We start from the raw sequence: 111,035 nt of genomic DNA on the forward strand, positions 1-111,035 counted from the left end.
TCGACAACGCATATGGCGACAGAAACCTAATCTGCACATGCCCCCCAATGGACGCTTACGAAGAAGCCGCTGAGTAAAATCAAAGCCCCCGTTGAAAAGCGGGGGTTTTTCTTAGGGTGCGAAGTCAACGGGTACGCCAAAGGGTGGCGTGTCCACGCTGGCCCCGGTCAGGGCGTGCAGAAACGAGACAAGGCTGCTGATTTCCGTTTGTGATAGTTTCACCGGAGCGATGTCGATCTTACTGCGCACACGCTGCATCTCAAACTGGTCCTGCCAAACAACAAAATCTGCCTTTTGCAGCCATGGTACACTGGGTAATTGCGCCATTTCGGGTGCCCAGTTTGCGAAACTGGCCAAAGGGTCCAGGTGATGGCGGATCATGCTTTCAAGGTCAGGAAAGGCGCCGTTGTGGCCGTAAGGTGCGGTCAAGGCCACGTTGCGCAGCATCGGAGTACGGAAGCGATAGGCATCCTCAAGCCGGTCACTTTCGCCCATCCGGCCCACGTCGCGAACATAAGGGTCCCACTGCCGGGTACGACCGGGACCAAAGGGTGGCAGGGCCAGAGCGTGGAATTTCTGATCGGACATCAGCGGGCCGGAATGGCAGTCAGAGCATTGCGCCTTTCCGTAGAAAAGGTTCATTCCGTTCTGTTGGGCCGGCGACAGGGCATTTGTGTCCCTGGCCAGATACCGATCAAACGGGCTGTCGGTGCTGCGCCATTCGGTGGCCATGAACGCCGCCAGCGCGTTGGCGATTTGTGTGATCGAGATGTCTTCGGTCGTCTCGACCTCGTCAAACGCGGCGACCATTGCCGGGCCATAGCGCGGATCGGTGCGGACGCGTTTTGCCAAAATCGGCCAACCCTTGTCGATGCGATCATGGACCGCGCCCGTGACCTGGTTTTCGGCGACATTCCCGGCCATTTCGAATTGCGAGGTCAGTGGGAACAGCGCTTGCGCGGCCAGCAGCGAATTCAGACCGTCAGGCAACCATTCCTGCGCAGGTGAATTGAAGCCGTTGCCATACACGTCTGAAATACTCAGGCGGCCATCATGGAATACCGTATGAATGTCTTTTGCCCCAAGGTTCCATAGACCCAGCGAATTGCGCGGAATACGTTTGAGGATTTTTTCCGCTCCGGTACCAGGGGTTCGGTCTGGGCCGAGCCCCTGTCCACCCTCGCCAATACCCAGCGATAACCCGTCGGACGTGCCGAAATCCGGGTGATGGCAATGGGCGCAGGTGATGTTCTGATTGCCGGACAGGATCGGATCGTAAAACAGTTGATGACCGATAGTGGCCTGTTCCATATCAAAGGGGATAAAATCATCATCCGTCAGCGGGCGCGGTAATTCCTGCGCCGCCGCCGCACCGACGAAAAGGAAAACAGCCCCATGCGCCAGTTTGTATTTGCCCTTTGCTGTCTTGCGACCCCGGCGCTGGCCGAACTGGAGCAGGCCCGTGACATGATGGAGGCCGGCGCGTTCGAGGCCGCGCGCGAGGAACTGATGCCCGCTGCCCGATCGGGCAATGCCGAGGCAGAGGAACTGATTGGCGTGATGTACGGCCTTGGGCTGGGCGTCGAGCAAGACTATGAAAGGGCGTTTGAATGGTATTTGCGCGCCTCGATGAAAGGGCATCCGGGGGCGCAATCCGGCGTCGGCTGGTATTATGAATTGGGCCTTGGCATGCCCGCGCCTGATTTGGTGCGGGCTTACATGTGGTACACGCTCAGCGCTATTGGCGGCGATCCCGATGCGGCGATCAGCCTTGAGGAAGTGGTCAAAAAAATGTCGCCGGAACAAATCGAAAAAGCGCATGTTCTAGTTAACGACTACAAAGGGTGGATGTACCCGTTTCGGTAAGGGGGTCGGGCCAATGGCCCGACCGAGTTTCACTTAGTTCAGGTCCGCATCGCGGGATGCGTTGATCTCACCTTCGGCGATGGACACGGCCTCGGTCAGCGCGGCAAAGATCTCATCCCCACGGGCCACGTTGGACTGGAACCACTCGTAAACTGGTGTCGCTGCGTCTTTGAACGCGGCTTTCTGTTCGGGAGTTGGAACGTACAGATCACCACCACCTGCGACGAAATCTTCATAGGCCTGGATCGACTTGCGCTTGGGCGATGCAAAGGTCGCTTGCTGCAGGGCATAGAACCCATCCACCACAACACGGCGCAGTTCTTCGGGCATCTCCTGGAACTTGGCATTATTCATCCACCACAGTGCACCCATGTAGGCGTGGCCGTCCAGCGTGACGTATTGCAGGCCCGCATCAGGGAACTTCATGCCCATGATGTCGGTGATGCCGTTCTTGGATCCCTCAACAACGCCAGTCTGGAAACTGGTGAACAGTTCCGGCCACGGGATCGGGGTGGGCGACGCGCCCAGAGCCTTGACCAGTTCCTGAGGCAGGTCGGCGACCACGGTGCGGATTTTCAGGCCTTCCATGTCGGCAGGTTCTGCGATCCGGCGTTGCGTGTTCGCGAAGTTCCGCCAGCCACCGGTATTGCCGATGGTCATCAGGCGGATCGCACCGCCGGAATCCTCCAGCGCCATCTCGCGCATTGTGCGGGTGAAATCACCAGATAGTACACGCTCGGCCACGCGGTCATCCGCCATCAGGTAGGGCAGGTCGAGAACCTGCACATATGGGAAGATGCCCGACGCGCCACCAGAGGTGGAGATGTAGATGTCGATTGTGCCATCAGCCACACCCTGCAGGCATTCGGCGCCATTCGAACAGAGTTGCGTACCGATGAACAGCTCCACCTCAATCGCGCCGTTTGAGGCCGCCTCGACATAGTTCTTGAAGACGATCAGGCCGTCATAATCCTCGTCGTTTTCGTTTGAGTTTGCGGTCGCGCGCAGCGTGTAGTCAGCCGCAGTGGCCGCAATGGCGGTTGCGGCAACCAGCGACGTCGCTAAGGCTGCTGTTTTGATAAATCTTCCGAGCATGCGTTTCCTCCCTGTGATACTCAGTCAGTTTGCAAATCCCGTTATTCTCGGGATCGTCATGGATAGTGCGGGGATATAAGTGATCAGGAAGATCACTATGATTTCGACGGCCAGAAACGGCAGGATCGCCTTGGCGATCGTCTCGACCTTTTCGCGCGACACGGCGGCGGCCACGAACAGGACCAAACCCATGGGCGGCGTGGCCAAACCAACGGTCAGGTTGACGCTCATGATGATGGCAAAGTGGATCGGATCGACGCCCAGGCTGGTGAAGATCGGCGCAAGGATCGGGCCAAGGATGATGATCGCCGGTCCTGCGTCCAGGAACATGCCGACGACAAACAGCAGCAGGTTGATCAGGAACAGCAGGATCAGCGGATTTTCTGACAGGCTGAGGATCAACTCGGCCAGTTGTTCGGGCGCATGGCTGAGACTGACCACGGTTTTGAAGGCCATCGCCGCGCCGACCAGCAGCAAAACGACGGCCGAGGTCAGACCCGCATTGCTGAGAATTTCAGGTACCTCTTTCAGCGTCAGCGTGCGCAGGACAAAAAAGCCGATGAGGAACGCATAGCCGACAGCGACCGCCGCGGCCTCGGTTGGGGTGAAGATACCACCCAGAATACCGCCCAGAATGATGACAGGTGTCAGCAGGGGGAAGAACGCTTTGAGGCTGGCCTGACGGCGCTCGCCCCAGGTGTATTTTCGGCTGGCGACGGGGAAGTCGTATTTGTCGGCCATCACCTTGATCATCAGCATCAAGCCGACGCCGACCATCACGCCGGGTACGATGCCGGCAAGAAAAAGAGCGGCCACGCTTTCGCCCATGACATAGGCGTAGATGATCATGATGCCTGATGGTGGAATGATCGGTCCGATCACGGAACTGGCCGCCGTGATCGCGGCGGCGAACTTGCGGGTATAGCCCTGTTTTTCCATCGCTGGGATCAGCATTGAACCCAGCGCCGACGTATCGGCCACGGCTGAGCCTGACAGCCCGGCAAACAGGATCGAACTCAGCACATTTACATGCGCCAGACCGCCCCGAAAATGGCCCATCAGGGCTTGGCTGAACTCAACCAGACGGATTGTGATGCCGCCGCGGTTCATCAACTCTCCGGCCAGCATGAAGAAGGGGATGGCCATCAGCGGAAAGCTGTCCATGCCGTTATAGACATTGCGATACAGCAGCGTGATGTCGGCCGTCTGACCGTTCAACCACAGAAGAATGCCTGGTGCAGCCAGCAATGCAAAAAAGACCGGCAGGCCGATCAGCAGAAACACCAGAAATGTGGGCAGGAACCATATCAGCATCTATTCGGCCCCCACAGGTGCATCGGCAATGTCCGGCAGCAGATGACCGCCGCCCAACAGGGTCACGACGGTGCGCAAGATCAGCTCGATATTGACTGAAATCAGCAGGATGACCCCAACCAACAGTGAGGCCATCATCCAGCTGCGCGGAATGCGGTACCACTCGTCAAACCCAAAGGACGTTGGCAGATACAGCGCAGCGGTGGCGAACTTGCCGCCAAACCCGGTGACCTCGGACCAGCCGATTTTGACGGCCACCAGCAAAACGGCCAGCGAAACCAGCAGCAGCAGGATGTTCAGGGTTTGCCCAACCCCTCGCGGCAGCATCAGGGGCACCATGTCGATAGCGACAAACCCGCCGCGCCGAAATGCCGTGGGGGCCATCAGGCCGGTCATCCATAGCATGCAGAACCGAGCGGCCTCATCCGGCCAAGGCAGCGCGTTGCCCAGAACGTATCTGAAAAACACCTGAATCAGGATCGCGATTACCATAAGCGCAATCGCAACGACACCAACCGCGCGGCCCAATCGCAGCACGGTTTCATTCACAAACGCGATCGGCGCAAGCACCGACGTCAATCCGCCCATGCGGATCCTCCCTTTTCAGCCGCGGCTTTCACCGCGACAGTTATTCCGCGCTTACTGGTGCGCGAATTGGCCGAGCTTTCCGGCGTAGAAGGTCAATGCGTCTCCGTCCGCCATACTGGCACGCAGGACCTTTCCAATAACGATAACGTGGTCGCCCGCATCGTGATACGCGTGCTGCTCACACTCGAAGCGCGCCAGGCAATCAGGCAGCAGCGGGGTTCCGTTTTCACAGCGCTCGTGGTCGATGTCCTGAAGCGCAAACGCATCTTTCGAGCATCCAAAGCAAAGCTCGGCTTGTTCCGCTGAAAGGACGTGAACACTGAAATGTCGTGCTTCTTGGAAATAACGGAACCGGCGCGAGTTGCGATCGCCTGCCCACATGACAAGTGGTGGGTCCAGCGAAAGGGACGAGAAACTGTTTGCGGTGATGCAAACCGGCCCGTCCGTGCTGTCACAGGTGACAACGGTGACACCGGTGGCAAAACGACCAAAAGCGTCGCGCAAGGTTCGGGTATCGTCCCTGTGGGGAACGAATGTGCGGGTCATGTCCTTTGAGATTGCATTCATCATGGTACCTCATGCCCCAGTGCCGCCTCATACAGGCGGTACCAGCTTTCGCGATCCAAATTGACTTTCAGCGCGTCAGAGATGCGCTTGATCCGGTCCAGATTGTTGGTGCCCAAGACTGGAAGAATGCCTGCAGGGTGGGCCAGAAGAAACGCCACCGCCACGGCGGCGCGATCCACGCCGAATTCCTCAGCGATTTCGTCCGCTACAACCCCGACCGGAGGGTTTCCAGCCATCAGCAACCCGCCACCCAAGGGTGACCACGCCATCACCGGCTGGCCATGCTGCTGATGAAACGCCAGATCACCGTTGGTGAAGGGGCCGATTTCGCCCAGAGAAATCTCGATCTGGTTGGTCACCAATTGGGTTTTCATCGCCGATTGCAGCAGGCTCCAGTCCCATGGGCGGAAATTCGACACGCCAACCGCGCCGACCTTGCCGCTGGCGACAACTTCGTCCAGCGCGGCACCTGTTTCGTGATGATCCATGAATGGATCGGGGCGGTGAATCAGCAGCAAGTCGATATGATCGATGGCCATTTCGGACAGCGATGTCTCAACCGATTTCAGGATATGCGCGCGCGAGGTGTCATAGTATTTGCACTTGGCGTCCGCATACCGACCCATCGGCGCGACGATGTCACATTTGGTGACGATTTCCATCTGCTGACGCAGGCTTGGATTTGCGCGCAAGGCATTGCCCAGAACGGCCTCTGCTGCGTATCCGCCATAGATATCGGCCTGATCGAAGGTGGTGATGCCCTGATCCAGACAGGCCTGAATCTTGGCCTCGACATGGTCTGCCGATGTATCCGTATCATCGCCCAGCCGCCACATGCCATAGACAAGGCGGCTCATGTCCAGCGAGTCAGATAGTTTTACACGTTGCATCAGCGGCGAACTCCATTGCCCAGCGGGGTGGCCGGGGTATTTGCGGGAACCCTTCCGTAAGCTTCGGGAAGGGAACAGGTTTTCAGGTTAGGCATAACACGGCTGCCAAAATGGCGGGCCTCGTCCATGTGAGGATAGCCCGAGAAGATGAAGGCGCGGATGCCCATCTTCTGATACTCTTCGATCTTGGACATGACCTGATCGGTCGATCCGACCAGTGCTGCGCCGCACCCCGACCGTGCGCGGCCAACGCCGGTCCAAAGGCCGGGTTCGACATAGCCATATTCATCCGCCAGATCGCGGTTTTTGGCCTGATGAGCGACGCCCAGTGATGTCGAATCCAAAGCACGCTCACGGATGGCGCGACCGTATTCGTCATCCAGTTTTGAGACGATGTAGTCGGCGTATTCCTGCGCTTCGGCCTCGGTATCGCGGACAATCATGTGCACGCGCAGGCCGTAATCCAGTGTGCGGTTGTAGTTCTCGGCAACCGCGTGGACGGCTTTCATCCGTTCGGCCAGTTGATCTTTGGTTTCGGGCCACATCAGGTAGACGTCGCAATGTTCACCGCACAGTTCCAGAGCGGATGGGGAGTAGCCTCCGAAATACAGTAGCGGCCCGCCGGTTTGATATGGCTTCGCCGGGTCGGTCGTCAGGCCCGAGAAGCTATAGACCTCGCCCGCATGATTGATCTCATCCTGCGTCCACGCCTGTTTCAGGATTTCCACGACTTCGCGTGAACGCTGATAGCGATAGGCGCTGTCGGCTTTCTCGCCGGGGAAATCAGACGAGATGATATTGACCGTTAGCCGTCCCTGCAGCATGTGATCCAGTGTCGCGATGGTGCGGGCCAGCATGATGGGCTGCATCTCGCCGCAGCGCACCGCGGCCAGCATGTTGATTTTGTCGGTGATCGGTGCGCAGCCTGCCACAAAGCTAAGCGTGTCTTGCCCCACCTGATAGGACGACGGGCAGAGGATGTTTCTAAACCCTTGCGCCTCGGCCTCTTTTACGATGCCTGAACAGTGATCCCAGCTGGATCGCAGGTCGCCATCAGGCATTCCAAGAAACTGGTAATCGTCGGAACACAACGCCGCAAACCACGAAACCTCGGCCGCATTCAGATCGGGTGAGGTGATGGGGACGATGGTCATCTGATTCGTTCTCCGCGTGGCTGTGACTTTCCTCTTGCGTAGCAATCACATTGATGTAGATCAATGGTGTATCAATTTTTCCTGCGACTGAGTGAAGCGCCCAAAGATGTCTTCTGCCAACCGAAACCCGAACGCCCTGCCGGTTTATGTTCAGATTGCCGAGCTTTTGATCCGCGACATCGCCGCCGGTCGCCTGATTGATGGTGAGCGTTTGCCGCCCGAACGGGACCTTGCCGCGGAACTGAAGGTATCGGTAGGGACCCTGCGAAAATCGCTGGCTGAGCTAGAGAAAAAAGGGATGCTGGAGCGTATTCAGGGATCAGGCAATTATGTACGTGAGACCGGAACGCAGAACAGCGTCTATGCGATGTTCCGTCTTGAACTGCCCGAGGGGGGTGGGTTGCCGCGGGCAGATATCCTCTCGGTCGACCACCTGAAAAAGCCTGTGGACCTGCCGCGCTTTGGTTCATCGGACATGGGATCGCGGGTGCGTCGAATGCGCTACCTGAATGATACAATTATCGCGGTTGAAGAAATCTGGCTGGATGAGTCCGCTGGTTTGATTGATCGACAGCTGCTGTCCGACTCGCTTTATCGGTACTACCAGCACCAGTTGGGGTTCTGGATCACGCGTGCGGAAGACAGGGTTTCCCTCGGGATGTTGCCGGATTGGACGCCCCCTGATTTCACCAGGCCAGCCGGAGAAACGGTTGGCTACATCGAACGGTTCAGCTGGTCGGAAAAACCAAAACCGGTTGAGTTTTCAAAAACATGGTTCGACCCGGATCGAGCCACCTATGTCCAACGACTGAAGTAAAAGGAACTGCGCATGACCCGGACCATTCACTACGGGCTGATCGGATGCGGTATGATGGGGCAGGAACACCTGCACAATATTGCCCTGCTGGACGACACGCGCGTTTCAGCGATTTTTGAGCCTGACGCCGAGATGGCGAAGGCAGCGCAGGCGATTGCGCCTGACGCGGTGATGGTGTCTTCGGTCGAAGAATTGCTTGCGGTCGACGATCTGGACTGCGTCGTCATCGTTAGCCCCAACCACCTGCATGTGGATCAAATCGAAGAGATTGCCCGGACGCGCCCGTTGCCGTTGTTGGTAGAGAAACCACTTTTCACAGATCCGGTGGATGCGGCGCGGCTTGAGGCGCTGCAGCGTGATTATCCGCACCCGATCTGGGTTGCGATGGAATACCGCTATATGCCGCCCATTGCTGCGCTGATTGCAGAGGCTGAGGCCACGGGCGGCGTTAAGATGCTGTCGATCCGCGAGCATCGGTTTCCGTTTCTGGAAAAAGTCGGGAACTGGAACCGGTTCAACCGGAATACCGGCGGAACATTTGTCGAGAAGTGCTGCCATTTCTTCGACCTGATGCGTTTGATCCTGCAATCCGATCCGGTTCGCGTTACAGCCAGCGGCGGGCAGGCGGTTAACCATCTGGATGAGGACTATGAGGGCGAAACGCCCGATATCCTTGACCATGGCTATGTCATCGTGGACTTCGCCTCGGGCGCGCGCGCGATGCTGGAACTTTGCATGTTTGCCGAAGGATCACGGTATCAAGAGGAAATCTCAGCCGTTGGGCAAGACGCCAAGATCGAAGCGTTGGTGCCAGGGCCGGGGCGGTTCTGGCCGGAACATCTTGGCACGCCGCCCGTCCCGCAGATCATTGTCAGCCCACGTGCCCCAAAAGGTCCGGTCACCAAAGAGATCCCCGTCGATCCGCGCCTATTGGCCGCCGGGGACCACAATGGTTCAACTTTCTACCAACATCAGGGGTTCTTAGCTGTTCTACGAGGCGAAAAGGCACAACCTGACGTCACCCTGAACGATGGCCTTTGGGCCGTGCGCATCGGTTTGGCGGCGCAACAGGCATTGGAAACCGGAGAGACTGTGCGCCTCTCGTCTTGATGCCGATAGGAAACCCGCGTTCCAGATACGCACATAATCGGGTGTCGTTTTTGGCACCCGATGCGTCTTTTCCGCTTGCTGGGCGTCGTTCGAGGCAATAGCTCTGTCTGTGGGACACCCCTCCCCAACGAGGGGCGTGTATCTGTAAGGGTAATACACATGAGCATTGAACAACCGGCGACGCGGCCGGCAAATCCGCGTTTTTCCTCAGGCCCCTGCGCCAAACCCCCCACATTTGATCTGACCAAACTGGCCGATGCCGCGCTGGGCCGGTCGCACCGTGCAGCTGTCGGCAAGGACAAGCTGAAGGCCGCGATCGAAGGCACGCGTGAGGTTCTGGGCATTCCGGCAGATTACAAGATCGGCATCGTTCCCGCCTCGGATACCGGTGCGGTTGAAATGGCCCTGTGGTCGCTGTTGGGCGAACGCAAGGTCGAGATGTTGGCCTGGGAGAGCTTTGGGTCCGGTTGGGTGACCGACGTCGTTAAACAGCTGAAGATCGACGCAGAGGTTAAGACGGCAGACTACGGCCAACTCGTTGATCTGGCCTCGATTGATTTCGCCAATGACGTTGTCTTTACGTGGAACGGCACGACCTCGGGCGTCCGGGTTCCCAATGGCGACTGGATCGCGGATGATCGTCAGGGCCTGACGATCTGTGACGCAACCTCGGCTGCGTTTGCGATGGACCTGCCCTGGGACAAACTGGATGTGACCACGTTTAGCTGGCAGAAAGTGCTGGGCGGTGAAGCGGCGCACGGGATGTTGATCCTGAGCCCCCGTGCAGTGGAGCGGCTGGAAAGCTACACCCCCGCATGGCCCCTGCCCAAGATTTTCCGCCTGACCAAGGGCGGCAAGCTGATCGACGGTATCTTTACCGGTGCAACGATCAACACGCCCTCGATGCTGGCGGTCGAAGATTACTTGTTCGCATTGGACTGGGCGCGCTCGGTTGGTGGTTTGCAGGGCCTGATCGCCCGTGCGAATGCCAATGCCGGAGCGGTTCACGCGTTCTGCGACCAAAACGACTGGATCGCCAATCTGGCAGAGGATGCAGCGACACAGTCGAACACTTCGGTCTGCCTGAAGTTCACTGACACACGCATTCAGGACGGTGCGACATTCGCCAAAGCTGTGGCCAAGCGGCTTGAGGCTGAGAATATCGCATTGGATATCGGCGCCTACCGAGACGCACCCGCAGGCCTGCGCATCTGGTGCGGTGGCACGGTTGAAGCCTCGGATATCGAGGCGATGTTGCCCTGGCTGGTATGGGCCTTTGAGGCCGAGATCGCGGCGCAGACAGAAGCTGCCTGACCCTTTTTACCGGGCCGTCTCAGGCCCGGATTTTTCATGACATTCAAGGACCACAAACATGGCCCCCAAAGTACTCGTATCCGACAAACTCAGCGAAACCGCCGTGCAGATATTCCGCGACCGCGGCATCGACGTGGATTTCATGCCCGATCTGGGCAAGGACAAGGACAAGCTGGCCGAGCTGATTGGCCAGTATGATGGTCTCGCCATCCGTTCGGCCACCAAGGTTACGCCGACCTTGCTGGAAAAAGCCGACAATCTAAAAGTGATCGGTCGCGCTGGTATTGGCACCGACAATGTCGACAAGGATGCCGCGTCAAAAAAAGGTGTGATCGTCATGAACACGCCGTTTGGCAACATGATCACCACTGCCGAACACGCAATTGCGATGATGTTCGCCGTCGCGCGTCAAATCCCCGAGGCCAGCACGTCGACCCATGCAGGCAAATGGGAAAAATCCAAATTCATGGGCATCGAGCTGACCAATAAGACCCTCGGCGTCATTGGCGCGGGCAACATTGGCGGTATTGTTTGTGAACGTGCGCTGGGCCTGAAAATGAAGGTCGTCGCCTACGATCCCTTTCTTGGCGAAGAGAAAGCCGCCAAGATGGGCGTCGAAAAGGTCGAGTTGGACGAGTTGCTGGCCCGCGCCGATTTCATCACACTGCACGTGCCGCTGACCGACCAGACGCGCAATATCCTGAGCCGTGAAAACCTGGCCAAGACCAAGCCCGGCGTGCGCATCGTCAACTGCGCCCGTGGTGGTCTGGTCGACGAGGAGGCGCTGGCCGAGATGCTGCAATCCGGCCATGTCGCAGGGGCCGCGTTTGATGTGTTCAAAGAAGAACCGGCAAAGGACAACCCGCTGTTCAACTTGCCGAACGTCGTGTGCACGCCGCACCTTGGTGCTGCAACGACCGAAGCGCAGGAAAATGTTGCCCTGCAGGTGGCTGAACAGATCTCGAACTATCTGCTGACTGGTGCGGTGGAAAACGCGCTGAACATGCCCAGCGTCACCGCCGAAGAAGCCAAGGTCATGGGGCCATGGATCAAGCTAGCCGGTCACCTGGGTAGTTTCATTGGTCAGATGACCGATGAACCGGTTAAGGCAATCAACATCCTGTATGACGGTGTCGCGGCTGAGATGAACCTGGCTGCTCTGAACTGCGCCGTGGTTGCCGGGATCATGAAAAAATTCAACCCGGAAGTGAACATGGTGTCAGCCCCGGTTGTAGCGAAAGAGCGCGGGATTCAGCTATCGACCACCAATCAGGACAAGACCGGTGTCTTTGACGGCTACATCAAGGTGACTGTAGTAACCGATAAGCGCGAACGCTCGATCGGGGGTACGGTTTTCAGCGATGGCAAACCACGCTTTATCCAGATCAAAGGCATCAATATCGACGCCGAAGTCGGTGCCCATATGCTCTATACCACCAACGAAGACGTTCCGGGCATCATCGGCGCGCTGGGTCAGACCATGGGCGAGAACGACGTGAACATCGCTAACTTTACGCTGGGCCGTGCCGAAGCGGGCGGAGAAGCGATTGCTTTGCTGTACGTGGACGAACCTGTTCCGGCCGAAGCGCGGGCGAAACTGGCGGAAACGGGGCTATTCACTCAGATCAAACCGCTGGAATTTGACGTAGCATAAGATTCTGTCCGAAAATTGTGACCTTGGCGATGCCCGTGCAAAAAATGTGCGGGCATTGTCTTTTTTCTGCAACCGAGTTGTTGCACAAAGTGACTGACATATTCCAAGAGGTAGCGTTTTGAGCATCCCAATTTACGCGGTCGGCGATATCCATGGGCAAATGGGCATGCTGCAAAACGCGCTATCCCGGATCGAGGCGGATGGCGGGCCGGATGCGCGTGTTGTCTTTCTTGGGGACTATGTGGATCGTGGCCCGAACAGCCGGGAGGTTCTGGATCTGCTGATCGAAGGGCGCAAGGCGGGGAGGAACTGGGTCATGGTCAAAGGCAACCATGACCGGATGATGGTCCGTTTCGTGCAGGATTGCGAGATCGCAGACAAGCAGTTGCCGATCACTTTGAACTGGCTGAATCCCCGGCTTGGGGGCCAAGAGACGCTGGCATCCTACGGTGTCGAGGTCACGGACAATGACCGGATCTTTCAGGTTCACGAACGGGCCTGCGCCGCTGTGCCGCCGGAACATTTGGACTTTATCAATGCTTTGCCAACCTATCATCAAGAGGGTGAGCTATTGTTCGTTCACGCTGGCATCCGACCTGGTATCCCCTTGGCGCAGCAATCCGAGGATGATCTGGTTTGGATACGACAAGAGTTCTTAATCGAATCCAGCCCGTACCCTTGGCTGATCGTGCATGGGCACACACCCGTGGATACGGCGGAGCATTGCGGCAATCGTGTCAATCTGGACGCAGGGGCAGGTTATGGTCGACCACTGGCCACAGCCGTGTTCGAAGGGCGTCAGTGCTGGTTGCTGACGGACGCCGGCCGGGTCCCGTTCGAGCCTAATCCGCGGTAAACATATCTTTGTAAAGCTCGCGCAAGGCGTTCTTTTGCACTTTCCCCATAGTGTTTCGGGGCAGCTCATTCAGCACGATCAGTTGGCTGGGGTGTTTGAACCGCGCCAGTTGGTTCTGAACGCTGGCCATAATGGCATCAAGGTCAGGCGCTCGGCCCGGTTCTGCAACCAGAATACCCAGAACGGTTTCGCCGAAATCAGCGTGTGGCACGCCAATTACGGCGCTTTCCAGCACACCGGGCTGGTCGTCCAGCACCAGTTCGACCTCTTTGGGGTAGATGTTGAACCCGCCCGAAATGATCAGGTCCTTGCCGCGTCCCACGATGTGTACGTAACCATCCACGTCCACGCGTCCGAGATCACCGGTGATAAAGAACCCGTCTTCGCGCAATTCCGCAGCGGTTTTTTCGGGCATTTGCCAATAACCTTCGAAGACGTTTGGTCCGCGCACTTCGATCATTCCTATCTCGCCTTGCGGTAATGCCTCGCCGGTTTCAGGGTTGGTTACCTTTAGTTCGACACCCGGCAGCGGGAACCCGACAGTTCCTGCGCGACGTTCACCGTCATAGGGGTTCGAGGTGTTCATATTGGTTTCCGTCATACCATAGCGTTCAAGGATGCGGTGTCCGGTTCGGTCCTCGAACCGTTCATGCGTCTCGTCCAGCAGGGGGGCCGAACCCGAGATGAACAACCGCATGTGCTGCGCCAGATCACCGGTGAACCGATCATCCGCCAGCAATCGGGTATAGAAGGTCGGCACGCCCATCATCGAGGTCGCATTGGGCATCAGACGCAGGACATCATCCAGATCAAACTTCGGCAGAAAGATCATCGAACCGCCCGAAGCCAGAATAACGTTCGTCGCTACAAACAACCCGTGGGTATGAAAGATCGGCAAGGCGTGCAGCAGCACATCATCCTGGGTAAACTGCCATTCGTCCACCAGCGTCTCGGCATTGGACAGCAGGTTGGCTTGCGTCAGCATCGCACCTTTGGAGCGCCCGGTCGTGCCAGAGGTGTAGAGGAATGCGGCAAGATCACCTTCGGTCCGCTTGACTGGTTCGAAGGCAGGAAGCATACCCAATGCCCGCCGCATCAAGCTGCCCGACCCATCTGCGTTGAGCGTCTCTAACCTGGCGTTTTGCGCCTCGGCGATGGGCGTCAGTTCCGCTTGTTTGGCGGCATCGCAAACCACCAGCGCAGCCCCACTGTTTTCGATGAAATAGCAAAGCTCGCCGGATGTGTAGGCCGTGTTCAACGGCAAAAAGATCAGCCCGGTTTGCGCGCAAGCCGCGTAGAGCGCCAGCGCTTCTGGAGACTTTTCCACCTGAACAGCAACTCGGTCTCCGGGCTCAAGCTCGTACCCGTTCAAAGCGTTAGCGATTCGGGCTGCCGTGTCCAGAAAAGCCGCGTGGGTAATGGTCTGGCCGTCGGGCAGAAGAAGGAAAGGTGTATCCTTGCCTGCATGGATGCCAAACAACCGATCATAGAGTGGGTTACCCATCCCATATTTCCTTCGCGCAGGATCAGAATACGCTGAATCTGGCGTGGATTAGGGGCACGGTAAAGCAGAAATCGCGGTCAGCTCAGAACTGAGTGGTCATCCGGTACCCGGCGGCGAAGTACATCTTTGCAAAGGTGACAGGCTGGCCCTCAAGCCATGTGATCCGTTCGCCCGTAAACACCGGCTCACCGATGGGCAGGTCCAGGAATGCGGCCACCGATTCATCGGCGCGGCTGGCCAGGAAACTCAGTTCGACATTGGTGAAGGGAACGGTCTGAATAAGCCATTCATTTGGGCCTATTGAGGCGAAGTCCGCATTTACCACTTGCGGAACCGAGTCTATGACGATCCACCGGTCTTCGTATTGAAACGGAGTATTGCCGTTAAAATGCATGCAGCGAACATGCATCACGTGTTGGTCCGGTTTCAGCGCCAGTCTTGCGCACAGCCAATCGGGCGCTCGCTCGGCAACAGACGAGACCAGCGCATAGCGATAGATTCCGCCCAACGCCTCAACCTCGTCCCGCACCTTGGGTATCGTGAAACGGGCCTGCCTTTGCGGCGCGCTTAGAACCCGTGTACCGGCTTTGCGGCGACGCTCCAGAAACCCTTCGTCCGCCAGCTCTCGCATTGCGCGGTTCACGGTCGTTCTGGTGCACGAGAATTCGACGGCCAGGTCCTGCTCGTTGGGCAGCAGCGAATCCGGCTGCCACTCACCCGACCGAATGCGTGCCAGCACGGTTTCCTTGATGTCCCTGTAGCTGGTGGTTTCGTTAGATTGGGTCATGGTGCCTCTAGTTACCTGAATAGGTGCGTTTAGACGTCAGCCAAAAGATCGGCAATCGCCGACCGGTACGCGGGAATGATCCGATCCCGTTCAATGTGGCGGCCTTGCTGCACCATGTGGCGCCCTGCTGACCAAAGATCGGTTACCAATCCATCGGGTGCTGCAAAGCACAGACCGTCCAGCACCTGTTCGTCAGTTAGTGCGCAGATCGTGGGATGAGATCGGTCGATCGCCACAAGGTCGGCCAGCTTGCCGACAGCGATTTCCCCGGTATTTCGTCCCAATGCCTGCGCGCCCCCTTGTGCGGCCCCTGTATACAACGCCTGGCCGACCGAGCCTTCGTCTTTGACCAAAACCGTCCGCGCATGGTCCCGCAGGCGTTGGGAATATTCCAAAGTCCGCAGTTCCTCAGGCAAAGAAATCCTCACGTTAGAGTCTGATCCCACGCCAAAGCGACCACCTTCTTCGACATAAACTGCACCGTTGAAAATACCGTCGCCCAAATTCGCCTCGGTAATCGGGCACAACCCGGCAACGGCGCCCGAACGCGCAACGGCGCGTGTTTCGGCATCGGTCATATGAGTTGCGTGGATAAGGCACCACCGGTCATCGACGTCGACATGGTCCAGCAGCCACTCGACCGGCCGCTGTCCAAGCGCGGCCTCTACATCGGCCACTTCTTTCAGCTGTTCGGCGATGTGGATGTGGACGGGATCATCAGGAGTGGCATTCAGAACCTTGCGCAAATCCGAAGGCGATGTTGCCCGCAGAGAATGCGGGGCGATACCGATCACAGAATCCGCATGCGGTGGAGCTAAACGGCATTCCTCGACCAGGTTCAGAAACTGATCCACAGAATTGCCAAAGCGTAGCTGACCGCCCGCCAAGGGTTGTTGTTCGACACCGCCGTAGGTGTAGAGAACCGGAAGGTGCGTCAAACCGATTCCAGTTTGGGTGGCCGCAGCAAATATGCGCTGACTCAGTTCCGACACGTGGTCGTAGCGCCCGCCGCCCGGCTGATGATGGATATAGTGAAACTCACCGACCGAGGCATATCCGGCCTCTTGCATCTCCAGATAGACCAAAGCGGCAATGGGCTCTACGTGATCCGGCGTCAATCTGTCCAGGAACCGGTACATCAGAGTGCGCCAGGTCCAAAAGCTCTCGCGCCCGGCGGCGCGCACTTCTGTCATACCGGCCATCGCGCGCTGAAAGGCGTGGCTGTGCAGGTTTCCCAAGGCTGGCAGCAAGACATCAACCTGTGTGTCTCCGGATCGCGCGGTCGCTTGTGATTCCAAGCTTTGGATCTGACCGTGCGCGATTTCTACCCGCAAGTTACTGATCCAATCAGAGCCTAATAAAGCCGTTTTCGCATGGATGGTCATCGCATTTCCATTTTGTGTAGACTTTAAACTTTTATACGTATACGAAAAATCTAACGACAAAGGGAGCCCAAAAGAATCGATATGGTCAAAAAATCTGTCCTTTTGAGCACGCGGGTGGCGACCATGGACGATGGCGCCGAACCTTATGGGATAGTTCAGGACGCAGCACTTGTTGTTGATGGTGAGAAAATTGCCTGGATCGGGCCTCGGAATGCACTGCCTGCTGACTATTCTGACTGGCCGACCGCGGACTATGGCGACCGGCTGATAACGCCGGCGCCAATCGACGCCCACACCCATGTCGTCTTTGGTGGCAACAGGGCGGTCGAGTTCGAAATGCGTCTGAATGGTGCCTCGTATGAAGAGATCGCGCGCGCAGGTGGTGGAATTCTGTCGACTGTCACAGCGACCCGTTCGGCCAGCGAAGAGGCCCTGTTAGAGGATGCCTTGACGCGAGTGGACGCCCTGATGGCCGACGGCGTGTCGTGCATCGAGGTCAAATCGGGCTATGGTCTGGACACCGACTCAGAGCTCAAGATGCTGCGCGTCGCGCGCCGGATCGGCCAAGTGCGCCCGGTGCGAGTGAAAACAAGTTTTCTAGGAGCACATGCGGTGCCGCCTGAGTTTCAGGCGCGCGCTGATACCTACATTCGCGATGTTTGCATCCCGACTCTGCGTTTGGCGCATGAAGAGGGGCTGGTGGATGCCGTTGATGGCTTTTGTGAGGGGATCGCCTTTGATCCGTCTCAGATCGCTAAGGTCTTCGATGTGGCGAAAGAACTGAACCTTCCGGTCAAGTTGCATGCAGAGCAGCTTTCGAACCTCGGAGGGGCAGCCCTGGCGGCTTCTTACGGGGCGTTGTCGGCAGATCATATCGAATATCTGGACCAGGTTGGCGTGGCCGCCATGGCACAGGCCGGAACCGTGGGTGTGCTGCTGCCGGGGGCGTTCTATACGCTGCACGAAACACAGGTGCCGCCGGTTGAACTGCTGCGCCAGTATGGGGTGCCGATTGCGCTGGCGACGGATTGCAACCCCGGCTCGTCCCCTCTGACGTCGCTTCTGCTGACCATGAATATGGCTTGCACCTTGTTCCGCCTGACGCCGGAAGAGGCATTGGCTGGCGTGACCCGCAATGCGGCGCAAGCCTTGGGCCTGACCGACACTGGCACAATAACTGAAGGCAAACGCGCGGACCTGACGGTATGGGACATCACGCACCCAGCCGAGCTGTCCTATCGGATCGGCTTCAACCCGCTGCACGCCCGCATTTTCGGAGGTTTGTAATGAAGACCCTGTCGCTTGTGCCCGGTCAGGTCACGCTGTCGGATCTGTCCGAAGTGTATTGGTCGCAGCCCGCAGTATCGCTGGATGACGGGTGCAAACCCAAGGTGGAGGCTGCAGCCAAACGCATTCTCGAAGCTGCGGCCGGGGAAGACCCGGTTTATGGCGTTAACACCGGGTTCGGAAAACTGGCCAGCCACAAGATCGCGGCAAAGGATACTTCGACCCTTCAGCGCAACCTGATCCTCAGCCATTGCTGCGGCGTTGGTTCGGCCGTGCCACGCCGTGTGACCCGGCTGATGATGACGCTAAAACTGTTGTCCTTCGGACGCGGAGCATCGGGTGTGCGTTGGGAGCTGATCGACCTGTTGCAGCAGATGCTGGCCAAGGGCGTGACCCCGGTTATTCCCGCGCAGGGGTCGGTCGGGGCCTCGGGCGATCTTGCGCCCCTGGCGCATATGACAGCCGTAGTCATCGGCGAAGGTGAAGCCGAGGTTGACGGAACCATCCTGCCGGGGGGAAAAGCGCTAAAATCGGTTGGATTAGAGCCTATTCAACTCGGTCCAAAGGAAGGGCTTGCCTTTATCAACGGCACGCAATTCTCGACTGCTTTTGCGCTGGCCGGTTTGTTCGAAGCTTGGCGTGCAGCGCAAAGCGCGCTGGTCATCTCGGCCCTGTCGACGGATGCGATCATGGGGTCGACCGCGCCCTTGCAGCCCGAAATCCATACCCTGCGTGGGCACCGCGGCCAGACCGAAGCCGCCAGCGCCATGCGTGCCACACTGGCTGGGTCCGAGATCCGCGAAAGCCACCGGGACGGCGACACGCGCGTTCAGGACCCATATTGCATCCGATGCCAGCCGCAGGTCACCGGTGCGGCCATGGATGTCATGCGCCAAGCGGCCACCACGCTTGAGATCGAGGCGAACGCGGCCACCGACAACCCGCTGGTTCTGACTGAGGCGGGTGCCATCGTTTCGGGCGGGAACTTCCATGCCGAACCTGTGGGCTTTGCCGCAGACATGATTGCGCTGGCAGTGTCCGAGGTCGGCGCGATTGCGCAGCGGCGCATTGCCTTGATGGTCGACCCGACGCTCAGCTTTGATCTGCCGCCGTTCCTGACGCCTGATCCCGGCCTGAACTCGGGTCTGATGATTGCCGAAGTCACGACCGCCGCCTTGATGAGCGAGAACAAGCACCTTGCCAACCCTTGCGTGACTGACAGCACACCGACCTCGGCCAACCAGGAGGATCACGTGTCGATGGCTGCGCATGGCGCGCGGCGTCTGACGCGGATGGTCGAGAACCTGAACTACATTCTTGGTGTTGAGTTGCTTTGTGCCGCTCAGGGCGTGGAGTTCCGCGCACCGCTGGCAACCAGCGAACCGTTGCAACGGGTCATGGATAGGGTACGGGCAGAGATCCCAACACTGAACGAAGACCGCTATTTGGCACCCGATCTGGAAACGTCCAAGTGCTTGGTGGCTGAGGGTGACATCCTAGGGGCAGTGGGTGCCCAGATGCCGGGGCTGTTCTGATGCAGGTGTTCAGCGTTCAGCGCGGGGACGGTCCCATTGTGCTGGGGCAGCCCCATGGCGGAACTTATGTGCCAGACGAAATAGCGGTCCGTCTGAATGACAACGGGCGCGGTTTGGCCGATACGGACTGGCACGTAAACAGGCTCTATCAAGGGATATTGGATGATATCACGGTCGTGCAGTCGCATGTTCATCGCTATGTCATCGACGCCAATCGTGATCCGTTCGGAGCCTCGCTATATCCGGGACAGAATACCACCACACTTGCGTCTCTGACCGATTTCGACGGGCAGCAGATCTGGAATGATGGGCAATCACCATCCGAGGATGAAGTCGAAGATCGACGGCGCAAATACCACGCACCTTATCACGCTGCCCTTCTGGATGAACTGAACCGCGTGCGGGACCGGCACGGTGTGGCGATCCTGTTTGATTGCCACTCGATCCGGTCGCTCATCCCGTTTCTGTTTGAAGGTGAGTTGCCAGTGTTCAACACTGGAACCAATGATGGGCTAACGTGTGACACGGCCATTGAGCAAGCAGTGCACGACGTGGCGACCAAGGCCCAAGGGTTCACTTCGGTCCTGAATGGCCGGTTTCGCGGAGGATGGACCACCCGCCACTATGGTCGCCCTTCTGATGGCATACATGCCATCCAGATGGAGATCGCGCAGCGGGCTTACATGTACGAGACACCCCCTTGGACATGGCACGAAGACCGCGCTGCGAAACTGCGCCCTCATTTGACAGCTATGCTGACCCGCCTCAACGATCTTGCCCTCTCGGGCGCATTGACCAGACAAGGAGCCCAGAAATGAGCGATCCGCGCAAAAACACCCGCGACATCTATCCGCCGACCGGCCCCGAGTTGAACACCAAAAGCTGGATGACCGAGGCCCCACTACGGATGTTGATGAACAACCTGCACCCAGATGTGGCCGAGAACCCGCACGAACTGGTCGTCTATGGTGGCATCGGACGCGCAGCCCGCACGTGGGAAGATTTCAACACTATTGTTGCCGGTCTGAAGGATTTGGAGGAAGATGAGACGCTGATCGTCCAGTCCGGGAAGCCGGTCGCGATCATCCGCACGCACAAGGATGCGCCGCGGGTGCTGATCGCCAATTCCAACCTCGTCCCACATTGGGCGACCTGGGATCACTTCAACGAGCTCGATAAGAAGGGCCTGATGATGTACGGCCAGATGACCGCTGGTTCGTGGATCTATATTGGGACGCAGGGTATCGTTCAGGGCACCTATGAGACCTTTGCCGAGGCAGGGCGTCAGCACTACGACGGTGACCTGACAGGCAAGTGGATTCTGACCGGAGGTCTGGGTGGAATGGGCGGCGCGCAACCGCTGGCGGCCGTGTTCGCAGGCGCCTCATGTCTGGCTGTTGAGTGTAACCCGGACAGCATCGATTTCCGCCTACGGACCAAATACCTCGACGAAAAGGCCGAAACGCTGGACGAAGCGCTGGAGATGATTGACCGCTGGACCAAGGCTGGCGAAGCGAAGTCGGTTGGTCTGCTGGGCAATGCGGCAGAGGTTTTCCCCGAGATCTACGCCCGGATGCAGGCGGGCGGGATGCGTCCTGATATCGTCACCGACCAAACCAGCGCGCATGATCCGATCAACGGCTATCTGCCATTGGGCTGGACCATGGGCGAATGGCGTGAGAAGCGTGAAACAGACCCTAAAGCGGTGGAAAAAGCCGCTCGCGCTTCGATGAAGCAGCATGTTGCGGCGATGGTGGATTTCTGGAACGCGGACGTTCCGACGCTGGATTACGGCAATAACATCCGGCAGGTCGCGCAGGATGAGGGGCTGGAGAACGCCTTTGCTTTCCCCGGCTTTGTACCCGCTTATATCCGCCCGCTGTTCTGCAAAGGCATCGGCCCGTTCCGCTGGTGTGCTCTGTCGGGCGACCCCGAGGACATCTACAAAACCGATGCCAAGATGAAGGAACTGTTCCCCGAGAATGAGCACCTACATCGCTGGATCGACATGGCGCAGGAGCGGATCGCGTTTCAGGGTCTACCGGCGCGTATCTGCTGGATTGGATTGGGTGACCGACACCGGGCTGGGCTGGCGTTCAATGAGATGGTCGCCAATGGCGAGCTGAAGGCGCCGGTGGTGATCGGACGCGACCATCTGGATTCGGGATCGGTGGCCAGCCCCAACCGCGAAACCGAGGCGATGCTGGATGGCTCGGACGCCGTGAGCGACTGGCCGTTGCTGAATGCGCTGATCAATACGGCGAGCGGGGCGACATGGGTGTCGCTGCACCATGGCGGTGGCGTCGGGATGGGTTTTAGCCAACATGCGGGCGTGGTGATCTGCGCCGATGGCACCGAAGATGCCGCGCGGCGGTTGGAGCGGGTTCTTTGGAATGACCCGGCCTCGGGCGTCTGGCGCCATGCGGATGCAGGGTACGACATTGCCAAGGATTGCGCGCGGGCCCATGGGCTGCGCCTGCCGGGTATTTTGGGCTAGTTCGAAACAGACTCTGGCGAAAATGCTGCACCTGCGATATTCGCAGGTGAGCTTGCCGGAGATCAAACATGTACGTTGCCACCCTGTTGACCAACCCCGATGTGTCTAATCTGGATTTGTCGCTGGTCGAGTCATTGCGGAATGCATGGGGCGGCGGTGAGATCGTGTGGCTCAGCCAGGATGAAGCTACAGAGTTCCATCTAAGCGAAATGCCGGGGAACCGGTGGGAAGTCTGGGTGGACCTGCAACAAATGGGCGTGGATCTGGTTGTCCAACAGTCTGAGGGCCGCCGTAAGAAGATGCTGTTGGCCGATATGGACAGCACCATGATCCAACAGGAATGCATCGACGAACTGGCGGATGAGGCCGGCGTCGGCGACCGCGTTAAGGATATCACTGCACGCGCCATGAATGGCGAGTTGGATTTCGAAGGCGCGCTGACCGAACGGGTTGGTCTGTTGAAAGGTCTGGATGAAGCGGTGATCGGTAAAGTACTGGATGAACGCATCACTCTGATGCCGGGCGGTAAGGAATTGGTCGCGACGATGCGCCAGAACGGAAGCTATGCCGCCTTGGTCTCGGGCGGGTTTACGGCTTTTACCACGAAAGTGGCCGAGGTGCTGGGCTTTGACGAGAACCGTGCCAACACCCTGCTGGCCCAAAACGGAAAACTGACCGGGGGCGTGGCGCGACCCATTCTGGGGCGACAAGCCAAGGTGGATGCCTTGGAACAGATCACCGCGCGACTGGGCTTGCGTGAAGAAGACGTTATTGCCGTAGGCGACGGGGCCAACGATCTGGGGATGCTGCACCGCGCGGGAACAGGGGTGGCCCTGCATGCCAAGCCCACGGTTGCCGAGCAATGCGAGGTTCGGATCAACCATGGCGATCTGTCGGCACTGCTGTATGTACAGGGCTATAGCCGCTCGGAATTTGTGTCCCGTTAAAGGTCTTCCCTTTATTTAACGCACATGTTAAATAAAGGCTATGAACACTCTGATAAACGCTTTTTCTGCTTTGTCCGATTCCACTCGGTTCTCGATTGTTGAGCAATTGATGCAGGACGGAGAGCTGCCTGCCGGTGACCTGATCCAAGGGCGCGGCATGTCGGGCGCAGCGATTTCGCGCCACCTGAAAGTGCTGCGTGAGGCCGGATTGGTGCAACAGCGCGTCCACGGCACCCAGCGGATGTATTCTATCCAGCCCGACGGGCTGCGGGCAATCGCCGAATGGACGATTTCGAAACGTCAGTTCTGGGAAAACAGCCTCGATCGGCTGGGCGACCTGATTGAAAGGGAAAACTCATGGCCGACCTGAAACTGGAACGTGAGTTCCCGACCACCCCCGAAAACCTGTTTGCCTGGGTCAGTGATGGGGCGAAGCTGTTGCAGTGGTGGGGCCCCGAAGGGGTGCATGTGCCCGAGCATGACCTGAATTTCTCACGCAAGGGGCCTTGGTATTCAATAATGAAGAATGCAGAAGGCCAGACATTCAAAGTGTCCGGTTATGTCACCCATGTTGATCCGCCCAATTCGGTTGGGTTCACCTGGGCCTGGCATGACGATCAGGATCAGCGCGGGCCGGAAAGCCACGTCACGTTTTCGGTCGTCGCAACGGAAAACGGCGCGCGGTTGGTTCTGGACCACCGCGAACTGGCAGATGCCGAGGCTGCAGCGAACCACAACATGGGCTGGACATCGTCGCTGGCCAAGCTTGAGGCGCAGTTTGGATAAGTTTTCATTAGGGAGGAAATAAAATGCCACAATATTTGTTTGTCTATCACGGCGGAACTACACCAACCGACCCTGCCGAAGTCGAAGCAACTATGGCCGCCTGGGGCGCATGGTTTCAAGGCATGGGTGAGGCGCTGGACATACCCGGCAATCCGGTTGGTCAATCCTATACGGTCAGCAACGGAAGCGTCGTCGACAATGGCGGCGCAAACCCGGCGTCCGGTTTTACCGTCATTAAGGCCGATAGCATTGATGCCGCGACCGAAATGGCCAAGGGCTGTCCCATGGTGGTCAACGGTTCAGGCTCGGTCGAGGTGGCCGAGGTGCATGAAATCGAGATGTGATCGTTAGCCGGGGAATCCCGGCGCAGGTCTGATCTCGCCGCATTCCAGCCCGCGACGGCTGTATTGCGTGGCATTCATGAATTTGCGGGTGGCCGGGTGATCGGCCTCCAGCACACCTAGGCTGACAAGAATGGCTGCAATTGCGCATTCGCTGGCGCGGGTGGTGCCATCAGTGATTTTCAGCGCAACACCCATTCGTTTTTCCGGGATGATGGCAATGAACACCGCCTCAGCGCCAGTTTTGATTGCGGCGCGACCGTCCATAGCGCGCATCAACTCGGTACATGCGCGGCTTTCGCCCGCCACCAGTTCGGGGTGCTTGATCATCGCAGTCGTAAGTTGTTGCGCTGCGTCGCTGGCACGGTCCGACCGGTCAGCGGCCGAGGCAAACCACGCCATCGAACGCGCCAGTCCCACCAGTGATGTCGCAAAGTTCGGGGCCGAACATCCATCGATTCCATAGGCAGGACTGGTTTCTCCAGTGGTATCTTCCAGCGCGGACAGGCAGGCTTGCTGTACGGGGTGGTCGATCTCAAGGTATTCCGGTCCCGCGCCCATGTGCTGTGCGACCGTCAGAAACCCGCAATGTTTGCCCGAGCAATTGTTGTGGATCTGGCAGGGCGTGTCATCGGCAAGTATCAGCCCGTCGCGCGCGGCCATGTCCTGCGGTTCTTGCGGACCGCAGCGCAGATCGTGTTCGGTCAAGCCCAAGTGATCCAGCCAGGCAGTAACCCTGTCGGTATGGATATGTGCGCCGCTATGCGAGGCACAGGCGAGGGCCAGATGCTCGGAGTTCAGGCCATATTTGGCGGCTGCACCCGATGTGATCAGCGGCAGCCCCTGGATCATTTTTGCAGAAGACCGAGGGTAAATCACCGCGTCCGGATCGCCCCAACTGCGTACGATATGACCGCTGTCGTCGCAGATCACTGCGTGGCCCAGATGCAAGCTTTCCAACAAGGGGCCTCGCCATAGTTCTGTCATTGGTACCGGCTGCGTCATCTGGCCCCTCCATTATATGCGCAAAAATCTGCCAATCGCCCTTTCGCCTGTGGCGAAACCTGCGTTAGTGTGTGTATGTCGACAATCATCGGAATACGCAACTTACAGACGAACCGACAGAGTTCGTATGCGGTCTCGATGGGTATGAGGTATTAGGTCGAGCTAGGAGGCTGGACAGATGGGATTAAAACTCGTCCGCACAATTGCGGGTCTGTGCGTGGCAGGAATGGCCACAACCGCAATCGCTCAGCAGGCGACCAGCACCAATCGGGTTGCTGCGAAGACCGACTGGAGCGTTTTTGTGGAGAAAGATCCCACAGAGTGCTGGAGCGTATCCGCGCCCAAAGAGACTGTGAACACCAAAGGCGGACGCGTGGTTTCGGTGCGCCGCAGCGACATCCTGCTGTTCGTGTTCTACCGCCCGAATGCCGAAGTCAAAGGTCAGGTGACCTTTACCGGCGGTTATCCTTTCGCGGCAGGATCGACGGTCACCCTTGAGATTGACGGCACCGAGTTCGCTTTGATCACCGAAGGTGAATGGGCCTGGCCGGCAACCGAAGGCGAAGACCTGAAGGTCGTCGCAGCGATGAAGCGCGGCACCGAGGCCGTTCTGACCGCCCGGTCCGAGCGCGGAACCCAGACCAAAGACACGTTCTCGCTGTTGGGTTTCAGTGCTGCGATCGAAGACGCCGAAAAGCGCTGCACCCAATAAGCAAGGACAACAGGTCTTCGCAGCCCCGTCATTTGGCGGGGCTTTTTCGTGGGCGATCATACGTGTCATCTGAAATTTACGCTACGTCCACCCCTCCCCAATTTGATCCGCATCAAGGCAAGCGATCCATCTTTCTGAACCAATTAGTTCAAATATATGGAAGGAGCTTATCCATGCTGAACAAACCTCTTGCTGCCGTGTTGGTGGTCGCCGCCGTATTTCTGAGCGCATGTGAAAAAAACAACGAAACCTATCCGGTTTCTGGCGAGCAATGTGGTCCGAAAGATCCCGTGCAAACTTTGGACGCGGATGATTGCGACATCCTGCCAGCAGGGATCTGATATGTTTACCTGATCTGATTCCTCGCAATCGCAATGCAGATAGTTCGGTCGCATCGGTTTGGCCTATGCGGCCGACTTGCAATTGGGACTATGGCGCAACGCGTGCTACGGTGGCCTCATACAAGGGTTCATATGTGGAAACGGATAATGCGTTACGTCCTGATTGCAGTTCTTTTCTCTTCGACCGCGTGGGCAGATCCCAGCCTGGAATGTTTCGACGCAGGTTCGCAGGTCGAAATCGGAGCTTGCGTTGGGGAAATGGAGAAACGCGTGAATATGGCTGTTGAGACAAGCTATGGCTTCGCCATGCAGTCCGCATTTGAGTTGGACGAGGTCACAGACCGTGTGGTGGCACAACCGGCACTTGAGGCTGCACAAGAGGCATGGAGAGGATATCGCGATGCGCAATGTGAAGCAGTGGGTGCTTCATACGGCGGCGGCTCTGGCACCGGCATCGCCATCGCGTCTTGTCGCGTCGATCTGGGCCGGGCGCGTGTGGACGAATTGCTGCGTATGGCAAATTAAACGATACGAATTCTTTTGATCTTTGCGCGCGATCCTATATAGAGGCGCATCCCAAGCCCGAATTCGTTGAGATAGCCACATGTCGCCCAAAGCGCCGATCACTCAAGATGTCATGACCATCCCCCGCAAACTGCCCGAGGGGAAGATCAACCTTGTCGGGTTGACCCGTGATCAGTTGCGTGACGCTCTGATCGAACATGGCACGCCGGAAAAGCAGGCCAAGATGCGGACCGGGCAGATCTGGCAGTGGATCTATCAATGGGGCGTGCGCGATTTTGCCGAGATGACCAACCTCGCCAAAGCGTATCGTGCGCAACTGGCTGAGAATTTCGTTGTGGAAATCCCCGAAGTCGTGACACGGCAAGTGTCCGAAGACGGCACGCGCAAGTACCTGTGCCGCATCGCGGGTGGCCATGAGGTCGAAGTTGTCTACATCCCCGAAGAGGATCGCGGGACCCTGTGCATCTCGTCTCAGGTTGGCTGCACGCTTACCTGTTCCTTCTGCCATACGGGCACGCAGAAACTGGTGCGCAACCTGACGGCTGCAGAAATCGTCGGTCAGGTGATGATGGCCCGCGACGATCTGGACGAATGGCCGACCCCTGGTGCGCCAAAGGACGAAACACGCCTGTTGTCGAACATCGTTCTGATGGGCATGGGTGAGCCGCTTTATAACTTCGAAAACGTGCGCGACGCGATGAAGATCGCCATGGACCCCGAAGGCATTTCTCTGTCACGCCGTCGGATCACCCTGTCGACGTCCGGCGTGGTGCCGGAAATTGCGCGCACAGCTGACGAGATCGGCTGCTTGCTGGCGATCTCGTTCCACGCGACAACGGATGAAACCCGCGATTTTCTGGTGCCCATCAACAAGCGCTGGAACATCCAAGAACTGCTGCAGGCGCTGGCAAGCTATCCCAAAGTGTCCAATTCCGAGCGGATTACTTTTGAATACGTGATGCTGGATGGTGTGAATGATAGCGACGAAGATGCGCATCGCTTGATCGACCACATCAAAAGCCACAACATTCCCGCCAAGATCAACCTGATTCCGTTCAACGAATGGCCCGGCGCGCCTTACAAGCGCAGCTCGAATAACCGCATCCGCGCGTTTGCAAACATCATTTATCAGGCGGGATATGCCTCTCCCATTCGCAAGACGCGTGGCGAGGACATCATGGCAGCTTGCGGTCAGTTGAAATCGGCCACAGAGCGCGCCCGCAAGTCGCGCAAGCAGATCGAAGCCGAAGCGGGATTGCAGGGCTGACAAGCCCAACTTTCGTGCAAACTACGCCAAGAAATTAATTTTCTGGCCGCTGTTATTTGTATGCACAATTTGATATGTTTCGGGGGCTGAAACCGGCTGCCTAGGCCTCACGCTTGCGCACAAAGCAGTGAGAGTCGCATTCCGGTCGTGGCGCGTTTGTTCATGGCCGCTATCATTTTACACGTAACTTGCGGCGTTCAGGCGAACCTTTTGAAGCAGGTGGGCCAAATACATGTTTGTACGATTTATAAGACTGTTTCCGACATTTCTTGCGGCTTTGTTTGTGGTGGGGCTTGCTGCGCATCAGGCTGGCGCTCAATCCAGTGGTGAGGATGCTCACCTTGCCATTGAAAATCCTGCCGAGCTGTCCAAAGAAGAAGCTTTGGGCATCTACAAGTCCCTGCAGCGACGGATGGAGCGTGGCTATGCCGCCGCGCAGTTAGATTTGCTGATGAACTATCAGGCATGGCCGCTGTTCAACGACGCGCCTTACATCTCGGCAACCCATGGGCAGCGCTATGTGAACAGCTATGCCAACCGCATGGCGCACAACTATGGTACTTTGGCCGAGGGTGAAAAACTGCCGATGGGGTCAGTGCTGGCCAAGGACAGCGTCACGGTCACGGACGAGGGCAATGTCCATCCCGGGGCTTTGTTCGTGATGGAAAAACTCGCCGAAGGCACCAGCCCGGAAACTGCGGACTGGCGCTATATCATGGTCATGCCCGACGGGTCTTTGTTTGGTGACACGATGGGCGCGCGTTCGGACGCTGTCGTCTATTGCCATGATTGTCACGAAGCGGTGGCTGATCGGGACTACACGTTCTTCGTTCCCGAAGAGTATATTGTCGGCAACTAAGCGTGCGTCACTTGCGACCGAACCGCGCCGTTCCGATCACCTCGATCAATGTCTGACGCACCGGTTCCGGTTGCGTGTCTACCGCATTCAGAACCTCTCGTAACTCGGCGCGAAGGCCGTGCATCTGGTCGATCAGTGAGATCATCATCGACAGCGCATCAGGCTCCATCTCGTATTGGTCGTGCAGCTCGCACGCCAGCTCCAACCGCGCCACGTCAAGGGTGTGATACACCAGCCCCTGCTCGGTTTGCTCGGGAATGACGATCTCGGCAGCCAGGTATTCGGTCAGGCGGGTCGAGGTCAGGCGCGTGACGGTTGCGATCAGCTGCTCTTCGGTCAGGGTGCGGGTCATGACGGCATTCCTTTCCGCGGATCATAGCTGTGGGTTTCGCGCCAAGTCGCCATGAATTGCTTCAGATCATCATCAATCTGGTCCGGCATGGACACGGTCAGTTCGATCAACTGATCGCCGCGATCGGACGAGCCGCGCTTTTTAACTCCCTTACCACGCAAACGCAGGGTTTTACCGCTGCTGGTGCCGGCTGGAACACTGACATTGACGCCGCCATCAATGGTGGGTGCGGGTACCTTGCCACCCAGAATGGCTTCGTCGATCGTGATCGGCAGAGTGATATGAATATCGTCGCCCTGACGATCGAATACAGGATGCTTTGCCACAGACACGGTTACCAAGGCGTCGCCGGCGGGCCCGTCGCCGAACCCCGGATCACCCTTACCGCGCAGGCGGATGGTCTGCCCGTCGGTGATGCCAGCGGGTATTTTGACTTCGATCCGATCGCCATCGGGCAGAGTCAGCTTCTGGCTGGCGCCGAACACCGCGTCCAGAAAACTGATCTGCAGGTTATAAGCGCGGTTGTGGCCCGGCGCGTGGAATTCATGCGTGCGCTGCTGGTATCCTCCGCGGCCACGCATGAATTCGGCAAAGATGTCTGACATGTCATCCGGGTCTGCTGCGCGCGCACGATAAGGGTTCCCGGCGGCCTCGGCATATTCGCGATAATACTGCTGCTGGGGACGTTCCTGACCCGAGGCATCAATTTCGCCACTATCGTAACGCGCGCGTGTGTCCGCATCTTTCAGCAGGTCATAAGCCGAAGCGGCGGCCTTGAACTTGGCTTCAGCCTCGTCATCCCCGGGTTTCAGGTCCGGGTGGCACTCTTTGGCGATGCGCCGATAAGCCTTCTTGATCTCGGCGGCGCTGGCGTCTTTAGCGACACCAAGAACGGTATAGGGATCGTCGCTCATCACATCTCTCGTCGATGGGGGTGGGTCTGATCTTTATGAATGTGTTTTATCATGCGATTTCAATGACCCAAAAGGAAGTGGCTTTTGAAACCGCTCGCAAATTCCTTCGAGTCTGTTAACATCTGCATGTTTCTAATTGATCATTCACGGAGAACCCCATGACGCGCAGAATAAAATCCGCACTGGCCCTGTTGGCCGGGAATGCCATCGGGTTGTTGCTTGCGACGCTGTTGTTGTCGGGGTTTGCGATCAAGCCAATTTCATTCATCGTCGTGGTGATCGTGTTCACCCTGGTGCAGGTGGTGGCCGAGCCGCTGATCCTGAAGCTGGGTGAGAAAAAAGCCCCCTCGATCAAAGGTGGGATTGCTTTGATCGTAACGTTTGTCGGTCTGTTGGTGACGGATCTGATTACGGCAGGGCTGACCGTTGGCGGCGTTGCCAATCTGTTAGCAGCGACCCTGCTCGTTTGGCTGGGCGCGTTGATCGCCAGCGTTCTGCTGCCGATCTATGTGTTCACCGAACTGCGTGAGCCCAAGAAATAATCAAAGCCCGTTCAGGCTGGTTTCAATCGCCTGCCACAGTTCATCCGCCGGTTCACAGCCGACAGACAATCGGATAAAGGCCGGATCGACGTCATCGCCCCAGCGTGCGCGTCTTTCGGCAGAACTGTGAACACCGCCGAACGATGTGGCCGGTCGCAGCATCGGGCAGGTGTTGATGAAAGTTTCGGCCTTTTCCTCGGTCTCTAACGTGATCGACAACAAGAACCCGAACCGGGACGTATGCGCCTTGGCCAGAGCATAGGAAGGGTCACCCGACAAGCCGGGATAGCGGATCTGTTTCACGGCATCATGTTCTGCCAACCGTTCCGCGAGCACTTGCGCCGATGCACACATCCGGTCGAAACGAACGTCCAGCGTTTCCAACCCGCGATGCAGCAGCCATGCCTCATGCGGGCCGGGGATCGCGCCGGAAACGCGCCTCCATTCTTCGACCCGTTCCATGATCTGCGCGTTGCGGCTGGCGACATGACCCATTAGCAGGTCCGAATGCCCGCCCATTGCCTTGGTATCCGAAGCGACGACCACGTCGATGCCCAATTCCAACGGGCGTTGACCCAGTGGGGTCATCGTTGTGTTGTCGGCAATCGTGAGACCGCCCGCCGTGCGAACGGCAGTGGCGATCGCAGACAGGTCCATCATATCCAGACCGGGGTTCGAGGGGCTTTCCAAAAAGACCACGTCGAAGCCGTCAAACCCGCCCTCTGCGAACGCTGTCGTCGGACGCTCGGTAACCGAGACGCCCAGATTGGACAGGAACCGATCGGCCAGCAATCGTGTGACATAATACCCGTCCGAGGGGATCAGGATATGGGACCCGGCTTTGACCGTCGCGAACAAAGCCGCAGAGATCGCCCCCATACCTGACGGAAAGGTCAGACAGGGCGCGTCTTCCAAATGTGCTAGCACATGTTCCAGATGCCCCCATGTCGGGTTGTCGACCCGACCATAGGTCGGATTCCCGTCCGGTGCGCCGGGCAGATGGTACATACTGCTTTGTGTCAGCGGCAGGGCCACCGGATCGCCCTTGTTCAGTGCGTTCCCACGTAGGTGCAGCATCTCACCGGTTTTTGGCGGTTTCATGTTTCAGCGCCCCGGTATTTCGTCGCGCGGTGGGGCCGGTTCCCAGTTATCGATAATGTCGACCGCCTCTTGTGCGGTATCGACAAAGCGGAACAGATCGAGATCCTCGTCCGAGATGGTCCCCGCATCGGCCAGCGCCTCCCAATTGATGACTTTTTCCCAGAATTCGCGACCGAACAGCAGGAAGGGCACACGCTCCATCCGGCCAGTCTGGATCAACGTCAGCGACTCGAACAGCTCGTCCATCGTGCCGAAGCCGCCGGGGAAGATGGTGATTGCGCGGGCGCGCATCAGGAAATGCATCTTGCGAATGGCGAAATAGTGGAAATTAAAGCTGAGATCGGGCGTTACATACAGGTTCGGCGCCTGCTCGTGCGGCAGCACAATGTTCAGGCCAATCGAACAACCGCCAGCATCCTGGGCACCGCGATTTCCGGCCTCCATCACGCCGGGGCCACCGCCGGTGACGATCACGTTCTCGCGGCAGCCGGTTTCATTGGATTTTTCGGTCATCAGACGGGCGAATTCCCGCGCTTCGTCGTAATATTGCGACAGGTTGGCCAGCGTCTGGGTTCGCGCAGTGTGTTTCTGCGACGGCTCAGGAATGCGTGCGCCACCGAACATGACGATGGTCGAGGTGATCTCACGTTCGGTCATGATCATCTCGGGCTTCAGCAACTCCAGCTGCAAACGCACGGGGCGTAGCTCATCCCGACACAGGAAATCATCGTCTGCAAAGGCAAGGCGATAGGCGGGTGAGCGCGTCTGCGGCGTGTCCGGCACCTCGCTCGCGGTCGAGCGGTCTGTCTGGGCGTCGCGGAAGGGGCTGAGGCGGTCTTCTCTCATGGGTGATGGTTCCCTGCTTGCGTGTTCATAAAACAGCTATAGGGTTCGTAGGCAGAGTGCCAGTCACGGAAGAACAAGAATGAATTGGAAGAGTGAAATTTCGGCCGCCGCCGAACGGATCAATGGGTATGCGCAGGTGACCCCGGTGATTGAAAGCCGCGTGCCCGGATTGGATTATCCGGTCGAAATGAAGCTGGAGCATATGCAGCACACGGGCAGTTTCAAAGCGCGCGGGGCGTTTAATACGCTGCTCAGCTTGGACGTGCCCGAGGCTGGCGTTGTGGCGGCTTCGGGCGGCAATCACGGTGCGGCGGCGGCGTATGCGGCACAAACGCTGGGATATCCGGCCAAGATTTTCGTGCCAGACCTTGCCGGACCATCCAAGATCGCCCTGATTGAACAGACGGGCGCGGATTTGACGGTGGTGCAAGGTGAATACGCAAACGCACTGAGCGAGGCCAGAGCGCATGAGGCTGCGACCGGGGCGATGCAAATCCACGCTTATGATGCCCCCGCAACCGTAGCAGGGCAGGGCACGTGTTTTGCCGAATGGGAGGCGCAGGGACTGCAGGCTGACACCATTTTGGTTGCAGTGGGCGGCGGTGGCCTGATTGGCGGGGCTTTGGGTTGGTTTGATGGCACGCGCAAGATCGTAGCAGTCGAACCGGAAACCTCCTGCGCGCTGAACGCGGCGCTGCAGGCGGGTGAACCGGTGGATGTCTCGGTCTCGGGGATAGCAGCCAACGCGCTGGGCGCGCGGCGGATCGGAGGGATTTGTTTCGATCTTGCGCAAGGAATGACATCTGTTCTTGTCTCAGACGAGGCGATTGCAGCCGCGCAAAAGGCGCTGTGGCAGACCCATCGCATATTGGTCGAACCGGCCGGTGCGACCGCGTTGGCGGCTTTGACCTCAGGTGTTTACAAGGCAGAACCAGACGAACGCGTGGCGGTTCTGGTGTGCGGGGGAAATATTGCCCCGGACCCGCTGATGGGGTGAATTATCGACTTGTGGAAGGTGGTTAAGGATTTTATCGATAATCTATGACCACTACGATCGCCGACACAATTTACCAAAACCTTAGACAGAAGATTATCACGGGCGAATTGCTTGCCGGTGAAAAGCTACGTCAGGATCACATCGCGCGGGCCTTTGAGACCAGCCATGTACCGGTGCGCGAGGCATTGCTGCGTCTGGAAGCGCACGGGTTGGCCCAAAGTGAGCCGCGCCGCGGTATGCGTGTTTCGGCGCTGGACCCGGCAGAAGTGCGCGAAGTGGTTGAAATGCGCGTTGCGCTGGAATCCCTGGCCTTGCAGCATTCGGTACAGAATATGACGCCTGGCGCGCTTAAAGAGGCGGATGATGCTCGGATCGCCTGTGATGCTGCGCAAACGATGCCCGAGTGGGAAGCGTGCAACCGTACCTTTCATCGCTCGATCCTGACGCCGTGCGGGTTGCCACGCCTACTGCATGCGATTGATGACCTGCATATTGCCGGCGCGCGCCACCTGTTTGCCCATTGGCGCCCCAAGTGGGTACACCGTGCGGATGGTGACCACGCAGCCATCGTTCAAGCGCTCAAGCGCAAGGACGCGTCTACGGCGACGGCCATTCTGACGCGCCATATCCGCCGCGCAAGCTGAACACAGGTCAAGCTAGCCGCAAATCGTACCTTCTGCGTCGCATTGCACCGCGAGGTGCAGTTGCGTATAGGCCAAACAAACGTGAACAGATTCTGCAGGGAGCCATCCGATGTCCAACGCGCAACTGGAAACCGCTATCGAAGCCGCCTGGGAGGCGCGCGACACCATTACGCCCGCCACCACCGGCGAACAACGCGAGGCGATCGAGGATACGCTGGCCGCGTTGGACAGCGGTTCGCTGCGGGTTGCTGAAAAGCTGGATAACGGTGATTGGCATGTGAACCAGTGGGCCAAGAAGGCAGTTCTGCTGGGCTTTCGCATCAAGGATATGGAAATCCAGACCGGCGGTCCACAGGATGGCGGCTGGTGGGACAAAGTGGACAGCAAGTTCGCCGGCTGGGGTGAAAACCAGTGGCGCGCAGCCGGTTTCCGCGCGGTGCCGAACTGTGTTGTTCGCAAATCGGCCTATGTCGCACCCGGTGTGGTTCTGATGCCGTCCTTCGTGAATTTGGGCGCCTATGTCGACGAAGGCACTATGGTGGACACATGGGCCACCGTTGGTTCCTGCGCGCAGATTGGTAAAAACGTACACCTGTCAGGCGGTGTTGGCATCGGCGGCGTTCTGGAACCGATGCAGGCCGGCCCGACCATCATCGAAGACAATTGCTTTATCGGCGCACGCTCGGAAGTGGTCGAAGGCTGCATCGTGCGCGAAGGCTCGGTTTTGGGCATGGGTGTCTTTATTGGCAAATCCACCAAGATCGTGGATCGCGAAACCGGCGAAGTCACTTACGGCGAAGTGCCGCCATATTCGGTGGTTGTCGCGGGTTCGATGCCGTCCAAGAACAACGTCAACCTGTATTGCGCCGTGATCGTAAAGCGCGTGGACGAGAAAACTCGTTCGAAAACCGGAATTAACGAACTGCTGCGCGACTAAATCAAGTGCGGATTTGAAACGGGGCTGTAGCGTATCTCGCTGCAGCCCTTTTTTTGTTTATCCTTTGACTGGATAGCGGTCGGGTTCCTCAAACACGTCGATCACGCGGCTTCCGGCTTTGATTTTCCCGCCGTGTTCAACACCAGACGGGATCGAGTAACTGTCGCCGGGGCGATAGGTCTTAGTTTCTCCGCCTATTGTCAGTTCAACCTCGCCCTCGACCACCGTGCCCCATTGCGCCTTGTGTGAATGCGGTGGCAGTTCGAAATCCTTGAGGAAGGTGAAGAACGCGACCAAACCCGCATCTGACCGGATGACGGCGGTTTGCACCACGTCCTCGGGGAATGGGACGTCGAGGCTAGGGAAGTCTGTAATAAAATTTGGGTAGGCCATGAAAAATCCTTTGCAGTTTGAAATGGGTTTTCGCGGGTACTATGGACGCGCTGGGGGCTTCCCGCAATTCCCGGCTGCTTGACCACGGACAGGCGCGCGGCTATGGCCCCCTGCATGGAAAAGCAAAAGAAACCGTCCCGTCAGCAAGTTTATACATTGCTCGTTCAGATTGGCCGCAAAGAAGGCGACGGTCTGCCCGAAGGTGCGACCGGAGCAGCGCTGATGTGTTTTGCTAGCGGCGTGGATGAGGCTGAAGCGGTGCGTGAAACCGTGGCGATCCTGAAACAGGCCGACACTGCGCCACTGGACGTCACCGGTTATGGAACTCTGGCCGAGCGTGAGGCGCAGGGGCACGACATCGACCCGGACGAACGCGACCTGATGCAGCGGGCCTTGGACGAAAACGCCGTTATTGTGGCGCAAATGACGCCGTTTTTCGGGGATGAAGAACCGGCTTAGTTTCGCACCCCGAACCATTTGCGGTAAATTTCATCATAGGTGCCGTCTTCGCGCAGCGCGAGCAGAGCCTGGTTCACGTCCTCGACCAATGGCGAGCCGGTTGGGAACGCAATCCCGTAGTTCTCGCGTAGGAAAACGCCACCTGTCATCGATGCGATCCGACGGCCTTCATGCGCCGCATAATAGGACAGGATCGGCGCGTCAAAGACAACGGCGTCCAACTCCTTATCCTGGAATGCGGTCAGCACATCATCCAGGTTTTCATAACCGGAAAACTCAATCTCGCGCCGGTTCAGGAAGTTTGCGGCAGTTGAGTTCGAGATTGTGCCCACCTGTTTGCCATAAAGATCGTTGACCGAGTTCACGTTGCCGCTGATGGCATCCACTGTCATGACCGACGTGATGCGCGCTGTGAAGACCGAAACGATGAACAGTGAGGACACCACCAGTACCACGCCCAGCAACCGTCCAAACGGTGTGCGCGGCATGCGTTCCTCGAAACCGCCATTGACCACAAGATTCAGCGCCCACCAAAAGGACGGGAACCATGCCTCATTCAGCTTGCGGTCGAAATAGGGCTGAGCCCGACGCTCAAATCCCCACATCAGCATCCCGCCGCCAAGCAGGATCGCAAAGGCCAGTCCGATGGCGATGAACAATTCAACGGACAGCAAAGCGTGCAGCAGCGATGGTCTGCGCGCTGCATCCGATGGCACCATGATCTGCAGACCGGCCTCGAATATGGGCTGGCTGAAATCCATCTGCGTTTCACGCGCAGCCGTGATCGAGATATTGGCCACAGCCAGGTCTGCGGTTCCTTCCTGCACGGCCCCCAGCATATCGCTGAAGGCTTCGACCCTGGTGACCGAGTAGTCCCAATTCAGTGCCTCGGACAGGGCTTGCAGCAGGTCCATTGAAAAACCGGTTTGGGCCCCGTCCTCGACATAGGAAAACGGGGGGCGGGTCACGGTCGTGACCGAAAGCGTCTGCGCCTGGCTTTGCTGTGCAAGAACGGCGAAAGTCAGGCAGATCCAAACGAGAAGCGCACGTGTCATCGTCAATTCACCTGTTTCGCGGCCCTCTAACGCAGATTTGAAAGGCACGGCAAGGTGGCCGCAAGGTAAACCGCCATGTTTTATTGGGGTGTCATTTCAAGACTCGCGAAAAAAAGCGCCCGGAATCCGGTGGCGAGGGGTTGGCAATTGGTCCAATTCGTTGAATCTGTGCACGATCCCGCGATTGAACCAACCAAAAGGGCCCAGAAATGACAGATCCGGTAAAGTTGACGGCGGACCTGATCCGTTGCCCATCAGTCACACCTGAGGAAGGTGGCGCGCTTGTGTTGTTGGAGAAGCTTCTGTCCGACGCAGGCTTCGACTGCACCCGCGCGGACCGGGGCGATGTCAGCAATTTGTACGCGCGCTGGGGGCCGATAGCCCATCCGCGCAGCTTTGGGTTCAACGGGCATACTGACGTTGTCCCGGTGGGTGACGAAGCAGCCTGGACGGTGCCCCCGTTCGGTGCAGAAATCCGCGAAGGTGTGATGTATGGGCGCGGGGCCACAGACATGAAATCCGGCGTGGCGGCCTTTGCGGCGGCCGCTGTGGATTTCGTACGCGACACACCCCCGGACGGGGCGATTATTCTTGCGATCACGGGCGATGAAGAGGCGGACGCGGTGGACGGCACCACGGCACTGCTTGACCACATGTCCAAGGCCGGAGAACGCATGTCTGCCTGTTTGGTGGGCGAGCCGACCTGCCCAAACACAATGGGTGAGATGATGAAAATCGGGCGGCGTGGTTCAATGACCGCCTGGTTTACTGTGACCGGTGTGCAGGGGCATTCGGCCTATCCGCACCGGGCCAAAAACCCTCTGCCCGCCATGGCGCGTTTGATGCATCAGTTAGCCAGCCACGAACTGGATCAGGGATCGGACCATTTCGATGCCTCAACCCTGGCCGTTGTGAATATTGACACGGGCAACGCTGCTACCAACGTGATCCCGGCGCAATGTATCGGAGCGGTGAACATCCGCTTTAACGATCTGCACTCGGGCGCCAGCCTTAGTGAGTGGTTGCAGGCCGAAGCCAAAGCCGTGGCTGAAACCTACGATGTCGCGGTCAACGTCCGGATCAAGATCTCAGGCGAGAGCTTTCTGACCCCACCCGGCCCCCTGTCTGATCTGGTCGCGAAAGCGGTCGAGACCGAAACCGGTGTGCGCCCCGAGATGTCGACAACAGGTGGCACCTCGGATGCGCGGTTTGTCAAAGACCATTGCCCAGTGGTTGAGTTCGGCCTTGTCGGGAGAACAATGCACCAGGTCGATGAATGCGTCGAGGTCGCGCAGATCGAACAGCTCAAGGCGATCTACACGCGTATCCTTCAGGACTATTTCGCCTGAACCATGCAGCGCTCATTGGTCATCATGGTGAAAGAACCCCGCCCGGGTCGGGTCAAGACACGGCTGGGGCGCGACATCGGCATGGTTGGCGCGGCGTGGTGGTTCCGACACCAGACACGCGCGCTGATCCGGCGATTGCGGGACCCACGCTGGCAGATTGTGCTGGCAGTTGCCCCAGATCGGGAAGGCCTGACCAGCCGCATCTGGCCCGTTGATCTGCCCCGCGCGGCGCAGGGGCGCGGTGATCTGGGCGATCGTATGGGGCGTATGCTACGCGGGATGCCACATGGACCGGTTTGTCTGATCGGCGCGGACATTCCCGGGATCACATCCCAGCATATCGCACGCGCCTTTAAGGAATTGGGACGGTCGCAATTCGTTTTTGGCCCTGCGCCGGACGGTGGCTATTGGTTGGTAGGGGCTCAGCGTCACAAGGCGTTGCCGACAAGCCTGTTCCGTAATGTACGCTGGTCTACTGAAACCGCGCTGGCTGACACTCTGGCCTCAGTTCCGGGGTGCCGTGTAGGATTGCTGGACCATCTGCGCGACGTTGATACGGTGGCTGACTTGACGCCCTGAACTTTTTGGTCATGACGCGGTCGCATACCCGTGATAGGCCGGAGGTATGACTCGCATACCTACCAAGCAGGAGGTCCTCGATTGGATCTCGGCGAACCCCACCCTGACCTCGAAACGCGATATCGCCAAAGCCTTTGGTATCAAGGGCGCGGATCGGATTGACCTGAAGCGTATCCTCAAAGAGCTTGAGGCCGAAGGGCATCTGGAAAAGCGCAAGCGCAGCTATCGCGACCCGGACCGCCTGCCACCTGTCAGCGTGCTGCAGGTGAAGGCTCCGAATGCGGATGGCGACCTGTTCGCACGGCCCTTGGAATGGCATGGTGAAGGGGTCGAGCCGATCATTCTGCTCATCACCCGTGCCAGCGATCCTGCGCTGGGCGAGGGCGACCGCATTCTGGCCCGCCTCACGGTTGTGCATGAAGAAGACCACAATTACGAAGCACGCCTGATCCGACGTGTCGGGACGAACCCGCGCAAGATCGTGGGCATCTTTCGCAAAGGGGCCGAAGGCGGTCGGATCGTGCCAATCGACAAAGCCGGTCAGACCGAATGGCTGGTTGCTGATGGGGCCGTATTGGGCGCCAAGGATGGAGAATTGGTCGAGGCTGAACAGGCTGGGCCAAAGAACCGAATGGGCCTGCCGCGCGCGCGCATTGTGGAACGGCTGGGTGATCCATCGGCGCCCAAGGCTGTGTCACTGATTGCAATTCATCAGCACGGTATTCCGGATGATTTCCCCGACAAGGTGATTGCCGAAGCCGATAAGGCCAAACCGGTTGGTCTAAAAGGCCGCGAAGACCTGCGGGATATACCTTTGCTAACCATCGATCCGTCAGATGCGCGGGATCATGACGATGCCTGTTATGCCCACGCCGACGATGACCCCAAGAACCCAGGCGGGCATGTGATCTGGGTCGCCATCGCCGACGTTGCGGCCTATGTGCAGCCCGGTACCGCGCTGGATCGTGAGGCGCGCAAGCGCGGCAACTCCAGCTACTTCCCGGATCGAGTTGTGCCAATGCTGCCGGATCGCCTCTCTGGAGACCTGTGTTCGTTGCACGAAGGTGTTCCGCGCGCCTGTATCGCTGTTCGAATGCAGATCGATGCGGATGGAAACAAGATTGCTCATCGCTTTGTACGTGGTCTGATGCGCTCGGCCGCCTCGCTGCACTATGCCGAAGTTCAAGACGCTATCGACGGCAATCCAAACGACCGCACAGGGCCGTTGTTAGAGCCTGTTTTGAAGCCGCTCTATGATGCCTATGCCGCGCTAAAGAAAGCGCGGGCAGAACGGCAGCCGCTGGAACTGGACCTGCCCGAACGCAAGATCGTTCTCAGTGACGCGGGAGAGGTCCAAAGCGTGGCTTTCCGCGACCGGCTGGACGCGCATAAGCTGATTGAGGAATTTATGATCCTCGCCAATGTGGCTGCGGCTGAGACATTGATCGCCAAACGCCGCCCGTTGCTGTTCCGCGTGCATGAGGAACCGGCGCAAGAAAAGCTGGAAAGTCTGCGGGAAACCGCACAGGCAGCTGGTCTGAACCTGGCCAAGGGGCAGGTGCTGCAAACCCGGCATCTCAATGCACTGCTGAACGCGGCTGCCGGGACAGAGGATGCAGAGCTGATCAACCTTTCAACTTTGCGCTCGATGGCACAGGCTTATTACAATCCAGAGAATTTCGGCCATTTTGGGTTGGCGTTGCGGAATTATGCGCATTTCACCTCGCCCATTCGCCGTTACGCGGACCTGATCGTGCACCGGGCGCTGATCACGGCGCATGACTGGGGCGATGACGGGCTGACCGAGGATGAGATCGCGCGGCTCGATGAAACGGCAACGCATATCTCGGACACCGAGCGCCGCTCGATGATGGCCGAGCGTGATACGACGGATCGCTATCTGGCCGCTTATCTGAGCGAGCGTGTGGGCAATGAGTTCAGCGGTCGTATCAGCGGCATCGCCCGGTTCGGTGCATTTGTGAAGATGGACGAAACTGGCGCGGACGGCCTGGTGCCCGTCCGGTCACTGGGGCGCGAGTTTTTCCATTTCGACCGCGAAGCCGGCACGCTGATGGGATCAGACACCGGTTTGATCATCGCCATTGGTCAGCGTGTCACCGTGCGCCTGACCGAGGCCACGCCTGTTACCGGCGGGCTCGAGCTGGAGCTGCTGTCCATCGATGACCAGGCCCTGCCGCGCGGAGGCGGGCCCGCTAAGCGGGGAGGCGCACGGCGCAAGGCGGTCAGTACCAAGCGCAAGAAGGACAAGATCAAGCGCAAGGTCGAACGCAAACGTCGTCAAAGGTGATAGGTTAGCGCCCGAGCAATCAGCCAGCCATGACGCGTTTCATCAATCTGATCCGGGTCATCAAACAGAATGGCCCGGTTGCCGTCCAACCGATCCTCGCCCGGAAAGGCAGTGGTGAAATCACCCATTAGTCGGCTCTGACAATGCACGAACAGTGCAAAGGATGCCGCTTTGTGCCCGCCCAGCCGGATGGTTGACCCTTTGGGCGCCAGATAGGCGGGTTGACCCCACCGCAGTGCTTCATTCAATGGCTGGGCTTTAGGCAAGGCCCCAGCGGTTGAAAACACCAGCTCGCGCAAGACGAGAACACCCGAACGGGTGTCTTCGGGAAACGCTTCAAAGGCGGTCTGCACGGCAGGGTCGTCAAAAGGTGTCATGGCAGCGGTATCGCCTGTTCCATTCGGTCCACGTAGTCGTTGAGCAGCCTATCCTGTTTGATCCGCTGGGTCAGCGGGGTTTCCACCGGTGTTGCGCGCATTGCAGCCAACATGGGCCCAACGCTCATATCTGCTGATGTTGGCCGGTCGCCCAGAAGGTACGGCGATTGCCACAGATAGGCGGATATCGCTTCAAGGTCCCGCTCCAATCGATCCTGACGCTCAGTGGGAGAGAAGCGGCCGACACCCTGAAACACCAATCCCTGGACGACCTTTTTCCGGATTGAGTTCGACACCGGCGTTCGGATCAACGCAGGAATAACCGAAAAGAAGGTCTTGCGCAGAATTGGCCAGACCTCGTCATTGGCCCACCTGTCCTGGACGACCTGAAAATAGATATGCTCCTCTGCCATGCGGATCAGCGTTCGTGCCTGCGCCTTTTGTATGTCGCTTAGCCCAGTGTCGAAGTTTGCGCCCTGCGCCTCAAGCCAATCGCGGATCAGGTCGCTGTCGGGGACAAGGCGTTCTTGCGTGCGCAGAACCGGCAGTTTTTGATGGGGCATCTTGCGGGGGTCCAACATATCGGACCGCTGCCAACGCTGGCCCGCATGTTCCAGCATGTAAGCGGCCTTGACGCAAAAGGGGCTGGCGCTGAAAAGGCCAAAGGCCGAAGGGTAAATCATAAGGGTCAACATCGGAGGCTCCAAATTCGGGATGTTCGAGGAATAGCTTTGCCTGATGACAGTTTCTGTCATCAGGTTTAGATTAATCTGCACTATGTCCCGAACCGCCCGCCTGTTTCAATTGATGCAAGCCTTGCGCTCTGGTCCTTCGCCGAAGACGTCCCAGCAACTGGCGCAGGATCTGGGCGTCTCGCCGCGTACCGTGCATCGCGATATTGAATCGTTGCGCGGGCTTGGGGCGGTGATCGACGGTGAGGCCGGTTTTGGCTTTACCCTGATCGAAGACGCAACCCTGCCGCCGCTTGGGTTCACAGATGATGAACTTGAAGCGCTGGTTTTGGGGCTGCGAGAGGTTCAGGCCATAGGCGATCCTGGGTTGGCAGACGCCGCCAGCAATACGTTGCGCAAATTGCAGGGGCGATTGCCGCAGCGCCAATCACACCGCTTGTCCCATGCAGTGCTGACAGCGACGCGGTTTGATCGCCCGGCCAAGCCCACCATCGCGGTGGCTGACCTGCGGCAGGCCACATGGGACGAACGCACGATCGAATTTGCCTACACCGATGCCAAGGGCGATGACACGCGCCGCAAGGTGAACCCGCTGAGTATCGTCTATATGGACCGCGCCAGCGTTTTGATTTCCTGGTGCCATCTGAGACAGGATTTTCGCGTCTTTCGGCTGGACAGGATACGCGAAATGTCCGTGACAGGCGAAAGCTTTAGGCCAAACCGCATCCCTTTGCTGCGTGAGGCACTTGCCGGAATTCGTGCGGAACACAAAGCAAAAGATCGCGAGGGGTCAAGCTGAGCGCTTTGGAAAACGCAAATTATGCGGTATTCTGAAGTCGAGCAGTAACCAGGAAAATTCGGAATGCGTAAATGCATAGGTGGCGTTATGACCGCCGCATTATGGGCATCCATTGTGCAGGCGGAATCTATCAATACTCTGGGCGGGTCACAGGCTGTACAGCTGGCGTCAGCCGGTGTGGCAATATCGATCCGGCCAGTTTTACGACCCTCAGCTAAGGAGTACCGGGTGTCGACGGAGGGAAACGCGCGGTTTCAGGCGTGGCTTGGAGCATTTCGTGAACGGGCGGTAGAGCAGGGGATATCAGCCTCAACACTGGACAGGTCGTTGGCGGGTTTGACCTACGATAAGGACGTGATCAGGCGCGACCGCAATCAGGCAGAGTTTTCGAAATCCATTTGGGAGTATTTGGATTCTGCCGTCTCAGACACGCGCATCAGAAACGGCCGGATGGGGTTGGAGCGCCATCGCGAAGCACTGACCCGCATCGAAGCCAAGTACGGCGTCGAAAAAGAGGTTGTGACAGCGATCTGGGGGCTTGAGACCTCGTTCGGAACGTTTCGGGGCAGCGACCACACCATCCGATCTCTGGCAACTTTGGCGTTTGACGCGCGGCGGGCGCAGTTTTTCGAAACCCAGTTGATCGCAGCCTTGCAGATCATTCAGGCGGGCGACGTCAGTCCGCGCAATATGATGGGCAGCTGGGCCGGGGCGATGGGGCATACGCAATTCATGCCAACCTCGTTTCTGGACCATGCGGTTGATTTCGACGGGGACGGGCGGCGCGATATCTGGTCGGACGATCCAACCGATGCGCTGGCCTCGGCCGCCGCCTATCTGGCGCGGCATGGGTGGACCAAGGGGCAGCCGTGGGGCGTTGAGGTGACCCTGCCCAAAGGGTTTGACTATTCCACCGCAAGGCGGGATCACACATTGATGCCCTCACAATGGGCCGCACGTGGTGTGGTGGTGGCGAACGGCGGCCAAATTTCGGATCACGGGCAAGCGGCGATCCTGTTGCCTGCCGGAGGGCAGGGCGTGGCGCTGATGATCTTCGATAATTTCAAAGTCATCGAGAGATACAACGGTGCCGACGCCTATGTGATCGGCATCGGCCATCTGTCCGACCGTCTGGCTGGACGGGGGTCGTTCCAGACCAAATGGCCGCGTGGTGACCGGGTGTTGAGTTTCACCGAGAAAAAGGAACTGCAATCCCGTCTGACCGAGGCTGGCTTTGATACCCAAGGCGTCGACGGGCGCACAGGGCCAAACACAGTCAAAGCTGTTCGGGCGTATCAATTGGCGCAGGGGTTGCTGCCAGACGGATATGCCAGTCTGAACCTCTTGGAAGCGTTGCGGTGACAATGTAGGGGCGTTGTCTATTGCCTGGGTATTCGCCGCGGATACTCTCTCAGGTATTGGCTGTGCAACCTCCCGACTACCGGCACTCACTACGGTAGACGGGAGGTGGACCCAGCAGAAGAGCGGGTCGCGACGCCGGTAGAGGTAATACAAATAACCGAGTCGCATTCGCATACTTGAATCTGAGTCACATCAAATCAAGATATTTATCGCGCGATAAATTTATTGTTGCCGCGCGATACATAATTACTTCTTTTTGTCGCTCGATTTGATTGAATCTAGTTGTGTTCAGCAATTGAGCTGGATCGATTGACGGGCAATTGCGACTCAGGAAGTGAGAAGGGGCACATCTAGTGCGCCCCTTAAAACTGAATAGTAGCAATCTGGACTATGACGCTGCCTTCATCAGCCCCTGCGCGATGATATCGGCCTGCGCTTCGTCCAGTGACTTGTGAATTCGCACGAACATCTCGTCGATTTCCGCAGGGGTCAGGACCAGCGGGGGGGAGATGATCATCCGGTCGCCCACATGGCGCATGATCAGGTTGTTGGCAAAGCAGCGGTCGCGGCAGATGTAGCCGACCGTACCGGGCTCGGACGCGAATTTGGCGCGGCTGGCCTTATCCGGCGTCAGGGCGATTGAGGCCATCATGCCGACGATCTTGGCCTCACCGACCAATGGATGATCGGCCAGGGCCTCCCATTTCTCTTTCAGATAAGGGGCGGCCACGTCGCGGACGTGGTCGACGATGCCTTCTTCTTCGAGGATGCGCAGGTTCTCCAATGCGACTGCCGCAGCGACCGGGTGGCCGGAATAGGTATAGCCGTGATTGAACTCGGTGCCGCCGATCACCTCGGCAATCTCGTCATTCACGATGGATCCACCGATGGGCGCGTAACCCGAGCTGAGGCCCTTAGCGATCGTCATGATATGCGGTTTGATACCAACGGTTTCGGACCCGAACCAGTTGCCTGTGCGCCCAAAGCCGCAGATCACCTCATCGGCGATCAACAGGATATCGTATTTGTCGCAAATGCGCTGGATCTCGGGCCAGTAGGTATCGGGGGCAACGATCACCCCGCCCGCACCCTGCACGGGTTCGGCAATAAAGGCCGCGACGCGGTCTTCGCCCAGTTCCAGAATGGCTTCTTCCAGCTCACGCGCGCGGGCCAGGCCAAACTCTTCCGGCGCCATGTCGCCGCCTTCTGCCCACCAGTTCGGTTGGTTGATGTGGTGGATGTTCGGGATCGGGATGCCGCCCTGCGCATGCATGCCAGCCATACCGCCCAGCGAGGCCGAACCAACGGAGGACCCGTGATAGGCATTGTGGCGGCTGATGATGATGTTTTTGTTCGGCTGACCCTTCTCAGCCCAATAGGTGCGCACCAGGCGAATGTTGGTGTCATTTGCCTCGGACCCGCCCGCCGCGAAGAACACGTGATTCAGATCCCCCGGCGCCAATTCTGCGATCTTGGCTGCCAAAGCGATGGCTGGAATATGGGTCGTTTTGAAGAACGTGTTGTAATAGGGCAGTTCACGCATCTGACGGGCAGCAACCTCGGCCAGTTCATCGCGACCGTAACCGATATTGACGCACCAAAGACCGGCCATGGCGTCCAGAATCTCTTCGCCTTCGCTATCGGTCAGGTACACGCCTTTGGCACGAGTGATGACGCGCGCACCTTCCTCGCCCAATGATCCGTTGGCCGAAAACGGGTGCATATGATGCGCCGCATCCAGCGCCTGCAATTCGGCGGTCGGCATGTGATTGGTGATGGTCGACATCAGAGAATCTCCTGCAAAAGGCGGTTACCCGTCACAATATGATCAAATTTTTTCGTGTCAATCGAATCGACCTGAATCAGGCGGAGATCAAAGCGTCCGACATCAATTCCATACCCTGCTCAATGTCCTGAGCGGTTGCTTTCGCGACCTTTTCCGCATCTTTCGCCCGCAAGCTTGCGATGATGTCTTTGTGCCGATCCGGCAGGCTATGTGTTCCGAACCGTCCGCAGACAACGCGTAGTGAGGGGCCGAACCGCAGCCAAAGCCGCTCGGCCAGATCGTTGAGAATCGGAGCATCCGCATGCGCATAGAGCGTTTCATGAAACTGGTGGTTCAAGCGCAAATAACCACTGACGTCGCCGTCTGTGATGGTCTGATCCAATCGCTGATCAAGCTTTTCGAGCTGATCGATATCAGCAGGTTTTAGATTCGCGGTTGCCCGTCTGGAAAGCTCTGATTCTATTGATATTCTGGCAAAAATCATCTGCTCGACATCGGTGCCCGACAACAAAGGCACGCTGACGCGCCGATTGCCCTGAAACACCAGTGCGCCATCCGAAATCAGCCGCCGGATCGCCTCGCGGACGGGGGTCATTCCAACCCCGAGCGATTCGGTCAAACCCTGTATCGTGACGGGTTGTCCCGGGACCAGATCACCGTACATGATCTGCGATCTCAGGGTTTGGTACACCTGTTCATGCGCCGGTCTTTTTCCCTCATCCACCTTCGAGCTGGATGCTTTATTTTTGATCAAATCCAAGTGGTTTACCCTGTTTCGCGTGGTGTCGACTTGCCAGACGCCTGACCTCGTGAAACCATACGATGGATCGGGGGAAAACGCAAAACTTGATCAAATCAAAAAAAACGGGAGAATACCCGTACACTTGCAGGGAGAGAAATATGTCAATCAAAACGCTGACGATGACAGCGATTGTCGCGCTGGGGACTTCGGCGGCTTTTGCCGAAGAGGTGCGCGTCTACAACTGGTCCGACTATATCGACGAGGATCTACTGAAAAAATTCGAAGAAGAGACAGGGCTGACCCTGATCTACGACGTGTTTGACAGCAACGAGGTTCTGGAAACCAAGATGCTGGCCGGAGGATCAGGCTATGACGTGGTTGTGCCGTCGGGCACGTTTCTACAGCGTCAGATTCAAGCTGGCGCCTTTCAGGAACTGGACGAAGCAAAGCTTTCGAATTCAGGAAACCTTTGGGACGTGATTCAGGAACGTACCGCAGGCTATGACCCGAACAACGCCTATTCGATCAACTACATGTGGGGGACGACCGGCCTCGGCGTTAACGTTGGTAAGGTTAAGGAAGTGCTGGGCGATGACGTTGCTCTGAACAGCATGGACTTGGTTCTGAAACCGGAGAATATGGAAAAGCTGGCCTCGTGCGGCGTCCATTTCCTGGACGCTCCGGCCGAGATTATTCCTATGGTGCTGCAGTATATCGGTGAAGATCCGGACAGCCATGACACCGATGTGATCGGTAAAGCCGAAGAAGTCCTGGCTGGCGTTCGCCCGCATATCCAGAAATTCCACAGCTCGGAATACATCAACGCGCTGGCAAATGGCGATATCTGCGTAGCTGTCGGTTGGTCAGGTGACATCCTGCAAGCGCGGGATCGCGCGGCCGAGGCCGAAAATGGCGTGGAAATTGAATACCACCCATTCGCTGAAGGTTCGCTGATGTGGTTCGACCAGATGGCCATCCCGGCGGATGCTCCGAACCCGGAAGGCGCACACCAGTTCTTGAACTTCATTCTGGACGCCAATAACATGGCTGCCGCATCGAACTATGTGTACTATGCCAATGGCAACAAGGCTTCTCAGGAGTTCCTTGAGGAAGACGTGATTGGTGATCAGGCAATCTATCCGAGTGATGCCACGATGCAGAATCTCTACATCACGACGCCTTATCCCGTCAAAACGCAGCGGAGCGTGACCCGCCTGTGGACCAAAATCAAATCGGGCACCTGAACCGAAGTATCTGAGCAAGGCGGTCCGACCGCCTTGCCCTTTCAATCAGACCGTCGAACGGGGGCCGCCTTGAACACAAACGTCTTTGCGCCGTGGGAAGATCCACAGGCGAAACCATTGATCCAATTCCAGAATGTGACCAAACGTTTTGGCGGATTCACGGCGATCGACAACCTGTCACTGGACATATTTGAACAGGAATTCTTTGCTTTGCTCGGTCCATCCGGCTGCGGCAAGACGACCATGATGAGGATGCTGGCAGGGTTTGAAAAGCCTACCGAAGGGCACATCATGCTGGGCGGGCAGGACATCGACCCGATCCCGCCAAACAAGCGGGCTGTGAACATGATGTTCCAGTCCTATGCGCTGTTTCCTCATCTTAGCATCTGGGAGAACATCGCCTTCGGTCTGCGCCGGGACAACATGCCCAAGCGGGATCTTGAAGACCGCGTGGAAGAGATGTTGCGCCTGACCCGGCTTGAGCAATTCGCCCGCCGTAAACCGCACCAGATTTCGGGTGGCCAACGGCAGAGGGTCGCGCTGGCACGGTCACTGGCAAAAGCGCCAAAACTGCTGTTGCTAGACGAACCCTTGGGTGCGCTGGACAAAAAACTGCGGCAGGACACTCAGTTCGAGCTGATGGATATTCAGGAAAAGACCGGCACCACCTTTGTGATCGTGACCCACGATCAGGAAGAGGCGATGACTGTTGCCAGCCGCGTCGCCGTGATGGATCAGGGCAAGTTGATGCAGGTATCTACGCCGGACAGGATCTATGAAAACCCCAACTCAGTCTATGTCGCTGACTTTATCGGGGATGTGAATATCATCGAAGGCCGGGCGACTGCGAACGGCGATGAAGCCTACCAAATCGACTGGGCCGAGGGGCAATCGCCGCTGACCGCAACCTCGTCGACAGAATTCTCGAACGGGCAAAGCTGCCATCTTGCGATCCGCCCCGAAAAGGTGACGATCTCGGCCGACCGCCCGGCGGATGCCATCAATGCGGTACAGGGTAAGGTGCTTGACATTGCCTATCTGGGCAACTTGTCCACGTACTACGTGGAACTGCCGAATGGCACGATCATCAAGGCGCAATCGGCCAACACGCGCCGAATCTCGCGCCGATCCTTTACATGGGAAGACCCGGTCTGGCTGTCGTGGACGGCAACGGCTGCGGTTTTGTTGGCAAACTGATGCGCCGCGCCCTTCTGATCGCTGTTCCTTACGTCTGGCTGCTGGCCCTGTTTCTGATACCGTTTTTCATCGTTCTGAAGATTTCGCTGTCGGATGTCGAACTGGCGATCCCGCCATATACGCCGACACTGGATCTGTCGCAGGGTTGGTCTGGGATAACCGACTTTTTCAGCCAGTTGGATTTCGAAAACTTCGTCTGGCTGACCGAAGATGACCTTTACTGGAAAGCCTACCTGTCCAGCGTCAAGATCGCTCTGATCTCGACGGTTCTGACGTTGCTGGTGGGTTATCCGATTGCCTATGGAATGGCTCGTGCGCCAGCCGAATGGCGCCCGACGCTGATGATGCTGGTGATCCTGCCGTTCTGGACTTCGTTCCTGATCCGCGTTTACGCGTGGATGGGAATTCTCAGCAATGAAGGCTATCTGAACCAGATTCTGTTGTGGCTGGGTATCATTTCGACCCCGCTGACCATTTTGAACACCAACACTGCCGTCTACATCGGTATCGTCTACACCTATTTGCCCTTCATGATCTTGCCGATTTATTCATCGTTGGAGCGCATGGATGAATCCCTGATCGAAGCAGCCGAAGATCTGGGCTGTTCCCGTCTGAAGGCGTTCTGGCTGGTGACTATACCGCTGTCGCGCCCTGGCATCATTGCCGGCTGTTTCCTGGTGATGATCCCGGTGATCGGTGAATTCGTGATCCCGTCGCTGTTGGGCGGGTCCAGCACGCTGATGATCGGCAAGGTGCTGTGGGAAGAGTTCTTCTCAAACCGCGATTGGCCGGTGGCCAGTGCCGTTGCTGTTGTGTTGTTGCTGATCCTCGTGATCCCGATTGTGCTGTTCCAGCGCAACCAGCAGAAACAGACGGAGGCCGAGCAATGAACAGGCTGAGTTGGTTCAACGCGGTGTCTCTGACACTGGGCTTTGCGTTCCTCTACATCCCTATGGTCATCCTGATCATCTTCAGCTTTAACGAAAGCAAGCTGGTCACAGTATGGGCAGGGTTCTCGACCAAATGGTACGGTGAGCTTGCCCAGAACGAGGCATTTCTGAACGCGGCCTGGGTGACAATACGGGTTGCGGTGTTCTCATCCACATTGGCCACGGTTCTTGGCACCGCTGCCGCATATGTTCTGGTCCGTGGCGGGCGGTTTTTTGGCAGGACACTGTTTTCTGGAATGATTTACGCACCTCTGGTAATGCCCGAAGTGATCACCGGCCTGTCGTTGCTGCTGCTTTTTATCGGTATTGGACTGGATCGGGGCATTCTGACCATCGTTCTGGCCCACACAACCTTTTCGATGTGCTTTGTGTCGGTCGTCGTATCCTCGCGTCTTGTGACCTTTGACAAGTCGCTGGAAGAGGCTGCTTTGGATCTGGGATGTTCGCCAGCGCAGGCGTTCCGTCTTGTGACACTGCCGATCATTGCGCCCGCGGTGATTTCGGGATGGCTGCTGGCATTTACCTTGTCGCTGGACGATCTGGTCATCGCGTCCTTTACCTCGGGCCCGTCGGCGACAACGCTGCCGATCAAGATATTCTCGGCCGTGCGTCTGGGCGTCAGCCCCGAGATCAACGCGCTGTCTACCATCATGATTGCAGTCGTCACGGTTGGCGTCATCACCGCCTCGCTGGTGACGAAACGCGCAATGGTTCGGCAAAAGCAGGATGAACTTGCCGCTGCGCGCACCGAATGAAACGTCTTTTTCCGAACTACACCTATGGGCCTGGACCCCGTCAGAACTGCTGGTGGGATCAGACAATTTCGGCACCTGATTGGCCGACCCATAAAGGTGATCTGAACGTTGACGTCGCAATCGTCGGCGGCGGCTTCACGGGGCTTTCGGCAGCCCTGCATCTGGCCGAGGCAGGTGTGAAAGTTGCGGTTCTTGAGGCCGCAACCCCGGGGTGGGGTGCCTCGGGCCGGAATGGCGGATTTTGCTGCCTCGGAGGGTCCAAGCTAAGCCATGGGTCTTTGGTCCGTGGGTTTGGTGCTGAGGCTGCGCAGTCTTACGAACAAGCGGAAGAAGACGCTGTTCAGCTTGTTGCAGATTTGCTGGAACAGCATCAGATCGACGCCGATACCCATTCGAAAGGGGAAACCCAACTGGCCCATTCGGCACGGGCGATGGAAAAGCTAAGTCGTAACGCAGAAGCATCAGGTGTCTTGCACGATTCTGATGACCTGCAGCGCCTGGGTCTGGGCGGTTCCTTTCATGGTGCATATACAAATCCGGTTGGTTTCGCTCTTAACCCTCGAAAGTATCTGTTTGGCTTGGCAAGTGCCGCCAAGGCGCGGGGCGTACAGATTTTCCAGAAATCGCCGGTTGAAACCATCAGGAAAACTCAGGCCGGGTTCGATATTGAATCCGGATCAGGTCACATCCGCGCCACGAATGTTCTGATTTGTACGAACGGATACTCCAGCGAGGATATGCCGCCCTGGTTGTCGGGACGCTACATGCCCACGCAATCCACGGTTCTGGTGACCCGGCCCCTGACATCCGCTGAGTTGCAGGCGCAAGGGTGGACCTCGGAGCAGATGTGTTATGACACCCGAAACCTGCTGCACTATTTCCGCCTGATGCCTGATCGGAGGTTCCTGTTCGGCATGCGCGGAGGGTTACAGTCGTCCCCTCGGGCCGAGGCCGCCATTCGCCGGACAATGCGTCGGGACTTTCAGGCCATGTTTCCGGAATGGAAAGATGTGGATGTGACCCATATGTGGTCCGGAATGGTGTGCCTGTCGCGCAAGTTGACGCCTTATGTCGGGCCGGTTCCTGATCAACCCGGAATGTTTGCCGCCTTTGCCTATCACGGGAACGGCGTTGCTATGGGGACGTATTGCGGAGGCGCCCTTGCCCGCGAGGTTTTGGACAGACAGACCGAGTTGCCCGCGCCGATTGCACAGCCGCCAGGCCGCTTTCCCCTTGGGTTCTGGCGGCGCGCCTTGATGCCGCCCGCCTATGCTGCGATGGCAATCGCGGATCGGCTATCGCTCTAAAGCGCGGCGACTTCCAGTTCGAGCGTTTGGGTATAATCCGCAGCCCCGTTTTCGATGCGCCACAAACAGTAGGCAGCCATGCGCCACGCATACCACGGGCGCAAATCCCGGTATCGCGCGATAGTTTCATCGTGACCATATGCAGCCAGAAACCGCTCTTCCTCGGCGCCGCTTAGGGGTGCGCCCCGGTAAAGCCGTTGCATGGCCGGGGACAGGAACATTGCAATGTCCTCGCACGGATCGCCCCAAGCCGGGCACTGCCAGTCGATCAGGGTTATGCCAGTCGGCGCGACAAGGATGTTTCCGGCCACGGTATCGCCATGGATCAGGCATGTGTGTGCGGTCGCGGGCACATGGCCTTTGGGGCGCAACTGCGCGAGCCGTGCGCGTGTATCAGAGGTGCAGACGCTGAGAATACGTTCGGCATGTTCAGCCAGATCCCTGCTGCCATTGCAGCCATCCGGCGCTTGGACCGAACCATCAAGCCTATGCAATTCACGCAGCAAACCGGCGACACTCTCAGGCCCTTCTTGCCACGGTGATCCGGGGGCGTGATCGTAGAACACCCAATGGCCTGTATCATGTGTTCCGGTCGCACGCAGGCGGGGAACAAATCCGGTGGGCTCAAGGGCGCGCAGGCATTGCGCTTCGAGTTCGGGATCGTTGCGAAACAGTGGATTGCGCGGTGTAGCGCGATACAGCTTCAGAACCTTGTCACCGCTGCCACCCAGTACTTTCCAGACCTGATTTGTTCGCCCGCCATACAATGTTTGAAACTCTGCGCCGGGCTGAACAAGGCCACGGGCGCGCAGATCGTCGATCAGATCAGAAGGGGGGTGGGTTGGGGCAGGCAGGAGTTTCACCAATGCAGTTAGCGAGTCGAATCTGCCAAGGTTTGAACTGTCCTGCCCGGCAGATCAAGTTCCGGCTCTGACCCCGGTTACCATCGTGGCAGCGACAACCTGCCCGCTTTCGAGGGTCAGCATAACCTGATTGTCCGTAACCTGAGCTTCGACAACTTCGCCATAGGTCTCTGCCAGCTGTGTCGATAACAGCTCGTCGCCATCATAACTTTCCAGTGTGGCCGAGTAACTCCCCGCCGCCAGAGGCTGCCCATCGCTTCCCTGACCAGTCCAAACTGTTTTATCGTCGGTCGTGGAAACAGCCACACGATCGACAACGGCACCGTCACTGTCGCGGATGACTATGACTGCCTTGTCAGCCTCGGGTGCAGGTGTAGCAAACAGCGTCACAGGCTCGCCCTCATATTGGAAAGCCGCGGGCGCTCGAACGTCCATCCCGATCCATTTGCCGAGTTTGTCCAGATTTGCACCACCCAGCGCCTGCCCAAGTGTCGCCAACAAATCATTTGTCTGAACCTGTTGTTCGACCATCGAGAATTGCGCCAGTTGCGATGCATATTCTGAGGCATCCAATGGTTTCAAAGGATCCTGATTCTGGGCCTGTACGGTCAGCATTGTAAGGAATGTCTCAAAGTCTGATGCCAGACCTGTTTGCTTTGGCACGTCTTTGTATTGCGCTGTGGCTGACGGTTGGGCGTTGGGTTGGGTCGGGGTAATCAAATTCACAACCTCATGTCGATGCGGCCAACGGGGCCGATTTTGGGAATGGGTGACGCGTTTGAAGAGGAATCGGTGAGTTTCGCGGTCTCAGCAGGCGATCCATCCTGGTGGCCGGCCTGGTTCTGGTCGGCGTCTTCGGATGTCCCGAGGTCAATTGACAGATCGCCCAAACCAAAATTTTTGAACTCTTCTTCTAGCACCGCCAAATGACGCCGCATCATCTCGAGGGTTTCCGGGCGCTCGGCGGAAATTGTCAGATGCAATCCGTCATCGCGACCGTTCAACATGATGGACACTCGCCCCAGTTCTTCGGGGTTCAGCGCGATCTCAATTGACCCGGATTTCGGCTGAGTATTGATGACGGCCGCCATTTGCCCGGCGACGGCGCGCGCTGTCTCGGACCGGGCAGTCTGTGCCATGACTTGCGCAGAAGATACCGAATCCCGACCCGCCGAAACGGGCGAATCTGCTCTGAGGGCGTGAACGTCTTCCACCTCGTGAAATGCTGGCGCGTCAGTCTGAGCACGGGTTTTTTTCGGCGCGAACATCTGCAATTGAGCGATGCTTGGTGCGCGATCCGGGTTGGTCGTTTGCTGAGGCGCAAGATTGCTTTGCGGCGGATGTTGCGTTTCACGCTGGTGCCGCTCTGGATGAACGGTCAGGTCTGCGGTCTCTTTTGGGGATATACCCACAGGTTGCAACACAGAAGTCGCGAGGTCCGCCTGCCCCCGGCTTGCCATTGGTTGTGACGCGGGTCTCAAAGCCGAGCTGTGCCGAAAATCCGGGGTGACTTTGCGCGAATCATTGATGCCTGCATCCGGTTTATCGACCGTGTTGGCTTGGCCGGTTTGCTCGGTTTCAGGCACTTTCGGACTGCGCGAGTCGGGTAACGCAGCTGACACGGGTGTTTCGGCAGGATCGCGTTTTGTGCTCACTTCAAGACGCGTGTCCAAAAGGGGTGTCCGCTCACTCTGGTTGCGATCAGCGGACACTTCTGCATCTTCAAGCAAGACAGCCTCGTCCGTTTCAACGTCGACGTCCTGTTCAGGTTCAGCGCCTTTAAGAGCGGCTGCTTCTTGCTTGTTCTCACCTTTGTGTTGATTGAGCACGGCCTCAAACGTCGCGCCGTTTTCATCCCCCTGCTCGGGATTGATCCCGTGGGGTTTTGCGGTTGCGGTCGGCGAGGATGACATCACTGAAAGAGGGTTGGGCATTTTGCTCCGACTCCGGTTGTGTGACCGGAAACCTGCCTGCAGGAAGTTACGTTTATTTTAACTGCTTTCGCTTTTGATCGAAAAAGTTCGATGCAATTTTTGGAGAAAGCAATGAAGGTTTCCCCGCCTCTCTCCCCATCTCAACCCCCTGCCTATTCCCAGAAATTGCGGGAGGCGGCCATAGAACTAGAGGCTGCGTTTCTGAGTGAGATGCTGAAATCGGCCGGGCTGGGCAAAGCGCGCCAATCCTTTGGCGGCGGTGCAGGCGAAGATCAGTTTGTCTCATTTCTTGTTCAGCATCAGGCCCGTGCGCTGGCCAGATCCGGTGGCGTTGGGCTGTCCGAAATCCTGTTCCAATCCATGATGGAGAAAACCGATGCCAAAGACGTCTGAAGCCGACCTTGTAAAATCACTCGAAGACGTTCTTGAGCTTGAGCGAAACGCGCTGGTGCAGGGCGATCTGGATCGTCTGCATAACACGGCTCCGGAAAAGGAAAAACTGATCGGTGCGATTAATGATCTTGACGTCTTTGATAGTGATGAACTGATCCGCCTGCAAAGAAAGGTCGAGCGGAACCAGGCGTTACTAAACAGCGCCGCCGAAGGGATTCGCGCGGTGGCCAACCGCATGGCCGAGTTACGGCGCGTGCGGCAAGAATTCACCACCTATGGTGCGGACGGGCAGCGCAGCGAATTTGCCGTCCGCCATCAAGCCAAGCTGGAAAAACGGGCATAGATAAGGGTTTGATTCAAATCCGAGGTTTCTGACCTTCGCGCTTTAGCACTCCGTTAGGGGATCGACGTCAAAGGTGTTCGGGCACCTGGACAAATCAGGTGGCGCGAACAGCCCGACGGCGGGTCGCACCGATCAGAAAGACGTCAAAGCCCGCACCAGTGGCGGGATGAGCATGGGCGCAAAGGGCCCGAACGGAAAAGGAAGAAAGCTAATGTCCAGCATTCTGACAAACAATGGCGCCATGGTTGCGCTGCAAACTCTCAAGTCGGTCAACAAGGATCTTGGGGCAACGCGGAACGCGATCTCGACGGGTAAGGACGTTGCGACTGCGAAAGACAACTCGGCCGTCTGGGCGATTTCCAAGGTCATGGAATCGGATGTCAAAGGCTTCAATGCGATCAAGGACAGCCTGGCCCTGGGTGAATCCACCGTGGCGGTTGCGCGTAACGCGTCCGAAACGGTCACCGATCTGCTGTCTCAGATGAAAAGCAAGATCGTTGCAGCACAGGAAGACAACGTAGATCGCGACAAAATCAACGACGATGTTACCGCGTTGAAGGACCAGATCAACTCGGTGGTGAACGCCGCGCAATTCAACGGTCTCAACCTGGTTAACGGTTCAGCCGGATCCGCTTCGATCCTCGCGTCCCTTGACCGGGACAATGCAGGCAACGTAACCGCGTCTTCCATCACTGTTGCGGGTCAGGACCTTTCGACCGGTGGGTACACGGCGGCTCAGGTCTTTGACGGATCGACCGGATCTTCCACCGGCAACGACCGTGTGGGTGCAACGATTGACAACGGCGCAACTTCGGCAACTGCGCTGGTTACGGATGAATCCAGTGGTGCGTTTGCGGCCGGTGACAAAGTTGTCGTGGCGATCGACGATCAGGTCGTGTCCTACACGGTTTCTGCAACGGATGCGGCTGCCGCGACCACGGGTGATATTGTTGCCATTGGCCTGAAGGCGAAGATTGAAGAGCTGGGTATCTCGGGTCTGACGGTCGACTATGACTCGGGTACGGCAGGCACCTTATCAGTTGCCAATGCGACCGGCACAGACATCTCGTTCTCGGCCCAGTACGTGAACGCGGGTTCGGGTGGTCTTGGCGCGTTGACCGGCATTGACGTTTCGACCGGTGCAGGGGCAACGGCCGCGTTGGCCACAATCGAAACGCTGATCGACACATCGATCGACGCATCGGCCGCTTTTGGTTCTTCGCAAGGTCGGATCGAGACGCAGAAAGAGTTCATTTCGAACCTGGCGGATTCGTTCAAATCCGGGATCGGCGCGTTGGTCGATGCGGATATGGAAGAGACCTCGGCACGCCTGCAGGCTCTTCAGGTTCAGCAGCAGCTGGCCACCCAGTCGCTGTCGATTGCCAATCAGGCACCGCAGTCGATTTTGTCTCTGTTCCGCTAAGTTCAGGACAATGGTCGGGGCGCGGCGACGCGCCCCGATACTAACCGCCAAATGGCGGATTACTGGAAGGATTTCACGTGACACCGCAAGCCCTTGCACAACGCGCATATGCACAGACCGCCGCGCCAACGCGTACCCCGCGAGACACTGAATACGAAGCGATTTCGAAAATCACACGCAGGCTCAAGGCCGCTGCGGCCGGTCAGCAGTCCGATTTTGGCGCATTTGTGCAGGCTCTGCATGAAAACCGGCGCCTGTGGACTGTATTGGCCAGTGGTGTCACCGACTCTGACAATGCTTTACCCAATGATCTGCGTGCGCGGATATTCTATCTGGCCGAGTTTACCGAACAGCACAGTAGTCAGGTACTAGGGAACAAAGCATCGGTTGAACCTTTGTTAGAGATCAACATGGCAGTCCTGCGCGGCCTTCGCCAAATGGGGGCGACCTGATGGCCGGATTGGTTTTGAAATTGGCACCGAAAGAGCGGGTTTTGATCAACGGCGTAGTCGTTGAAAATGGCGACCGGCGCAGTCGGTTTTCGATCATGACGCCTGAGGCAAACGTATTGCGCCTGCGGGATGCGATTCACCCGGATCAGGTAAATACGCCGGTTCGACGCGTCTGCTACGCCGCTCAGCTGGTGCTGTCTGGCGATATGGAACCTGATCAGGCCCGCCAACAATTGTTGCGCCGCGTCGAAGAGCTGAGCCAGGTCTTTACCGACGCCGACAGTCGCCGGGTTTTGTCCGAGGCAACCCAGGCGCTGTTGGACCAGCAATTTTACAAATGCCTCAAGGCTCTGCGCGCGCTGCTGCCGCGCGAAGAGCGGCTGATGGCCTACCAGTAATGACGTTCCAGCCGGTCATACTTTCGGGCGGCATTGTCGGTTGGCGGTTTCTGCAGCGTACATATGACGCCCAGATCGACAGCTGTTCCTCATCCTCCGTCAACAAGAGGGACAGCGAGTACTTTCTGCAAAACATCAAAAAGGTCCAAACAGCAGAGGATCTGGTGTCCGACCGCCGGCTGTTGCAAGTCGCGCTGGGCGCCTTTGGGTTGGAGTCTGACCTGGACAATCGCTATTTCATCCAGAAAATCCTGTCCGACGGAACAAAAGCCCAGGATGCGCTATCCAACCGTCTGTCCGACAAAAGGTATCGGCAATTTTCCGAGGCGTTTGGGCTGGGGCCGGGCGAGGTTCGCAAAACCGGGCTGATCATCAACATGGAGGACATTGCGCACGACAATGTCGTGTCGCGTTTTGAAATCGCGGTGGGCGAGTCAGATGAAACGATGCGTATCGCTTTGTATGCCCAGCATGCGCTGGGTGATCTGGCGCAAAAGGCGGGCAGCAAAGATACCAAATGGTTCGATTTGATGAGCCTGCCACCGCTGCGACGCATGATGGAGACGGCACTTGGGTTACCGTCCAGCTTTGGCCAGTTGAACATCGACAGACAGTTGGAAGTATTCAAAGACAGGTTGTCAGGGCTGACCGGGTCCGACGACCTGACCCAGTTTAAGGATGAGGCCGCGGTCGGGCGGCTGACAGATCAGTTCCTTGCCCGCAGTCAGATCGCCCAGCTTGAAAGCATCATTTCCCCGGCGCAGACCGCGCTGATCCTACTGGGCGGGTAAGGCATGGAAACCATTGGTCACGCACCCGAACCTTGATCAGAAACCCCAACACTCAGCGCTTTGAAACATGCAAGCCGATTGCGGACTTCAAGCGTTCAGAACGGCATCCGCGGAAGTCCTGAGAGCATATGACTCGACAGGTTGCGACACGTTATGCAGCTTGACGTCGCCAAGCGGAAAGGCGTTGGCGCAAGCAGGCAGAATATCGGCAGACACGACAATCCTGTGGTTCTTGGTTTTTCCGTATTCACCCAGACGCGCAGCGATATTCGCGGCTTGTCCGATCACGGTAAAGTCCAGCCGTTCGCGCGAGCCGACATTGCCGTAGGTCACGCGCCCATAGGCAACGCCGATGGAGCAATCGCAATGCACATCGGACCCTGATTGGCGCAGCTCTCCCAGTTTTTCGACGATATCGATGGCGCTGCGCTGGGCATTATCGCGGGCGGCTTTTGCATCCTCGCCTGCCGGAAACACGGCAAGGACAGCGTCGCCTATGAACTTCAGGACCTCGCCGCCATTTTCATGCACGATGCCAGAAACGGTTTCGAAAAAGTCGTTCAACAGATTGATATACGCCTCGCGCCCAAGCTGTTCCTCAAGACTGGTCGAATTGCGGAGGTCGCAGAACATGATGGCAGCATCAATTTCATCGCCGTCACCGCGACGGATTTCACCCCCAAGAACACGCGCGCCCGAGCGCTTGCCGACATAGGTTTCCAGCAGGACCTGTGCGTTTTCGCGCTGCATGAAAACCTCATAGAATCGGGCGATGACCAGCGAACATTCGAACACCAGCCCAAGGTTTTCGGTCGTGAATCCGTCCGGGTGATCACAGGTCAGGGTCAGAACGTTGGTCCGCCCATCCGAGAACGGCAACGGCATGGCGACATAGTCGGTTGCCCCCTTTTCCCGCAGGTCTTCCATGATCGGAAAGCTGTTGTGGGGGTTTTCGGCGTTCAGCCGCTGACGCACACCGCCTAGCCCGTTCGACACATGGCGCAACGGGCTGTTGATGTATGCCGGGTGGTCGTGGATTTCATAGGTCGGAACATTGGTCGAGATCTCAGCCTCGCCCTTTTCCCAAATATAGTGTTTGCCGGCGATCAAAGGGTGTAGGGACCATGTCAGAATGCTGAGGCGTTGAATGGCAATCCCGTGTTCCAGCATTTTCTCAGCCAGTGCTTTGGTGAACGCCTCAGGCGTGTTGTTTGCGGACGCCCCACGCATCAACCAATCGATCAAAGGGCCGCTGATATTGCCGTCTTGGGGTTCCCGCAGTTGGTTGTCGCCCAAATCCATCCGGGAATAAGCATTGGGTAAAAACCCGATATGCCCCTGAATGGCGGCGCTTTCGGGGAGAGCTTCTTCGTAGGCCCAAACGGAATTGGCAAGCCGTTCGCCGCCAAGAATGACGTCGTGATAGGTTGCGGTGCCCTTGAAGGGGCAAAAAGTCTGCAGCTCGGTTTCGTCGCTGAGATCCACCAGCACGTCTTCGCGCGGAATGTAGATCGTCGGCGGCAGCCGTGTTTCGTACATGACTTTGGCGTTGCTGCTTTCAGCTAAAAGGGTCTGGTCCCGGTAAATCGCAATCTTACCATCTAACCGTTCGACCGAGATTCCATAGCCTTTTGGTCTTGCTGTGGCGTGGACGTTCATCTTCATCCTCCCTGGCGCGGGGTCCCTATAGGATGGGCCTTGTGAAGAGGTTTTCCAAGGGGCAGCCTCGGCATTTTTCTGCACGATAGCTGTGCGGTCCTATTGGATCAGACCATCTGGATCACGTCCTTTTCGATGGACAACATATAGCCTTTCTTGGCGATGTTCTTGACCAGCAATTCGCTGACCATCTGATTACCCAAGGCGTCACGCAGCCGTTTTATCCGCGTAGCGCCAGCGGCTTCGTCACAATCGGCGGCGCTTTTGCCCGAAATCACTGCTTCGATCTGAACGCCAGACAGGACCTCGTCATCCAATCGGGATTCGGCAAGGACCGACAGGGTCTCCATCGCAGCTGGGGTTAGTTTGAAGTCCATATTATTCAGATATACGGTGTTTTCCTCGCGACTGATCAGCAGCGACGTGACCTGAATACCCGTGCGCTCGATCTGCGCCATCCGGCGGTTCAGCATCACCAGCATCACCAGAAAGACCAGCGCCGTCACAAGCATGGCGCTGGCAAAGACCAGCAATACGAAAATCACCATCCGATAGCTGGACAGGGTATCGGCAAAGGCGGTGCCGGACTGGGCCAGAATCTCAAGCAGCCGGATTTCCGTCTGCGACGTCAGGTCGCTTTCGACAAACAACCGCTCCACTCGCGCGTTGAAGGCGTTGGCGTCTGGCAGGGTCCAGAACAGGAAGACGGCGGCGGTTATCAGGATCAGGACGATTGCCGCTATACCTGCGCCGACCAATCGTGTGCCTGACCGCCTGGCCTCAGTAACGGAGATAGAATTGTCCGGCATTGGCCTTCCTTTTTTCCAATCCTTCCGGCCCAAAGACAGACATGACATTCAACAATGTCCAGCCCGACGCACTAAGGCGTTTTGAGGCTTCTTGCTGGGCCTGGCTTTTGTCACAGGCCGAAACCTGCATCACGCCGTAATGCAGCCGCAGTGGATTGTCCTGCTTGGCCTTATAATCCGCATAACACTCTGCCGACGCAGCAGTACCAAGCGATATCAGGGCCGCAACGGCCAGAGAAGAGAGGATCGGTTTCATAGGCTGCATCCTGCGCATGGGTTTGCACGATATTCAATAACCTAAGGGGTTTGAGGGGCGTGATATCGGATAACAACCGCCCGTTATTGCTTGTCCGAAGGGTGCGGACCCAGTGTTGGGGCATCACGTTTGCGGTCTGTGCCGGATCGCCCCGAAACACCAGGAAGGACACGCACTATGCACCGGAAGTTCATCGCTTTTATCGTTGCCACCGCTATCACCATCACCGGCGTCTCAGCCTCGCAGGCGCGGGCGGCGGATGCCAAGGACATCCTTGGCGGGCTTGCTGCCATCGCGATCATCGGTGCCGGGGTCCACTACTATAACAAGGAAAAACGCAAGGACCGGACGACGCGTCATCAGACCTATACGCCTCAGCCTTATGTGGCCCAGCCCAGTTACCCAGTGCGCCCCTTGCCGCAACACGTCGCGCGGTATGATCTGCCGCAGAAATGCCTGCGCAAGTATAGCGCCTATTCGAACAATCACCCGCTTCTGGCTCCGAAATGCCTCAAGAAGCATTACAAACATGCCAATAGCCTGCCGCAAGAGTGCAAGGTCGGTTTCTGGAACGGCAATAAGGTGAACCGGGCATATGAACCCGCATGCCTGCGCCAGAAGGGATACCGCGTCGTTTACAAGTAATCACTTTCGAGCAGGAGCGGTGCCACAGAAGCGCCGCGCAGGAGAGGGTGGCACAAGCCGCCCTCTCTTTTTGTCTTGCGGTGGGGCGCGAAACGCGGTTTTCGGTTGGTATGACAACGCCAGATTATTCGATTGAACAGGCGGCAGTGGCGCAAGGGTATCTGCGCATTGCCGGTGTGGATGAAGTGGGCCGCGGGCCATTGGCCGGGCCAGTGGTTGCTGCCGCCGTGATCCTGAACCCCGAAGATATTCCCGAGGGGCTAAATGACTCCAAGAAACTGACGGCCAAACGGCGCGTTGCAATGGACGCTGCCGTTCGCGACCGGGCGGAATTCGCCATTGCCGACGCTTCGGTTGCCGAGATTGACGAACACAACATCTTGCGTGCCTCGCATCTGGCGATGGAACGTGCGGTTGCGGCCTTGGATCCGCCGCCTGACTATCTGCTGATCGACGGAAACATGATCCCTCGCGGTTTGACGATCCCGGCGCAAGCGGTAGTCAAAGGGGATGCGCATTCCGTGTCGATTGCAGCGGCTTCCATCATTGCCAAAAACTGGCGCGATCAACTGATGGTGGATTTGGCGCAACAGCATCCAGGCTATGGATGGGAGAAGAACGCAGGCTATCCGTCAAAACAACACAGGGAAGCGCTGCAAAAACTTGGTGTGACCCCACATCATAGGCGTTCGTTCAAGCCGGTACACAATATCTTGTATCAAGAGTAAATCGTAAGCCGCTGATTCAAAAAAGAAATTGACGGCGAATCGACTTTGACTCATCCTTGTCTCAACCAAATGAGCGCAAAAGCGCCGTGGATACTTGAGGCAGTAGAATGACAACAACCACTAAAAAGGGCGCAAAAGCGCTCCCTTTAAACACGATTCTATCTGGCGACTGCATCGATGTGATGAACAGTCTACCTGCGGAGTCGGTTGACCTGATTTTCGCGGATCCGCCGTATAATTTGCAGCTCAAAGGCCAGTTGCACCGCCCCGATAACAGCCAGGTTGATGCGGTCGACGATCACTGGGATCAGTTTTCAAGCTTTGGTGTTTATGACCAGTTTACCCGCGAATGGCTGAAAGCGGCGCATCGTCTGCTCAAGCCAAATGGCGCGATTTGGGTGATTGGGTCCTACCACAACATCTTCCGCGTTGGCACAGCCCTGCAGGACGCCGGATACTGGATTTTGAACGACGTTGTCTGGCGCAAATCGAACCCGATGCCGAATTTCCGCGGCAAGCGGTTTACCAACGCGCATGAGACGATGATTTGGGCCTCAAAGCGCGAAGGTGCTAAGTATACTTTCAACTACGAAGCCCTGAAAGCGCTGAACGAAGGTGTGCAGATGCGCAGCGATTGGGTTCTGCCAATCTGCACCGGGCATGAGCGCCTCAAGGATGAAAACGGCGACAAGGCGCATCCGACACAAAAGCCGGAATCCCTGTTGCACCGTGTCCTGATCGGTTCGACCAACCCCGGTGATGTTATTTTGGATCCGTTCTTTGGCACGGGTACCACTGGTGCTGTCGCCAAGATGCTGGGCCGCGAATTCATCGGGATCGAACGCGAGGAAAGCTATCGCAAGGTCGCCGAGAAGCGGATTTCCAAAGTCCGAAAGTTCGACCGTGAAGCGCTGGAAGTCAGCGCCAGCAAACGCGCAGAGCCGCGCGTGCCCTTTGGCCAGTTGGTTGAACGCGGCATGCTGCGCCCGGGTGAAGAGCTTTATTCCATGAACCAACGCCACAAAGCCAAGGTTCGGGCTGACGGAACGCTGGTGGGCGACAACGTCAAAGGTTCGATCCACCAGGTCGGGGCACATCTGGAAAACGCTCCCTCTTGCAATGGCTGGACCTACTGGTGTTTCAAGCGCGATGGCAAAACGGTGCCGATCGACGTTTTGCGTCAGCAGATCAGGGCCGAGTTGCACAACTGATTTCAAGAATACCGCCGGTGCCTGTGGCCTGACACAAGGCACTACGCCTTGCCCCGCCGATCTCGGCGGGGTCTTTTGTTTTATTCTTCATTCAGTTCCGATATGAGATTCCTTGTCCTGCTGCTTACGGAAGGAACCTTGGCAATGTCGGATACCACAGCCAGCGAATCCCGATTTGGGCGGTTTTTTGTAACACAGCCAGACAAGTATGATCTGGACAACAAGTACACCGAGGCTGCGCTGGAACGACACAAGCGCGAAGGGTTGGAACTTGCCGTCCGCGCCCGCTGGGTGGCGATGGGCCTTACCGGCATTTTGTTGATCTACCTGAACCCCCATTGGGACGTTCTGTGGTATCACTTCATCCTGTTATTGATTTGCGCCAATGGTTGGTTGATCCGGCGGGCTGGCAGCGTGGGCCAGTCACGGGTCGAGCTTTTACTGATCTTCGTCGACTTGCTGATCATGACTTTGGGGATGATCGTGCCGAACCCGTTCAGCGATGATGTTCGACCGCTGGCAATGCAATACCGGTTCGACAACTTCCAGTATTTCTTCATCATTCTAGCCGCGGGAACTCTGGCCTATTCGTGGCGCACAGTCGTGGCTATCGGCACATGGACGGCGGCGATGTGGACGGTAGGCTGGATCATCGCCTGGTGGGTGGCTACGCCAATCCCGGGCATCAGTGAGCGCGTGTACGAGGCGTTGGCCGGGTATCCGGATGTAGCGGAGTTGCTGGACCCCAACAGTTTCATGGTCCCTCAGCGTATTCAGCAGGTGATCGTATTCCTAATGGTCGCGGTTACGCTTGGTATCTCGATGCGGCGGCTCAATCGATTGTTGATGACAAATGCCGGGCTTGAGAGGGAGCGTGCAAACCTGTCGCGATATTTCTCTCCAAACGTCGTGGACGAACTCAGCCAGAATGATGAGCCGCTCAAGCAGGTTCGCAAAGAAGACATCGCCGTTTTGTTCATCGACATCGTGGGGTTTACCAAATTCGCGGCCGGGCGCGACCCGTATGAAGTCATCGAAGTTTTGCGCGGCTTTCACGCCCGAATGGAAACCGAAGTGTTTCGCCATCATGGCACGTTGGACAAATACCTTGGGGATGGTCTGATGGCCACATTCGGTACGCCGGTGACGACCCCATTGGATGCCAGTAACGCGGTGGCTTGCGCGCGCGATATGTTGGATGTGATTGATCGCTGGAACCTGGAACGGCGGCGGGCAGGTGAGCCGGAAATTCGCGTGGGAATTGGGGTTCACTATGGCTCGGTGGTATTGGGAGATATCGGAGCGAACCGACTGGAATTTGCGGTTATCGGGGATGCGGTGAATGTCTCCGCCAAGCTCGAAGCGATGACGCGTGACCTTGGTGTTCGCGTGGTGCTGAGTGACGCGGTCCGGGCACAGGTGATTCAGGAGGGCAATAGCGCCGCCGACCTGACAGCAGGTTTTGTGAAGCATGAAAACCAGCCCGTTCGCGGGGTGCAGGGCACTATGGATATCTGGGCGCAGTAGAACGGGCAGCTCCCGCCGGTCGGCCACGCATCAAAGATGCGCGTCATTCTGTTGGGCCGGGCAGCGCGCGGGCGCGCGCTGCGGTCACGAACGCGGCAACGGGTTGAGAGATCTGTTGTACGGTTTCCAATCGGTGACTTCGGGATAATATTGACGCCGCCAGGCCCGAACGCGGGGGTTCATGACGCGCCGCCAAAGCGGTGGGACCATCGCAGCGACGGTCATAACCGGATAGCCATAGGGCAGTTGCGGAGCCGCATCTTCCGAATGATGCCGCAGCAGCGGAAAGCGCCGGTTGGGTTTGTAGTGATGGTCCGAGTGACGCTGCAGGTTGATCAGCAGCCAGTTCGACGCTTTTTGCGAAGCGTTCCACGAGTGGCGCGGCTGGACATGCTCGTACTTGCCATCGCCAAGGTGTTTGCGGGTCAGGCCGTAATGTTCGACGTAGTTCACCAGTTCCAGCTGCCATATGGCGACGCCCGCCTGCACCAGGAACAGGGCAACGCCCGGCCATCCCCCGACCACGAAAGCCAACGCCAGCATACCCGCCTGAAGCGCCCAATAGCGCCAGAACGGGTTCGCGGGGTCGGTCCACGGACGTTGCTTGCGCCCCAGCTTGTCCCTTTCTGCGTGGAACGCGGACGCAAGGCATTGCCACAGAACGCGCGGATAGAAGCGGTGAAACCCTTCATTGTACCGTGCAGTGACCGGATCGCGTGGTGTTCCGACATAGCGATGGTGAACCAGCAGGTGTTCGGACCGGAAATGAGAATACAACACCATGGCCAGTAGAATATCACCCAGCCAACGTTCCGACCGCCCTTTCTGGTGCATCAGTTCATGGCTGTAGTTGATCCCGATGGTGCCCGAGATCACACCCATCCCGAAGAACAATCCAATCTTGCTAAAAACAGACAGGTGATCGGTATGAGTGGCGTACCAGAGCAACCCAAACAGCGTAAGAAACTGAACCGGGGCCCATGCCTTGGTCAGCAGAATGTACCATTTGAGACCGCCGTCCGGCGTGGCCGGATCGGCATTTTCAAGGTTCAGCCCCGTTAACTGATCCAGAACTGCAAACGCCCACCAGGTCGAAAGAGGCACAAGCAAGACCCACCAGCCTCCGGCAACGGCGGTAAGCCAGATGACGGGGATCAGCAGGAAGGACACCCAGAAGGGCAATGCCGCTTGCCAGCGTGACAGACTGTCTGATGCGATCATCGCTTCGCTCCGAGAAACTGTGGGCAGACTAGCCTCACCCGGCAATGCCACACAATGGGTTACGTAGAGCGCCAGAGGTCATACGCTTTGCGCATAACAGTAGGTAGGTCACTGGGGCGGAAAGCGTGTTTTTCCATGACAATCAGATCGTCATGCGACCAGCCGACCGGCAGCGTGGTCGTCCAGATGCGCAGGATCAGGTGGAAGTGGGTAAATGTATGGCGTACCTCACCCGGCAGCACCTGCCATTCGCACGGAAAAGGCGGTGCCTCGGCCGGGCCGTCTGACCATTCTGACCCCGGCCAGCCCAGCATACCACCCAGCAGCCCCTTGTCGGGACGACGTTCCATCAGAAAGGCTCCGTTATCGCCTTGGGCTATATAGACATGGCCGTATCGCGTGGGTTTGGGCTTTTTTGGAGTCTTGCGTGGCAAATCGGATTGCGTTCCAGCGGCGCGAGCGGCGCAGGGGGCTTGCACCGGGCAGATACCGCAGGCCGGAGATTTTGGTGTACAGATTGTTGCCCCCAGGTCCATGACCGCCTGCGCATAGTCACCCGGTCGCGTGGCAGGCGTAAGTGCAGCCGCATGCTTTTTCAGTTGCAGTTTTGAACCGGGCAAAGGGTCGTGAATGTCGAAAAGTCGGGCCATAACCCGTTCCACGTTGCCGTCCAACACGGTTTCGGGTCGGTCGAAGGCGATGGCGGAAATTGCAGCGGCGGTGTAGGGACCGATTCCCGGCAGTTTCAGAAGCGCGTCATAGGTATCGGGGAACGTTCCACCATGTTGTTCGGTCACGACCCGGGCGCATTTCAGAAGGTTCCGCGCACGCGCGTAATAGCCAAGTCCTGCCCATTCCCCCATGACCTGATCATCCGGGGCGGCGGCCAGGGCCTGAACTGTCGGCCAACGGGTTGTGAACCGCACGAAATAGTCGCGTACGGCCGCAACGGTGGTCTGCTGCAGCATGACCTCGGACAACCATATGCGGTAGGGGTCCGGCATTATGCCCGCAGCCCGATCGGCGGGAGCTACGCGCCAAGGCATCTCGCGGGCATGGCGGTCGTACCAATCCAGCAGCGCACTGCTCACGTCAAATTCACCGGAGTCACGCAAGTTTTATCTATCTCCCTGTCGGGTTTCGCTGGCGCCTGTTGTCCTGCCCTTTACAATAGCGGCGCAGGAGTTGGAAACCAGATGCAGCGCAGACGTTCTTCGACCCGCGGGTTCAAACGCACCGCGACATTGCTGAACGACCAGATCAGGCGCGCCGGTGAAAGCCGGGGCTTTGCCGTGTCACGCCTGCTGACCCATTGGTCCGAGATCGTTGGACAGGATATGGCCGCTATCGCGCGACCGGTAAAAGTGGGTTACGGGAAGGGTGGTATTGGTGCCACGCTAACGGTTCTGACCACCGGACCGCAGGCCCCGATGCTGGAGATGCAGAAGGAACAATTGCGTGGCAAGGTGAACGCGGTTTATGGCTATAATGCCATCAGCCGGGTGCGCATCACCCAGACCGCTCCGACAGGATTTGCCGAGGGGCAGGCCAGTTTCGACCACAAGCCGAAACAAGCGAAACCCAAGATCGAACCAGAAATAGCAGCCGAGGCAGACCGCGCTGCGCAGGAAGTTCACGATGGTGATCTGCGCGCAGCCCTTGAACGTCTGGGCCGTAACGTTTTATCCAAGCAAAAACGCTGAGAAAGGGCTGAGAAATGAGCCGTATTGCAACCGGAATTTGTGCGGCCGTCGCCGTGGCCGCTGGCGGTTATTGGCTGTCGCTGTCAAATTCCAACCCCGCCTATCCGCTGATTAGCAGCGCCGAGGCGCAAGAGGCCGATCTGGACACCTCGACCATCGTCGAGATGACTCTGGGCGCCGAAGATGCACCAGTCGAGATCATCGAATATGCGTCCTATACCTGCCCGCATTGTGCGAATTTCCACTCGGGAGCGTACAAGCAGCTCAAGAAGGATTTTATCGACACAGGTAAGGTGAAGTTCATCTATCGCGAGGTCTACTTTGACCGCTATGGCCTGTGGGCGTCGATGGTTGCACGCTGCGGCGGGCCCGAAAAGTTCTTTGGCATCTCCGACCTGATCTACGAAGGTCAGTCCGAGTGGACCAAAGCCGGTGGTCCCGCTGAAATCGTGGACGAGCTGCGCAAAATCGGGCGTCTGGCTGGTATCGACAATGATCAGCTTGAAGCCTGTCTGCAGGACGGAACCCGCGCGCAGACGCTGGTCGCCTGGTATCAGGAAAACGCCGAGCGCGACGGTATTCAGGCGACCCCGTCCTTCATCGTGAATGGCAAGCCGGTCGAGAATCAGTCCTATGACGGCTTCAAAAAGCTGATCGAAGACGAACTGGGCAGCTAATTGCTTTTACGACCGGCTCAATCCGGGCCGGTCGTCCTTCAGGGCGACGGGGCGATCTGCAAAAGCATCTGCTTGATCTTGTCCGCCTCATCGACATTCAGACGAACCGGAAGCGTGATGACCTTGCTGCGAAACGCAGCGGGTAGGCGAACGGCGTCTTTTTCCGTGGTGACCATTTGCGCGCGCAACAAGCGGGCTTCGTTTTCAAGACGGGTCATCAGGGCGGGTGTCAGCGGCTGGTGGTCATCCAGCGCTTCGGCCCGCAGCAAGGTCGCGCCTTGCTGGCGCAAAGTGGCAAAGAACTTCTCGGGGTGTCCGATGCCTGCAAAGGCAAGAACAGGCGTATCGCTCCAATCCATGCCGGTTTGCAGCGGCTCAACCGCGCCAGTTGCATGTGGGACGGACAGTTTTTTCCCCCAGCGTTCGGCAAACTCGATTTGGGCATCAGCTTCGCCAAGGGACAGCACCAAATCAGCGCGCCGTAATCCGACTTCCACCGGTTCCCTCAGCGGGCCAGCCGGTAAGCACTGTCCATTGCCGAACCCGCGTGCCGCGTCCACCACAATGACCGAGAAATCCTTCGCCACCGAGGGGTTTTGAAACCCGTCGTCAAGCACGATGACTGTGGCACCCGCCGCGGCGGCTGCTTTTGCGCCAGCGGCGCGGTCTTTGGCTACCCAGACATCGGCAAAAGCCGCCAGCAACAGGGGCTCATCCCCGACCTGCGCCGCGGTATGCTTGCCGGGGTCCACCCGCACCGGCCCTTCGAGCGAGCCGCCATGGCCGCGCGTGACCACATGTGTCTCATGCCAGGCATCGCGCAATTGCTCGATCATCCAGATCACAGTCGGGGTCTTGCCGGTGCCACCCGCGTTCAGGTTGCCAATGCAAATGACAGGAACACCCGGGTTAATACCGGGTTCCGAGGCGACCCGACGCGCCGTAGCGCCAGCATAGAGCCGCCCAAGCGGTGCCAGTAGCCGTGCGCGCAGGTCCAGCCGATCTGGCGCGGTATTCCAGAAATCAGGTGCTCGCATCGTCTGCACTCCGCTGGTCCAGGTAGTCCTGAATCATGTCGATCAAGTGATCCGCCTGCGGCGCACCCTCGGTAACGATCTGCCACCCGGCCAGCGCCATATTGGCGGCCTGATCCGGTGCCAACAATTCCACCACTGCATCGCCCAGTTCGGTGGCGGACCTGACCGTTCGCGCGGCCCCGGCCCGGTCAAGCTGATCGTAAAGCTGTTGTTGGCTGTGCACAAACGGGCCGTGGATCACAGCTGATCCCAGCGCCGTGGCGATCAGCGGATCCGCGCCCCCGGCGCCGCGTTCCAGAGAGCTGCCCATGAAGGTAACGGGCGATACCCGTTGCCAAAGACCCAGATCCTCGGGCACGGCGGAGAGGATCACCTGAGTCATATCCTCGATCGTCCCGCTTTCGTCCCAGTTGGTACAGCGCAGATCCATCGCTTCAAGCCGCCGATGCAGCGGTCCGGCTTCGGTAACGTCGGCCACTTGCAATACCAACGCCAAACGCGGCAGCATGCGCATTGCCTGTCTATGGGCGCTGAGGACCGAGATGAATTCTTTGTCCTGGACCCACGCCGCTAACCAGACCGGTCGGCCAGACAGCGCATGGTTCACCTCGATCAGCTCGTCCTCGGGCCATGGGCGCGGATTTGGGCTGATATGAAGGGGCGGTGCCTCTTGCACCTTGTTCGAAGCGACGCCTAGCCGCCGAATTTGACGGGCAATTTCCGGTGTCGTGCACAGGATCGTCTGAAAACAGTCAATCGTGTATCTTGTGATATCGGGCAACCAACGGCCGCCCCGTGCGATTTCTACGTCCGCCTGTGCTTCGATCAACATCAGGGGAATCCCGCGTTCCTCGGCGCGCGTGATCACGTTGGGCATCAGGCCGCCCCCGACCCATATTCCGATATCCGGCTGCCAATGGTCCAGAAACGCGCGCGCGGCCCCGGTTTGTTCGGCGGGCAGGTTGACCAAAGGGTATCCGCTGCTGACCCATCTTGTCAGATCTGCATCAGGTGGCGCGGTCAGAACCACCGACAGATTGGGGCGCGTTTGCTGCAACCGCTGGCAAAAATCAACAATAGCGCGGTGACGTTCCCACGCATTTATGTGCAGCCACAAAACCTCGCCCTCGGGGCGCGCAATATCGCCGTTGCTGGCGGTATTTTGCATACCCCAGGACAGCACGCGATAGGCGGCAAGGCTTAACGAGCGTGGCTTGCTCATGGTGCGATTCCAGGGCTTTCCGGTTCGAGTTGTTCCGACAGTAGCCCATAAACACCTGAACCCGCAGCGATCACACCGTTCAGACACGGAATTGCATTGTTGAACCGCAGAGGCAGCCCCGCGCGGTCCGAACACCGGCCGAGGGCTTCGCGTATAATCAGATCACCGGCGGCGATGTCCCATTCCCAACTGGGCCTGAGGGTCATCATCCCGTCAAATCGTCCCTGTGCAACAAGGGCCATGCGATAGGCCAGAGATGGCCTGTAGTTCCGTTTGAACTCGGGTACCTGCCCCTGACGCCAGTGTTGCGGCTGCATGTTGGGTTTCGCGGCCAACACCTCGGCGCTTTCCAACACACCGAGTTCGCTGACCCGGATCTTTTCGGTGTTGAGCGTGGCACCCTGACCTTTTGCTGCGGCATAAAGCAGGTTTCGCAAAGGCAGGTAGATCACAGCGGCCGTCACTTCGCCCTGTTCGGCGATGGCCAAGGAATGGGCCCAGGTCCGCGAGCCTTCGGCAAAGCTGCGGGTGCCGTCGATGGGATCAATGATGAAAACACGGTCTTTCGACAGCCTGTCAGCTGAATCCTCGGTCTCTTCGCTCAACCAGCCATACCCCGGACGCGCTGCGGGCAGCATTTGCTCAAGCATCGCGTTGACGGCCAGATCTGCTTCGGTCACCGGGCCGGCTCCGTCGGGTTTATCCCAGCGTTGCGCCGTGGTCCCCGAAAACCGAGTGGCGATCTTTCCGGCTTCCAATGCGGCGTCAATCAGCAGTTGCAGGTCAGGTGCCGGCAAGTGTCATTCCTTCGATTAGGATCGATGGCACCACGCGGGACAAGTACGTACGTGCGTCATTTGCCGGAATAATCCGTTTCAGCATGTCACGCAGATTGCCAGCGATCGTGCATTCGTTGACGGGGTGGGTGATTTCCCCGTTTTCGACCCAAAAGCCTGATGCCCCACGTGAGTAGTCGCCGGTATTGGGGTTGATCGTCGATCCGATCATCGAGGTCACCAACAGGCCGGTTCCCATGTCACGCAGCAGATCGTCCCGGCTGTGCGTGCCTTGGGTCAGGCTCAGGTTCCAGTTGCTGGGCGACGGGGGGCCGGACACGCCACGCGCCGCATTCCCGGTCGAGGCCATGCCCAGTTTTCGTGCGCTGGCCAAATCCAGGGTCCACCCGGTCAGTACTCCGTTTTCAACAACGGCCCTTCGCTGTGTTGGCAAACCTTCGGCGTCAAAGGGGCGAGAGCCCGAGATACGCGGGCGATGCGGGTCTTCGATCAGTGACAGGTGTTCAGGCAGGACCTGCTCTCCCAGGTTGTCCTTCAGCCATGACGCACCACGGGCAATGGCGGCGCCGTTGCTGGCGGCCAAAAGATGACCGATCAGCGAAGACGAAATCCGCTCGTCGAACAGGACAGGGAATGTGCCTGTCGCGGGTTTTTGTGCCCCAATCAGCGCAACGGCGCGTTCACCTGCCGAGCGGCCAATCTCATCAGGGCTGCGCAGGTCACTCTGGAATGTGCGGCTGTCGCCGTCGTAGTCGCGTTCCATCCCTGTGCCTTGGCCCGAGATAGCAACGCAAGAGGTCGAGCGGCTGCTGCGGGAATACCCGCCGGAAAAGCCATTTGTGGCAGCCAGATGCACGCGGTGGGTGCCATAAGCGGCCGCGGCGTCTGATACTTGGGACACGCCTTCTATGGCAAAAGCGGCAGCTTCGGCAGCCAGTGCATCCTGCAAAAGCGTATCCGCCGATGGTTCCGGCGTCGGGTCGAATTGTTCCAGCGCCGCGATATCCCAGTCTTTTGCAAGCTGGTCGGGCGTGGCCAACCCTGTAAAAGGATCTTCTGGAGCTTCGTTTGCCATGGCCACTGCACGTTGCGCCATCGCCGTCAGCGTTTCGGGGCGACTGTCCGAACTTGAGACGATCGCCTGCCGCTTGCCTAGAAACACACGCAGTCCCAGGTCGGTGCCTTCGGACCGTTCGGCGTGCTCCAGCGCGCCACCGCGGACTTCAACCGATACCGATGAGCCATCCAGAACGATGGCATCCGCCGCTTCGGCCCCGGCTTTGCGGGCCGCGTCCAGCAGGTTATGGCTGATTTCTTCTGGTGTGCGGGTCATGAGGCCTCCGGTCTGTGTGTATTCGACCTAGCCTTGGACCGCCGGTCTCGCAAGGCCTGCGGCTATTTTAGGTTGAGCAAACTATTGAAATGGAATTCGGCACGATGCGCCCAGTGCCGGAGTTCGCACCACGGCGAAGGATTGGGAAGGCAGCGGTGCCGCCTTCCCGAAGTGTTACTTGATACGCTGGCCGTTCGCCAGAATCTGACCGTCCGCAGTGAATTCGATTTCCGAATTCAGCGTGTCGGGCTCGTCACCCGGTACGGCCATCAGACCCATCATCATCCGCGCGCCCATTGCATCGCTGTCCGACACCAGCCCCATCTCGATCAACTTGTCGATCAGGGCATTGGCACCATTCAGTTTCAGCTTGGCAACGCCGGTCGGCGTGGGCATTCCGTCGAACTCTGAGACGTTGGAGTTGTCGAAGGTGAAATCGCCTTCACCTGTCAGCTTGGCTCCGACCAGAGACACCAGCAGTTCGTTGATCTTCAGCGAGTGCAACTCGCCCGGGGCTGCGTCGGATGTATCCAGGTTTTCGACCGCGGTGGGATCAAAGATGTTCAACAGAACCTTGGCGGTTCCGGTGGTGTCCAGCGCAATCGTTGCCGGGTCGCGCGGCAGGGCGCCTGCTGGGTCGAACATACTCCACAGGATATCCGACATGGTGAAGTCGGTCAGGTTCATGGCGAACCCAAACGGTTGGATTTCCTCGGATTTCTGCACCGGGATTTCAAACTTGAACCCGGCATTCTCCATCGCGATTTCGATCGGGAAGGGCAGGTCGGCCGTCGTCACTGCGACTTTCGCGCTGTTCTGCTCGATGTCATAGGCAAGACGCTCTGCGTCGATGCTGGCGCCAAATTTGCCACCCTGAGACTCGCTTCCGACCGAGAATGCCTCGCCTTCGCTGGTGCCTGCAATCGCGTTCTGGCCGGATCCGTAGGTGAACAGCCCCGAGAACGAGAAGCCCGCCTTATAGAAGGCCTGCGGGTCCGAGATGTCGAATTCGGATGGGATAACGTTTGTGCCCTCAAACGCCAGCTGGCTCATCGAGCCGTCAACCCTAGCCGTGTCGCCGCTGTCCGGGTCTTGGAACGCCATATCATAGGTCATCCCACCCGCGGTGAACTTCTGATCAATGTCACGGTTTTCGCCGATTTTCATGACCGAGCTGCCAGCCAGATCTGTCATGTTTAAGCTGAGCGCGAGCGCATCAGCGGGCATTTTTTCGCCGTCCACATTCAGACCATCCAGCTTGATACCTATCGTGTCGGCCGAATAGTCGTAGGTCATTTCGTCGGGCGAGCCTGAAACGACCAGGTTCATTCCGGTCTCAGAATAGTTGATATCGACCGAGAATTCCTCGCCATCTCCCTGACCGGACACGGTCATCACATAGGTGTCAGGGAAATCTATGCTGACCGTGCCGTCGCCGTTTTCCGTCAGGCTCATTTCCGGAACGACCATCTGGAAGGTTGCATCCTCTTCCGGCAGGTCCATCGAAACAGCCATGTCGGCAATCGTAGTTACATTGCCTGAAACGGTTTCGTCGCCCGAAACGGTGTACCCCATTTGGCCCAGATAGGTTTTCCAGTCATTCCAGACATCCTGTGAGGTCAGGTCGGCAAGTGCGCCTTGTGTGATAACGGCATAAGCCAAAACAGCACCGCAACTGCGGCGAAGGAAAACGGACATTACAGTACCCTTCTAGATAATTTTGCCGGCATCGTCGTGCTTGTGGCGTCGGGCGTCAAGGGGCAAGGGCTGGACCATTTCCCCCTTCGCGCGGTAAGCATTCACACAAATTCAAACCGTTGGAGGTATAGGAACCAAATGCAGGGGAAAACCGTACTGATAACTGGGGCCAGCCGCGGCATCGGAGCAGAGGCAGGGCGCCTTTTTGCCGCAGTAGGTGCGAACGTGGCGCTGCTCGCGCGTAGCCGCGATCAGATCGCCGCATTGGCATCTGCGCTGGGCGAAAACGCAATCGCACTGGAATGTGACGTCAGTGATTTTGCGCAGGTCGAACAGGCCGTTGCAGATTGCGTCGACCGCTTTGGTGGTTTGGATGTTCTGATCGGGAATGCCGGTGTTATTGACCCGATCTTCCATCTTTCGAACGCGGATGTCGCGGCCTGGGACAAGGCGATAGACATAAACCTCAAGGGTGTGTTCTACGGAATGCGGGCTGCCCTGCCCATCATGCGCGCAGCAGGTGGAGGCACCGTGTTGACCGTATCATCCGGCGCGGCCTCGAACCCGATCGAAGCCTGGAGTCATTACTGCGCGTCTAAGGCCGGAGCGAAGATGCTGACGGAATGCCTGCATCTTGAGGAATCGATACACGGCATCCGCGCCATGGGTCTGTCACCGGGCACTGTGGCAACCGACATGCAGCGGGTCATCAAGACCAGCGGCATAAACGCCGTCAGCCAGTTGGATTGGAGCGATCATATCCCGGCCGACTGGCCAGCCAAGGCGCTGCTGTGGATGTGCACGTCCGATGCGGATGAATTTTTGGGGACCGAAATCTCGTTGCGGCGTGAAGAAATTCGACAAAGGGTTGGGCTGACGTGATCGAACTAAAAAAAGAAGACGGTTTGTGGATCGTTACCTTAAACAATCCCGGCAAAGCCAATGCGCTGACAGGGGCGATGCTGTCTGAGCTGGCCGAGATTGCCGAAGCCGCTACCGAGGCGCGCGCGTTTATCCTGACCGGAGCGGGCAGCGTGTTCAGCGCCGGCGCCGATCTGGATGAGGCGCGCGCCGGGCTTGCAACCTCGGACGTATGGGAGCGTTTGTCGGGTGCGATCGCTGCCCTGCCATGCCTGACCGTTGCCGCTTTGAATGGCACTTTGGCAGGCGGCGCGAACGGGATGGTGCTCGCCTGTGACATTCGAATAGCGGTCCCGTCCGCCAAGTTTTTTTATCCTGTGATGAAGCTGGGCTTTCTGCCGCAACCGTCCGATCCTGTGCGCATGTCGGCGCTGATAGGGCCGTCACGCACCAAGTTGGTCCTGATGGCCGGGCAAAAGATCACCGCGGATGAGGCTTATACCTTTGGTCTGGTGGACCGGGTGGTGGCACCGGATGCGCTGATGCAGACAGCGCGTGAACTGGTCGCTGATAGCACCGCCGCCGATCCCCAGATCGCTGCCGGTATAGCCGGGCTGTGCGGATGAGGCTCTCTGGCTTGCGACTGCGCGTCGCCGATCCTGAACAACTAGGCAAATTCTATACGGACGTTCTTGGGATGTCGGTGCAAACTCAAGGGGCGAGCCTTCGCATCGGCTATTTGGGGCAGGACGCCGATTTGCTGCTGATGCCTGGCGGCGGCGGATACACCCATGACACAGGACAACGCTATTGGAAGATCGGCATCACCTTACCGGATGTCGATCTGGCCACCGCATTCCTGCGCGAAAAGGGAATTGAGGTATCAGATCCGAAGCAGTTTCTGGACATCGGGTATATGTGTCACCTCAAAGACCCCGAAGGATTCGTGATCGAGCTGCTTCAGCATGATTTTGAAGGCAACCGGCCGCCAAACGCTGCAGACCCGGGCGATCCGTTTGCACAGGCTTGTATCGGCCAGATCACCCTGCGCACCGGAAATATAGAAGCCGAGGATGAATTCTGCCGAGGCAAGGGCATGCGCCTGCTTTCGATGCAGGACATTGGGCAATACGGCTTTGATCTGCATTTTTACGCGTTCACCGACGAGGCTCCGCCAAATCCAGACCCTTGGTCAGTAGAAAATCGCGAATGGCTGTGGAAACGCCCCTACACAACGTTGGAGTTCCAACACGTCAAAGGCGTCAGGTTTGCCTATGTACCCGATTATCGCGGGTTGGAGTTTCAGGGGCTTGCCGCGCCAACCCGGGACGCGTTTGGCGACCCGGTTAATCCCGGCTGATCAACGACCTCGACGCTTGCCCGGAACTTTCGAGCGAAAGCCGGGCGGGCGTTTGCGAACCCAATTCAGGAATTTCTCCAGCCTCGGATGGGCGCGCAGAGCCTCGACGCTGTTGAATTCACGGGCCAACTCCGCCTCGGTCAGGGTCGCATGCACCTCTTTATGGCAAATCTGGTGCAGCAGGACGGTGGGTCCGCCCTTGCCCCCTTTGAGTTTTGGGATCAGATGGTGCAGGCTTCCGTCCCCGTCCCCGTCCCCGTCCCCGTCCGGGATCGGGCGGTTGCAGAGCGGGCAGATCGGATCGCTGTTCGTCATGACGAGGGTAAGGTTGCGTCAGGTGGCGCGAAAGGCAAGAGGGCAGGGATGGCAAAGGCACTGGTGATCGGCGGCGGACCCGCAGGCCTGATGGCGGCCGAGGAAATGGCCAAAGCCGGGCATTCTGTTGTTGTGGCCGAGGCCAAGCCTTCGGTGGCGCGAAAGTTCCTGATGGCAGGAAAGTCCGGGCTGAATTTGACCAAGGACGAGCCGCTTGAGACTTTGCTGGGATCCTATGGTGAGGCTGCGACCTGGTTGCGACCAATGATTGCCGAATTTGATGCCTCGGACGTGCAAACATGGGCGCAAGGGTTGGGGCAAGAGCTGTTCACAGGCTCGACCGGGCGGGTGTTTCCGACATCGATGAAGGCCTCTCCGCTGTTGCGGGCGTGGCTGGCACGGCTGGCAGAGGCTGGCGTTCAGGTCAGAACACGCTGGCGGTGGGTTGGTTGGGACGGTGCCCAAGCCGTATTCGACACGGATGATGGCAGGCAGAAGCTATTCCCCGATGTGACCGTTCTTGCGCTGGGCGGGGCAAGCTGGTCGCGGTTGGGATCAGACGGAGCATGGGCATCGGTGCTGACGGGTAAAGGCGTGCCCCTCACACCTTTCGCACCCGCAAACTCAGCCATTTCCGTGGAATGGAGCCCCCATATGCAGCCGCATTTTGGCGCGGCTTTGAAATCGGTGCGATGGAGGGCCGGAGAGTTGGAAAGTCGCGGCGAGGCTGCGGTTTCGGCGAAAGGGTTGGAAGGGGGTGGATTGTACTCACTGACCCCGGCCTTGCGTGACAGAGCACCGCTTTTTGTCGATTTGGTTCCGGATTTGGATGCCGATACGTTGCGAAGTCGATTTGCGTCAAAGAAATCGAAAACGACCTTTTCGCAGTGGCTGAAGAAATCTCTGCACCTGTCTCCGCAAAAGGTCGCCCTGTTTCATGAAATGTCCAAGCGCGATGGCCAGTTTCCATCGCTAGACGTAAGCGTGATCAAGCATCTGCAGATCAGACACTCGGGCCTGCGCCCGATGGACGAGGCCATCTCCACAGCAGGAGGTGTGCCACGTTCGGCGCTTAATGAGGGGCTCATGCTTACTGCATGTCCCGGAGTGTTTTGCGCGGGCGAGATGCTGGATTGGGAGGCCCCGACCGGGGGGTACCTTCTGACAGCCTGCCTGGCGACCGGCCGTTGGGCTGGGCGTTCGGCGGCATATTGGTTGGATCAAAGCGGTTAGCGGGTCCGCGCCAGCATCGCCAAACGGATCATGGCACGTTCGACCAATGCCATGGCCGGTGCCGTTTGCCCGGCCGAGCGCAGCGACAGGTCCGTATCTGTCAGAACCGTCAACGCAGTTTGCAATTTTGGCGCACCCCACCCTTGGGCCTGACGCAGAATGCGGTCGCGCCGTTTCCCATAAACCGGGGGGCGCAGCTTTCCGATGCCCTGTGCAGCTCCGCCCGGATCGGATGCGCAGGCGTACAAAGTGCGGAAGTGCCTTGTCGCGCCGATGCACAGGCTGACCGCATTGGTTCCCTGTGATTGCAAACGTCGGATCAGCGGGCCGATTTCACCCGCGCGACCATCGGCAACCACGTTCAGCACATCATCCAGTGCGGCCTCGGTCGAGCGGGGCGCGCAGGCTTCGACGTCTTCAATGGTCAGCTCGGAACTGTCACCGCGCTTGTAAAGCGACAGTTTCTCAATCGTTTGGGTAAAGTCACCGGGGCTTATACCGGTTGCCAGCTCAGCAATCGCGGCCATCGAATCGCGCGGGATGTTTTGCAAACCGGCCTCAGAAAGCACTCGTTCGACTTCGGCCCGGGATGGTGGGTCGTCATAGATACCTACCGCATAGGCCGAGCGGTGCGATTCGAACGCTTTGCGAATCTTGGAGCTGGCCTTGAGCTGCCCGGCGGTGACGATGATTTGGGCATCGCCAGCTACCCAATCTTCCAGCGCGGCAAGGATTGCGGGGGCGGCCGTGTCGGTTGTGTCTTCGACGAATACAGCGCGTGGCCCGGGAAAGAACCCGACCGCCTTGACCGCGTCCAGCAACAAGGCCGGATCGCCACGCAGATCGCTTCCGGGCAGGCGGGTCAACCGCATCTCTTCTTCGGCATTGGCGCCCAGCAGAGCGGCCAAAACCTGTTGCCGCTTTAGCGCCACGCGCATCGCATCCGCACCGTAGATCAACAGCCCGGTCTTATCCGCGTCGGGTCTCGAGAAATATCCCTCGGCCTCGCGCGGGCTCAGCTTCATGCGGACAGGCCCGGCGTGGCGTACAGCCGACTGATGATCTGATCGGACAGAATCACCATCAGGCGCTGCGTTGCATCCCGCTCATCAGCCAGTGTCGACACGGTAGACCCGGCGGCCGAATATCCCACGAAATCCGTCACCGAACCCGAGGCGAGAACTTGCCCTGTCGCATTCGATCTAAGCGAATAGTTGGCAGTCCCGTTGATGATAAGACGGTTGGTTTCGTTCGTTGAGGTGATCGATGCCGCCACCGTCTGGGTCACGACGGAAACGTCCAGACTGTATTCACTGCCGGATGTTGCGCTACGACCTAGCTTTTGTTCCAGATCTTCGACCAGAAGAAAGCTGGTGACTGTGTTTGGTGCCGACACTTCTACGCGACCAAAAAGCGCCGAGCCCGATCCGCCCGGAGCGTACACAGGTTCAAACCCGCAGGCGGCAAGCGCCAGCGGCATCAGCAAAAAGGTTCTGCGGTTAAACGACGACATTCACAATCCGGCCCGGTACAACGATTACTTTCTTGGGTGTGGCGCCATCCAGCGCCTTTTGCACAGCTTCGGTGCTCAGCGCGACTTTTTCAACCTCGTCCTTGGGCATATCTTTGGCCACGCTGATTTCCGCGCGGCGCTTGCCGTTGATCTGGATCGGCAGGGTGACGGTGTCGTCCACCAGCATAGCTGCATCCGCAACCGGCCATGATGCCGTGGCAACCAGCCCTTCGCCACCCAGCAGCTGCCAAAGCTCCTCGGACAGGTGCGGGGTCATCGGCGACATCAGCTGTGCCAGCGTTTTGGCGGCCTCGCGTTTGGCTGCGGTGCCCGCCTTGGATTTGGCCAGGGTGTTGGTGAAAGCATAAAGCTTGGCGATTGAGGCGTTGAAGCCGAAAGATTCGACTCCGCCTGTGACGTCATGGATGGCTTTGTGCATCTCGCGCAGCAGGGTTTCATCCTCGGCATTGGCCGGAACATCCGATTCGGCGATTTCCGAGGCGATCCGATGCACACGGCTGAGGTGCTTGAACGCAGCCTCGGCCCCGGATGCGGTCCATTCCACATCCCGTTCAGGCGGCGAATCGGACAGGACGAACCAACGCGCAGTATCCGCGCCGAAGGCCGAGATGATGCTGACCGGGTCGACTACGTTTTTCTTTGATTTCGACATCTTGGCCGAGGGGATAATCTCAACCTCGGTGCCGTCGGCCAGTTTTCCGTCGGTCACATCTTCGGGCAGGTGATAAACCGGACGGCCATTGGCGTCGCGTGTCTGATAGATCTCATGCGTGACCATGCCCTGCGTGAACAACGCATTGAACGGCTCGATGGCTTTCTTAGGCAGGTGACCCGTGATGTTCATCGCCCGCGCGAAGAAGCGCGAATAGAGCAGGTGCAGAATCGCGTGCTCGATACCGCCGATATACTGGTCGACATTCATCCAGTATTCGGCCTCGGCCAGATCGGTGGGTGTGTCAGCGCGTGGCGCGGTGAAACGGGCGAAATACCACGACGAATCGACAAACGTATCCATCGTATCCGTTTCACGTTTGGCAGGCGCGCCGCAAGACGGGCAAGGGGTGTCACGCCAATTGGCATGGCGGTCCAGCGGGTTGCCGGGGATCGAGAAGTCGATGGGTTTGCCGTTGCCATCGTCGTAAGGCAATTCGATCGGCAGATTCTCTTTCTTCTCGGGCACGGTGCCACATTTGTCGCAATGCACGACCGGAATCGGGCAACCCCAATAGCGTTGACGGCTGAGCCCCCAATCGCGTAGGCGATATTTGGTGACGCCTTCACCCCAACCTGCTTTTTCCGCGAAATCGACGGTGGCGTTGATCGCCTCATCCCCAGAGGCCTCGGTCAGGCCTGCGAAGTGGTCCACCCAGCGGACTTTTTCAGTTTTCGGCGGCACAAAGGCGATCTTGTCGACCGGCTTATCGTCATCCAGTGCAAAGAAGGTGTCGATGACCGGCAGGCCATACTTGCGGCAGAAATCAAGATCACGCTGGTCATGCGCGGGGCAGGCAAAGATCGCGCCAGTTCCGTAATCCATCAGGATGAAATTGGCGATCCAGACCGGCAGTTCCCAATTCGGGTCCAGCGGGTGACGCACGCGAATGCCGGTGTCGTAACCCAGCTTTTCGGCCGTCTCGATGGCCTCTTCCGTGGTGCCACCCTTGCGGCATTCGGCAACAAACTCAGCAACTTCGGGGTTTTCGGCCTCAAGCTGCTTGGCAATCGGGTGATCCGGCGAAATACCAACAAAGGACGCGCCCAACAGCGTATCGGGCCGAGTCGTATAGACGGTGATGGGCTCACCACCATCAGTACGTTCGAAGCCAAATTGCAGGCCGCGCGACTTGCCGATCCAGTTTTCCTGCATCAGCCGCACTTTGGCAGGCCAGTTCTCCAGCGTATCAAGCGCATCCAGCAATTCTTCGGAATAGTCCGAGATTTTGAAGAACCACTGGGTCAGCTCGCGCCGTTCCACCAGCGCGCCCGAGCGCCAGCCACGTCCATTTTCCACCTGTTCATTGGCCAGAACGGTCATGTCGACCGGGTCCCAGTTCACCACAGCGTTTTTGCGATAAACCAATCCGGCATCGAGCATATCCAGGAACAAAGCCTGCTGTTGGCCATAATATTCAGGGTCACAGGTGGCGAATTCTCGGGACCAGTCAATGGACAGACCCAACGGCTTCATCTGTCCGCGCATGTCGGCGATGTTGCTATAGGTCCAGTCTTTCGGGTGGCCGCCAATGGCCATGGCGGCGTTCTCTGCGGGCATCCCGAAGGCATCCCAGCCCATCGGGTGCAGCACGTTATGCCCCGTCGCGAGCTTGTGACGCGCAATGACGTCGCCCATCGTATAGTTGCGCACATGCCCCATATGGATTCGCCCTGACGGGTAGGGGAACATCTCAAGCACATAATATTTCGGCTTGTCCGCCTTATGGTCGGCGGTGAAGATCCCGGCCTTGTCCCAGGCCTCTTGCCATTTTGCTTCGATTTCGGTGGCCGAGTAGCGCGACATTGTGCGGTCCTTCGTGAATGAAAACGCCGGGCGTGAACCCGGCGTGGTAATATTGTGATTTTCAGCGGGTGGCTAGAGTTTGTTGTCCGCAATGCGCAACTGGCGTGCGCGATTCAGGATCGCATCCTCGACCGCCCGGGCCGTTGCAGCGCTGACCGGAGCGCCTCCGCTGCTTTGCAGTGCTACCGAAAGCGACCGCGCCGCCAGGGCCGGATCACTTATATGCACGGTCGCGCGATAAGAACGTCCGCCACCAGGAGGCGTGCCGTAACCTGTTACGATCACGCCGGTAAATGGATCAACTTCCTGAATTGGGAGGAAATTCAGCACATCCAGTGAGGCCGCCCACAAATACCGGTTCACATTGACGATCTGTTCAGCATTCCCGCGGTTGAACACGTCCCAGATTGTCGTGCGTTCTGGATCGTTCAGCTCTCGTTCTTCCGTGCGTGTGCTATCTGTATACAGCAACGCGGGATTCGGAGCCGCACTCTGATTCTGTCCGCAGGCCGACACGGCAGCAGTCATTATGATCAAACCGAAAATCGTCTGCAGGCGCATTGTCGACTGGTCCTGTTTCACTTGGTCTACTTTGTTACGTGTTACTCCTAGACAAGGTCCAGTTCAGCAACAACCCTATTCTTGTTACACATGTCAGTGTGGACGGCAGTTTAGCCCCCGAATATCGACTGTGGCATCCTTGCACCAATTTGGGGCCAATGCACCCTTCACATTTAAGGCAAGCTTGCGTGAAGGGGGTAATTCGAGCGAAACGGTTCCCGTGCTGAGACATGTGCTGAGGCATGTGTCGAGTAGAAAAACTTTTGAAACCGAGGGAAACAAGATGAAAAAAGTTCTCTTCGCATCGACCGCTCTGATCGCAACCGCAAGTGTTGCAGCGGCCGACGTTAAATTCAGCGGCTATGGCCGTTTTGGTATTGGCTACTACGAAGATCGTACCGGTACTGTTAACAACTTCACCACAGATGCAAACGGCGACATCATCGCTGATGGCACCTCGACCGTCGAAACCGACAGCACCATCCTGGTCTCGCGTTTCCGTCTGAACATCGACGGCACCGCAGAAACCGATGGCGGCGTTGAGTTCTCGGCTCGTGTTCGTCTGCAGGCTGACGAAAACGCCGGCAACGGTGAGCAGAACAGCGCTGGCCTGAACGGCGCACGCTTCTCGGTCATCTACGGTGGTCTGCGTGTTGACGCCGGCAACGTTGCGGGTTCCTTCGACAACCTGGCAAACTACTACGGTAACGAGCCTGGCCTGGAAGCCTTCATCGGTCAGTACTCGGGCGTTGACTATAGCTTCCTGGCTTACTCGTCGACCGGTTCGGGTTCGAACGCTGTGTTCTTCCAGTACGCAGTTGGCGATTTCGCATTCGGCGCGTCATATGACCAAGCAACTATTGCTTTTGACGGTGTTGCGCAGGACGCAGACCGCTGGGACATCAGCGCAACCTACAACTTCAACAACATCACCGCTGCACTGGCCTATGGTCAGACCAAGGCGAACGTGAACAGCGCGAGCGAAAAGCAGTCGCTGACCGTTCTGACCCTGGGTGCAGAATTCGGTGACTTCTCGGGTACTCTGTTTGTAGCTGACGATGACGTTGTAAACGACGATCGCAACGGCACCGCATACGGTCTGTCGCTGGCCTACAACCTGGGCGCGGCAACCACTCTGACCGCTGCTTACGGTGACGGTTCGGCGGATGACGACCTGCAGCAGTATGGTATCGGCGTTAAGTACGACCTGGGCGGCGGTGCATCGCTGCGCGGTGGTCTCGGCCAAGAGAAGCGCGGCGACGGCGACAGCCGTGTACGTGCCGACTTCGGTGCTCAGTTCAACTTCTAAGTTGAGCTAAACCACAAAGTTTAAGGGCAGGTCTTCGGACCTGCCCTTTTCTTTTGCGCGGACTTGGTGTTTTCCTGCCCCAAAGCAGAGAGAGGAAATCCATGTCGCTGCACGACATCACTGCCCGCATCGCCAAGGCCGAATCCGCCGCCGGACGACTTGCGGGTTCGACAAAGCTGATCGCGGTTTCAAAGGTCCAGCCGAATGAACGTGTTGAGGCTGTGCTGAGCCAAGGCCACCGCTGTTTTGGGGAAAACCGCGTGCAGGAAGCGGCCGAAAAGTGGCCGGGCTTTAAGGAGCAATTCTCAGGGATAGACCTGCATCTGATCGGACCGCTGCAAACCAACAAGGCCCGGCAGGCAATTGAACTGTTCAACGCGATTCACTCGGTGGATCGGCCCAAGCTTGCCAAAACGCTGGCACGGTTGGCGCAAGAGGTTGGCCACTGCCCGGAACTGTTCATTCAGGTCAATACCGGAGAAGAAGAGCAAAAAGCAGGGATCATGCCGGTTGATGCGGACGCCTTCATCGCCGAGTGCCGCGAACTGGATTTGCCGGTTCAGGGTCTGATGGCAATCCCGCCGGTTGAAGAGGAACCCTCGCTGCATTTTGCGTTGCTGGCCAAGATCGCCGAACGCAACGGTTTAGAAGGGCTCTCGATGGGGATGAGCGGTGACTTCGAGCAGGCGATCGCGTTGGGGGCCACCCATGTGCGCGTGGGGTCCGCCATCTTTGGCGAGAGGGTCAAACCTGCGGGATAATCAGACGCGTTCCGGGGGAAATTCTACGCGCGATCCAATGCAGATGGTCGCGGCGAAAAGCGACACAGCCTTCGGTCGGGTAGCCGGGGCGTCTCCACTGGTGAAGGAAAATGGCTGATCCCCGGCCTGACACAGAGTTCGGCCAGTTCCAGTCGGTGATCAGAACAAGATCGTACAGGGGGTCCGCGCGCCGCAGCTTTTCGTGGCTGGGGGCATAGGGCGCGCTGACCATCTGATTGTACTGGCTGTCCGCGCTGTCATCAGACCAAAGATCACCGGGGCCTATTGGGATGGCCCATGAGGACGGAGCTGCTATTCTATCTGGTCGAAACAGCATACTGACTATGTGATGCACACCGATTGGCGTTGCCCCATCGCCTTCGTGCTTGTCATCCGTCAGGCCGCCTTTTCCGATCGAACAAGGAAAGAGGCGCCCGGCAAACCGGATGCCCCGCGGAGTAAGAACCAGATCGTCCGGGGTCACAGCAAATGGCCCGACTTTGCGGCCTTGGTTGCCAGGTATCCCCGATTATGGGCTGTTTCGCCCACTTTCAGCGGTACTCTTTCGGTCACCGCGATGCCTGTCTTTTCCATCATCGCGATTTTCGCCGGGTTGTTTGTCAGCAATCGAACCGACGAAAACCCAAGTTCTTTCAGAATGTCCGATCCCAGTCGGAAATCACGTTCATCGTCTTCGAACCCCAATCGGTGATTGGCCTCGACCGTATCAAAACCCTGATCCTGCAGGAAATAGGCCCGCATCTTGTTGGCAAGGCCGATGCCGCGCCCTTCTTGATTGAGGTACAGCAACACGCCTGCGCCCTCGGACCCCATCTGGGCAAGCGCACCACGCAGCTGCGGCCCGCAATCGCATTTCAAGCTGCCCATCAAGTCGCCTGTGAAACAGGCCGAATGCAAACGGGCCAGCACAGGTTTGCTTCGGTCCGGACGCCCAATTTCCACGGCATAATGCTCTTCTCCGCCATCTTCGGGGCGGAAAACGTGCAGCCGACCGGCCTCGGACACTTCCATCGGCAGGCGCGCGGCGGCAATCGCGTGCAGGGTGCTTCGATCTGCCAGATGCGGCGCAGCGCGGGTATGGTCGATGCAGGTCAGGCCATGTGCCACCGCAAAATCGCGACCGTCATCAATTGGAACCACCACGGCGGCCGGCAAGAGGCGTGCGGACTTCGTCAAAGCGATGGCAATTCGGTGCAGGTTTGCGCTACCCTGACGCTCGGACATCAGAGGGCCTTTCATCGGGGTATTTAGATCATCCGAGGGATCGGCGACCGCCTGAACCCATGCGATGTCGGTGTCCGATGGGATGATTACCCGTGCGAGGTCGCCATCATAGGCGCGTGCCTTCAGCGTTTCTGCGCGTCTTACGGTGATCGCGACCACAGGCTGACCTTCGAAGTTCCGAAGGTCGGCCAGCCGTTGTGCGCTTAATGTCTCGGACGCTATCGCTATGACGCTGAACCCGCTGTCATCAGTCAATACGACGGGAACGCCCATACGCAGATCCGCGCGGGCCCGTGCCAGCAATTCCGAGATATCGGGGATAAGACTCATCTATGTTACCCTATAACGTGTTGGTCTTCGTCTAACCCGAACAGAAGAAAAAGTGAAACAATTCCTCTGCGTCAGACACGAGGGCGTGAGACCATTGCAGTAAATCTTGTTGATTGCATCTTCCGCACGCAAATGGTGGAAAAGGCTTAGGAGGACCGGACATGGCTCAGCTCAAGAAAATCCTGCTGGTGGATGACGATGAAGATCTGCGCGAGGCGCTCAGCGAGCAACTCGTGATGACCGAGGATTTCGACGTGTTCGAAGCGGCAGACGGTCAATCCGCCATGGAGCGCGCACGCGAGGCGATTTACGATCTGGTCATTCTGGACGTCGGTCTGCCGGATACGGACGGTCGTGAGCTGTGCCGTCTGATGCGCAAACAAGGCGTCAAAAGCCCGATCCTGATGCTGACCGGCCATGACAGCGACGCAGATACCATTCTGGGTTTGGATGCCGGTGCCAATGATTACGTCTCTAAGCCGTTCAAATTTCCGGTCCTACTGGCCCGTATCCGCGCGCAGTTGCGCCAGCATGAACAATCCGAAGACGCGGTCTTTGTGCTGGGGCCGTATACCTTTAAGCCGGCGATGAAGATGTTGATCACCGAAGAGGATCGCAAGATCCGCCTGACCGAGAAAGAAACCAACATTCTCAAGTTCCTGTACCGCTCGGCAGATGGCGTGGTCGCCCGCGACGTTCTGCTGCACGAGGTCTGGGGCTATAACGCCGGTGTCACCACACATACGCTGGAAACCCACATCTATCGTCTGCGCCAAAAGATCGAACCCGACCCATCGAACGCGCGCCTTTTGGTCACAGAATCGGGCGGATATCGCTTGGTCTCGTAACTCCGGGTGGATTGACGTGGATCAAAGTGATACTCTGGATGTGTAATTAGAGTACTCCCAACCCGCGCATGTCCGGGTTATGACATGCACCTCCCTGTTGGACTGCCGGGCCTTATGGCCCGGCCTTTTTTGTTGGGAGGAATTAAGCTGCGGCCTATGAAGCAGCAATGCCACAATTTCGGAACTCGGTGATTTTGGCCCAAAAGTTTTTGTTTCTTGAACTCAAGGCAAGACCAAAGTGAGTGGTCGTTACAGTGTCAACCGAGTATGTACCTGCGTCACCTGATCTGGCTTTAACGCGATAACGTGTAGGTCCTACTACAGTGGTCTTTGACGTTGTTTGTGAAACGACACCATCGGCGTTTCGATAAGTGTAAGAACACTTTCCCGGAACACCAAAACAACTGTGTGGTTCGAACATCTCCCACTTTCCGTTCGCCCAAGTGCGCTGGGTCATCAAGCCCTCTTTGTCGTACTCGGTTGTCTTTACTCTGTTTTTGTTTCCAGATTTATCCTTTGTGGTGACGATGTACTTGCCAGATCGCTGCCCGTCGAAGGTGTTGACCCAAGTGTTGCCGTTCGAATACTCCACAGTCCAACTGCAGCCGGTCGGCATGTCCCAGAAACGGACTTCTTTGGCAATGACTGCATTTGCAGCGACAAATGACAGCAAGGCTGAGGCCGCAAACTGAATTAGATAAGTTCTGTTTTTCATAATATTATTCTCGTCGATAAGGCGCTCGCTCGGTGGGTCAAGTCTCAACTGATCTCAAAAGCAAGGTCAGCTTCAAGCGCAAATTACGTTTTTGCAGAAGCTCACCCCGGGCACACATTTCTCATGGCACCCCATCCCACACCACGCTAACCTCCGGCCAACCGCGACAGAGGAATCCCCCATGCCCTTTACTCTTGCTACCTGGAACATCAACTCGGTCCGCCTGCGCGAGCCTATCGTGCTGAAATTGCTGCAGGAAGAGGCACCGGACATTCTGTGTTTGCAAGAATGCAAGTCGCCGGTTGAGAAGATCCCAACCGACGGATTTGCCGAACTGGGGTACACCCACATGGTTGCGAGGGGCCAGAAGGGGTATAACGGCGTCGCCATCCTTTCGCGCCTGCCGATGGAAGAAGTCGGTGACAAGGATTTTGCAGGTCTCGGCCACGCGCGCCACATCGCTGGGCGATTGGAAAACGGTGTCACCATTCACAATTTCTATGTCCCAGCCGGTGGCGACATCCCAGACCGAGAAAAGAACGAGAAGTTTGGGCAGAAGCTCGACTACCTCACAGATATGCGCGACTGGTTCCATGCCGAAAAGCCCGAAAAGTCCATTCTGGTTGGCGATCTGAATATCGCCCCGCGCGAGGATGACGTCTGGTCGCACAAAAAACTGCTCAAGGTCGTCTCACACACACCGATCGAGGTTGAACACCTGGCCGAAACGCAGGACGCAGGCGGATGGGTGGACATAACCCGTAAGGACATCCCCGAGGGGCAGCTGTACAGCTGGTGGTCCTATCGCGCCCGCGATTGGGACGCTGCCGACAAGGGGCGGCGTCTGGATCATGTCTGGGCCACGCAGGATATCTCGAACGCGGGGCACTCCAGCCGCGTTCTGCGTGATGCGCGCGGGTGGGAAAAACCCAGCGACCACGCACCAGTCTTTGCGACATTCGACCTTTGACCCTGCAACTCTCCCCTTGGTTTCTGCCCTTTGCAGTTGCATATAGGGGCCAAATTCGAACGAAAGAGTGAATGCCATGGACCTTCTGAACGCCGCAGCCGGACCCGATACCGCCGATCTGATCAAGGACGGATCCGAGGCCACCTTTATGGCCGATGTCGTCGAGGCCTCGCAGGAAATCCCTGTGATCGTGGATTTCTGGGCCCCATGGTGTGGTCCGTGCAAAACGCTTGGGCCGCTGTTGGAAGAGGCTGTGACCGCCGCCAAAGGGGCGGTGAAGATGGTCAAGATCAACGTGGATGAGGCACAGATGATCGCCTCTCAAATGCGCGTTCAGTCGATCCCGACGGTATACGCGTTCTACAAAGGCCAGCCGGTCGATGGGTTTCAGGGCGCCGTGCCGGGGTCCGAGATCAAGGCGTTCGTGGACCGAGTTATTGAGGCCGCAGGTGGTGAAAGCCCCGGCGGTCAGTTGGATGACGCTGTTCTGGCCGCCGAAGAAATGCTGGCCGATGGCGCAGCTGTGGATGCCGCACAGACCTTTTCCGCCATTCTGGGGGAAGACCCGAACCACGCCGCCGCTTATGGCGGTCTGGTGCGCGCCCATATTGCAGCAGGCGATCTGGAGCAGGCCGAGGCGATTTTGAACGGCGCACCCGCAGAGATTTCAACCTCGGCCGAGGTTGAGGCCGCCCATGCCCAACTGGAGCTGGCGAAACAGGCTGCCGATGCTGGTCCTGTGGGTGAGCTGAAAGCAGCGGTTGAGGCAGATGCCGACAACCATCAGGCGCGGTTCGATCTTGCACAGGCGCTGCACGCCAGTGGTGAAGTTGAAGAGGCTGTTACGCAATTGTTGGAACTGTTCCGCCGCGACCGCGAGTGGGATGACGGTGCCGCAAAGGCGCAACTGTTCACCATTTTTGACGCGCTGAAGCCCAATGATCCGATTGTTCTGAACGGGCGGCGCAAGCTCAGCTCGATGATATTTGCCTAATTCCTGATCAGGGCTACACTCGGGTACATGATGCATCCCGCTGATCTGCCGGAGACGGTATCCGTTTTCCCATTGCCCGGGGCGCTTTTGCTGCCCCGGTCTCGCTTGCCGCTACATATTTTTGAGCCGCGCTACCTGCAAATGCTGGACGACGCGCTGAAAACGCCTGAACGCTTGATCGGCATGGCCCAGCCGAACCCCTGTCAGTCCAACGAAAGCAAGCTGCACCAAATCGGTTGTGCCGGACGTGTGACACAGTTTTCTGAAACCGAAGATGGTCGCTACCTGATTACATTGTCCGGCATCTCGCGATTTCGGATCAAGTCCGAGCTGGATGCGTTTACGCCTTATCGCCGTTGTGCTGTTTCATGGGACGGGTTTGACCGCGATCTTGGCAAGGCCGAGGCGGACAATGCGTTCGATCGGTTGCGATTTTTGGATCTGCTTGAACGGTTTTTTTCCTCGCGCCAGCTGTCGACCGACTGGGACACGTTGAAGGATGCCGATGACGAGCTGCTAGTGAATTCTCTGTCGATGCTGCTGGATTTCGATCCCGAAGAGAAACAGGCGCTGCTTGAGGCACCTTGCCTTCGCACGCGCCGCGAGACATTGGTGACATTGATTGAATTCGCCATGCGCGGCGGATCGAGCGAGGAAAAACTGCAATGACCGAACCTGAACACCCATTTGATCGCCACATGCTTGAGGCGCTGATCTGTCCGCAGACGCACACTACTTTGCACTACGACGCCGAAAAGCAGGAACTGGTGTCCAAAGCTGCCAATCTAGCCTTTCCGATCCGCAACGGTATCCCGGTGATGCTGGTGGATGAAGCCCGGCACCTTGACTAAATCGCGCGCCCTTGCAGAAGTTTCGGCAGATCTCCGGTCAGCCCGGCGGCCTCACGGACAAAGCCGCGACGTAGTCCGGGGATCGAGCCGACGATCTCCATCCCGATGTCGCGCCCGAAGCGCAGAATCGGGTTGTCGTTCGAAAACAGCTTGTTGAACACATCGGTCGCCATGGCCAGCGCCGCCGTGTCGAACCGTCTCCATTCCTGGTAACGTTCCAAAACCAATACCGAACTGATATCTTCGCCACGCCGTCCGGCCAGTGTCAGAACTTCCGCCAAGGCACCCACGTCCCGAAGACCTGCGTTCAAACCCTGACCTGCAATTGGATGCATGCCGTGGGCGGCGTCCCCGACCAAAGCCATGCGGTCACCGATAAAGGAATTGGCGATCGTCAGGTTTAGCGGATAGGTGAATCGGTCGCCCTGAAGGCGGATGTCACCCAGAAAATCACCAAAGCGCGGGCGCAATACCTGCAGATAGTCCGCCTCGGGCATGGCGTTGATGCGTTTGGCCATTTCGGAGCGTTCGCTCCAGACGATCGAGCTGCGATTGCCGGTCAGCGGCAGAATCGCCAAGGGGCCGGGGGGCATGAAGAACTGATGCGCCACGCCGTTATGGGGCAGGTCATGCTCAATGGCACAGACCAGCGCGGTCTGGCCGTAGTCCCAACCGGTGCGCTTGATCCCAGCACGCGCGGCGGTGCCACTGCGGCGCCCGTCACAGCCAACCAACAATCCGCCGGTCAGGGTCGTGCCATCATCCAGCGTCAGCGCTACGCCGGTATCATCAGAGGCCTGCGCGACAACGGTTTTGCCGCTGATCTGCGTGATGCTGCCCTGTTCGGCCATGGCATCCAGAAACGCGCGGCGCAGGTGGCGGTCTTCGACCATGTAACCCATCGGGCCTTCTTCAATCTCGGCATGGTCAAAATGCAGGAAAAACGGGGATGGACCAGCGCCGGAATGGCCATCAGTGACCTTGATCTCAAGCATGGGCTGGGCACGGTCTGCCACCTTGTCCCAGACGCCAACCGCATCCAACAACCGCTGCGAGGCTAGCGCCAGCGCATAGGCGCGCCCGTCAAAAGCCGCGTTTTTCCGTGCTTTTTCGGCCAATGCGTCGATGACGGTGACAGAATGCCCCGTCTGGGCCAGTGCCAGTGCCAGGGCCGGGCCGTTCAGGCCGCCGCCTACGATCAGGATATCCGAGTTGTGTTCCATGGCCTGCAATATGCGCGCCCTTTCGGGATTGTCCATGTGCGGTCCTGTCGCTACCTTCCCTAAAAGTGCTTTTTTTCCAAGGGGGCAGGGATGCAGGACTGGCTGACCATGGCGGCGTGTGATCTGGGTCGGGGTATCGGCATGGGACAGATCGATCCGGTTGAATTGACCGAGACCTATCTGGCCGCTATCGACGCGCATCCGCACCGTGACAGGATCTATGCCCGCGTTACGCATGATCGTGCACGAGCCGAGGCACAGGCTGCGCAGGAGCGCGCCAATCTGGGCCTGCGGCGGTCCCTGTTGGATGGTGTGCCGATCAGCTGGAAAGATCTGTTCGACACCGCCGGCACCGCGACTGAGGCAGGCTCGGCCTTGCTGAAAGGCCGGGTTCCCGAAATGGACGCGGTCGTTGTGCGTAACGCCACCGCCATGGGCACGGTCTGTCTGGGTAAGACGCATATGAGCGAGCTGGCTTTCTCAGGCCTTGGCCTGAACCCGATCACTGGCACGCCCCCATGCATTGACGACGAAGACGCCGTATCCGGAGGCTCTTCTTCCGGCGCGGCCGCATCGGTGGCCTGGGGCCTTGCCGCCTGTGGGATCGGTTCGGATACGGGCGGGTCAGTGCGCATTCCAGCGGCCTGGAACAATCTGGTCGGGCTGAAAACCACCGCCGGGCGCGTCAGCCTTGAGGGTACAGTGCCCTTGTGTCTGCGGTTCGACACTGTTGGTCCACTGACCCGCTCAGTCGAGGACGCGGCTCAGATGCTGGCCTTGCTCGAGGGGCGCTCTCCACTGGATCTTCGCGGTGCCAGCCTGAAAGGCCGCCGCTTTGCCAATCTTCAGACTGTGGCGCAGGACGACCTGAGGGATGAACCGCGTAAGGCCTTTGAGGATGGGTTGCAAAGACTCACCGAGGCAGGCGCCGAGATCGTTCCGCTGGACGTCCCCGAGCTGCACGACGCCATGGCGCTGTCCGGCATTCTGTACACGACCGAAGCTTATGGGTTGTGGCGCGATGTGATCGAGGCCAACCCTGACGCCATGTATCCCGAGATTCTGGAACGGTTTCGGTCGGGTCAAAACGCGACCGGTGCCGATTACATCGCGGCCTGGTCCAGGCTGAAAGCCTGTCGGGCTGCATGGGATGCCGCCACATCCGGGTTTGATGCGGTGCTCGCGCCCACGGCCCCCATTCTGCCGCCGAATCTGGATCGGTTGATGAATGACCATGATTACTATGTCACGGAAAATCTGTTGGCGCTGCGCAACACCCGCATTGGCAATCTGATGGGACTTGCTGCACTGACACTGCCGACCGGAATACCCGGCTGTGGCGTGATGATGATGGGATATCCGGGGTCAGAAGAGGCCTTGCTAAGGCTGGGATCAGCGGCCGAGACGGCGTTGGCCTGAATGCCACAATCCCCTGATTCGCCACCTCTTTGTCTGGACGAAACCGGGCGCGATCTGTAGTCTGCCTGTAAAACGGGGCGAAATGATCCCGGTATTGAGGCAGTAGTTATGAATTTCCCCGAACGGTTTTCGGACCTACCGGAATATGCATTCCCGCGTCTGCGCACCCTGTTGGATCATCACCAGCCGGGTGGCGAAGTGATTCACATGACCATTGGCGCGCCTATGCATGATTTTCCGGCGTGGGTCACCGATGTGATCACAGAAAACGCGGCCGGGTTTAAAGGATACCCTCCAAACGAAGGGTCGCCCGAGTTGCGGTCGGCGATTACTGACTGGATTGATCGCCGCTATGGCGTTTCGATGGACCCTGACACCAACGTGATGGCGTTGAATGGCACGCGCGAAGGATTGTACAACGCCGCGATGGCGCTGTGCCCCGAGCAGAAAAACGGTGAAAAGCCCGTCATACTGTGCCCGAATCCATTCTACCAGGTCTATATGGTGGCCTCGCTGTCGGTTCGTGCCGAGCCTGTATTCGTATCCGCAACTGCCGCCACAGGTCACTTGCCGAACTATTCGGGGCTACCAAAGGACGTTCTGAACCGCACCGTAGCGGCCTATATCTGTTCTCCCGCCAATCCGCAGGGCGCAGTCGCCTCGCGCGACTATTGGGTCGAACTGATCCAACTGGCCGAAACCTATGATTTCCGCATCTTCGCGGATGAATGTTATTCCGAAATTTACCGCGACACGGCACCAACCGGTGTGCTGACCGTCGCGCAGGAACTTGGGGCCGATCCGGAGCGGATCACCTTGTTCAATTCACTGTCGAAGCGGTCCAATCTGGCTGGTCTGCGCTCGGGCCTGATCGCCGGTGGTCCCGAGACCATCAAGAGGGTCAAGCAGTTACGCAACTACGCAGGTGCGCCTTTACCGCTACCTTTGCAGGCTGCCGCCGCAAAAGTTTGGGCAGATGAGGTGCATGTTGTAGAGAACCGCGCGCTGTATCAGGAAAAATACACGATCGCGGATGAGGTTTTCGCGGGCGTGCAGGGCTATATGGCGCCTGAAGCCGGGTTTTTCCTATGGCTGCCAGTCGAAAATGGCGAGGAAACCACATTAAGGCTGTGGCAGGAAACCGGTGTTCGGGTGCTGCCTGGTGCATATCTTTCTCAAGGTGATCCGGGGCAAAACCCGGGCGAACAATTTATCCGGGTCGCAATGGTGGCCCCAAAAACAGAGTTGCGGCAGGGGCTGATTACGCTCCGTGACTGCATCTATTCGTGAGGTACGAGGGCAAAATGGCATCATATAACGCGCGCAACCGCGATCCATTGCTGGACAGTACGACCCAGGCCGCCATCGAAAGGCGTAGCAAGGAACTGATCGGGATCGCCCTGATCCTGCTGGGGCTGGCTTCAGCCGCGATGATCTGGTCCTACACGCCGGATGATCCGAACTGGATGGTGTCGACAGACGCGCCAGTGCAGAACTGGATGGGGCGGATTGGGGCGTCGATCGCCGCGCCGCTGTTCATGATCGTCGGATGGGGCAGTTGGAGCATCGCGCTGGTGCTGATTGGCTGGGGCATACGCTTTGCCGGGCACTTCGGCGAGGAACGCGCAGTGGCCCGCCTTATCTTTGCTCCGATCTGGATTGCCATCGTTTCCGTTTATGCCGCGACTTTGGTGCCGGGTGAGGCATGGCGCACGACCCACAGCTTTGGTCTGGGGGGCTTGTTCGGTGATACCGTCATGGGTGCGTTGCTGACACTGCTGCCTATATCGTCACATTTCATGGTCAAACTGATGTCGCTGGCGATGGCAGCTGGCATGCTGGTGCTGGGTACATTTGTCCTTGGATTCACAAAAGCCGACGTGCGCAAAGGCACGCGTGCCTTCTTGCTGGGCCTTGTGATGTCCTATGACATGTTGATGAACCTCTTGGGTCGCAGTGCGTCGGTTACCGCACAGGCGGCACGAGATCGCCGGGCACAGTGGGAAGAGCGCAAGGCCATCCGCGCAGAGGCCAACGACGCGGTGTTTGACGACGATATGGCGTATGCCGATCCGATGTTCGAAGAGCCGGATTTCGAAGAGCCCGAACCCGCAAAACCCGGTCTGCTGGCGCGGATGCCAAGCCTGATCCGCCGCGCCGATCCCATGCCGGAACCTGAACTGGTCGCCCGCGAACCGGTTGCCGGATTCGATGAAATGCCGGGTGAAGATCGTATCAAGTCCAAGATTTCCGCAGCCGTGCGCAATCGCAAAGTGGCCGCGGGTGAAGTGGCGCCAGAGGTCGATCCAACCCTGCCTTTGACCAAAGGGCGTGGCCGGGGGCCGGACCCGTTGATTTTGAACGCCAGAGGCGGAGAGGAGCTTCCCCCCGAGCCGCCGATGACATTGGACGGTCTGCCGCCTGAGCCGATGCTGACAGCAGAGCCTGAACCCGAGTGGCATCAGGAACCCCTGCATCATGATTTTGCCCCCGAGCCCGTCTTTGAGGATGAGGCCGTATTTGAAGACGCACCCGAACCCGAACCGGCCCCGCTTCCTGCGATGAAAATTCCAGTGGCCGAGCCGCGCAAACCCGTAGTGGCACAGCCTGTTCGCCGCACCCCTGCGCCGTCGCGTCGTGCACAGGCCGAAGCACAGCCTGGGTTGTCCTTTGAAGACCGGCATTCGGACTTTGAGCTGCCGCCTTTGAGCTTGCTGTCCAACCCTTCCAGCATTCAGCGCCATCACCTCAGCGATGAGGCATTGGAAGAAAACGCGCGCATGTTGGAAAACGTGCTGGACGACTATGGCGTCAAGGGTGAGATCACCAGTGTCCGCCCCGGCCCGGTTGTTACCATGTACGAACTAGAGCCTGCTCCGGGCCTGAAAGCGAGCCGGGTTATCGGTCTGGCCGACGATATCGCGCGCTCGATGTCGGCACTGTCGGCACGTGTTTCGACCCTGCCGGGTCGTTCGGTGATCGGGATCGAATTGCCCAATGAAAACCGCGAGATGGTGGTGTTGCGCGAAATCCTTGCCAGCCGTGATTTTGGTGATGGTAACCACGCGCTGCCACTGGCGCTGGGCAAGGATATCGGCGGCGAATCCATGGTCGCAAACCTGGCCAAGATGCCCCACTTGTTGATTGCGGGGACAACCGGTTCCGGTAAGTCGGTTGCGATCAACACCATGATCCTATCGCTGCTATATAAGCTGACACCGGACGAATGTCGCCTGATCATGATCGACCCCAAGATGCTGGAACTGTCCGTCTATGATGGCATTCCGCATCTGCTGTCGCCCGTTGTGACCGACCCGAAAAAGGCGGTTGTCGCCCTGAAATGGGTCGTGGGCGAGATGGAAGACCGCTATCGCAAGATGTCCAAGATGGGCGTGCGCAACATCGCGGGTTACAATGGTCGCGTGAAGGACGCGTTGGCCAAGGGCGAGATGTTCAGCCGCACCGTGCAGACCGGGTTCGACGATGAAACCGGCGAGCCAACGTTCGAGACAGAAGAGTTCGCGCCCGAAGCGATGCCATACATCGTCGTGATTGTTGATGAGATGGCCGACCTGATGATGGTCGCGGGCAAAGAGATCGAGGCCTGTATCCAGCGACTGGCGCAGATGGCAAGGGCCTCGGGTATTCACCTGATCATGGCCACGCAGCGCCCCTCGGTCGATGTGATTACCGGTACGATCAAGGCGAACTTCCCAACCCGGATTTCGTTCCAGGTGACCTCGAAAGTCGACAGCCGCACTATTCTGGGCGAAATGGGGGCCGAGCAACTGCTGGGGCAGGGCGACATGCTGTATATGGCAGGTGGCGCCAAGATCACCCGTTGCCACGGCCCGTTTGTTTCGGACGAGGAAGTCGAGGAAATCGTCAACCACCTGAAACAGTTCGGCCCACCGGACTATGTAAACACCGTACTGGACGGCCCATCTGAGGATAAAGCCGACAACATCGATGCCGTATTGGGCCTCAACACCGGTGGCAACACCAACGGGGAAGACGCGCTATACGATCAGGCGGTGGCGATTGTGATCAAGGATCGCAAATGCTCGACCTCGTACATTCAGCGGAAACTTGCCATTGGCTACAACAAAGCTGCGCGACTTGTTGAGCAAATGGAAGATGAAGGCGTTGTTTCGTCGGCAAATCATGTCGGGAAACGCGAAATCCTCGTACCCGAACAATAGGATATTTAATAACAAGGGCAGAGCGCTTATCTGGGAACTTATGAAACAGATTGCCTTTGCCCTTGCTTTGACACTCGCCGCGCCTGCGGCCTGGGCGGCTGATAAGCTGCCGTTGTCCCAAATCTCAAACTACCTCAATGGCCTCAAAACCGTTGAGACCACGTTTACACAAGTCAACGATGACGGCTCGCTGAGCACCGGAAAGCTGTGGATAGAACGCCCCGGTAAGATGCGGTTCGAATATGACCCGCCCAACAGCGCTGTGGTTCTGGCGCGCGCAGGTACGGTGCAGATCTTTGATCCGAAATCTAACCAGCCCCCTGAACAGTATCCGTTAAAACGCACACCCCTGTCGCTGGTGCTGGCGCGTAACGTCAATCTGGGGCAGGCGAATATGGTGGTTGCCCATGATTTTGACGGGACGGCCACGGTTGTTACCGCTCGGGACCCAAAGAACCCCGATTCCGGCCGGATTGAACTGATGTTCACGGGGGACCCGATCGAGCTGCGCAAATGGGTCATTCACGACAATGCCGGCAGTCAGACGACCGTTCTGCTGGGGCAGCTGAGTACCGGCGGAAATCTCAGCAACGATCTGTTTTCCAGATCAAAAAGAAGCGGGTCAGGCAATCGCTGACCCGCACTCCTGTCAGTAGCGGCAATTGGCCAGCTGCGCCTGATAGAGCTTGGCGCGTGCATCTACGTCATTGGCGACGTTCAACAGCCAGGATTTGCTGTTATGGCTGCCGCGGGCAAAGCCGGTGTGCCCCTCGTGATACGCCAGATACTGGTTGCGCGTATCTGTGGGGTGAATACCGTTCCGCTGATGGCTTTTGTTCATGTACCAGCCGATGAAATCTGACGCATCGCGGATGCGGTCCCGCTTGGCGCGGCGTTTGCCGGTTTCCTTGCGATATTCATCCCAGGTGCCGTCCAGCGCCTGGCTGAATCCGTAGGCGCTGCTTTGACGGCCCATGGGGATCACACCCAGAACGTATTGGTGCGGCGTACGTGCGTCGTGTTTATAGCGGCTTTCCTGATAGATCGTCGCCATTTGAACGTGAATTGGGACGCCCCATTTTCGTTCGGTGCTTTTGAACGCCTTGATAAAATCAGGCCGTTCGCGCGCAATGCTGCACGCGTCATTCAATCTGCTCGGTGGCTGTTTGGACCCGCCACCGCAGGATGCCAAAAGCAGCACCCCGAAGAGTACGAAAAGAATTCTGCTCATGTGCCTCGTGCCTTTTTTCTTTATTCTAGCGCAAATTGAGCGATTAGGAAATCACAATCGTTATAGAACAATGGCTAGAATTATAGGCAAAGCGCCGACGCTTAGCACAGTTGATACCATGACCATCCCTGCAACCGCGTCCGAATCCGCGTCAAACCGCTCGGCCAGCAGGTACGATGTAACCGCGACCGGGGTGCACATCTGCAGGACCAATACTCCAAAAGCGGTTGCGTCCAGATCAAAGAATCGAGCTATTGCCCAGCCGAGCGCGAAGCAGACCAGCAGCTTCAGGACGGACAGCCAGATCGCCTGACCCAATTTGCGGGTCGTCAGCCTTGCAATTGCCACGCCGACTGTAATCAACATCATGGGGATGGCCATTTGGCCTAGCAGCTCTAGCGTATTGGTCAGGAACAGTGGCGTTTCCCAGTCTTGCCATAGGAATAAGGCCCCAAGCAGGGTTGCCCAAACCATCGGTTCGCGCGCAACTTTGCCGAATGCACCCTTTCCAGCGACGAGGTAAATTCCATAGGTGAAAGAAAACAGGGCGGTAATTGCCAGGAAAATGACTGCAAAACCCAGACCTGCCTGACCAAACGCAAAAATACACAGCGGCAGGCCCAGATTTCCGGTATTGCCAAAAATCAGTGGCGACAGGTAAGTCCGACGGTCCAGGTTTGAAAGTCGAACGAAAACGCCAAAGGCCACGGCAAGGCCAATATGACCCGCAATTGCGGCCAGTGTGAAGCGGGTCAACTCTCCTGCCGGGATCTCGGTTTGCATCAGCGCCACAAAGATCAGGCTGGGCACGGCAAGCGTCACGGCAAGGCGCGTCACAAACTCCAAACGGTACTCAAAACCAAGTTTGACCCAGGTGAATCCAATGCCCGCCAGCAGAAAAACCGGCGCCACAATTTCGAACACTGTCAGTAAGATGTTCACAGACTGTTTCCTTTAATTTCCGATCAATGATTGGCATTTCGGCCCGGAAAGAGGTAGTAAGATCTCTGGGGGCTGAGATAATGCTGAAGACAAATGCCAAGTACCGCCTGGGACAGGTGGTCCGCCATAAAAAGCATCCCTTCCGAGGGGTGATTTTTGACGTGGACCCGGAATTTTCCAACACAGAAGAGTGGTATCAGGCCATTCCCGAGGACAGCCGCCCCATCAAGGATCAGCCGTTTTACCATCTGCTCGCAGAAAACGACCAATCCTTCTATGTGGCTTATGTTTCAGAACAAAATCTGGTTGCCGACCAATCCGGGGAACCGGTTGAGCATCCTGATATTCCTGACATGTTCGGTCCTTTCGAGAATGGCGCGTACCCGCTGCACTTTAATTTGAACTAAGTGATTTGGTGCGCCAGATTTCGCGCCCTGGTGGTCAGTAACCTAACGCACAACCGTCTTTTCTGGGGTCACTTGCGCCTTCCAGAACACCATCTGTGCGGATTCGGATTGCTTGCGCTCCGCCAAGTGGCGTTTCTGGAACCTGAACGTTGTGCCCAAAATCGCTCAATTGTTGAGATGTGCTGGGCGGAATTCCGCGTTCAAGTTTCAGAACGCCGCCGTCTGCAAAGGCGCGCGGGGCGTCCACAGAGGCTTGCAAACCCAACCCATGATCAGTGAGGTTGGACAATAGGCGTGCGTGGCCAGTTGGTTGAAAAGCGCCGCCCATCACGCCAAATGGCATGAGCACGCGTCCTTCCTGTTTAAGCATACCGGGAATGATCGTGTGCATCGGGCGTTTGCCCGGGCCAAGCTCGTTTGGGTGACCGGCGCTCAGATTGAAGCCTGAGCCGCGGTTTTGCAGCAAAATCCCGTATTTTTTCGATGCGATGCCAGAACCGAAGCTGTGAAATATGGAGTAGATCAGCGAAACGGCCATCCGATCCCGGTCAACAACCGTGATATAGACCGTGTCCTTATGAATGGACTCGGTTAGTGGGGCCGCCGCTGGCATGGCGCGCTTGGGGTCAATCAACGCGGCCAGCTTGTCCGCCACGCTCTGGTCGAGGAATCGTTCAGCGTGGGTTGTGTGATCGGGGTCCGCAATGAACCGATTGCGCGCGTCATAGGCGAGTTTCGAGGCCTCGGCCTCAAGATGGATGAGTTCTGGGCCAAATGGGTCAAGACCGGCCAGATCGAAGTTCTTTAGGATGTTCAAAAGCAGGATTGCAGTCGCACCCTGTCCGTTTGGCGGGTGTTCGACAAGATCGATGCCGTTGTAGTTTCCGCTGACAGGCTGGGATTTTGTGCATTGCGTGGCCAGAAAATCCTCGGCCGTGTGAACACCACCCAATGCTGTTAGGGCGTCAATCATATCCTGTGCAATTTCACCGGAATAAAAGGCGTCACGACCATTGCGTGCAATCTGGCGCAGAACCTCGGCTTGCCCTAGCGCGCGAAAGACCTGACCTGTTTTCGGCGCTTCGCCGTCGGTCAGGTAGTGTCTGCGCGCGGCGCCCTGTAACGTGGCGGCCCCCGTTTTCCAATCAATGGCGACGCGGGGTGCAACTGGGACACCCACCTCGGCATAGTGTATGGCTGGCTGTAGAATTGCGTCCAGCCCAAGCTTTCCTTCGGATTCTGCCAAATGGCATAACGCATCAATTGCACCGGGAATAGTCACAGCATCGGGCGTGTTCAATGGCACTGAATCCAGCCCTTCGGCCCGCAACCGATCGGCATCCGCAGCTGCTGGCGCACGGCCAGACCCGTTCAGAGCCCGAATTTGATCTTCGCCCGCGCGATTGAACAGAACAAAGCAATCACCGCCGATTCCAGTCATCTGCGGTTCACAAATGCCCAGCAGCACGGCACCTGAGATGGCGGCGTCCATGGCATTGCCGCCTTGTTGGAGAATACTCACCGCAGCCTGCGCGGCCAGAGGATGTGATGTGGCGCACATTCCTTCGGTTGCCAAAACTTCGGACCGACCCGGAGTGTGAAAATCCCGCATAGCTTTGCCTTCTCCCTTTGAACGAGCCGAAGGTAAAGCGTGGTCAGAGATTGTCTAGTCACATCAAGGAGAAGATCCTCGGCGCCGTTCACTGGGTGGGGGCTGTGACACGAGGCGCCGAGGGAAGCTATCTGAGCTACGGATACCTTTTTGCCCTTTGTTTGCGGCGCGGCAATGGTGCGATCTGGGCCATTATGTGACTATTTTGGGTCAGGTGGTCGGGTTTGGAAAGTCAAACCGCAGGGACAACCGGTTGCAGCCATTGCGATGTTCATAGCGAATGTCGCTGGTCAGTTCGTGGATCAGGAACCAGCCAAACCCGCCTTCGGGCAACTCGTCGAGTGTCGATCCCAAAGGCGCGGGCACACTATCGGGCACGCGAAATCCCGGCAAAGGAGTCCCGGTGTCAAAGATCAAAATATCCAGCCAATTTTGGTGCAGCCGACAATGCACCCGGACCTTGGCCGGGGTGACGTCCGAATAAGCATGCTCCACCACATTGTTGATCGCCTCGGCCAGAGCGATTTTCACGTCGCTCGCCTTGTGTGGCGGTAGACCCTGCGCCTCCAGCCCTTTGCTTAGCTGGGCGATACCAACACTGGCTTCGGTTTCGGTTGCAGTAAAGCTCAGATCCAAGCAGTTCCCGTTCCCCATCGACATCGCGCCTATTCAATCCGTGAAGTCATTCCGCCGGCGGTGCCAGAGCGTCGTCCAGGGTAGGATAGAGGTTGAAAACCGTATCCATGCGGGTCAGCCGAAACACCTTTTCGACAAACGGGTGCAACCCGGCCAAATCCAACCTGCGGTCACTGCCCAGTTGTTTCATCGACGCGACGATGGCCCCAAGGCCGCTTGAATCGATAAATTCGACCCCCGTCAGGTCCAGAACAACGCGCGACGCGCCACCGTCGGCCTCATTGCGCATGTCTTCCTTGAACTGAATGGCCATTGCGGCATCAATCCGGTCCGAATGCACGGTAATGATCTGCGTCGTGTCTGTTATCTTACTGGTCAGGGCCATGCGCACGGGCTCTCTAAACTGAAAATCACTCGTAGAAATACGCTAGACGACAATTCTTACCATTCTGTATCCATTCCAGTAGAAAAGCGAAGGAGCATCCAGATGAAGCAAGTCGTTATCGCCGGCGCGGCGCGGACCCCGATGGGTGGGTTTCAGGGGATGTTCGATACCGTGACAGCGGCCGATCTGGGCAGCGACGCCATCAGGGCAGCGTTGCAAGGGGCCGGTACTGAAACAGTTGACGAAGTCCTTATGGGATGTGTTTTGCCGGCCGGGCAGGGGCAGGCGCCCGCACGCCAGGCCGGTTTTGCGGCAGGGTTGGGCGAAGACGTTCCCGCCACAACGCTGAACAAAATGTGCGGATCGGGCATGAAAGCGGCCATGATGGCCTATGACCAGATCGCTTTAGGGCATGCCGATACAATGATCGCAGGCGGGATGGAGAGCATGACGAATGCCCCCTACCTTTTACCCAAAATGCGCGAAGGCGCGCGATTGGGTCATGCGCAGGCAATGGATCATATGTTTCTGGACGGGCTCGAGGACGCCTATGACAAAGGTCGCCTGATGGGCACATTCGCCGAAGATTGTGCCGAGGCCTATCAGTTCACACGCGAAGCGCAGGACGAATATGCACTGCGTTCTTTATCAAATGCGCTGGCCGCACAGGAAAACGGCGCATTCGCGGATGAAATCACGCCGGTTACGGTCCGCACCCGTAAGGGCGAGGTCACTCAGGCCACGGATGAACAGCCGCTTTCGGCGCGGCCCGAGAAAATCCCAACGCTCAAGCCAGCCTTTCGAAAGGATGGCACTGTTACGGCGGCAAACTCCTCTTCGATATCGGATGGCGCGGCTGCATTGGTGCTGGCATCGGAGGACGCGTCACAGGCGCAGGGCCTGAGCGTCCGCGCCCGTATTGTCGGCCACGCCAGCCACGCGCAGGCTCCAGCGCTGTTTACGACCGCACCAGTTCCAGCCGCCCAGAAACTGCTGACCAACATCGGTTGGTCGAAAGAAGACGTCGATCTGTGGGAGGTTAACGAAGCCTTTGCCGTCGTGCCGATGGCGTTCATGCACGAGATGGGCTTGCCCCGCGATATCGTCAATGTGAATGGTGGGGCTTGCGCACTTGGGCATCCGATTGGTGCGTCGGGTGCACGGATCATGGTCACCCTGCTGAACGCGTTGGAAAAGCGAAACCTGAAACGCGGGGTGGCGGCCATCTGCATCGGCGGCGGCGAAGGCACGGCGATAGCCATCGAACGCGTTTGACGCTTCACCTTTTTCCAAATACTCCGGCGCAAAGCCCTGCCACGAGTTCCGACATGACAGCTGATTACGATACACTTGCCAAGACCATCGCCGCACTGACCGAGGGTGAAACCGACGACGTGGCCCTGATGGCCACCATCGCGTGCGAGGTGCATCATTCCGATGATCGTTTTGACTGGACAGGCTTCTACCGTGTCACCGAGCCGGGGCTTTTGAAGATCGGGCCCTATCAGGGTGGGCACGGCTGTCTGGTCATCCCGTTCGACCGCGGTGTTTGTGGCGCTGCCGCCCGTACGGGTGAGGTACAGTTGGTGCCGGATGTGGATGCGTTTCCGGGCCATATCGCCTGCGCATCTTCGACCAGATCCGAGGTGGTGCTGCCAGTGCACAACGCCGCCGGTGACGTCATTGCGGTGTTCGATATCGACAGCGATCAACCCGATGCGTTCAATGAACAAGACGCAAGCCAACTGGGCGAAATTCTGTCCAGCGTATTCGCCAAATAACAATGGCCGAGGGCGTGCCCCCGGCTATTTTGATTAGTGTGTGCTTCCTATCAGGTGCTCAGAAGCTTGGCTTTCTGCGCCGCAAATTCCTCATCCGTCAGAACGCCTTTTTCCTTGAGCGCAGCAAGCCGTTCCAACTCATCCGCAGCAGATACTGTGGCGACCGAGCGGATATAGTCCTTTTGCGCCTGTTCGATCTGGCTCATGGCCTCGGCATTATGTTGATGCATCTTGTCGCCGCGAACGATCAGGTAGGCCAGAACGCCCATCCATGGAATCAGGATGACAAAGGCGATCCAGACTGCCTTTCCACCGCCGCTTAGATCCTTGGAGCGGAAGACATCGGCCACAACCGAAATCATCACCCAGAACCAGGCCACCATCAGGAACAGCCAGAAGATTGACCAGACTATGTCGAAGAAACCGATGCCGTTGTCCATTTGTCATTCAACCCTTTGCGAATGCGTAAGAATAATCATATTCAGATAGAATGGGAGTGTAGCAGACAGTTTCCCAAATGGTTAGCACCTAATCCCTGATGGAAATCTCGCGCTAGACCAGGCTGGGCAATTCCAAGGCCGCCAGAAGATAGGCCAGGACAGCCTGAGCGCCGAAAATCCCAAAGATGTAGCATGAAAACAGCCGCTTGCGGGTTTTGTGTCCGAAAATCCACCGCCCCAGCAATGCGCCTGGACTGCCGCCCAGCGCCGCCAGCCACAATAGTTTTCGTTCCGGGATACGCCCTTTCCGCCGTCTTGCCCGCAGCTTATCCCAGCCAAAGGCAAGCAAAGTCAGGGTGTTGACGACCCACAGATAAATCACCGCAATCCACATGGTTGACGGATATCCAAACAATGTCGTGGACCTAAGTGAAAAAAATCTTGGATTTTTCACGGAATCAATGCATCGTGAAAAACGAGGAGAAAATTTCACCAAACTTCGGAGCGTTCAGTGAACAGCCAAGCCCCGCACAGCGCCACACTCGGAGCCGACCTTCGCGCATTGCGCAAAGCGCGCGGGCTGACGCTGAGCGAGATTGCAGCGCGCCTTGGACGCTCGGTCGGTTGGTTGAGCCAGGTCGAGCGTGATATGTCGGATCCATCAATTTCGGACCTTCGCCAGATCGCCGAATGTCTGGGCGTTCCGATGTCTATGTTGTTTGGGCACTCTTCGGCGCCTGCGGACGAACAGGGTTATGTCGTGCGTGCCGGATCCCGCCGCCCGATGGGCTCGGGCGAGGAAGGGTTGATTGAAGAGCTGCTTTCGCCCGACCTGACCGATGATTTCGAGATGGTGCACTCTACGTTCAAACCACGCTCAAAAATGCAAACCCCGGCCAACCGACCCACGCAGGAGGTTGGGTACATGGTGTCCGGTCAGTTGGATTTGACGATCGGAGACCGCCGATTCCTTGTGGGGCCCGGCGACAGCTTCCGCATCAAACACCAACCCTACCAATGGTCGAACCCTTATGATGAGCCCGCCGTGGCCATCTGGGTGATTGCCCCGCCGGTGTACTGATGAGTTTCGAGGCCTGGACCATATTCGCATTGTTCTGGGTGGTGTTCGTCACCACGCCGGGTCCGAATGCTGTAAACTGCATCTCGAACGGAATGAGCCTGCCGTTTCCCAAGGCGATGCTAGGTGTGCTGGCGATTCTAACGCAGGCCAGCGCGTTTCTGATTTTGTCAGCACTAGGTGTGACCGCGTTGATCGCAGCCTCCCCAACCGGGTTTTTCATCGCCAAACTGGTTGGTGCAGGGTTCCTGATCTGGGTTGGGGTTCGCGGTTGGATAAATGCCACGCGTCCGGCACCAGTTACCGAACGCCCCGCGCGTCACGTGTATCTGCACGCATTGGCGGTCGCGACGATCAACCCCAAAAGCGTGGCGGGGTATCTCGCCGCCTTTTCACAGTTTGTGCAACCGGATGTGCCGATCTGGCAGCAGATGGTCGTCGTCATGCCCACGGCGCTGGTCATTACCACGCTCAGCTATACCGGGTTCACCCTGATGGGTACATTGATGGGCAAAGCGGCGCTAGGAGCGGTTTTCAACACTTGGGTGCGTCGTGTCATGGCCGCCTGTTTCATCATCTATGGCGTGTTGCTGGGTGTCAGCTCCACGCCCGCAGCTAGGGGGTAATCAGATGCAAAACGGTTCTTGCCTCTGCGGCGCAGTCGCGTTCACGATTGACGGAGAGCTTTCACAGCCTTCGGCCTGCCATTGCGGTCAATGCCGCAAGCAGTCCGGCCATGTTTGGTCTTCGACCTGGACACATCAGGATAACGTCAGCTTCACCGCCAGCGATACGCTTACGTGGTTCCGCGCTTCGGACACCGCCCGCCGCGGTTTCTGCCGTTCCTGCGGCTCGTTCCTCTTTTGGCAGCACAATGACGAGGACACGATTTCGATTTCCATGGGGGCTTTCGATACGCCCACCGGATTACAGCTCGCCCGGCACATCTTTGTGGCCGACAAGGGCGATTATTACGACATCACAGACGATCTGCCCCAACGGGCACAGTAACAAGGATCAAGACCAATGAGCGATTTTCCGACAAAAGCCCGCGTGGTTGTTATCGGTGGCGGTGTGGTGGGGGCCTCCTCGCTGTATCATCTGGCCAAGAAGGGCTGGACCGACTGTGTCCTGCTGGAAAAGAACGAACTGACGGCAGGCTCGACCTGGCACGCGGCGGGCAACGTTCCGACCTTCTCGAATTCATGGGCGATCATGAACATGCAGCGATACTCGACCGAGCTGTATTCGCGTCTGGGCGAAGAGGTCGACTATCCGATGAACTACCACGTTTCGGGTTCGATCCGTCTGGCGCACAGCAAAGAGCGGATGCAAGAGTTCGAACACGCCATGGCGATGGGACGCTATCAAGGCATCCCGATGGAGATGTGGACACCGGAAGAAGCTAAAGAGCGCTATCCATTCCTGGAGACGCACGATCTTGAAGGCGTTCTGTACGATCCCACCGATGGTGACATTGATCCGGCGCAGCTGACACAGGCGCTGGCCAAGGGCGCCCGTGACATGGGCCAGAAGATCATCCGCTTTTGCCCGGCAACTGGCGTAACTCAGCACGACGACGGCTCCTGGACCGTACACACCGACAAAGGCGATATCGCCTGCGACTATGTTGTGAACGCGGCTGGGTATTACGCGCAGCGCGTGGGAGAGTGGTTCAAACCTTTCGGCGGCCGCACAGTTCCCGCGATGGTGATGAGCCACCAGTATTTGCTGACCGACGAAGTTCCAGAAATTGAAGAATGGTCCAAAGCGAACGGTGGTAAGAAACTGCCACTGCTGCGCGACGTGGATATCTCGTACTACCTGCGGCAGGAAAAGAATGGCTTCAACCTTGGTCCGTATGAGCCTAACTGCAAGGGCCATTGGATGACTGAAGACGATGCTATGCCCGAGGATTTCTCGTTCCAGCTGTGGAACGATGATCTGGACCGCATCGAGGATATCGTCACTGACGCGATGGAGCGGGTTCCGCTGATGGCAACCTCGGGCGTTGGCCGTGTCATCAACGGCCCGATCCCCTATGCACCGGATGGTCTGCCGCTGATCGGCCCGATGCCGGGAGTTAGAAACGCGTTCGAAGCGCACACCTTTACTTTCGGCATCGCGCAGGGCGGTGGCGCGGGCAAAGTGCTGGCCGAATGGATCGTCGATGGCGCGACCGAATGGGACATGTGGGCCGTCGATCCGCGCCGCTACACCGACTACACAGATCAGGACTACTGCAACCAGAAAGGTCTGGAAGTTTATGGCAACGAATACGCCATGCACTTCCCTCATCACGAATGGCCTGCCGCACGCGACAAGAAACTGTCGCCGGTACATGACAAGGTCAAAGCGCTAGGCGGCGTGATGGGTGCCTATAACGGATGGGAGCGCGCCAACTGGTTCGCAAAGCCGGGCGACGACACGTCGCTTGATGCCACCCATACCTGGGGTCGGTCCGGCCCGTGGGAGCAGCGGATCCAAGAAGAATGCGAGGCCGTGCGAGATGATTGTGGAGTGCTGGATCTGCCAGGCTTCTCGCGCTTCATGGTCAAGGGAGAGGGCGCCGCTGAGGCGTTGCGCGGTCTCGCAACCGGAGGGCTGCCAAAGGTTGGCCGGATGAACCTCATCTATGTCTCTGATGATCGTGGCCGCATTCTGACCGAGATGTCCTGTATCCGTCTGGGCGAGGACGAATTCGTCATGATCACCGCCGCCACTGCGCAATGGCATGACCGTGACATCCTGATGAACGCAATGCCTGCCAGTGTGTCGATCGAGGACGTGACAACCTCGCGTGATACTCTGATCGTCACGGGCCCGAAATCGCGCGAGATCCTGTCGAACCTGACGGACGCCGATCTGACCACTGGTTGGCTGACCCACCAGTCCGCCACCGTTGCTGGCCAGCCCGCCTACCTGATCCGCGTCTCTTTTGCCGGTGAACTGGGCTGGGAAGTGCATGCCCTGAACGAGCATATGCCTGCGATCTATGACGCGATCATCGGCGCCGGTGCCACGCCGTTCGGGATGTATGCCCTGAACTCACTGCGTATCGAAAAAGGCTATCGGGCATGGAAGGGTGACCTGTCGACCGACTACTCTCTGCTGGAAGGTGGGCTGGAGCGGTTCGTCAAACTCGACAAGCCGCAGGACTTCCCCGGCAAGGCCGCGATCCTGAACGAAAAGCAGCAGGGCGTAAAAAAGGCCTTTGTCACCATTACAGTGGATGCAGGAGACTGCGACGCGCCCTACATGTCCTGCATCTGGCAGAACGGCGAGATCGTGGGCGAGACCACTTCGGGCGCATGGGGTTACCGCGTCGGCAAGTCCATCGCGCTGGGCATGGTCAAGGCCGAGCTTGCCAACCCCGGCACCGAGCTTGAAGTCGAAATCTACGGCCAAAAGTGCCGCGCCGTGGTAGAGCAGGATCAGCCGCTCTGGGATCCTGAGAACGAGCG

118 protein-coding genes (1 of these 118 running past the window's edge) are annotated in these 111,035 nt (G+C 58.0%); 68 read left to right on the forward strand and 50 right to left on the reverse strand.

The window, feature by feature from the left end:
• Positions 1–111: 111 nt before the first annotated feature.
• A complete protein-coding gene (locus AC2FJE_RS17395) occupies positions 112–1,311 on the reverse strand; it encodes a cytochrome-c peroxidase (protein WP_496757214.1) in 1,200 nt (399 codons plus the stop codon).
• An 84-nt stretch (positions 1,312–1,395) separates the two neighbouring features.
• Here AC2FJE_RS17395 and AC2FJE_RS17400 point away from each other — a divergent pair, with 84 nt between their 5' ends.
• On the forward strand, positions 1,396–1,866 hold the full coding sequence (locus AC2FJE_RS17400) for a tetratricopeptide repeat protein (protein ID WP_282120386.1): 471 nt from the start codon (positions 1,396–1,398) through the stop codon (positions 1,864–1,866).
• 33 nt (positions 1,867–1,899) lie between these two features.
• Here AC2FJE_RS17400 and AC2FJE_RS17405 read toward each other — a convergent pair whose 3' ends face one another.
• Genes AC2FJE_RS17405 through AC2FJE_RS17430 form a run of 6 tightly spaced genes read right to left on the reverse strand, consistent with a single transcriptional unit; the run spans position 1,900 to position 7,474 of the window.
• Positions 1,900–2,961, reverse strand: coding sequence for a TRAP transporter substrate-binding protein (locus AC2FJE_RS17405; RefSeq protein ID WP_058272641.1), 1,062 nt, complete (start codon positions 2,959–2,961; stop codon positions 1,900–1,902).
• A 24-nt stretch (positions 2,962–2,985) separates the two neighbouring features.
• Positions 2,986–4,275, reverse strand: coding sequence for a TRAP transporter large permease (locus AC2FJE_RS17410; protein WP_058279679.1), 1,290 nt, complete (start codon positions 4,273–4,275; stop codon positions 2,986–2,988).
• Positions 4,276–4,863, reverse strand: coding sequence for a TRAP transporter small permease (locus tag AC2FJE_RS17415; RefSeq protein WP_496761234.1), 588 nt, complete (start codon positions 4,861–4,863; stop codon positions 4,276–4,278).
• A 51-nt stretch (positions 4,864–4,914) separates the two neighbouring features.
• Positions 4,915–5,430 carry a flavin reductase family protein gene (locus AC2FJE_RS17420; RefSeq protein WP_058272664.1) on the reverse strand — a complete coding sequence of 172 codons (516 nt, stop codon included), beginning with the start codon at positions 5,428–5,430 and terminating at the stop codon, positions 4,915–4,917.
• A complete protein-coding gene (locus tag AC2FJE_RS17425) occupies positions 5,430–6,320 on the reverse strand; it encodes an aldo/keto reductase (RefSeq protein WP_058272638.1) in 891 nt (296 codons plus the stop codon). The genes AC2FJE_RS17420 and AC2FJE_RS17425 overlap by 1 nt, the downstream gene beginning before the upstream one ends.
• Entirely contained in the window at positions 6,320–7,474 is a 1,155-nt protein-coding gene (locus AC2FJE_RS17430; RefSeq protein WP_282170550.1) for an LLM class flavin-dependent oxidoreductase, read from the reverse strand. Before AC2FJE_RS17430 ends, AC2FJE_RS17425 begins: the two co-directional genes overlap by 1 nt.
• 106 nt (positions 7,475–7,580) lie before the next feature.
• On the opposite strand from AC2FJE_RS17430, the gene AC2FJE_RS17435 reads away from it, so the two are divergent.
• From AC2FJE_RS17435 to AC2FJE_RS17455, 5 genes are all read left to right on the forward strand, one after another.
• A complete protein-coding gene (locus tag AC2FJE_RS17435; protein ID WP_496699515.1) occupies positions 7,581–8,291 on the forward strand; it encodes a GntR family transcriptional regulator in 711 nt (236 codons plus the stop codon).
• A gap of 12 nt (positions 8,292–8,303) precedes the next feature.
• Positions 8,304–9,401, forward strand: coding sequence for a Gfo/Idh/MocA family protein (locus tag AC2FJE_RS17440; protein WP_496757211.1), 1,098 nt, complete (start codon positions 8,304–8,306; stop codon positions 9,399–9,401).
• Between the two features lie 159 nt (positions 9,402–9,560).
• Entirely contained in the window at positions 9,561–10,715 is a 1,155-nt protein-coding gene (locus tag AC2FJE_RS17445; protein ID WP_496757180.1) for a phosphoserine transaminase, read from the forward strand.
• Between the two features lie 58 nt (positions 10,716–10,773).
• Complete coding sequence (gene serA / locus AC2FJE_RS17450) at positions 10,774–12,369, forward strand: phosphoglycerate dehydrogenase (protein WP_058272633.1); 1,596 nt, start codon at positions 10,774–10,776, stop codon at positions 12,367–12,369.
• A gap of 118 nt (positions 12,370–12,487) precedes the next feature.
• A complete protein-coding gene (locus tag AC2FJE_RS17455) occupies positions 12,488–13,225 on the forward strand; it encodes a metallophosphoesterase family protein (protein WP_496757177.1) in 738 nt (245 codons plus the stop codon).
• Here AC2FJE_RS17455 and AC2FJE_RS17460 read toward each other — a convergent pair.
• From AC2FJE_RS17460 to AC2FJE_RS17470, 3 genes are all read right to left on the reverse strand, one after another.
• Positions 13,212–14,729 (reverse strand): malonate--CoA ligase, encoded by a 1,518-nt coding sequence (locus tag AC2FJE_RS17460; RefSeq protein ID WP_496757175.1) that lies wholly within the window; start codon positions 14,727–14,729, stop codon positions 13,212–13,214. The genes AC2FJE_RS17455 and AC2FJE_RS17460 overlap by 14 nt on opposite strands.
• An 82-nt stretch (positions 14,730–14,811) precedes the next feature.
• Positions 14,812–15,516 (reverse strand): histidine utilization transcriptional repressor HutC, encoded by a 705-nt coding sequence (hutC, locus tag AC2FJE_RS17465; protein ID WP_282120378.1) that lies wholly within the window; start codon positions 15,514–15,516, stop codon positions 14,812–14,814.
• Positions 15,517–15,545: 29 nt separating this feature from the next.
• Positions 15,546–16,901 carry a formimidoylglutamate deiminase gene (locus tag AC2FJE_RS17470; protein ID WP_496757171.1) on the reverse strand — a complete coding sequence of 452 codons (1,356 nt, stop codon included), beginning with the start codon at positions 16,899–16,901 and terminating at the stop codon, positions 15,546–15,548.
• An 81-nt stretch (positions 16,902–16,982) separates the two neighbouring features.
• On the opposite strand from AC2FJE_RS17470, the gene hutI reads away from it, so the two are divergent.
• The 8 genes from hutI to AC2FJE_RS17510 all read left to right on the forward strand — a co-directional run bounded on the left by hutI (position 16,983) and on the right by AC2FJE_RS17510 (position 24,297).
• Entirely contained in the window at positions 16,983–18,188 is a 1,206-nt protein-coding gene (gene hutI / locus AC2FJE_RS17475) for an imidazolonepropionase (protein WP_496735519.1), read from the forward strand.
• Complete coding sequence (gene hutH / locus AC2FJE_RS17480; protein WP_496757166.1) at positions 18,188–19,723, forward strand: histidine ammonia-lyase; 1,536 nt, start codon at positions 18,188–18,190, stop codon at positions 19,721–19,723. The genes hutI and hutH overlap by 1 nt, the downstream gene beginning before the upstream one ends.
• Entirely contained in the window at positions 19,723–20,541 is an 819-nt protein-coding gene (gene hutG / locus AC2FJE_RS17485) for an N-formylglutamate deformylase (RefSeq protein ID WP_496757164.1), read from the forward strand. Before hutH ends, hutG begins: the two co-directional genes overlap by 1 nt.
• Positions 20,538–22,220 carry a urocanate hydratase gene (gene hutU / locus AC2FJE_RS17490; protein WP_496757161.1) on the forward strand — a complete coding sequence of 561 codons (1,683 nt, stop codon included), beginning with the start codon at positions 20,538–20,540 and terminating at the stop codon, positions 22,218–22,220. The genes hutG and hutU overlap by 4 nt, the downstream gene beginning before the upstream one ends.
• Positions 22,221–22,288: 68 nt before the next feature.
• Positions 22,289–23,167, forward strand: coding sequence for a phosphoserine phosphatase SerB (gene serB / locus AC2FJE_RS17495; protein WP_496757157.1), 879 nt, complete (start codon positions 22,289–22,291; stop codon positions 23,165–23,167).
• A gap of 40 nt (positions 23,168–23,207) precedes the next feature.
• Positions 23,208–23,537 carry an ArsR/SmtB family transcription factor gene (locus AC2FJE_RS17500; RefSeq protein ID WP_282120371.1) on the forward strand — a complete coding sequence of 110 codons (330 nt, stop codon included), beginning with the start codon at positions 23,208–23,210 and terminating at the stop codon, positions 23,535–23,537.
• Complete coding sequence (locus AC2FJE_RS17505) at positions 23,525–23,953, forward strand: SRPBCC family protein (protein ID WP_496757153.1); 429 nt, start codon at positions 23,525–23,527, stop codon at positions 23,951–23,953. Before AC2FJE_RS17500 ends, AC2FJE_RS17505 begins: the two co-directional genes overlap by 13 nt.
• A gap of 23 nt (positions 23,954–23,976) precedes the next feature.
• Complete coding sequence (locus AC2FJE_RS17510; RefSeq protein ID WP_282170537.1) at positions 23,977–24,297, forward strand: YciI family protein; 321 nt, start codon at positions 23,977–23,979, stop codon at positions 24,295–24,297.
• 3 nt (positions 24,298–24,300) lie between these two features.
• Here AC2FJE_RS17510 and AC2FJE_RS17515 read toward each other — a convergent pair whose 3' ends face one another.
• A complete protein-coding gene (locus tag AC2FJE_RS17515; protein WP_496761237.1) occupies positions 24,301–25,299 on the reverse strand; it encodes an asparaginase in 999 nt (332 codons plus the stop codon).
• A 178-nt stretch (positions 25,300–25,477) separates the two neighbouring features.
• Between AC2FJE_RS17515 and AC2FJE_RS17520 the strand changes: the two genes are divergently transcribed.
• The 5 genes from AC2FJE_RS17520 to AC2FJE_RS17540 all read left to right on the forward strand — a co-directional run bounded on the left by AC2FJE_RS17520 (position 25,478) and on the right by AC2FJE_RS17540 (position 29,003).
• Positions 25,478–26,011, forward strand: coding sequence for an invasion associated locus B family protein (locus tag AC2FJE_RS17520; RefSeq protein ID WP_058272619.1), 534 nt, complete (start codon positions 25,478–25,480; stop codon positions 26,009–26,011).
• Between the two features lie 173 nt (positions 26,012–26,184).
• A complete protein-coding gene (locus AC2FJE_RS17525; protein ID WP_186437396.1) occupies positions 26,185–26,352 on the forward strand; it encodes a hypothetical protein in 168 nt (55 codons plus the stop codon).
• A gap of 147 nt (positions 26,353–26,499) precedes the next feature.
• Positions 26,500–26,877, forward strand: coding sequence for a lysozyme inhibitor LprI family protein (locus AC2FJE_RS17530; RefSeq protein WP_282152922.1), 378 nt, complete (start codon positions 26,500–26,502; stop codon positions 26,875–26,877).
• A 79-nt stretch (positions 26,878–26,956) separates the two neighbouring features.
• On the forward strand, positions 26,957–28,144 hold the full coding sequence (gene rlmN / locus AC2FJE_RS17535; protein WP_496761240.1) for a dual-specificity RNA methyltransferase RlmN: 1,188 nt from the start codon (positions 26,957–26,959) through the stop codon (positions 28,142–28,144).
• 232 nt (positions 28,145–28,376) lie between these two features.
• Positions 28,377–29,003 (forward strand): cytochrome P460 family protein, encoded by a 627-nt coding sequence (locus tag AC2FJE_RS17540; RefSeq protein ID WP_496761241.1) that lies wholly within the window; start codon positions 28,377–28,379, stop codon positions 29,001–29,003.
• A gap of 7 nt (positions 29,004–29,010) precedes the next feature.
• Here AC2FJE_RS17540 and AC2FJE_RS17545 read toward each other — a convergent pair whose 3' ends face one another.
• Both AC2FJE_RS17545 and AC2FJE_RS17550 read right to left on the reverse strand, forming a co-directional pair.
• Positions 29,011–29,355, reverse strand: a complete 345-nt coding sequence (locus AC2FJE_RS17545) for a hypothetical protein (RefSeq protein ID WP_113791818.1) — start codon at positions 29,353–29,355, stop codon at positions 29,011–29,013.
• Positions 29,352–30,269, reverse strand: a complete 918-nt coding sequence (locus AC2FJE_RS17550) for a DnaJ C-terminal domain-containing protein (RefSeq protein ID WP_496757139.1) — start codon at positions 30,267–30,269, stop codon at positions 29,352–29,354. Before AC2FJE_RS17550 ends, AC2FJE_RS17545 begins: the two co-directional genes overlap by 4 nt.
• Before the next feature lie 158 nt (positions 30,270–30,427).
• Here AC2FJE_RS17550 and AC2FJE_RS17555 point away from each other — a divergent pair, with 158 nt between their 5' ends.
• On the forward strand, positions 30,428–30,811 hold the full coding sequence (locus AC2FJE_RS17555; protein ID WP_058272613.1) for a hypothetical protein: 384 nt from the start codon (positions 30,428–30,430) through the stop codon (positions 30,809–30,811).
• Here the strand turns inward: AC2FJE_RS17555 and AC2FJE_RS17560 are convergent, their stop codons facing one another.
• Together AC2FJE_RS17560 and AC2FJE_RS17565 are read right to left on the reverse strand one after the other, a co-directional pair.
• Positions 30,812–31,912 carry a cystathionine gamma-lyase gene (locus AC2FJE_RS17560; protein WP_496757135.1) on the reverse strand — a complete coding sequence of 367 codons (1,101 nt, stop codon included), beginning with the start codon at positions 31,910–31,912 and terminating at the stop codon, positions 30,812–30,814.
• A 3-nt stretch (positions 31,913–31,915) separates the two neighbouring features.
• A complete protein-coding gene (locus AC2FJE_RS17565) occupies positions 31,916–32,758 on the reverse strand; it encodes an LOG family protein (protein ID WP_058272611.1) in 843 nt (280 codons plus the stop codon).
• A gap of 79 nt (positions 32,759–32,837) precedes the next feature.
• Between AC2FJE_RS17565 and AC2FJE_RS17570 the strand changes: the two genes are divergently transcribed.
• The 3 genes from AC2FJE_RS17570 (at position 32,838) to dapD (ending at position 35,336) form a co-directional block, all read left to right on the forward strand.
• Entirely contained in the window at positions 32,838–33,755 is a 918-nt protein-coding gene (locus tag AC2FJE_RS17570; RefSeq protein WP_496761243.1) for a threonine/serine dehydratase, read from the forward strand.
• Between the two features lie 44 nt (positions 33,756–33,799).
• A complete protein-coding gene (locus tag AC2FJE_RS17575; protein WP_496761245.1) occupies positions 33,800–34,399 on the forward strand; it encodes a GntR family transcriptional regulator in 600 nt (199 codons plus the stop codon).
• A gap of 109 nt (positions 34,400–34,508) precedes the next feature.
• Positions 34,509–35,336 carry a 2,3,4,5-tetrahydropyridine-2,6-dicarboxylate N-succinyltransferase gene (gene dapD / locus AC2FJE_RS17580; RefSeq protein ID WP_496699468.1) on the forward strand — a complete coding sequence of 276 codons (828 nt, stop codon included), beginning with the start codon at positions 34,509–34,511 and terminating at the stop codon, positions 35,334–35,336.
• Positions 35,337–35,393: 57 nt separating this feature from the next.
• Here the strand turns inward: dapD and AC2FJE_RS17585 are convergent, their stop codons facing one another.
• Positions 35,394–35,729: a cupin domain-containing protein gene (locus AC2FJE_RS17585; protein ID WP_472724597.1), complete on the reverse strand. Its 336-nt coding sequence runs from the start codon at positions 35,727–35,729 to the stop codon at positions 35,394–35,396.
• Positions 35,730–35,843: 114 nt separating this feature from the next.
• Between AC2FJE_RS17585 and AC2FJE_RS17590 the strand changes: the two genes are divergently transcribed.
• A complete protein-coding gene (locus AC2FJE_RS17590) occupies positions 35,844–36,188 on the forward strand; it encodes a DUF8846 family protein (protein WP_058279829.1) in 345 nt (114 codons plus the stop codon).
• Here the strand turns inward: AC2FJE_RS17590 and AC2FJE_RS17595 are convergent.
• A complete protein-coding gene (locus AC2FJE_RS17595; protein WP_496721939.1) occupies positions 36,185–37,243 on the reverse strand; it encodes a transporter substrate-binding domain-containing protein in 1,059 nt (352 codons plus the stop codon). The genes AC2FJE_RS17590 and AC2FJE_RS17595 overlap by 4 nt on opposite strands.
• Positions 37,244–37,452: 209 nt before the next feature.
• On the opposite strand from AC2FJE_RS17595, the gene dapE reads away from it, so the two are divergent.
• Genes dapE through rnr form a run of 3 tightly spaced genes read left to right on the forward strand, consistent with a single transcriptional unit; the run spans position 37,453 to position 41,479 of the window.
• Positions 37,453–38,592 carry a succinyl-diaminopimelate desuccinylase gene (dapE, locus tag AC2FJE_RS17600; protein ID WP_496757130.1) on the forward strand — a complete coding sequence of 380 codons (1,140 nt, stop codon included), beginning with the start codon at positions 37,453–37,455 and terminating at the stop codon, positions 38,590–38,592.
• Positions 38,593–38,595: 3 nt separating this feature from the next.
• A complete protein-coding gene (locus AC2FJE_RS17605; protein ID WP_282120355.1) occupies positions 38,596–39,171 on the forward strand; it encodes a TIGR04282 family arsenosugar biosynthesis glycosyltransferase in 576 nt (191 codons plus the stop codon).
• Positions 39,172–39,217: 46 nt separating this feature from the next.
• Entirely contained in the window at positions 39,218–41,479 is a 2,262-nt protein-coding gene (gene rnr / locus AC2FJE_RS17610; protein ID WP_496757128.1) for a ribonuclease R, read from the forward strand.
• On the opposite strand, the gene AC2FJE_RS17615 is transcribed toward rnr, so the two are convergent.
• Positions 41,470–41,856, reverse strand: a complete 387-nt coding sequence (locus AC2FJE_RS17615) for a DUF1801 domain-containing protein (RefSeq protein ID WP_496757124.1) — start codon at positions 41,854–41,856, stop codon at positions 41,470–41,472. The genes rnr and AC2FJE_RS17615 overlap by 10 nt on opposite strands.
• Complete coding sequence (locus tag AC2FJE_RS17620; protein ID WP_496761246.1) at positions 41,853–42,551, reverse strand: glutathione S-transferase family protein; 699 nt, start codon at positions 42,549–42,551, stop codon at positions 41,853–41,855. Before AC2FJE_RS17620 ends, AC2FJE_RS17615 begins: the two co-directional genes overlap by 4 nt.
• Positions 42,552–42,633: 82 nt before the next feature.
• Here AC2FJE_RS17620 and AC2FJE_RS17625 point away from each other — a divergent pair, with 82 nt between their 5' ends.
• The gene (locus AC2FJE_RS17625; RefSeq protein WP_496761247.1) at positions 42,634–43,347 is read left to right on the forward strand and encodes a helix-turn-helix transcriptional regulator; all 714 of its coding nucleotides are present in this window, start codon (positions 42,634–42,636) and stop codon (positions 43,345–43,347) included.
• Positions 43,348–43,410: 63 nt separating this feature from the next.
• A complete protein-coding gene (locus tag AC2FJE_RS17630) occupies positions 43,411–44,709 on the forward strand; it encodes a lytic murein transglycosylase (RefSeq protein ID WP_496761249.1) in 1,299 nt (432 codons plus the stop codon).
• Between the two features lie 388 nt (positions 44,710–45,097).
• Here AC2FJE_RS17630 and AC2FJE_RS17635 read toward each other — a convergent pair whose 3' ends face one another.
• Positions 45,098–46,495: an aspartate aminotransferase family protein gene (locus tag AC2FJE_RS17635; protein ID WP_496757112.1), complete on the reverse strand. Its 1,398-nt coding sequence runs from the start codon at positions 46,493–46,495 to the stop codon at positions 45,098–45,100.
• A gap of 76 nt (positions 46,496–46,571) precedes the next feature.
• On the reverse strand, positions 46,572–47,255 hold the full coding sequence (locus tag AC2FJE_RS17640) for a GntR family transcriptional regulator (RefSeq protein WP_109310637.1): 684 nt from the start codon (positions 47,253–47,255) through the stop codon (positions 46,572–46,574).
• 140 nt (positions 47,256–47,395) lie between these two features.
• On the opposite strand from AC2FJE_RS17640, the gene AC2FJE_RS17645 reads away from it, so the two are divergent.
• From AC2FJE_RS17645 to AC2FJE_RS17665, 5 genes are all read left to right on the forward strand, one after another.
• Positions 47,396–48,481 carry a polyamine ABC transporter substrate-binding protein gene (locus AC2FJE_RS17645; protein WP_113791802.1) on the forward strand — a complete coding sequence of 362 codons (1,086 nt, stop codon included), beginning with the start codon at positions 47,396–47,398 and terminating at the stop codon, positions 48,479–48,481.
• 69 nt (positions 48,482–48,550) lie between these two features.
• The gene (locus AC2FJE_RS17650) at positions 48,551–49,678 is read left to right on the forward strand and encodes an ABC transporter ATP-binding protein (RefSeq protein WP_109310740.1); all 1,128 of its coding nucleotides are present in this window, start codon (positions 48,551–48,553) and stop codon (positions 49,676–49,678) included.
• Positions 49,678–50,568, forward strand: a complete 891-nt coding sequence (locus AC2FJE_RS17655; RefSeq protein WP_108861206.1) for an ABC transporter permease subunit — start codon at positions 49,678–49,680, stop codon at positions 50,566–50,568. Before AC2FJE_RS17650 ends, AC2FJE_RS17655 begins: the two co-directional genes overlap by 1 nt.
• Positions 50,565–51,383: an ABC transporter permease gene (locus AC2FJE_RS17660; protein WP_058272596.1), complete on the forward strand. Its 819-nt coding sequence runs from the start codon at positions 50,565–50,567 to the stop codon at positions 51,381–51,383. The genes AC2FJE_RS17655 and AC2FJE_RS17660 overlap by 4 nt, the downstream gene beginning before the upstream one ends.
• Entirely contained in the window at positions 51,380–52,690 is a 1,311-nt protein-coding gene (locus tag AC2FJE_RS17665; protein ID WP_496757110.1) for an NAD(P)/FAD-dependent oxidoreductase, read from the forward strand. The genes AC2FJE_RS17660 and AC2FJE_RS17665 overlap by 4 nt, the downstream gene beginning before the upstream one ends.
• On the opposite strand, the gene AC2FJE_RS17670 is transcribed toward AC2FJE_RS17665, so the two are convergent.
• Genes AC2FJE_RS17670 through AC2FJE_RS17680 form a run of 3 tightly spaced genes read right to left on the reverse strand, consistent with a single transcriptional unit; the run spans position 52,687 to position 55,487 of the window.
• The gene (locus AC2FJE_RS17670) at positions 52,687–53,553 is read right to left on the reverse strand and encodes a phosphotransferase family protein (protein WP_496757108.1); all 867 of its coding nucleotides are present in this window, start codon (positions 53,551–53,553) and stop codon (positions 52,687–52,689) included. The genes AC2FJE_RS17665 and AC2FJE_RS17670 overlap by 4 nt on opposite strands.
• A 54-nt stretch (positions 53,554–53,607) precedes the next feature.
• A complete protein-coding gene (locus tag AC2FJE_RS17675) occupies positions 53,608–54,279 on the reverse strand; it encodes a flagellar hook capping FlgD N-terminal domain-containing protein (RefSeq protein WP_496761251.1) in 672 nt (223 codons plus the stop codon).
• Positions 54,276–55,487, reverse strand: a complete 1,212-nt coding sequence (locus AC2FJE_RS17680; protein ID WP_496757101.1) for a flagellar hook-length control protein FliK — start codon at positions 55,485–55,487, stop codon at positions 54,276–54,278. Before AC2FJE_RS17680 ends, AC2FJE_RS17675 begins: the two co-directional genes overlap by 4 nt.
• A gap of 111 nt (positions 55,488–55,598) precedes the next feature.
• Here AC2FJE_RS17680 and AC2FJE_RS17685 point away from each other — a divergent pair, with 111 nt between their 5' ends.
• The 6 genes from AC2FJE_RS17685 to AC2FJE_RS17710 all read left to right on the forward strand — a co-directional run bounded on the left by AC2FJE_RS17685 (position 55,599) and on the right by AC2FJE_RS17710 (position 59,287).
• Positions 55,599–55,880: a rod-binding protein gene (locus tag AC2FJE_RS17685; protein WP_496761253.1), complete on the forward strand. Its 282-nt coding sequence runs from the start codon at positions 55,599–55,601 to the stop codon at positions 55,878–55,880.
• Positions 55,864–56,223, forward strand: coding sequence for a flagellar biosynthesis protein FlgN (locus AC2FJE_RS17690; RefSeq protein WP_282120342.1), 360 nt, complete (start codon positions 55,864–55,866; stop codon positions 56,221–56,223). The genes AC2FJE_RS17685 and AC2FJE_RS17690 overlap by 17 nt, the downstream gene beginning before the upstream one ends.
• 211 nt (positions 56,224–56,434) lie before the next feature.
• A complete protein-coding gene (locus AC2FJE_RS17695; RefSeq protein WP_282120390.1) occupies positions 56,435–57,646 on the forward strand; it encodes a flagellin N-terminal helical domain-containing protein in 1,212 nt (403 codons plus the stop codon).
• Positions 57,647–57,723: 77 nt separating this feature from the next.
• A complete protein-coding gene (gene flaF / locus AC2FJE_RS17700; RefSeq protein ID WP_282120341.1) occupies positions 57,724–58,098 on the forward strand; it encodes a flagellar biosynthesis regulator FlaF in 375 nt (124 codons plus the stop codon).
• A complete protein-coding gene (gene flbT, locus AC2FJE_RS17705; protein ID WP_109310643.1) occupies positions 58,098–58,496 on the forward strand; it encodes a flagellar biosynthesis repressor FlbT in 399 nt (132 codons plus the stop codon). Before flaF ends, flbT begins: the two co-directional genes overlap by 1 nt.
• Positions 58,496–59,287 carry a DUF1217 domain-containing protein gene (locus tag AC2FJE_RS17710; protein ID WP_496761255.1) on the forward strand — a complete coding sequence of 264 codons (792 nt, stop codon included), beginning with the start codon at positions 58,496–58,498 and terminating at the stop codon, positions 59,285–59,287. The genes flbT and AC2FJE_RS17710 overlap by 1 nt, the downstream gene beginning before the upstream one ends.
• An 87-nt stretch (positions 59,288–59,374) precedes the next feature.
• Here AC2FJE_RS17710 and AC2FJE_RS17715 read toward each other — a convergent pair whose 3' ends face one another.
• The 3 genes from AC2FJE_RS17715 to AC2FJE_RS17725 all read right to left on the reverse strand — a co-directional run bounded on the left by AC2FJE_RS17715 (position 59,375) and on the right by AC2FJE_RS17725 (position 62,011).
• A complete protein-coding gene (locus tag AC2FJE_RS17715; protein WP_282170517.1) occupies positions 59,375–60,946 on the reverse strand; it encodes a DUF427 domain-containing protein in 1,572 nt (523 codons plus the stop codon).
• Positions 60,947–61,053: 107 nt separating this feature from the next.
• Positions 61,054–61,755 carry a winged helix-turn-helix domain-containing protein gene (locus tag AC2FJE_RS17720; RefSeq protein ID WP_058279725.1) on the reverse strand — a complete coding sequence of 234 codons (702 nt, stop codon included), beginning with the start codon at positions 61,753–61,755 and terminating at the stop codon, positions 61,054–61,056.
• Positions 61,727–62,011, reverse strand: a complete 285-nt coding sequence (locus AC2FJE_RS17725) for a hypothetical protein (RefSeq protein ID WP_058279726.1) — start codon at positions 62,009–62,011, stop codon at positions 61,727–61,729. The genes AC2FJE_RS17720 and AC2FJE_RS17725 overlap by 29 nt, the downstream gene beginning before the upstream one ends.
• A 177-nt stretch (positions 62,012–62,188) precedes the next feature.
• Between AC2FJE_RS17725 and AC2FJE_RS17730 the strand changes: the two genes are divergently transcribed.
• From AC2FJE_RS17730 to AC2FJE_RS17745, 4 genes are all read left to right on the forward strand, one after another.
• Positions 62,189–62,656 (forward strand): hypothetical protein, encoded by a 468-nt coding sequence (locus AC2FJE_RS17730; protein ID WP_058279727.1) that lies wholly within the window; start codon positions 62,189–62,191, stop codon positions 62,654–62,656.
• Positions 62,657–62,766: 110 nt separating this feature from the next.
• Positions 62,767–63,384: a ribonuclease HII gene (rnhB, locus tag AC2FJE_RS17735; RefSeq protein WP_282120336.1), complete on the forward strand. Its 618-nt coding sequence runs from the start codon at positions 62,767–62,769 to the stop codon at positions 63,382–63,384.
• A 107-nt stretch (positions 63,385–63,491) separates the two neighbouring features.
• Entirely contained in the window at positions 63,492–64,595 is a 1,104-nt protein-coding gene (locus AC2FJE_RS17740) for a site-specific DNA-methyltransferase (RefSeq protein ID WP_058272589.1), read from the forward strand.
• Positions 64,596–64,739: 144 nt separating this feature from the next.
• Positions 64,740–66,122, forward strand: coding sequence for an adenylate/guanylate cyclase domain-containing protein (locus AC2FJE_RS17745; RefSeq protein WP_282170514.1), 1,383 nt, complete (start codon positions 64,740–64,742; stop codon positions 66,120–66,122).
• Between the two features lie 84 nt (positions 66,123–66,206).
• Here AC2FJE_RS17745 and AC2FJE_RS17750 read toward each other — a convergent pair whose 3' ends face one another.
• Positions 66,207–67,343, reverse strand: coding sequence for an alkane 1-monooxygenase (locus tag AC2FJE_RS17750; protein ID WP_496757090.1), 1,137 nt, complete (start codon positions 67,341–67,343; stop codon positions 66,207–66,209).
• Between the two features lie 59 nt (positions 67,344–67,402).
• Positions 67,403–68,458: an A/G-specific adenine glycosylase gene (gene mutY, locus AC2FJE_RS17755; protein ID WP_496757088.1), complete on the reverse strand. Its 1,056-nt coding sequence runs from the start codon at positions 68,456–68,458 to the stop codon at positions 67,403–67,405.
• Between the two features lie 81 nt (positions 68,459–68,539).
• On the opposite strand from mutY, the gene AC2FJE_RS17760 reads away from it, so the two are divergent.
• A complete protein-coding gene (locus AC2FJE_RS17760; RefSeq protein WP_496699430.1) occupies positions 68,540–69,046 on the forward strand; it encodes a DUF721 domain-containing protein in 507 nt (168 codons plus the stop codon).
• 14 nt (positions 69,047–69,060) lie between these two features.
• Positions 69,061–69,723 (forward strand): DsbA family protein, encoded by a 663-nt coding sequence (locus AC2FJE_RS17765; RefSeq protein WP_108861100.1) that lies wholly within the window; start codon positions 69,061–69,063, stop codon positions 69,721–69,723.
• 38 nt (positions 69,724–69,761) lie between these two features.
• Here the strand turns inward: AC2FJE_RS17765 and lpxK are convergent, their stop codons facing one another.
• The 5 genes from lpxK to AC2FJE_RS17790 form a co-directional block, all read right to left on the reverse strand.
• Positions 69,762–70,760, reverse strand: coding sequence for a tetraacyldisaccharide 4'-kinase (lpxK, locus tag AC2FJE_RS17770; protein ID WP_496757086.1), 999 nt, complete (start codon positions 70,758–70,760; stop codon positions 69,762–69,764).
• Positions 70,747–71,982: a 3-deoxy-D-manno-octulosonic acid transferase gene (locus AC2FJE_RS17775; protein ID WP_496761258.1), complete on the reverse strand. Its 1,236-nt coding sequence runs from the start codon at positions 71,980–71,982 to the stop codon at positions 70,747–70,749. Before AC2FJE_RS17775 ends, lpxK begins: the two co-directional genes overlap by 14 nt.
• Positions 71,979–72,779 carry an inositol monophosphatase family protein gene (locus tag AC2FJE_RS17780; protein WP_496757081.1) on the reverse strand — a complete coding sequence of 267 codons (801 nt, stop codon included), beginning with the start codon at positions 72,777–72,779 and terminating at the stop codon, positions 71,979–71,981. Before AC2FJE_RS17780 ends, AC2FJE_RS17775 begins: the two co-directional genes overlap by 4 nt.
• Positions 72,766–74,112, reverse strand: coding sequence for a TldD/PmbA family protein (locus AC2FJE_RS17785; RefSeq protein ID WP_058272581.1), 1,347 nt, complete (start codon positions 74,110–74,112; stop codon positions 72,766–72,768). Before AC2FJE_RS17785 ends, AC2FJE_RS17780 begins: the two co-directional genes overlap by 14 nt.
• Positions 74,113–74,286: 174 nt before the next feature.
• Positions 74,287–75,810 carry a DUF2125 domain-containing protein gene (locus tag AC2FJE_RS17790; RefSeq protein ID WP_109310654.1) on the reverse strand — a complete coding sequence of 508 codons (1,524 nt, stop codon included), beginning with the start codon at positions 75,808–75,810 and terminating at the stop codon, positions 74,287–74,289.
• Positions 75,811–75,948: 138 nt separating this feature from the next.
• Here AC2FJE_RS17790 and AC2FJE_RS17795 point away from each other — a divergent pair, with 138 nt between their 5' ends.
• The 3 genes from AC2FJE_RS17795 to AC2FJE_RS17805 are packed head-to-tail and all read left to right on the forward strand — an operon-like array spanning position 75,949 to position 78,031.
• The gene (locus AC2FJE_RS17795; RefSeq protein WP_496757078.1) at positions 75,949–76,692 is read left to right on the forward strand and encodes an SDR family oxidoreductase; all 744 of its coding nucleotides are present in this window, start codon (positions 75,949–75,951) and stop codon (positions 76,690–76,692) included.
• The gene (locus AC2FJE_RS17800; RefSeq protein ID WP_496757074.1) at positions 76,689–77,297 is read left to right on the forward strand and encodes an enoyl-CoA hydratase/isomerase family protein; all 609 of its coding nucleotides are present in this window, start codon (positions 76,689–76,691) and stop codon (positions 77,295–77,297) included. Before AC2FJE_RS17795 ends, AC2FJE_RS17800 begins: the two co-directional genes overlap by 4 nt.
• Positions 77,298–77,308: 11 nt before the next feature.
• Positions 77,309–78,031: a VOC family protein gene (locus AC2FJE_RS17805; protein ID WP_496761260.1), complete on the forward strand. Its 723-nt coding sequence runs from the start codon at positions 77,309–77,311 to the stop codon at positions 78,029–78,031.
• Here AC2FJE_RS17805 and AC2FJE_RS17810 read toward each other — a convergent pair whose 3' ends face one another.
• Positions 78,032–78,346 (reverse strand): HNH endonuclease, encoded by a 315-nt coding sequence (locus AC2FJE_RS17810; protein WP_496761264.1) that lies wholly within the window; start codon positions 78,344–78,346, stop codon positions 78,032–78,034. It lies immediately after the preceding gene.
• 48 nt (positions 78,347–78,394) lie between these two features.
• On the opposite strand from AC2FJE_RS17810, the gene AC2FJE_RS17815 reads away from it, so the two are divergent.
• Complete coding sequence (locus tag AC2FJE_RS17815; RefSeq protein WP_496757068.1) at positions 78,395–79,579, forward strand: TIGR03862 family flavoprotein; 1,185 nt, start codon at positions 78,395–78,397, stop codon at positions 79,577–79,579.
• Here the strand turns inward: AC2FJE_RS17815 and holA are convergent.
• From holA to AC2FJE_RS17835, 4 genes are all read right to left on the reverse strand, one after another.
• Positions 79,576–80,604, reverse strand: coding sequence for a DNA polymerase III subunit delta (holA, locus tag AC2FJE_RS17820; protein ID WP_496757065.1), 1,029 nt, complete (start codon positions 80,602–80,604; stop codon positions 79,576–79,578). The two genes, AC2FJE_RS17815 and holA, sit on opposite strands and share 4 nt — an antisense overlap.
• On the reverse strand, positions 80,601–81,092 hold the full coding sequence (gene lptE, locus AC2FJE_RS17825; RefSeq protein WP_496726559.1) for an LPS assembly lipoprotein LptE: 492 nt from the start codon (positions 81,090–81,092) through the stop codon (positions 80,601–80,603). Before lptE ends, holA begins: the two co-directional genes overlap by 4 nt.
• On the reverse strand, positions 81,079–83,631 hold the full coding sequence (gene leuS, locus AC2FJE_RS17830; RefSeq protein ID WP_496757063.1) for a leucine--tRNA ligase: 2,553 nt from the start codon (positions 83,629–83,631) through the stop codon (positions 81,079–81,081). The genes lptE and leuS overlap by 14 nt, the downstream gene beginning before the upstream one ends.
• Before the next feature lie 72 nt (positions 83,632–83,703).
• Positions 83,704–84,192, reverse strand: a complete 489-nt coding sequence (locus AC2FJE_RS17835; RefSeq protein ID WP_108861114.1) for a DUF3576 domain-containing protein — start codon at positions 84,190–84,192, stop codon at positions 83,704–83,706.
• Between the two features lie 283 nt (positions 84,193–84,475).
• Here AC2FJE_RS17835 and AC2FJE_RS17840 point away from each other — a divergent pair, with 283 nt between their 5' ends.
• Complete coding sequence (locus AC2FJE_RS17840) at positions 84,476–85,501, forward strand: porin (protein ID WP_282120321.1); 1,026 nt, start codon at positions 84,476–84,478, stop codon at positions 85,499–85,501.
• 101 nt (positions 85,502–85,602) lie between these two features.
• Positions 85,603–86,262 carry a YggS family pyridoxal phosphate-dependent enzyme gene (locus tag AC2FJE_RS17845; RefSeq protein ID WP_282170499.1) on the forward strand — a complete coding sequence of 220 codons (660 nt, stop codon included), beginning with the start codon at positions 85,603–85,605 and terminating at the stop codon, positions 86,260–86,262.
• Here the strand turns inward: AC2FJE_RS17845 and AC2FJE_RS17850 are convergent.
• Together AC2FJE_RS17850 and ribA are read right to left on the reverse strand one after the other, a co-directional pair.
• Positions 86,246–86,746 (reverse strand): L,D-transpeptidase family protein, encoded by a 501-nt coding sequence (locus AC2FJE_RS17850; protein ID WP_282170498.1) that lies wholly within the window; start codon positions 86,744–86,746, stop codon positions 86,246–86,248. The two genes, AC2FJE_RS17845 and AC2FJE_RS17850, sit on opposite strands and share 17 nt — an antisense overlap.
• On the reverse strand, positions 86,743–87,837 hold the full coding sequence (ribA, locus tag AC2FJE_RS17855) for a GTP cyclohydrolase II (RefSeq protein WP_282170497.1): 1,095 nt from the start codon (positions 87,835–87,837) through the stop codon (positions 86,743–86,745). The genes AC2FJE_RS17850 and ribA overlap by 4 nt, the downstream gene beginning before the upstream one ends.
• A 161-nt stretch (positions 87,838–87,998) precedes the next feature.
• Here ribA and AC2FJE_RS17860 point away from each other — a divergent pair, with 161 nt between their 5' ends.
• On the forward strand, positions 87,999–88,685 hold the full coding sequence (locus AC2FJE_RS17860) for a response regulator transcription factor (RefSeq protein WP_058272567.1): 687 nt from the start codon (positions 87,999–88,001) through the stop codon (positions 88,683–88,685).
• Positions 88,686–88,839: 154 nt separating this feature from the next.
• Here the strand turns inward: AC2FJE_RS17860 and AC2FJE_RS17865 are convergent, their stop codons facing one another.
• Positions 88,840–89,400, reverse strand: a complete 561-nt coding sequence (locus AC2FJE_RS17865; RefSeq protein ID WP_282120318.1) for a hypothetical protein — start codon at positions 89,398–89,400, stop codon at positions 88,840–88,842.
• A 181-nt stretch (positions 89,401–89,581) separates the two neighbouring features.
• On the opposite strand from AC2FJE_RS17865, the gene AC2FJE_RS17870 reads away from it, so the two are divergent.
• From AC2FJE_RS17870 to AC2FJE_RS17885, 4 genes are all read left to right on the forward strand, one after another.
• Positions 89,582–90,370, forward strand: coding sequence for an exodeoxyribonuclease III (locus tag AC2FJE_RS17870; protein ID WP_496722015.1), 789 nt, complete (start codon positions 89,582–89,584; stop codon positions 90,368–90,370).
• Positions 90,371–90,446: 76 nt separating this feature from the next.
• Entirely contained in the window at positions 90,447–91,364 is a 918-nt protein-coding gene (gene trxA, locus AC2FJE_RS17875; protein ID WP_496722017.1) for a thioredoxin, read from the forward strand.
• Positions 91,365–91,391: 27 nt separating this feature from the next.
• Positions 91,392–92,033 (forward strand): LON peptidase substrate-binding domain-containing protein, encoded by a 642-nt coding sequence (locus tag AC2FJE_RS17880; protein WP_282170494.1) that lies wholly within the window; start codon positions 91,392–91,394, stop codon positions 92,031–92,033.
• Entirely contained in the window at positions 92,030–92,215 is a 186-nt protein-coding gene (locus AC2FJE_RS17885; RefSeq protein ID WP_282170493.1) for a Trm112 family protein, read from the forward strand. Before AC2FJE_RS17880 ends, AC2FJE_RS17885 begins: the two co-directional genes overlap by 4 nt.
• Here the strand turns inward: AC2FJE_RS17885 and AC2FJE_RS17890 are convergent.
• Complete coding sequence (locus tag AC2FJE_RS17890) at positions 92,212–93,474, reverse strand: FAD-dependent monooxygenase (protein WP_496699395.1); 1,263 nt, start codon at positions 93,472–93,474, stop codon at positions 92,212–92,214. The genes AC2FJE_RS17885 and AC2FJE_RS17890 overlap by 4 nt on opposite strands.
• A 54-nt stretch (positions 93,475–93,528) precedes the next feature.
• On the opposite strand from AC2FJE_RS17890, the gene AC2FJE_RS17895 reads away from it, so the two are divergent.
• From AC2FJE_RS17895 to AC2FJE_RS17910, 4 genes are all read left to right on the forward strand, one after another.
• On the forward strand, positions 93,529–94,857 hold the full coding sequence (locus AC2FJE_RS17895; protein ID WP_496757052.1) for an amidase: 1,329 nt from the start codon (positions 93,529–93,531) through the stop codon (positions 94,855–94,857).
• A gap of 108 nt (positions 94,858–94,965) precedes the next feature.
• Positions 94,966–96,147, forward strand: coding sequence for an aminotransferase class I/II-fold pyridoxal phosphate-dependent enzyme (locus tag AC2FJE_RS17900; protein WP_108861123.1), 1,182 nt, complete (start codon positions 94,966–94,968; stop codon positions 96,145–96,147).
• A 14-nt stretch (positions 96,148–96,161) separates the two neighbouring features.
• Positions 96,162–99,059 carry a DNA translocase FtsK gene (locus tag AC2FJE_RS17905; protein WP_496699389.1) on the forward strand — a complete coding sequence of 966 codons (2,898 nt, stop codon included), beginning with the start codon at positions 96,162–96,164 and terminating at the stop codon, positions 99,057–99,059.
• 40 nt (positions 99,060–99,099) lie between these two features.
• Positions 99,100–99,696 carry a LolA family protein gene (locus AC2FJE_RS17910; RefSeq protein ID WP_282120310.1) on the forward strand — a complete coding sequence of 199 codons (597 nt, stop codon included), beginning with the start codon at positions 99,100–99,102 and terminating at the stop codon, positions 99,694–99,696.
• Between the two features lie 12 nt (positions 99,697–99,708).
• Here AC2FJE_RS17910 and AC2FJE_RS17915 read toward each other — a convergent pair whose 3' ends face one another.
• Positions 99,709–100,290, reverse strand: coding sequence for a transglycosylase SLT domain-containing protein (locus AC2FJE_RS17915; RefSeq protein ID WP_058272557.1), 582 nt, complete (start codon positions 100,288–100,290; stop codon positions 99,709–99,711).
• 60 nt (positions 100,291–100,350) lie between these two features.
• Positions 100,351–101,232: an AEC family transporter gene (locus tag AC2FJE_RS17920; RefSeq protein ID WP_282120309.1), complete on the reverse strand. Its 882-nt coding sequence runs from the start codon at positions 101,230–101,232 to the stop codon at positions 100,351–100,353.
• 80 nt (positions 101,233–101,312) lie between these two features.
• Here AC2FJE_RS17920 and hspQ point away from each other — a divergent pair, with 80 nt between their 5' ends.
• A complete protein-coding gene (gene hspQ, locus AC2FJE_RS17925; protein ID WP_108861127.1) occupies positions 101,313–101,639 on the forward strand; it encodes a heat shock protein HspQ in 327 nt (108 codons plus the stop codon).
• A gap of 34 nt (positions 101,640–101,673) precedes the next feature.
• Here the strand turns inward: hspQ and AC2FJE_RS17930 are convergent, their stop codons facing one another.
• The 3 genes from AC2FJE_RS17930 to AC2FJE_RS17940 all read right to left on the reverse strand — a co-directional run bounded on the left by AC2FJE_RS17930 (position 101,674) and on the right by AC2FJE_RS17940 (position 104,272).
• Positions 101,674–103,251: a gamma-glutamyltransferase family protein gene (locus tag AC2FJE_RS17930; RefSeq protein ID WP_496761267.1), complete on the reverse strand. Its 1,578-nt coding sequence runs from the start codon at positions 103,249–103,251 to the stop codon at positions 101,674–101,676.
• 210 nt (positions 103,252–103,461) lie between these two features.
• The gene (locus tag AC2FJE_RS17935) at positions 103,462–103,905 is read right to left on the reverse strand and encodes an ATP-binding protein (protein WP_496757039.1); all 444 of its coding nucleotides are present in this window, start codon (positions 103,903–103,905) and stop codon (positions 103,462–103,464) included.
• Between the two features lie 28 nt (positions 103,906–103,933).
• Complete coding sequence (locus AC2FJE_RS17940; RefSeq protein ID WP_108861130.1) at positions 103,934–104,272, reverse strand: STAS domain-containing protein; 339 nt, start codon at positions 104,270–104,272, stop codon at positions 103,934–103,936.
• A gap of 102 nt (positions 104,273–104,374) precedes the next feature.
• Here AC2FJE_RS17940 and AC2FJE_RS17945 point away from each other — a divergent pair, with 102 nt between their 5' ends.
• Together AC2FJE_RS17945 and AC2FJE_RS17950 are read left to right on the forward strand one after the other, a co-directional pair.
• Positions 104,375–105,547: a thiolase family protein gene (locus tag AC2FJE_RS17945; protein ID WP_496757037.1), complete on the forward strand. Its 1,173-nt coding sequence runs from the start codon at positions 104,375–104,377 to the stop codon at positions 105,545–105,547.
• Between the two features lie 53 nt (positions 105,548–105,600).
• Positions 105,601–106,053 carry a GAF domain-containing protein gene (locus AC2FJE_RS17950; RefSeq protein ID WP_496757032.1) on the forward strand — a complete coding sequence of 151 codons (453 nt, stop codon included), beginning with the start codon at positions 105,601–105,603 and terminating at the stop codon, positions 106,051–106,053.
• A 50-nt stretch (positions 106,054–106,103) separates the two neighbouring features.
• On the opposite strand, the gene AC2FJE_RS17955 is transcribed toward AC2FJE_RS17950, so the two are convergent.
• Together AC2FJE_RS17955 and AC2FJE_RS17960 are read right to left on the reverse strand one after the other, a co-directional pair.
• Positions 106,104–106,493 carry an SHOCT domain-containing protein gene (locus AC2FJE_RS17955; RefSeq protein WP_058279764.1) on the reverse strand — a complete coding sequence of 130 codons (390 nt, stop codon included), beginning with the start codon at positions 106,491–106,493 and terminating at the stop codon, positions 106,104–106,106.
• A 112-nt stretch (positions 106,494–106,605) separates the two neighbouring features.
• Positions 106,606–106,908: a DUF1294 domain-containing protein gene (locus AC2FJE_RS17960; protein WP_496761268.1), complete on the reverse strand. Its 303-nt coding sequence runs from the start codon at positions 106,906–106,908 to the stop codon at positions 106,606–106,608.
• Positions 106,909–107,004: 96 nt separating this feature from the next.
• On the opposite strand from AC2FJE_RS17960, the gene AC2FJE_RS17965 reads away from it, so the two are divergent.
• The 4 genes in view from AC2FJE_RS17965 to AC2FJE_RS17980 are tightly spaced (at most 15 nt apart) and all read left to right on the forward strand, a layout consistent with a single transcriptional unit that may run on beyond the window.
• On the forward strand, positions 107,005–107,574 hold the full coding sequence (locus AC2FJE_RS17965; protein ID WP_496757028.1) for a helix-turn-helix domain-containing protein: 570 nt from the start codon (positions 107,005–107,007) through the stop codon (positions 107,572–107,574).
• On the forward strand, positions 107,574–108,197 hold the full coding sequence (locus AC2FJE_RS17970) for a LysE family translocator (protein WP_496757026.1): 624 nt from the start codon (positions 107,574–107,576) through the stop codon (positions 108,195–108,197). Before AC2FJE_RS17965 ends, AC2FJE_RS17970 begins: the two co-directional genes overlap by 1 nt.
• 4 nt (positions 108,198–108,201) lie before the next feature.
• Positions 108,202–108,582, forward strand: coding sequence for a GFA family protein (locus tag AC2FJE_RS17975; protein WP_496706400.1), 381 nt, complete (start codon positions 108,202–108,204; stop codon positions 108,580–108,582).
• A gap of 15 nt (positions 108,583–108,597) precedes the next feature.
• Positions 108,598–111,035, forward strand: the 5' portion of a protein-coding gene (locus AC2FJE_RS17980) for a GcvT family protein (RefSeq protein ID WP_496706399.1). It continues 13 nt past the right edge of the window; the window shows 2,438 of its 2,451 coding nt (coding positions 1–2,438); its start codon is at positions 108,598–108,600; its stop codon lies beyond the right edge, outside the window.

It is taken from the genome of Ruegeria sp. CDSC002 (assembly GCF_059610905.1).

Coding starts and splice junctions, on each gene's coding strand:
- AC2FJE_RS17745 (WP_282170514.1), top strand. CDS start 64,740: ATGTCGGATACCACAGCCAGCGAATCCCGATTTGGGCGGTTTTTTGTA.
- AC2FJE_RS17765 (WP_108861100.1), top strand. CDS start 69,061: ATGAGCCGTATTGCAACCGGAATTTGTGCGGCCGTCGCCGTGGCCGCT.
- AC2FJE_RS17950 (WP_496757032.1), top strand. CDS start 105,601: ATGACAGCTGATTACGATACACTTGCCAAGACCATCGCCGCACTGACC.
- AC2FJE_RS17590 (WP_058279829.1), top strand. CDS start 35,844: ATGGAAAAGCAAAAGAAACCGTCCCGTCAGCAAGTTTATACATTGCTC.
- lpxK (WP_496757086.1), bottom strand. CDS start 70,760: ATGCGAGCACCTGATTTCTGGAATACCGCGCCAGATCGGCTGGACCTG.
- AC2FJE_RS17505 (WP_496757153.1), top strand. CDS start 23,525: ATGGCCGACCTGAAACTGGAACGTGAGTTCCCGACCACCCCCGAAAAC.
- hutC (WP_282120378.1), bottom strand. CDS start 15,516: ATGACCCAATCTAACGAAACCACCAGCTACAGGGACATCAAGGAAACC.
- AC2FJE_RS17460 (WP_496757175.1), bottom strand. CDS start 14,729: ATGGGTAACCCACTCTATGATCGGTTGTTTGGCATCCATGCAGGCAAG.
- AC2FJE_RS17570 (WP_496761243.1), top strand. CDS start 32,838: ATGAATTGGAAGAGTGAAATTTCGGCCGCCGCCGAACGGATCAATGGG.
- AC2FJE_RS17615 (WP_496757124.1), bottom strand. CDS start 41,856: ATGACACCTTTTGACGACCCTGCCGTGCAGACCGCCTTTGAAGCGTTT.
- AC2FJE_RS17520 (WP_058272619.1), top strand. CDS start 25,478: ATGGGATTAAAACTCGTCCGCACAATTGCGGGTCTGTGCGTGGCAGGA.
- flbT (WP_109310643.1), top strand. CDS start 58,098: ATGGCCGGATTGGTTTTGAAATTGGCACCGAAAGAGCGGGTTTTGATC.
- AC2FJE_RS17930 (WP_496761267.1), bottom strand. CDS start 103,251: ATGCGGGATTTTCACACTCCGGGTCGGTCCGAAGTTTTGGCAACCGAA.
- hutI (WP_496735519.1), top strand. CDS start 16,983: ATGGTCAAAAAATCTGTCCTTTTGAGCACGCGGGTGGCGACCATGGAC.
- AC2FJE_RS17915 (WP_058272557.1), bottom strand. CDS start 100,290: ATGAGCAGAATTCTTTTCGTACTCTTCGGGGTGCTGCTTTTGGCATCC.
- AC2FJE_RS17970 (WP_496757026.1), top strand. CDS start 107,574: ATGAGTTTCGAGGCCTGGACCATATTCGCATTGTTCTGGGTGGTGTTC.
- hutU (WP_496757161.1), top strand. CDS start 20,538: ATGAGCGATCCGCGCAAAAACACCCGCGACATCTATCCGCCGACCGGC.
- AC2FJE_RS17550 (WP_496757139.1), bottom strand. CDS start 30,269: ATGAGCGACGATCCCTATACCGTTCTTGGTGTCGCTAAAGACGCCAGC.
- serA (WP_058272633.1), top strand. CDS start 10,774: ATGGCCCCCAAAGTACTCGTATCCGACAAACTCAGCGAAACCGCCGTG.
- AC2FJE_RS17790 (WP_109310654.1), bottom strand. CDS start 75,810: ATGTCCGTTTTCCTTCGCCGCAGTTGCGGTGCTGTTTTGGCTTATGCC.
- AC2FJE_RS17685 (WP_496761253.1), top strand. CDS start 55,599: ATGAAGGTTTCCCCGCCTCTCTCCCCATCTCAACCCCCTGCCTATTCC.
- AC2FJE_RS17595 (WP_496721939.1), bottom strand. CDS start 37,243: ATGACACGTGCGCTTCTCGTTTGGATCTGCCTGACTTTCGCCGTTCTT.
- AC2FJE_RS17945 (WP_496757037.1), top strand. CDS start 104,375: ATGAAGCAAGTCGTTATCGCCGGCGCGGCGCGGACCCCGATGGGTGGG.
- dapE (WP_496757130.1), top strand. CDS start 37,453: ATGACAGATCCGGTAAAGTTGACGGCGGACCTGATCCGTTGCCCATCA.
- AC2FJE_RS17860 (WP_058272567.1), top strand. CDS start 87,999: ATGGCTCAGCTCAAGAAAATCCTGCTGGTGGATGACGATGAAGATCTG.
- AC2FJE_RS17660 (WP_058272596.1), top strand. CDS start 50,565: ATGAACAGGCTGAGTTGGTTCAACGCGGTGTCTCTGACACTGGGCTTT.
- AC2FJE_RS17525 (WP_186437396.1), top strand. CDS start 26,185: ATGCTGAACAAACCTCTTGCTGCCGTGTTGGTGGTCGCCGCCGTATTT.
- leuS (WP_496757063.1), bottom strand. CDS start 83,631: ATGTCGCGCTACTCGGCCACCGAAATCGAAGCAAAATGGCAAGAGGCC.
- AC2FJE_RS17575 (WP_496761245.1), top strand. CDS start 33,800: ATGACCACTACGATCGCCGACACAATTTACCAAAACCTTAGACAGAAG.
- AC2FJE_RS17560 (WP_496757135.1), bottom strand. CDS start 31,912: ATGAAACCGCCAAAAACCGGTGAGATGCTGCACCTACGTGGGAACGCA.
- AC2FJE_RS17750 (WP_496757090.1), bottom strand. CDS start 67,343: ATGATCGCATCAGACAGTCTGTCACGCTGGCAAGCGGCATTGCCCTTC.
- AC2FJE_RS17545 (WP_113791818.1), bottom strand. CDS start 29,355: ATGACCCGCACCCTGACCGAAGAGCAGCTGATCGCAACCGTCACGCGC.
- AC2FJE_RS17895 (WP_496757052.1), top strand. CDS start 93,529: ATGCAGGACTGGCTGACCATGGCGGCGTGTGATCTGGGTCGGGGTATC.
- AC2FJE_RS17420 (WP_058272664.1), bottom strand. CDS start 5,430: ATGAATGCAATCTCAAAGGACATGACCCGCACATTCGTTCCCCACAGG.
- lptE (WP_496726559.1), bottom strand. CDS start 81,092: ATGTCGTCGTTTAACCGCAGAACCTTTTTGCTGATGCCGCTGGCGCTT.
- AC2FJE_RS17630 (WP_496761249.1), top strand. CDS start 43,411: ATGCGTAAATGCATAGGTGGCGTTATGACCGCCGCATTATGGGCATCC.
- AC2FJE_RS17620 (WP_496761246.1), bottom strand. CDS start 42,551: ATGTTGACCCTTATGATTTACCCTTCGGCCTTTGGCCTTTTCAGCGCC.
- hspQ (WP_108861127.1), top strand. CDS start 101,313: ATGCTGAAGACAAATGCCAAGTACCGCCTGGGACAGGTGGTCCGCCAT.
- AC2FJE_RS17975 (WP_496706400.1), top strand. CDS start 108,202: ATGCAAAACGGTTCTTGCCTCTGCGGCGCAGTCGCGTTCACGATTGAC.
- AC2FJE_RS17840 (WP_282120321.1), top strand. CDS start 84,476: ATGAAAAAAGTTCTCTTCGCATCGACCGCTCTGATCGCAACCGCAAGT.
- AC2FJE_RS17605 (WP_282120355.1), top strand. CDS start 38,596: ATGCAGCGCTCATTGGTCATCATGGTGAAAGAACCCCGCCCGGGTCGG.
- AC2FJE_RS17435 (WP_496699515.1), top strand. CDS start 7,581: ATGTCTTCTGCCAACCGAAACCCGAACGCCCTGCCGGTTTATGTTCAG.
- hutH (WP_496757166.1), top strand. CDS start 18,188: ATGAAGACCCTGTCGCTTGTGCCCGGTCAGGTCACGCTGTCGGATCTG.
- AC2FJE_RS17540 (WP_496761241.1), top strand. CDS start 28,377: ATGTTTGTACGATTTATAAGACTGTTTCCGACATTTCTTGCGGCTTTG.
- AC2FJE_RS17845 (WP_282170499.1), top strand. CDS start 85,603: ATGTCGCTGCACGACATCACTGCCCGCATCGCCAAGGCCGAATCCGCC.
- AC2FJE_RS17760 (WP_496699430.1), top strand. CDS start 68,540: ATGCAGCGCAGACGTTCTTCGACCCGCGGGTTCAAACGCACCGCGACA.
- hutG (WP_496757164.1), top strand. CDS start 19,723: ATGCAGGTGTTCAGCGTTCAGCGCGGGGACGGTCCCATTGTGCTGGGG.
- AC2FJE_RS17835 (WP_108861114.1), bottom strand. CDS start 84,192: ATGCGCCTGCAGACGATTTTCGGTTTGATCATAATGACTGCTGCCGTG.
- AC2FJE_RS17880 (WP_282170494.1), top strand. CDS start 91,392: ATGATGCATCCCGCTGATCTGCCGGAGACGGTATCCGTTTTCCCATTG.
- AC2FJE_RS17865 (WP_282120318.1), bottom strand. CDS start 89,400: ATGAAAAACAGAACTTATCTAATTCAGTTTGCGGCCTCAGCCTTGCTG.
- dapD (WP_496699468.1), top strand. CDS start 34,509: ATGTCCAACGCGCAACTGGAAACCGCTATCGAAGCCGCCTGGGAGGCG.
- AC2FJE_RS17905 (WP_496699389.1), top strand. CDS start 96,162: ATGGCATCATATAACGCGCGCAACCGCGATCCATTGCTGGACAGTACG.
- AC2FJE_RS17725 (WP_058279726.1), bottom strand. CDS start 62,011: ATGAAACCGATCCTCTCTTCTCTGGCCGTTGCGGCCCTGATATCGCTT.
- AC2FJE_RS17410 (WP_058279679.1), bottom strand. CDS start 4,275: ATGCTGATATGGTTCCTGCCCACATTTCTGGTGTTTCTGCTGATCGGC.
- AC2FJE_RS17775 (WP_496761258.1), bottom strand. CDS start 71,982: ATGAGCAAGCCACGCTCGTTAAGCCTTGCCGCCTATCGCGTGCTGTCC.
- AC2FJE_RS17395 (WP_496757214.1), bottom strand. CDS start 1,311: ATGGAACAGGCCACTATCGGTCATCAACTGTTTTACGATCCGATCCTG.
- AC2FJE_RS17785 (WP_058272581.1), bottom strand. CDS start 74,112: ATGACCCGCACACCAGAAGAAATCAGCCATAACCTGCTGGACGCGGCC.
- AC2FJE_RS17565 (WP_058272611.1), bottom strand. CDS start 32,758: ATGAGAGAAGACCGCCTCAGCCCCTTCCGCGACGCCCAGACAGACCGC.
- AC2FJE_RS17530 (WP_282152922.1), top strand. CDS start 26,500: ATGCGTTACGTCCTGATTGCAGTTCTTTTCTCTTCGACCGCGTGGGCA.
- AC2FJE_RS17555 (WP_058272613.1), top strand. CDS start 30,428: ATGACGCGCAGAATAAAATCCGCACTGGCCCTGTTGGCCGGGAATGCC.
- AC2FJE_RS17795 (WP_496757078.1), top strand. CDS start 75,949: ATGCAGGGGAAAACCGTACTGATAACTGGGGCCAGCCGCGGCATCGGA.
- AC2FJE_RS17515 (WP_496761237.1), bottom strand. CDS start 25,299: ATGACGCAGCCGGTACCAATGACAGAACTATGGCGAGGCCCCTTGTTG.
- ribA (WP_282170497.1), bottom strand. CDS start 87,837: ATGAGTCTTATCCCCGATATCTCGGAATTGCTGGCACGGGCCCGCGCG.
- AC2FJE_RS17400 (WP_282120386.1), top strand. CDS start 1,396: ATGCGCCAGTTTGTATTTGCCCTTTGCTGTCTTGCGACCCCGGCGCTG.
- AC2FJE_RS17730 (WP_058279727.1), top strand. CDS start 62,189: ATGCACCGGAAGTTCATCGCTTTTATCGTTGCCACCGCTATCACCATC.
- AC2FJE_RS17585 (WP_472724597.1), bottom strand. CDS start 35,729: ATGGCCTACCCAAATTTTATTACAGACTTCCCTAGCCTCGACGTCCCA.
- AC2FJE_RS17890 (WP_496699395.1), bottom strand. CDS start 93,474: ATGGACAATCCCGAAAGGGCGCGCATATTGCAGGCCATGGAACACAAC.
- AC2FJE_RS17665 (WP_496757110.1), top strand. CDS start 51,380: ATGAAACGTCTTTTTCCGAACTACACCTATGGGCCTGGACCCCGTCAG.
- AC2FJE_RS17720 (WP_058279725.1), bottom strand. CDS start 61,755: ATGCCGGACAATTCTATCTCCGTTACTGAGGCCAGGCGGTCAGGCACA.
- AC2FJE_RS17935 (WP_496757039.1), bottom strand. CDS start 103,905: ATGGGGAACGGGAACTGCTTGGATCTGAGCTTTACTGCAACCGAAACC.
- AC2FJE_RS17645 (WP_113791802.1), top strand. CDS start 47,396: ATGTCAATCAAAACGCTGACGATGACAGCGATTGTCGCGCTGGGGACT.
- AC2FJE_RS17635 (WP_496757112.1), bottom strand. CDS start 46,495: ATGTCGACCATCACCAATCACATGCCGACCGCCGAATTGCAGGCGCTG.
- AC2FJE_RS17405 (WP_058272641.1), bottom strand. CDS start 2,961: ATGCTCGGAAGATTTATCAAAACAGCAGCCTTAGCGACGTCGCTGGTT.
- AC2FJE_RS17940 (WP_108861130.1), bottom strand. CDS start 104,272: ATGGCCCTGACCAGTAAGATAACAGACACGACGCAGATCATTACCGTG.
- AC2FJE_RS17470 (WP_496757171.1), bottom strand. CDS start 16,901: ATGACCATCCATGCGAAAACGGCTTTATTAGGCTCTGATTGGATCAGT.
- AC2FJE_RS17910 (WP_282120310.1), top strand. CDS start 99,100: ATGAAACAGATTGCCTTTGCCCTTGCTTTGACACTCGCCGCGCCTGCG.
- AC2FJE_RS17695 (WP_282120390.1), top strand. CDS start 56,435: ATGTCCAGCATTCTGACAAACAATGGCGCCATGGTTGCGCTGCAAACT.
- AC2FJE_RS17870 (WP_496722015.1), top strand. CDS start 89,582: ATGCCCTTTACTCTTGCTACCTGGAACATCAACTCGGTCCGCCTGCGC.
- AC2FJE_RS17445 (WP_496757180.1), top strand. CDS start 9,561: ATGAGCATTGAACAACCGGCGACGCGGCCGGCAAATCCGCGTTTTTCC.
- AC2FJE_RS17500 (WP_282120371.1), top strand. CDS start 23,208: ATGAACACTCTGATAAACGCTTTTTCTGCTTTGTCCGATTCCACTCGG.
- rlmN (WP_496761240.1), top strand. CDS start 26,957: ATGTCGCCCAAAGCGCCGATCACTCAAGATGTCATGACCATCCCCCGC.
- rnhB (WP_282120336.1), top strand. CDS start 62,767: ATGACAACGCCAGATTATTCGATTGAACAGGCGGCAGTGGCGCAAGGG.
- AC2FJE_RS17680 (WP_496757101.1), bottom strand. CDS start 55,487: ATGCCCAACCCTCTTTCAGTGATGTCATCCTCGCCGACCGCAACCGCA.
- AC2FJE_RS17810 (WP_496761264.1), bottom strand. CDS start 78,346: ATGACGAACAGCGATCCGATCTGCCCGCTCTGCAACCGCCCGATCCCG.
- rnr (WP_496757128.1), top strand. CDS start 39,218: ATGACTCGCATACCTACCAAGCAGGAGGTCCTCGATTGGATCTCGGCG.
- AC2FJE_RS17655 (WP_108861206.1), top strand. CDS start 49,678: ATGCGCCGCGCCCTTCTGATCGCTGTTCCTTACGTCTGGCTGCTGGCC.
- trxA (WP_496722017.1), top strand. CDS start 90,447: ATGGACCTTCTGAACGCCGCAGCCGGACCCGATACCGCCGATCTGATC.
- holA (WP_496757065.1), bottom strand. CDS start 80,604: ATGAAGCTGAGCCCGCGCGAGGCCGAGGGATATTTCTCGAGACCCGAC.
- AC2FJE_RS17440 (WP_496757211.1), top strand. CDS start 8,304: ATGACCCGGACCATTCACTACGGGCTGATCGGATGCGGTATGATGGGG.
- AC2FJE_RS17430 (WP_282170550.1), bottom strand. CDS start 7,474: ATGACCATCGTCCCCATCACCTCACCCGATCTGAATGCGGCCGAGGTT.
- AC2FJE_RS17955 (WP_058279764.1), bottom strand. CDS start 106,493: ATGGACAACGGCATCGGTTTCTTCGACATAGTCTGGTCAATCTTCTGG.
- AC2FJE_RS17415 (WP_496761234.1), bottom strand. CDS start 4,863: ATGGGCGGATTGACGTCGGTGCTTGCGCCGATCGCGTTTGTGAATGAA.
- AC2FJE_RS17510 (WP_282170537.1), top strand. CDS start 23,977: ATGCCACAATATTTGTTTGTCTATCACGGCGGAACTACACCAACCGAC.
- AC2FJE_RS17715 (WP_282170517.1), bottom strand. CDS start 60,946: ATGAACGTCCACGCCACAGCAAGACCAAAAGGCTATGGAATCTCGGTC.
- serB (WP_496757157.1), top strand. CDS start 22,289: ATGTACGTTGCCACCCTGTTGACCAACCCCGATGTGTCTAATCTGGAT.
- AC2FJE_RS17900 (WP_108861123.1), top strand. CDS start 94,966: ATGAATTTCCCCGAACGGTTTTCGGACCTACCGGAATATGCATTCCCG.
- AC2FJE_RS17625 (WP_496761247.1), top strand. CDS start 42,634: ATGTCCCGAACCGCCCGCCTGTTTCAATTGATGCAAGCCTTGCGCTCT.
- AC2FJE_RS17815 (WP_496757068.1), top strand. CDS start 78,395: ATGGCAAAGGCACTGGTGATCGGCGGCGGACCCGCAGGCCTGATGGCG.
- AC2FJE_RS17425 (WP_058272638.1), bottom strand. CDS start 6,320: ATGCAACGTGTAAAACTATCTGACTCGCTGGACATGAGCCGCCTTGTC.
- AC2FJE_RS17885 (WP_282170493.1), top strand. CDS start 92,030: ATGACCGAACCTGAACACCCATTTGATCGCCACATGCTTGAGGCGCTG.
- AC2FJE_RS17710 (WP_496761255.1), top strand. CDS start 58,496: ATGACGTTCCAGCCGGTCATACTTTCGGGCGGCATTGTCGGTTGGCGG.
- AC2FJE_RS17690 (WP_282120342.1), top strand. CDS start 55,864: ATGCCAAAGACGTCTGAAGCCGACCTTGTAAAATCACTCGAAGACGTT.
- AC2FJE_RS17740 (WP_058272589.1), top strand. CDS start 63,492: ATGACAACAACCACTAAAAAGGGCGCAAAAGCGCTCCCTTTAAACACG.